The 115,343-nt window shown below is 45.8% G+C and carries 87 protein-coding genes, 1 tRNA gene and 1 other annotated feature (2 of these 89 cut by a window edge); of the genes, 67 read left to right on the top strand and 21 right to left on the bottom strand.

Features of this window, described 5'->3' with window-relative positions; all coding sequences use genetic code 11:
• From FKV70_RS07095 to FKV70_RS07050, 10 genes are all read left to right on the top strand, one after another.
• Nucleotides 1-3,720, top strand: partial view of an SDR family NAD(P)-dependent oxidoreductase gene (locus FKV70_RS07095; RefSeq protein ID WP_142612250.1) — the 3' end only. 9,672 nt of this gene lie to the left of the window's left edge; 3,720 of the gene's 13,392 nt are visible here — the last part of the coding sequence; the start codon falls outside the window, past its left edge; its stop codon occupies nt 3,718-3,720.
• Nucleotides 3,721-3,751: 31 nt separating this feature from the next.
• Nucleotides 3,752-12,646, top strand: coding sequence for a hybrid non-ribosomal peptide synthetase/type I polyketide synthase (locus FKV70_RS07090; RefSeq protein WP_142612248.1), 8,895 nt, complete (start codon nt 3,752-3,754; stop codon nt 12,644-12,646).
• Between the two features lie 57 nt (nt 12,647-12,703).
• A complete protein-coding gene (locus FKV70_RS07085; protein ID WP_063213692.1) occupies nt 12,704-13,570 on the top strand; it encodes an SDR family NAD(P)-dependent oxidoreductase in 867 nt (288 codons plus the stop codon).
• Nucleotides 13,571-13,632: 62 nt separating this feature from the next.
• Nucleotides 13,633-14,586, top strand: a complete 954-nt coding sequence (locus FKV70_RS07080; protein ID WP_142612246.1) for an acyltransferase domain-containing protein — start codon at nt 13,633-13,635, stop codon at nt 14,584-14,586.
• Between the two features lie 31 nt (nt 14,587-14,617).
• Complete coding sequence (gene fabD / locus FKV70_RS07075) at nt 14,618-16,969, top strand: ACP S-malonyltransferase (protein WP_142612279.1); 2,352 nt, start codon at nt 14,618-14,620, stop codon at nt 16,967-16,969.
• A gap of 165 nt (nt 16,970-17,134) precedes the next feature.
• Nucleotides 17,135-18,904: an aspartate--tRNA ligase gene (gene aspS / locus FKV70_RS07070; protein ID WP_142612244.1), complete on the top strand. Its 1,770-nt coding sequence runs from the start codon at nt 17,135-17,137 to the stop codon at nt 18,902-18,904.
• A gap of 205 nt (nt 18,905-19,109) precedes the next feature.
• Nucleotides 19,110-19,772 (top strand): S-layer homology domain-containing protein, encoded by a 663-nt coding sequence (locus tag FKV70_RS07065; RefSeq protein WP_142612242.1) that lies wholly within the window; start codon nt 19,110-19,112, stop codon nt 19,770-19,772.
• A gap of 259 nt (nt 19,773-20,031) precedes the next feature.
• Nucleotides 20,032-20,700, top strand: coding sequence for a uracil-DNA glycosylase (locus FKV70_RS07060; protein WP_063213687.1), 669 nt, complete (start codon nt 20,032-20,034; stop codon nt 20,698-20,700).
• A gap of 16 nt (nt 20,701-20,716) precedes the next feature.
• Entirely contained in the window at nt 20,717-21,139 is a 423-nt protein-coding gene (locus FKV70_RS07055) for a YolD-like family protein (RefSeq protein WP_142612240.1), read from the top strand.
• Nucleotides 21,140-21,260: 121 nt separating this feature from the next.
• Entirely contained in the window at nt 21,261-23,147 is a 1,887-nt protein-coding gene (locus FKV70_RS07050) for an Ig-like domain-containing protein (RefSeq protein WP_142612239.1), read from the top strand.
• Between the two features lie 73 nt (nt 23,148-23,220).
• On the opposite strand, the gene FKV70_RS07045 is transcribed toward FKV70_RS07050, so the two are convergent.
• Together FKV70_RS07045 and FKV70_RS07040 are read right to left on the bottom strand one after the other, a co-directional pair.
• Nucleotides 23,221-23,523, bottom strand: coding sequence for a hypothetical protein (locus FKV70_RS07045; RefSeq protein ID WP_142612236.1), 303 nt, complete (start codon nt 23,521-23,523; stop codon nt 23,221-23,223).
• Between the two features lie 386 nt (nt 23,524-23,909).
• A complete protein-coding gene (locus FKV70_RS07040) occupies nt 23,910-24,104 on the bottom strand; it encodes a hypothetical protein (protein ID WP_063213684.1) in 195 nt (64 codons plus the stop codon).
• 140 nt (nt 24,105-24,244) lie between these two features.
• Between FKV70_RS07040 and FKV70_RS07035 the strand changes: the two genes are divergently transcribed.
• Complete coding sequence (locus tag FKV70_RS07035; RefSeq protein WP_142612235.1) at nt 24,245-24,682, top strand: NucA/NucB deoxyribonuclease domain-containing protein; 438 nt, start codon at nt 24,245-24,247, stop codon at nt 24,680-24,682.
• Nucleotides 24,683-24,684: 2 nt separating this feature from the next.
• Here FKV70_RS07035 and FKV70_RS26070 read toward each other — a convergent pair whose 3' ends face one another.
• Nucleotides 24,685-24,849, bottom strand: coding sequence for a hypothetical protein (locus FKV70_RS26070; protein WP_167669714.1), 165 nt, complete (start codon nt 24,847-24,849; stop codon nt 24,685-24,687).
• A 114-nt stretch (nt 24,850-24,963) separates the two neighbouring features.
• Between FKV70_RS26070 and FKV70_RS07030 the strand changes: the two genes are divergently transcribed.
• From FKV70_RS07030 to FKV70_RS07000, 7 genes are all read left to right on the top strand, one after another.
• Nucleotides 24,964-26,784, top strand: a complete 1,821-nt coding sequence (locus tag FKV70_RS07030) for a sensor histidine kinase (RefSeq protein ID WP_142612233.1) — start codon at nt 24,964-24,966, stop codon at nt 26,782-26,784.
• A complete protein-coding gene (locus FKV70_RS07025; protein WP_142612231.1) occupies nt 26,759-28,384 on the top strand; it encodes a response regulator in 1,626 nt (541 codons plus the stop codon). Before FKV70_RS07030 ends, FKV70_RS07025 begins: the two co-directional genes overlap by 26 nt.
• Nucleotides 28,385-28,504: 120 nt before the next feature.
• Complete coding sequence (locus FKV70_RS07020) at nt 28,505-30,187, top strand: type 2 periplasmic-binding domain-containing protein (RefSeq protein ID WP_142612230.1); 1,683 nt, start codon at nt 28,505-28,507, stop codon at nt 30,185-30,187.
• A gap of 186 nt (nt 30,188-30,373) precedes the next feature.
• Nucleotides 30,374-31,264, top strand: coding sequence for an ABC transporter permease (locus FKV70_RS07015; protein ID WP_016822416.1), 891 nt, complete (start codon nt 30,374-30,376; stop codon nt 31,262-31,264).
• Between the two features lie 27 nt (nt 31,265-31,291).
• On the top strand, nt 31,292-32,170 hold the full coding sequence (locus FKV70_RS07010; protein WP_064796274.1) for a carbohydrate ABC transporter permease: 879 nt from the start codon (nt 31,292-31,294) through the stop codon (nt 32,168-32,170).
• 28 nt (nt 32,171-32,198) lie between these two features.
• On the top strand, nt 32,199-34,289 hold the full coding sequence (locus FKV70_RS07005; RefSeq protein WP_142612229.1) for a beta-galactosidase: 2,091 nt from the start codon (nt 32,199-32,201) through the stop codon (nt 34,287-34,289).
• Nucleotides 34,290-34,385: 96 nt separating this feature from the next.
• Nucleotides 34,386-35,438, top strand: a complete 1,053-nt coding sequence (locus FKV70_RS07000; protein ID WP_063213677.1) for a glycoside hydrolase family 53 protein — start codon at nt 34,386-34,388, stop codon at nt 35,436-35,438.
• A gap of 92 nt (nt 35,439-35,530) precedes the next feature.
• On the opposite strand, the gene FKV70_RS06995 is transcribed toward FKV70_RS07000, so the two are convergent.
• The 4 genes from FKV70_RS06995 to FKV70_RS06980 all read right to left on the bottom strand — a co-directional run bounded on the left by FKV70_RS06995 (nt 35,531) and on the right by FKV70_RS06980 (nt 41,989).
• Nucleotides 35,531-37,294 (bottom strand): methyl-accepting chemotaxis protein, encoded by a 1,764-nt coding sequence (locus FKV70_RS06995; protein ID WP_142612227.1) that lies wholly within the window; start codon nt 37,292-37,294, stop codon nt 35,531-35,533.
• A 365-nt stretch (nt 37,295-37,659) separates the two neighbouring features.
• Nucleotides 37,660-38,619, bottom strand: coding sequence for an AEC family transporter (locus FKV70_RS06990; protein WP_142612226.1), 960 nt, complete (start codon nt 38,617-38,619; stop codon nt 37,660-37,662).
• 100 nt (nt 38,620-38,719) lie between these two features.
• Nucleotides 38,720-40,438 carry an NAD-dependent malic enzyme gene (locus tag FKV70_RS06985; RefSeq protein ID WP_064796277.1) on the bottom strand — a complete coding sequence of 573 codons (1,719 nt, stop codon included), beginning with the start codon at nt 40,436-40,438 and terminating at the stop codon, nt 38,720-38,722.
• A gap of 333 nt (nt 40,439-40,771) precedes the next feature.
• A complete protein-coding gene (locus FKV70_RS06980; protein ID WP_142612224.1) occupies nt 40,772-41,989 on the bottom strand; it encodes a nitrate/nitrite transporter in 1,218 nt (405 codons plus the stop codon).
• A gap of 438 nt (nt 41,990-42,427) precedes the next feature.
• Between FKV70_RS06980 and nirB (FKV70_RS06975) the strand changes: the two genes are divergently transcribed.
• A complete protein-coding gene (nirB, locus tag FKV70_RS06975; protein WP_142612222.1) occupies nt 42,428-44,602 on the top strand; it encodes a nitrite reductase large subunit NirB in 2,175 nt (724 codons plus the stop codon).
• A gap of 106 nt (nt 44,603-44,708) precedes the next feature.
• Complete coding sequence (gene nasC / locus FKV70_RS06970; protein ID WP_142612220.1) at nt 44,709-46,889, top strand: assimilatory nitrate reductase catalytic subunit NasC; 2,181 nt, start codon at nt 44,709-44,711, stop codon at nt 46,887-46,889.
• Nucleotides 46,890-46,912: 23 nt separating this feature from the next.
• On the opposite strand, the gene FKV70_RS06965 is transcribed toward nasC, so the two are convergent.
• Together FKV70_RS06965 and FKV70_RS06960 are read right to left on the bottom strand one after the other, a co-directional pair.
• Nucleotides 46,913-47,986, bottom strand: coding sequence for an anthranilate phosphoribosyltransferase (locus FKV70_RS06965; protein WP_142612218.1), 1,074 nt, complete (start codon nt 47,984-47,986; stop codon nt 46,913-46,915).
• A 20-nt stretch (nt 47,987-48,006) separates the two neighbouring features.
• On the bottom strand, nt 48,007-48,609 hold the full coding sequence (locus FKV70_RS06960) for an ANTAR domain-containing response regulator (RefSeq protein ID WP_142612216.1): 603 nt from the start codon (nt 48,607-48,609) through the stop codon (nt 48,007-48,009).
• 447 nt (nt 48,610-49,056) lie between these two features.
• Here FKV70_RS06960 and nirB (FKV70_RS06955) point away from each other — a divergent pair, with 447 nt between their 5' ends.
• Both nirB (FKV70_RS06955) and nirD read left to right on the top strand, forming a co-directional pair.
• Entirely contained in the window at nt 49,057-51,489 is a 2,433-nt protein-coding gene (gene nirB / locus FKV70_RS06955) for a nitrite reductase large subunit NirB (RefSeq protein WP_142612214.1), read from the top strand.
• Nucleotides 51,490-51,501: 12 nt separating this feature from the next.
• Nucleotides 51,502-51,831, top strand: coding sequence for a nitrite reductase small subunit NirD (nirD, locus tag FKV70_RS06950; protein WP_064796283.1), 330 nt, complete (start codon nt 51,502-51,504; stop codon nt 51,829-51,831).
• 279 nt (nt 51,832-52,110) lie between these two features.
• Here nirD and FKV70_RS06945 read toward each other — a convergent pair.
• Nucleotides 52,111-52,182, bottom strand: a tRNA-Val gene (locus tag FKV70_RS06945).
• A 141-nt stretch (nt 52,183-52,323) separates the two neighbouring features.
• Here FKV70_RS06945 and FKV70_RS06940 point away from each other — a divergent pair.
• Both FKV70_RS06940 and FKV70_RS06935 read left to right on the top strand, forming a co-directional pair.
• Entirely contained in the window at nt 52,324-52,767 is a 444-nt protein-coding gene (locus FKV70_RS06940; RefSeq protein WP_025675812.1) for a GNAT family N-acetyltransferase, read from the top strand.
• 85 nt (nt 52,768-52,852) lie between these two features.
• Nucleotides 52,853-53,089 carry a DUF3892 domain-containing protein gene (locus FKV70_RS06935; protein WP_063213667.1) on the top strand — a complete coding sequence of 79 codons (237 nt, stop codon included), beginning with the start codon at nt 52,853-52,855 and terminating at the stop codon, nt 53,087-53,089.
• A gap of 128 nt (nt 53,090-53,217) precedes the next feature.
• On the opposite strand, the gene FKV70_RS06930 is transcribed toward FKV70_RS06935, so the two are convergent.
• A complete protein-coding gene (locus FKV70_RS06930) occupies nt 53,218-53,976 on the bottom strand; it encodes an MBL fold metallo-hydrolase (RefSeq protein WP_142612213.1) in 759 nt (252 codons plus the stop codon).
• Nucleotides 53,977-54,177: 201 nt separating this feature from the next.
• Between FKV70_RS06930 and FKV70_RS06925 the strand changes: the two genes are divergently transcribed.
• Entirely contained in the window at nt 54,178-54,735 is a 558-nt protein-coding gene (locus FKV70_RS06925; protein WP_013371897.1) for a hypothetical protein, read from the top strand.
• 79 nt (nt 54,736-54,814) lie between these two features.
• Nucleotides 54,815-55,120 (top strand): DUF1292 domain-containing protein, encoded by a 306-nt coding sequence (locus tag FKV70_RS06920; RefSeq protein ID WP_007431055.1) that lies wholly within the window; start codon nt 54,815-54,817, stop codon nt 55,118-55,120.
• A 110-nt stretch (nt 55,121-55,230) separates the two neighbouring features.
• Here the strand turns inward: FKV70_RS06920 and FKV70_RS06915 are convergent, their stop codons facing one another.
• Nucleotides 55,231-56,706: an aminotransferase class I/II-fold pyridoxal phosphate-dependent enzyme gene (locus FKV70_RS06915; RefSeq protein ID WP_063213665.1), complete on the bottom strand. Its 1,476-nt coding sequence runs from the start codon at nt 56,704-56,706 to the stop codon at nt 55,231-55,233.
• Between the two features lie 186 nt (nt 56,707-56,892).
• Between FKV70_RS06915 and FKV70_RS06910 the strand changes: the two genes are divergently transcribed.
• A complete protein-coding gene (locus FKV70_RS06910; protein ID WP_142612211.1) occupies nt 56,893-58,173 on the top strand; it encodes an MFS transporter in 1,281 nt (426 codons plus the stop codon).
• A gap of 42 nt (nt 58,174-58,215) precedes the next feature.
• On the opposite strand, the gene FKV70_RS06905 is transcribed toward FKV70_RS06910, so the two are convergent.
• Complete coding sequence (locus FKV70_RS06905; RefSeq protein WP_063213663.1) at nt 58,216-58,848, bottom strand: YktB family protein; 633 nt, start codon at nt 58,846-58,848, stop codon at nt 58,216-58,218.
• 278 nt (nt 58,849-59,126) lie between these two features.
• Between FKV70_RS06905 and FKV70_RS06895 the strand changes: the two genes are divergently transcribed.
• On the top strand, nt 59,127-59,726 hold the full coding sequence (locus FKV70_RS06895; RefSeq protein ID WP_063213662.1) for a hypothetical protein: 600 nt from the start codon (nt 59,127-59,129) through the stop codon (nt 59,724-59,726).
• Between the two features lie 173 nt (nt 59,727-59,899).
• A complete protein-coding gene (gene gndA, locus FKV70_RS06890; RefSeq protein ID WP_142612210.1) occupies nt 59,900-61,306 on the top strand; it encodes an NADP-dependent phosphogluconate dehydrogenase in 1,407 nt (468 codons plus the stop codon).
• A 236-nt stretch (nt 61,307-61,542) separates the two neighbouring features.
• Here the strand turns inward: gndA and FKV70_RS06885 are convergent, their stop codons facing one another.
• Nucleotides 61,543-61,857, bottom strand: a complete 315-nt coding sequence (locus tag FKV70_RS06885) for a rhodanese-like domain-containing protein (RefSeq protein WP_063213660.1) — start codon at nt 61,855-61,857, stop codon at nt 61,543-61,545.
• A gap of 267 nt (nt 61,858-62,124) precedes the next feature.
• Here FKV70_RS06885 and aroA point away from each other — a divergent pair, with 267 nt between their 5' ends.
• The 4 genes from aroA to ptsP all read left to right on the top strand — a co-directional run bounded on the left by aroA (nt 62,125) and on the right by ptsP (nt 67,811).
• Nucleotides 62,125-63,417 carry a 3-phosphoshikimate 1-carboxyvinyltransferase gene (gene aroA, locus FKV70_RS06880; RefSeq protein WP_142612208.1) on the top strand — a complete coding sequence of 431 codons (1,293 nt, stop codon included), beginning with the start codon at nt 62,125-62,127 and terminating at the stop codon, nt 63,415-63,417.
• Nucleotides 63,418-63,450: 33 nt separating this feature from the next.
• Nucleotides 63,451-63,885, top strand: a complete 435-nt coding sequence (locus FKV70_RS06875) for a CoA-binding protein (RefSeq protein ID WP_142612206.1) — start codon at nt 63,451-63,453, stop codon at nt 63,883-63,885.
• A 300-nt stretch (nt 63,886-64,185) separates the two neighbouring features.
• Nucleotides 64,186-66,069, top strand: a complete 1,884-nt coding sequence (locus FKV70_RS06870; RefSeq protein ID WP_142612204.1) for a glucose PTS transporter subunit IIA — start codon at nt 64,186-64,188, stop codon at nt 66,067-66,069.
• A complete protein-coding gene (gene ptsP, locus FKV70_RS06865; protein WP_142612203.1) occupies nt 66,066-67,811 on the top strand; it encodes a phosphoenolpyruvate--protein phosphotransferase in 1,746 nt (581 codons plus the stop codon). The genes FKV70_RS06870 and ptsP overlap by 4 nt, the downstream gene beginning before the upstream one ends.
• 135 nt (nt 67,812-67,946) lie before the next feature.
• Here the strand turns inward: ptsP and FKV70_RS06860 are convergent, their stop codons facing one another.
• On the bottom strand, nt 67,947-68,483 hold the full coding sequence (locus FKV70_RS06860; protein ID WP_063213656.1) for a type 1 glutamine amidotransferase domain-containing protein: 537 nt from the start codon (nt 68,481-68,483) through the stop codon (nt 67,947-67,949).
• A 338-nt stretch (nt 68,484-68,821) separates the two neighbouring features.
• Between FKV70_RS06860 and FKV70_RS06855 the strand changes: the two genes are divergently transcribed.
• From FKV70_RS06855 to FKV70_RS06840, 4 genes are all read left to right on the top strand, one after another.
• Nucleotides 68,822-69,268 carry a hypothetical protein gene (locus FKV70_RS06855; protein WP_142612201.1) on the top strand — a complete coding sequence of 149 codons (447 nt, stop codon included), beginning with the start codon at nt 68,822-68,824 and terminating at the stop codon, nt 69,266-69,268.
• A 101-nt stretch (nt 69,269-69,369) separates the two neighbouring features.
• Complete coding sequence (gene ytxJ, locus FKV70_RS06850) at nt 69,370-69,720, top strand: bacillithiol system redox-active protein YtxJ (RefSeq protein WP_063213654.1); 351 nt, start codon at nt 69,370-69,372, stop codon at nt 69,718-69,720.
• Nucleotides 69,721-69,818: 98 nt separating this feature from the next.
• Nucleotides 69,819-70,826, top strand: coding sequence for a catabolite control protein A (gene ccpA / locus FKV70_RS06845; protein WP_063213653.1), 1,008 nt, complete (start codon nt 69,819-69,821; stop codon nt 70,824-70,826).
• Between the two features lie 113 nt (nt 70,827-70,939).
• Nucleotides 70,940-71,638 (top strand): 5'-methylthioadenosine/adenosylhomocysteine nucleosidase, encoded by a 699-nt coding sequence (locus FKV70_RS06840; protein WP_142612200.1) that lies wholly within the window; start codon nt 70,940-70,942, stop codon nt 71,636-71,638.
• 13 nt (nt 71,639-71,651) lie between these two features.
• On the opposite strand, the gene FKV70_RS06835 is transcribed toward FKV70_RS06840, so the two are convergent.
• The gene (locus FKV70_RS06835) at nt 71,652-72,284 is read right to left on the bottom strand and encodes a GNAT family N-acetyltransferase (RefSeq protein ID WP_064796292.1); all 633 of its coding nucleotides are present in this window, start codon (nt 72,282-72,284) and stop codon (nt 71,652-71,654) included.
• 247 nt (nt 72,285-72,531) lie between these two features.
• On the opposite strand from FKV70_RS06835, the gene acsA reads away from it, so the two are divergent.
• A complete protein-coding gene (gene acsA / locus FKV70_RS06830; protein ID WP_142612199.1) occupies nt 72,532-74,247 on the top strand; it encodes an acetate--CoA ligase in 1,716 nt (571 codons plus the stop codon).
• Between the two features lie 125 nt (nt 74,248-74,372).
• On the opposite strand, the gene FKV70_RS06825 is transcribed toward acsA, so the two are convergent.
• Nucleotides 74,373-77,396, bottom strand: a complete 3,024-nt coding sequence (locus FKV70_RS06825; protein WP_142612198.1) for a penicillin-binding protein 1A — start codon at nt 77,394-77,396, stop codon at nt 74,373-74,375.
• Nucleotides 77,397-77,531: 135 nt separating this feature from the next.
• Nucleotides 77,532-77,801 (top strand) — a binding site (T-box leader).
• Nucleotides 77,802-77,865: 64 nt separating this feature from the next.
• On the opposite strand from FKV70_RS06825, the gene tyrS reads away from it, so the two are divergent.
• Entirely contained in the window at nt 77,866-79,119 is a 1,254-nt protein-coding gene (gene tyrS / locus FKV70_RS06820; RefSeq protein ID WP_064796294.1) for a tyrosine--tRNA ligase, read from the top strand.
• Nucleotides 79,120-79,315: 196 nt separating this feature from the next.
• Nucleotides 79,316-80,182, top strand: coding sequence for an AraC family transcriptional regulator (locus FKV70_RS06815; RefSeq protein WP_142612196.1), 867 nt, complete (start codon nt 79,316-79,318; stop codon nt 80,180-80,182).
• Between the two features lie 77 nt (nt 80,183-80,259).
• On the opposite strand, the gene rpsD is transcribed toward FKV70_RS06815, so the two are convergent.
• A complete protein-coding gene (gene rpsD, locus FKV70_RS06810) occupies nt 80,260-80,859 on the bottom strand; it encodes a 30S ribosomal protein S4 (RefSeq protein WP_063213646.1) in 600 nt (199 codons plus the stop codon).
• Between the two features lie 436 nt (nt 80,860-81,295).
• Between rpsD and FKV70_RS06805 the strand changes: the two genes are divergently transcribed.
• The 5 genes from FKV70_RS06805 to FKV70_RS06785 all read left to right on the top strand — a co-directional run bounded on the left by FKV70_RS06805 (nt 81,296) and on the right by FKV70_RS06785 (nt 86,237).
• Nucleotides 81,296-83,281: a sensor domain-containing diguanylate cyclase gene (locus tag FKV70_RS06805; protein ID WP_142612194.1), complete on the top strand. Its 1,986-nt coding sequence runs from the start codon at nt 81,296-81,298 to the stop codon at nt 83,279-83,281.
• A 170-nt stretch (nt 83,282-83,451) separates the two neighbouring features.
• Nucleotides 83,452-84,279 (top strand): hypothetical protein, encoded by an 828-nt coding sequence (locus FKV70_RS06800; RefSeq protein WP_142612277.1) that lies wholly within the window; start codon nt 83,452-83,454, stop codon nt 84,277-84,279.
• Nucleotides 84,280-84,356: 77 nt separating this feature from the next.
• On the top strand, nt 84,357-85,472 hold the full coding sequence (locus FKV70_RS06795; protein ID WP_142612193.1) for an aminopeptidase: 1,116 nt from the start codon (nt 84,357-84,359) through the stop codon (nt 85,470-85,472).
• Between the two features lie 91 nt (nt 85,473-85,563).
• Nucleotides 85,564-85,806, top strand: a complete 243-nt coding sequence (locus FKV70_RS06790) for an HPr family phosphocarrier protein (protein WP_063213642.1) — start codon at nt 85,564-85,566, stop codon at nt 85,804-85,806.
• A gap of 140 nt (nt 85,807-85,946) precedes the next feature.
• A complete protein-coding gene (locus FKV70_RS06785; protein WP_007431028.1) occupies nt 85,947-86,237 on the top strand; it encodes an Fpa/YlaN family protein in 291 nt (96 codons plus the stop codon).
• A 196-nt stretch (nt 86,238-86,433) separates the two neighbouring features.
• Here the strand turns inward: FKV70_RS06785 and cax are convergent, their stop codons facing one another.
• Nucleotides 86,434-87,504: a calcium/proton exchanger gene (cax, locus tag FKV70_RS06780; RefSeq protein WP_142612192.1), complete on the bottom strand. Its 1,071-nt coding sequence runs from the start codon at nt 87,502-87,504 to the stop codon at nt 86,434-86,436.
• 192 nt (nt 87,505-87,696) lie between these two features.
• Here cax and FKV70_RS06775 point away from each other — a divergent pair, with 192 nt between their 5' ends.
• Nucleotides 87,697-88,062 carry an Asp23/Gls24 family envelope stress response protein gene (locus FKV70_RS06775; RefSeq protein ID WP_013310912.1) on the top strand — a complete coding sequence of 122 codons (366 nt, stop codon included), beginning with the start codon at nt 87,697-87,699 and terminating at the stop codon, nt 88,060-88,062.
• A gap of 230 nt (nt 88,063-88,292) precedes the next feature.
• On the opposite strand, the gene ftsW is transcribed toward FKV70_RS06775, so the two are convergent.
• Nucleotides 88,293-89,555, bottom strand: coding sequence for a putative lipid II flippase FtsW (gene ftsW, locus FKV70_RS06770; protein ID WP_063213640.1), 1,263 nt, complete (start codon nt 89,553-89,555; stop codon nt 88,293-88,295).
• A 248-nt stretch (nt 89,556-89,803) separates the two neighbouring features.
• Between ftsW and FKV70_RS06765 the strand changes: the two genes are divergently transcribed.
• The 9 genes from FKV70_RS06765 to FKV70_RS06725 all read left to right on the top strand — a co-directional run bounded on the left by FKV70_RS06765 (nt 89,804) and on the right by FKV70_RS06725 (nt 99,039).
• Nucleotides 89,804-91,009: a M20 family metallopeptidase gene (locus FKV70_RS06765; RefSeq protein ID WP_142612191.1), complete on the top strand. Its 1,206-nt coding sequence runs from the start codon at nt 89,804-89,806 to the stop codon at nt 91,007-91,009.
• 83 nt (nt 91,010-91,092) lie between these two features.
• A complete protein-coding gene (locus FKV70_RS06760; RefSeq protein WP_142612190.1) occupies nt 91,093-91,521 on the top strand; it encodes a CBS domain-containing protein in 429 nt (142 codons plus the stop codon).
• A 159-nt stretch (nt 91,522-91,680) separates the two neighbouring features.
• Nucleotides 91,681-93,507 (top strand): DNA repair helicase XPB, encoded by a 1,827-nt coding sequence (locus FKV70_RS06755; RefSeq protein WP_142612189.1) that lies wholly within the window; start codon nt 91,681-91,683, stop codon nt 93,505-93,507.
• A 6-nt stretch (nt 93,508-93,513) separates the two neighbouring features.
• Complete coding sequence (locus FKV70_RS06750; protein ID WP_142612188.1) at nt 93,514-95,502, top strand: helicase-associated domain-containing protein; 1,989 nt, start codon at nt 93,514-93,516, stop codon at nt 95,500-95,502.
• A gap of 104 nt (nt 95,503-95,606) precedes the next feature.
• Nucleotides 95,607-96,047, top strand: coding sequence for a YlbF/YmcA family competence regulator (locus tag FKV70_RS06745; protein ID WP_063213635.1), 441 nt, complete (start codon nt 95,607-95,609; stop codon nt 96,045-96,047).
• A 34-nt stretch (nt 96,048-96,081) separates the two neighbouring features.
• Entirely contained in the window at nt 96,082-96,342 is a 261-nt protein-coding gene (locus FKV70_RS06740; protein ID WP_058710383.1) for a YlbG family protein, read from the top strand.
• A gap of 229 nt (nt 96,343-96,571) precedes the next feature.
• Nucleotides 96,572-97,009 (top strand): hypothetical protein, encoded by a 438-nt coding sequence (locus FKV70_RS06735; protein WP_013371860.1) that lies wholly within the window; start codon nt 96,572-96,574, stop codon nt 97,007-97,009.
• A 202-nt stretch (nt 97,010-97,211) separates the two neighbouring features.
• Nucleotides 97,212-98,168, top strand: a complete 957-nt coding sequence (locus FKV70_RS06730) for a selenium metabolism-associated LysR family transcriptional regulator (RefSeq protein ID WP_142612187.1) — start codon at nt 97,212-97,214, stop codon at nt 98,166-98,168.
• Between the two features lies 1 nt (nt 98,169).
• The gene (locus FKV70_RS06725; RefSeq protein ID WP_142612186.1) at nt 98,170-99,039 is read left to right on the top strand and encodes a PHP domain-containing protein; all 870 of its coding nucleotides are present in this window, start codon (nt 98,170-98,172) and stop codon (nt 99,037-99,039) included.
• A gap of 94 nt (nt 99,040-99,133) precedes the next feature.
• Here FKV70_RS06725 and FKV70_RS06720 read toward each other — a convergent pair whose 3' ends face one another.
• Nucleotides 99,134-100,882, bottom strand: a complete 1,749-nt coding sequence (locus tag FKV70_RS06720) for an Rqc2 family fibronectin-binding protein (protein ID WP_142612185.1) — start codon at nt 100,880-100,882, stop codon at nt 99,134-99,136.
• 229 nt (nt 100,883-101,111) lie between these two features.
• Here FKV70_RS06720 and FKV70_RS06715 point away from each other — a divergent pair, with 229 nt between their 5' ends.
• From FKV70_RS06715 to fmt, 12 genes are all read left to right on the top strand, one after another.
• On the top strand, nt 101,112-103,910 hold the full coding sequence (locus FKV70_RS06715) for a calcium-translocating P-type ATPase, SERCA-type (protein WP_064796307.1): 2,799 nt from the start codon (nt 101,112-101,114) through the stop codon (nt 103,908-103,910).
• Between the two features lie 108 nt (nt 103,911-104,018).
• On the top strand, nt 104,019-104,849 hold the full coding sequence (dapF, locus tag FKV70_RS06710) for a diaminopimelate epimerase (RefSeq protein WP_142612184.1): 831 nt from the start codon (nt 104,019-104,021) through the stop codon (nt 104,847-104,849).
• A gap of 158 nt (nt 104,850-105,007) precedes the next feature.
• The gene (locus FKV70_RS06705; RefSeq protein WP_063213629.1) at nt 105,008-106,033 is read left to right on the top strand and encodes a hypothetical protein; all 1,026 of its coding nucleotides are present in this window, start codon (nt 105,008-105,010) and stop codon (nt 106,031-106,033) included.
• 154 nt (nt 106,034-106,187) lie between these two features.
• Nucleotides 106,188-108,074, top strand: coding sequence for a bifunctional homocysteine S-methyltransferase/methylenetetrahydrofolate reductase (locus tag FKV70_RS06700; RefSeq protein WP_142612183.1), 1,887 nt, complete (start codon nt 106,188-106,190; stop codon nt 108,072-108,074).
• 35 nt (nt 108,075-108,109) lie between these two features.
• The gene (locus FKV70_RS06695) at nt 108,110-108,997 is read left to right on the top strand and encodes a YicC/YloC family endoribonuclease (RefSeq protein WP_142612182.1); all 888 of its coding nucleotides are present in this window, start codon (nt 108,110-108,112) and stop codon (nt 108,995-108,997) included.
• Nucleotides 108,998-109,052: 55 nt separating this feature from the next.
• Nucleotides 109,053-109,313: an extracellular matrix/biofilm regulator RemA gene (remA, locus tag FKV70_RS06690; RefSeq protein ID WP_005548256.1), complete on the top strand. Its 261-nt coding sequence runs from the start codon at nt 109,053-109,055 to the stop codon at nt 109,311-109,313.
• Nucleotides 109,314-109,327: 14 nt separating this feature from the next.
• Complete coding sequence (gmk, locus tag FKV70_RS06685) at nt 109,328-109,900, top strand: guanylate kinase (protein WP_013371851.1); 573 nt, start codon at nt 109,328-109,330, stop codon at nt 109,898-109,900.
• A gap of 121 nt (nt 109,901-110,021) precedes the next feature.
• Entirely contained in the window at nt 110,022-110,225 is a 204-nt protein-coding gene (gene rpoZ, locus FKV70_RS06680; protein ID WP_013371850.1) for a DNA-directed RNA polymerase subunit omega, read from the top strand.
• 90 nt (nt 110,226-110,315) lie between these two features.
• The gene (gene coaBC / locus FKV70_RS06675) at nt 110,316-111,620 is read left to right on the top strand and encodes a bifunctional phosphopantothenoylcysteine decarboxylase/phosphopantothenate--cysteine ligase CoaBC (RefSeq protein ID WP_064796310.1); all 1,305 of its coding nucleotides are present in this window, start codon (nt 110,316-110,318) and stop codon (nt 111,618-111,620) included.
• Nucleotides 111,620-114,196 carry a primosomal protein N' gene (gene priA, locus FKV70_RS06670; RefSeq protein ID WP_142612181.1) on the top strand — a complete coding sequence of 859 codons (2,577 nt, stop codon included), beginning with the start codon at nt 111,620-111,622 and terminating at the stop codon, nt 114,194-114,196. The genes coaBC and priA overlap by 1 nt, the downstream gene beginning before the upstream one ends.
• A 132-nt stretch (nt 114,197-114,328) precedes the next feature.
• Complete coding sequence (gene def, locus FKV70_RS06665) at nt 114,329-114,826, top strand: peptide deformylase (RefSeq protein ID WP_063213624.1); 498 nt, start codon at nt 114,329-114,331, stop codon at nt 114,824-114,826.
• A 6-nt stretch (nt 114,827-114,832) separates the two neighbouring features.
• Nucleotides 114,833-115,343, top strand: partial view of a methionyl-tRNA formyltransferase gene (gene fmt, locus FKV70_RS06660; RefSeq protein WP_063213623.1) — the 5' portion only. Its footprint extends 449 nt past the window's final position; 511 of the gene's 960 nt are visible here — the first part of the coding sequence; it begins with the start codon at nt 114,833-114,835; its stop codon lies beyond the right edge, outside the window.

The following is a 115,343-nucleotide window of genomic DNA, read 5'->3' as shown; positions in this document are numbered from 1 at the left end:
TCACCACTGGATCAAATGGGACTGATGAAAACAACAAAGCATTTGGAGTTGGAAGGGACTAATCCGGCAGAAGTCATTGACCTGTACCCACACAATACGGATTTTAAGGATATACAAGAAAATATTGCTGCAGTAATCAAATCAAAAGCCCGGTTTGCCGAGGAATATGCGGCAGAGGATGCTGGTAGCTTGCAGGAAAGGGAATTGGAACTCCTTCTGGGCAAGCTACTGCAGGAGCAGCTTTTGTCCATGGGGCTGTCAGGGACAGATCGTCAATCTGTCGACGAGTTTAAACAAAAGCATCAACTGCCTGAGTTATATGGCAAATGGCTAGGAGAGAGCGTGAAAATTCTGGCACGGATGAATGATGCCTTTTCAGGTGGAAACGATTCCAGCTCGACTTATAGAGAGGATGTCTGGCAGGAATGGGAAGAGCACAAGCATACATGGCTGAAATATCCGCAGATGCGAGCAAGGGTACATTTGGCTGAGACAACGCTGCAGGCTTTGCCTGAAATTATCACTGGCAAATGTCCTGCGACAGAAATTATGTTCCCTAATTCCTCTATGGAGCTGGTGGAAGGGATTTATAAGAACAGCCTGGTCGCCGACTATTTTAATGAAGTTCTTTCCGATACGGTCGCGGCCTATGTTCAGCAGAGAATGATGACCAACTCCGCTACAGAAATTAGAATTCTCGAAATCGGAGCGGGCACCGGAGGAACCAGTAACACCGTATTCCTCAAATTACGACCATATCGCAAACACATTCAGGAATATTGTTATACCGATATTTCGAAGGCCTTTTTAATGCATGCGGAAAAAGAGTACGGGCCAGAAAATCCGTATCTCAGCTATCGAATATTTAATGTGGAAGAACCTATTGCTGGACAAGGTATTGATGCGGGGAAATATGATATTGTCATTGCTGCCAATGTACTTCATACGGCGAAAGATATTCGCCAGGCATTACGCAATGCGAAAGCGGTTATGAAAAGCAACGGCCTGCTTCTATTAAATGAACTCATGGGCAGTAGCGTGTTTACCCATCTTACCTTCGGATTGCTGGATGGCTGGTGGGCGTATGAGGATTCGGAATTGCGTATTCCCGGCTGCCCTGGACTGTATCCTCACGTGTGGAAAAGCGTTTTGGCCAAAGAAGGCTTTCACACAGCGTTTTTCCCGGCGCAGGAGGCGCATGATTGGGGCCAGCAGATCGTTGCAGCCCATAGTGACGGTTTGGTTCGGCAAAAGCGACAATCAAAACGGAAATCCATATTGATAGAGAATAGGACCATTGAAGTGGAATCAGTGAAACATCTAGCTCAGCCCAAAAAAGAGGCGGTACAGGCAGAATCAGAAAATGTGCTGCGCAACAAAAGCACGGCTTACTTTAAAAATTTACTGGGTGAGACGCTAAAAATGGAACCGGGAAGCATCGACTCGACAGTTGCCCTGGAAGAGTATGGGATCGATTCGATATTAGTTGTGCAAATCACCAATGTTTTGCGTGAGGTCATCGAGGATTTTGCCAGCACCCTGTTTTTTGAGTACAACACCATAGATGATCTGGTTACGTACCTGCTTCAAACGCAAAAAGATTCGTTAAAGAAGCTGGTAGGTATGGAGGAGACCGAGATGAGCGAAGAAACTTCCAGAGTGGAAGAGGTCCCCGTTCCACAGGTAATCGATATTGCCCCAATGAGGTTTGCACGGGAAGGACGCTTCTTTAAGCCGTCTGTCAGCAAAGCTAAAACGCCGACGGAGCATTCTTCTACTATCAGCGAAATTGCGATTGTGGGCTTGTCAGGACGTTATCCAGGAGCTCGTAATGTGGAGGAATATTGGAACAACCTGAAAGAAGGCAAAAACTGCATCACTGAAATTCCGAAAGACCGTTGGGATTGGAAGACCTACTTTGACGAAGAAAAAGGAAAACGAGGTACCATCTATACCAAATCAGGCGGTTTTATCGATGGAATCGATTTATTTGATCCGCTATTTTTCAAAATTTCTCCTGCAGAAGCTGAAACTATGGACCCGCAGGAACGGCTCTTTCTGGAAGCCGCATACGCAAGTATAGAGGATGCCGGATATACCCCTGCCAATCTTTGTGCGAGTCGAAAAGTGGGCGTATTTGCGGGCGTAATGAATGGAAATTACGGTTTGGGGCCTCAATACAATTCCATTTCCAATCGGATATCCTATCATTTGGATTTCCAAGGTCCAAGTATGACCATCGATACGGCTTGTTCTTCCTCATTGACAGCTATCCATCTGGCTTTGGAAAGTCTGTATAGCGGTATCAGTGAGTGCGCTATTGTCGGAGGGGTCAATTTGATCGTAGACCCAATCCACTATATCAAGCTGTCAGCAATGACCATGCTTTCGAAAACTGGCGAATGCAAATCATTCGGAGATCAAGCGGATGGTTTCGTTGATGGGGAGGGCGTCGGCGCCATCGTGTTAAAACCGCTGGAAAAGGCTATTGAAGATGGTGACCATATTTATGGTGTCATCAAAGGGAGCATGCTCAATGCCTCAGGTAAAACCAGCGGTTATACCGTGCCTAGCCCTCAAGCTCAATCCCAGCTGATTGAGGATGCGCTTCGACGTTCTAATGTTGATGCAAGAACCATCAGTTATATTGAAGCCCATGGAACGGGCACGGCTTTGGGAGATCCTATTGAAATTGCCGGATTAACTAGGGCTTTTGAGAAATTCACACAAGACAAGCAATTCTGCGCCATAGGGTCGGTCAAATCCAATATTGGTCACACCGAGAGCGCAGCAGGCATTGCAGGAGTAACTAAAATATTGCTGCAGCTTAAGCATCGCCAGTTAGTGCCGTCCTTACATTCTAGGAAGTTAAATCCTGAAATTCATTTCAACAATACTCCTTTTGTCGTTCAGCAGAGCCTAGAAGAGTGGAAGAGACCGATAATTACAACGGATGGAATCGCTCAGGAGTATCCGAGACGGGCTGGAATATCGTCTTTCGGTGCAGGTGGGGCCAACGCTCATATTGTGATTGAAGAGTACATTCCCGAGGTTCAGGAGCCGTCAGGAATCGAACCTGATTCTCAGGGACCTGCTATGATCGTGCTATCAGCCAAGAGTGAGGAACAGCTTAAGGAAAAAGGGCGCCAACTGCTTGAGGCTCTTCAGGGTCAGCTATCCTCTGCCAGCCTATTGGATATTGCCTATACGCTCCAGGTGGGACGCGAACCGATGGAGGAGCGTATAGCCATGCTGGTGAATTCAATTACAGATCTTGAGGAGAAATTAAAGGAATTCGTGGACGGACGCCACCATATGCTCAACCTGTATAGAGGTCAGGTAAAACGCAACAAAGAAGCGTTATCCATTTTTACGGGGGACGAAGACCTGCAACAACTGATTGAACATTGGGTTTCCAAGAGAAAATATACAAAGCTTCTGGAGCTATGGGCCAAAGGGCTAAATCTGGATTGGGAAAAACTTTATACGGGGAAGGTACCTCGCCGTATCAGCCTGCCAACCTATCCATTTGCTAAAGAGCATTATTGGACATCTGTAAGTAAGGATCAATTAAAAGCCTATGCATTACTGCCGCAAAATGAAAGCAATGTAGATTTTGATGATCAATTGTGCGGCAGACTCTTGGACGAAATGATGAACGACGCCATGTCTGTTGATGAGGCCGCCAATGAAATCTTCAATATATTCATACGTAAATGAGAAGTTTCTACATGCTGGGAGGCAATCGAAGATGAAGGACTTTTTTCAAACTATTCTGGGCGAGGTAAAAAGCGGACGGATGCAGAAAGAGGAGGCTATCTTCAGAATACGCCAACTGCAAGCTCAAATGACTTCAAATGGGACCCTGCAAAGCCAAGCAGGGTCTCCGGCCGAAGTGATGGCGGATACAGGAGTTCTTATGCTTGAGCCTTCATGGAAAGAGCAAGCTGCACTCCAAAAAGCGACCCTTCTTGAATGTAGTCAACATCTGGTGGTGCTTTGCGAACTGGATCATATCTCGGAGCGAAGCATTGAAGAGCTCATAAAAGGAACCCGATGTATCAAGCTCCATGCCGATAAAACCGGCATGGACGAACGCTTTCAGGGCTATGCCCTTCAACTGCTTGCAGAAGTGCAAATGATCCTCAAAAAGAACCTGAAAGGCAGCGTGTTGGTGCAGCTTGCTGCTTCCTCACAAAGCGGGCAGCAGCTCTTCGCTGGGCTTTTGGGATTACTGCAAACAGCCGAAAAAGAAAACCCAAAAATTGTAGGGCAATTCATTGAATTGGAAGCTATAGGTTTGGAAGAGATCATTAAGAAATTAAACGAGAACAGCCTATACCCCAAAGACAAAAGGATACGGTATGAGAACGGTAAACGCTTGGTTCTCCGCTGGAACGAGATGAAAGCCCCTGAAACTCCGGGAAGAGTGCCCTGGAAGGATCGGGGGATTTATTTGATTACGGGCGGTGCAGGAGGATTAGGGTTTGTTTTTGCGAGAGATATCGCCCGGCGAGTCCAAGAAGCTACGCTAGTCCTTGCAGGACGTTCAAGGCTTGACGAAGGCAAACAGGTCATATTGGAGGAATTAAAAACGCTGGGAGCCTTCGTAGAATACAAACAAGTGGACGTATCCCGAAAGGAAGAGGTCTCGCAACTGATTCTGAAGATCCGTGCGGAGCATGGGGGGATTGATGGCATCCTCCATAGTGCCGGAGTGATACAGGATCGCTTTATGATTCATAAGACGCAGGAAGAGTTCAAGGAAGTAATAGCGCCGAAAGTAGCCGGATTGGTCAACCTGGATCAGGCGACGAAGGAGCTAGACCTTGATTTCTTTATTTTCTTCTCTTCCATCGCAGGGATTATGGGTAACCCGGGTCAGGCCGACTATGCCGCAGCGAATGCATTTATGGATGCCTATGCCATATATCGAAACAGCCTCGTCTCTTCCAAGGAGCGCAAAGGACAGACGTTGTCTATCAATTGGCCGCTCTGGAAGGATGGAGGAATGCATGCGGATGCTGAAACGGAGAAGGTCTGGCAAAGTATTGGCATGATGGCCATGCAAACTTCAAACGGTGTCAAGGCTTTATATGATTGCCTGGCCTCTGGCCAGAAGCAGGTGCTGGTGCTAGAGGGGGATATGACCAGATTGCGGAAGCATCTATTGGAGCCTCAGCCACAGGAGAACGTGTACGTTGAAGAAACAGCTTCTTTATCGATTAATCCCGAACTGCTTCTGGAAAAAACCTTGCACCAGCTTAAAGTATTGTTTGGAGAAGTGACCAAGCTGAGCCTTGAAAAGATTGACGTCAGTGAGCCTTTGGAGAGCTACGGCATAGACTCCATCATGATTACAAGGCTCAACCAAAAGCTTCAGGGAGTTTTTGGTGAAATTTCAATGACCCTATTTTTTGAATATCAGACGTTGGAAGCGGTAGCGGAATATTTTATTGCTGATTACTATGAGGAATGCGTACGGTGGACAGGACTTGGAAGACGGCTGAAGCCGGAAGAAAACTTCGTCCCTGTATCCTTGCATACTGATAGCGAATGGTCATTGCCAACTTTGCCAAAAGAAGAAAGCCAATCTGTCAGCAGCGCACCTATAGACACAGGCAGTGCGAAACAGGAGCCAATAGCCATTATTGGTATGAGCGGACGATTTCCACAAGCAAAAAATATGGAAGAATACTGGAGCAATTTACAAGAGGGGAAAGATTGTATTACAGAAATTCCCGCGGATCGCTGGAAGAAGGAAGGATTTTACTCTCCTGACATGAAGGAAGCTATCGAGAAGGGCAAAAGCTATATCCAATCTGGAGGGTTTGTGGAGGATTTTGCAGATTTTGATCCTCTTTTCTTCAATATATCTCCGCGGGAAGCAATGAGTATGGACCCTCAGGAACGAATATTCCTGGAAGAATGCTGGAAGGCTTTTGAGGATGCTGGATATAGCAGAGATCAGCTTGCAGCGCAATATAATGGACGAATTGGCGTCTTTGCAGGCATTACCGCAACAGGCTTCAATTTATACGGACCCAAGCTGTGGGAGCAAGGCAAACCCATCTTTCCTCGTACATCCTTCAGTTCGGTAGCAAACCGAATATCGTATCTCTTGAATCTGAAGGGGCCGAGCTTTTCGGTCGATACCATGTGCTCATCGTCATTAACTGCAATCCATGAAGCCTGCGAGCATATTCATAACGGAGATTGCGAGATTGCCATTGCAGGTGGAGTTAACTTATATCTTCATCCTTCCAACTATGTTTTTCTAAGCACAATGCGAATGCTATCGCCAGAAGGGCGATGCAAGAGCTTTGGCGAAGGAGGGAATGGGTTTGTCCCAGGCGAAGGTGCGGGCGTAGTGCTGCTTAAACCTTTATCTCGGGCCATTGCCGACAAGGACCATATTTATGCAGTTATTCGGGCAACCAGTATCAATCATGGTGGAAAAACGAACGGATATACCGTTCCTAATCCGGTAGCACAAGGAGAATTGATCCGAGAAGCGCTGGATAAAGCAGGTGTTAATGCTCGAACAGTCAGTTATATTGAAGCTCACGGAACAGGGACCGAGCTTGGTGATCCCATTGAAATTACTGGTCTTACCCAGGCTTTCAGGAAAGACACACAGGATACAGGCTTTTGTGCGATTGGCTCTGTAAAATCAAACATAGGCCATTTGGAGGCAGCCGCAGGGATTGCGGGTGTCGCTAAAATTATTCTGCAAATGAAAAACCGGAAAATGGTCCCAAGTCTGCATGCCAAAGTATTGAACCCTAATATAAATTTTGCCAAAACGCCATTTACAGTCCAGCAGGGACTTGCTGAATGGAAGCGTCCGATTCTGGAGGAAAACGGCGAGCAACGGGAATACCCGAGAATTGCAGGAATATCTTCCTTCGGAGCCGGAGGGTCTAATGCCCATATCGTTCTTGAAGAATACATTTCAGCACAAAAGGCTCCCTCTACTCCGCAAAGGCCGGTTGTCATTGTATTGTCGGCTAAAAGTGATGAAGCATTGAAAGAGCAGGCTGTTCAATTGACTGCTGCAATTGAAACAAATAGCTTCTCAGATACCGACCTGGTAAATGCAGCCTACACCTTGCAGATAGGACGTGAGGCGATGGATGAGCGCCTTGCCGTGGTCGTTCAGTCAGTGGAGGAACTTAGGAACAAGCTGGAGGAATTTATTGGAGGAAGCCGGAATATTGCACAGTTTTACCGGGGACAGGTCAAGCGGAACCAGGAGAGCTTGGATGTAGTTAAACAGGAAGAAGCGCTGGATGAATCCTCTGATGTCTGGAATCTAGCAGAGAAATACGGTAGGCTTTCGGAATTGTGGGTTAAGGGTATGCACGTTGACTGGAACAGACTTTACAGTGATGTCCAGCCTTTCCGCATCAGTTTGCCCACCTACCCCTTTGCTAGGGAACGCTACTGGATATCAGTGGATGAAGAAAAGCCCGCTAGCGTCGCTCCGCTATATCTACACCCTTTGCTGCATCACAACACTTCCGTTCTTTCTGAGCAAAGATTCAGCTCAACCTTTAACGGTCAGGAGTTTTATCTGAATAACTCCGTCGTTGACGGAAGACTGGTCCTGTCGGATGGGGCATGTCTTGAAATGGCACGGACAGCGGTCGAACAATCATTAACAGTACAGGAGAAGGGTCAGGCAGGTATCACACTTAAAGATATGGTATGGACACATGCTCCCGTCATAAGTGATCAGCCGGAAATACATATAGGACTCTTTCCGGGAGATCAGGGTGGAATTGACTTCAAAATTTATAGCACACGAACCGAAGCAGGAGATCCTGTTTTACACTGTGAGGGAAGTGCCGAGCTGGAGACTTTAAATAGAGCGGAATCATTAGATATTCAGGCTTTGCAGATGGAGTGCATTGATCACATTTCACCTGGGGGAGACGAAAAAGCACAGCGATTGGTTGAAGCCAACTACGGTTCGGAATTCCAGTCCGCTGAGCAAGTTTATATAGGTCATGGATTGGTGTTGGCCAAGCTATCACTGCCTTCCGGTATTGCGAATACTGGAGGGCTGTTTGTTTTGCATCCTTACATGACAAGTGCTGCTCTGCAAATGCCGTTATACCTGCTTTCGAATGACGAAAATATTATGCGGCTCACTGGCATCGGCTCCTCGAAAAAAAAACTGCCAACTGCGATGGATAGGCTTGAAATATTTCAAGAATGTCCGAGCGAAATGTGGGCGCTGGTTCGGTATGAAAGAAGATACGATACGAATGATAAGGCACTCAAGTATGACATTGATTTGTGCGACGAGGCAGGCAGCATCTGTGCGCGTATGAAAGGGGTGTCTTACAAGGAAGCTGAGGCTTGTGAGAAACCGCTTGGTGCAATGATGCTTCAACCCTTCTGGAAAGAACAGGCGGCTAATGAGGAAACCATAGCAACCATTTACGAACGGCATGTGGTCATACTTTGTGAGACAGATGCCATAGCTGCGCTACATGTCGAGGCCTCCTTGACAGATGTGGAATGTATCACCCTGCAAGCCCGCATGGAGAAGGTCGAAGGACGCTTTGAAACATATGCCGTTCAGGTTTTTGAGAAAATACAAGGCATCCTGATTAACAAGCCAAAGGGAAAAGTGCTGGTACAAATTGTAATGATGTCTGAAAATGAAAAGCTACTTTTCTCCGGGCTGTGCGGCATACTCAAAACGGCCCATAAGGAAAATCCAAAGTTCTACGGGCAACTGATTGAAGTAGGGGAAATGGAAAAAAATGAAAGGCTCATTGAAATATTAAGATCGAGCAGTCGGCGTCCAGAGGATAGCCGCATCCGGTTTGTAGAAGGTAAACGTTGGATTCCCGCCTGGAACAAGCTTGAAATGCCAGCGTCACCACAAATTCCATGGAAAAATCATGGGGTTTATCTGCTTACTGGAGGTGCCAAGGGCTTGGGTCTTATTTTTGCCAAAGAAATTGCACGTCAGACCAGGGAAGTAACCTTGATTTTGACTGGTCGGTCTCTGCTGACCGAGGACAAGCTGGCCCCATTGGAAGAATTGAAGGCTTTAGGTGCCACGGTGGAATACAGACAGGTGGATGTCACGCAGAAGGAAGCGGTCGTTGGTCTGATGGAGGACATCCAAATGGCATACGGCGGAATTAACGGGATTCTGCACAGTGCTGGAATTATCAAAGATAACTATATCATCAAAAAGACGAGCGCAGAATTCAGGGAAGTATTGGCGCCGAAGGTGGCCGGACTAGCAAATTTGGATCAGGCCAGTAAGGACATGCCCCTAGACTTCTTTATCCTTTTTTCATCAGCTGCAGGAGTGGGCGGAAATGCAGGTCAGTCTGACTATGCTACCGCGAATGCCTTCATGGATGCCTATGCTTGGTATCGTAATACCTTGGTATCCTCCTGGGAGCGTATGGGAAAAACGCTGTCAATCAATTGGCCGTTATGGAAAGAGGGTGGAATGCAGCCTGATCAGGAGACGGAGAAGGCCTTGCAAAATGTAGGCATGTATGCGATGAGGACAGAGACTGGTATTCGTGCGCTTTATCAAAGTATAGCCTGTATATCGAATCAAGCGATGGTGGTAGAAGGAGACATTGAGCTGATCAGCAGAATGATGATTATGGAAGAACAGCTTGAAGAAAGCGGAGAAGCAGTCCGGGATCAGAGAATCGGATCAGAAGACAACATCGTTCCTTTCTCAGCAAATAAGGCAGTGTCCGTCCAAGATGAACATCTGTTGCGTGAAAAGACGGCCCATTATTTGAAGACTTTGCTGTCTTCGTCAATTGAACTGCCTGCATATCGAATCGAAGAGGATACGCCGTTGGAAAATTACGGGGTGGATTCTATCAAGTCTATGGAACTGACTGACCAGTTGGAGAAAACGTTCGATCAGGTGTCGAAGACGATATTTTTTGAATATCCGAATATTCGGAGCTTAACCGAGTATTTTCTGAAATCTCACCTAGACGAACTAATCGCTCTGTTTGGTCTGGAGCAGGCAGTAACTGTAGGTGTAAAAGCCGCCACCGCTACGACAGCAATTGATACAGAACTTCGACCAGGAGAAGAACAGTTGCGTGATCAGGTGACAAGTTATCTAAAAAGATTGCTTTCCTCATCCACTGGACTGCCAGAACAGCGCATCGAAGAGGACAAAAACCTGGAAAACTATGGAGTTGACTCCATAAAGTCTATGGAAATAACCGATCAGTTGGAAGAAACGTTTGGATCATTATCCAGAACCTTATTGTTTGAATATCCGAATATCCAGAGTTTAACAGAGTACTTCCTGGAATCCCACCGAGACGAAATCAGCACTTTGTTTAGTCTGGAGCAGGTAGCGACTGTAAGTGCAAAAGCTGATATGGCTTCTATAGCCAATGATACAGAACCCCGATCAGGAGAAGAGTGGCTGCGTGATCAGGTGAGTAATTATCTAAAAGGCCTGCTTTCTTCATCTATCGGACTGCCAGAACAGCGTATCGAAGAGGACAAAAACCTGGAAAACTATGGGGTTGACTCTATAAAGTCTATGGAATTAACCGATCAGTTGGAAGAAACGTTTGGATCACTGTCCAGAACCTTACTGTTTGAATATCCGAATATCCAGAGTTTAACGGAGTACTTCCTGGAATCTCACCGAGACGAATTAAATGCTTTGTTTGGAGCTGAACAGGAGCTAGTCACGGCAACCAGCACAAAATCCATGGGCATCGTAGAACATGCAAAAGCGCCCTCTCCGGTATTTCGGCACTCACCCATTCCGTCAGTGCGAGTAGAGCCTAAAGAGGAGGCAAGAGAAACAGGAGCGATGGACATTGCTGTCATTGGGGTGTCCGGAAAATATCCCGGGGCGGAAAATATTCATGAATTCTGGAGAAATCTCCAAGAGGGCAAAGACTGCATTACCGAAGTTCCTAAAGATCGCTGGGATCACGAACTTTACTTTGATAAAGAAAGAAATAAACCGGGAAAAACCTACTGCAAATGGGGGGGCTTCCTAAACCGAATACATCCGTTGGATTCTTCTTTCTTTCACCTGACTCCTCATGAGGTGAGTTTGATGGACCCAATGGAACAGCTTTTCCTGGAAACGATCTGGAGCTTGCTGGAAAGCGCGGGGTATACGCGAGAAGTACTACAGAAAAAACACCAGTCTAAGGTTGGGGTCTACGTGGGTGCTACGTATCACAAATATTGCACCTGTGATACGGATACAGATACAGATGCCCACCGGGTCACATCCTTTGGTTCTGTTGCTGTCGCCAATCCCATGTCGCATTATTTCAATTTCCAGGGTCCGAGCATATCCATTGATACAATGAGCTCTTCCTCTGCTGTGGCTGTCCATATGGCATGTGAAAGCCTGTTCAGAGGAGAGTGCCAAATCGCAGTCGCTGGGGGGGGGAATCTGTTGACAAGCCCCAAAAAGTATATTGAATCCAGCCAGAACCAATTGATCGGAAGCCATGAAGATAGCCGAAGCTTTGCAGATGGAGACGGGTATCTTCCCGCTGAAGGTGTTGGGGCAGTTCTCTTAAAGCCGCTTCATAAGGCAGAACAGGATGGGGACTGCATTTTAGCAGTGATCAAATCTACGGCAACCAATCATGGAGGACACAGCAATGGGTATACGGTTCCGAATCCCAATGCACAGGCACAGCTTGTTGAAGAGAACTTTTTGAAAGCTGGCATTCACCCCCGGACGGTCAGCTATGTAGAGGCAGCAGCCAATGGATCTACATTAGGAGACCCGATTGAGTTAGTCGCCTTGAAAAAATCATTCCAGAAATTTACGGACGAGCAGCACTTTTGTGCCATGGGATCGGTTAAATCCAATATAGGCCATGCAGAAGCGGCCTCGGGTATATCGCAGTTGACCAAGACCATATTGCAATTGTGGCATCGAAAGCTGGTTCCCACTATTAAAGCGGAGAAGCTGAATCCCAATCTTACTTTCAGCAATACCCCATTTTATCTGCAGCGGGAGCTTCAGGAATGGAAGCGGCCTGTAATAGAGCTCGAAGGAGAAGAGAGGGAATGCCCGCTGCGGGCAACGGTAAGCTCCTTCGGTGCTGGTGGATCTAATGTTCATTTTATTCTGGAAGAATACATCCCTTCGCCAAAAGAAGCTGTCCAGCTACAAGTTGCAGATCAGACCGAAGTTGTGGTTCTCTCAGACATAAACTGGGAGCGTCTGAAGGCTTTCGCGAGTCAATTACTCGAATATGTGGAGCGGCAGAATGAGCTTTCCTTACATGATATTGCTTTCACACTTCAGACAGGCCGTGAAGCGATGAAGTGCCGGACGGCAATCGTAGCGAGCTCACGGGAAGAGCTGCTCACGGGTCTAAGACAGCTTATCGAAACAGTCGGCATGGGCAACGAGCCGGGAGGAGCAGCTATTCCAATCTTTATCGGGGAAGGCGGAGAAGACACAAATACAAGCGCACTTCTTTCAGGAAAAGTAGGCGAGAAAGTTTCTCAAATTCTTCTAGAGGAGAGAAATCTGGAAAATATCGCGATGTACTGGACCCAGGGAGGCAGAATTAGGTGGGAGGTGCTTCACGAGGGACAAGCTGTTCGCAGAATTCTCTTACCCACATCTCCGTTCTGAGCTAAATGGAGAAGCCAAACACGATCTGACGAAAATATGAATATTTCGGAGGTAAACATGAGGGAGTTTAAAGGTAAGGTAGCCGTGATTACGGGAGCTGCCAGCGGAATTGGCCGAGCTATTGCAGACCGATGTGTCAAAGAAGGAATGAAGGTCGTTCTGGCGGATATTGAGGAGGGGGCTCTTCTAAGGACTGAACGAGAATTAAAAGAAATGGGTGCAGCTACCCTGTCCGTCATGACCGATATTTCCAAAGAAGCTGATATCCGTTTATTAGCGCAAAAAACAATTCAGACCTTTGGCGCTGTACATCTTTTATTCAATAATGCAGGTGTGGATGCTGGCACAGGCCGCTTATTATGGGAAAATACTGTGGCAGATTGGCAGTGGGTCATCAACGTAAACATTTGGGGAATTCTGTTTGCTACCGAATTTTTTGTTCCTATTATGCTGAAACAAAAAACTCCATGCCATATTGTAAATACAGCATCGATTGCCGGTCTGCTGTCCGGTCCTGGCAATGGAATATATAGCGCATCAAAGCATGCTGTTTTAAGTCTGTCTGAAACGTTATACCAAGAGCTTAGACTGATCGGTTCTAATGTGGGAGTGTCGGTTGTATGTCCGGGATTCGTCCGTACTCAAATTATGGATGCAGAGCGGAACCGCCCGACAGAGCTACGTGGGAGCGGAAATCTTCCACCAGAAAGACAAGTTATTACCGAATTGGCTCGTAAGGCTGTCCAAAATGGAATACATCCAGAGGATGTGGCCCATCAGATTTTTGAGGGTATCCGAAAAGGTCAGTTATATATCATCACAGAACCGAAATTTAAACCTGCAATCAAGCAGCATATGGAGAATGTCCTTAACGAAAGTAATCCTACGGCATCCCAAATGCAATTAGTGCGCAATTTGTTGTGACTATAAATAATAGAAGAAATGCTTAGGCAAGTCTGATTAAATACGTTGTGGGGGATGTTCGGATGAACAGATCGGTGGTTTTTATGTTTTCAGGCCAGGGTTCACAATACTACGGCATGGGAAGGGAATTATATATGTCCAACCCGGTTTTCCGAACATGGATGACCAGGTTGGATGACATTCATACGGATATTACAGGCAGGTCTGTATTAAAAACGCTGTACGATGACACGCATCGCAGGGCAGAAGAGTTCGACACCCTGCTAGATACTCACCCTGCAATTTTTATGGTTGAATATGCTCTCACACAGGTGCTATTAGAAAAAGGAATTTATCCTGATTATGTGCTAGGTTCTAGTCTTGGGGAGTATGCGTCTGTTGCTGTGGCCGACTGCATGAGTTATGAGGACACTCTTCAATGCATTATCAAGCAAGCACGGCTTGTGGAGGCCTATTGTCCTGAAGGGGGCATGATGGCCATCATTGGCGATCCTGGTCTGTACGACAAAGCATCCATATTGAATACCAACTCAGAACTGGCTTCCATCAACTTTGATTCGCATTTTGTTATTTCAGGCAGCTGCGAGGGTCTGACAGAGATTGAACACTATTTGAAAGCAAATGGACTGATCTATCAAAGGCTGCCAGTTCACTATGCTTTTCACGCTTCTTTAATGGACCCTATTGCATTGGAATATATGGCGTTCTTGAAGCTCAAGACCATAAGAAGCCCGAGAATAAATGTGGTTTCATCTATGTATGGCGAGAAGGCCACTGGGCTTGACAGCCATTTTCTTTGGGATATTACTAGAAAGCCTATCCAATTTCAGAGCGCTCTAAAGTGTTTGGGTGATAGGGACGGGGTTGTTTATATCGATCTTGGCCCCTCAGGCACGCTTGCTAATTTTGTAAAGTATAATTTTGGCCCTCAGAAAAAGGCAAGCGTTTGTTCTGTCCTCTCTCCTTTTCAACAAGATATTAAAAATTTGGATCGTCTGTTCGAAATGTTTGACTAATATACATCCACTACTAACAAGGAGGAAATCTATGATTGCATATCTGTTCCCTGGACAAGGAGCTCAAGTGAAAGGTATGGGCGAAGGACTGTTTGATGAATTTCCAGCATTGGTTGCCAAAGCGGATGCAGTTCTTGGTTATTCTATTCAGAAGCTGTGCCTTGAAGACCCTGCCAAGCAACTCGGACAAACGGATTTTACCCAGCCGGCGTTATTTGTCGTAAATGCTTTAAGTTACCTAAAAAAAATAAGAGAGACCGGAAGGAAACCCGACTATGTTGCAGGACATAGCCTGGGTGAATATAATGCCTTATTTGCCGCAGAAGCGTTTGACTTTGAAACTGGCTTGAAGCTGGTCCAAAAAAGAGGAGAGCTGATGGCTCGGGCTGCTGGCGGCGGAATGGCGGCAGTCTTAGGCTTAAAAGAAGAAGTGTTTCGGGAAGTAATGGAGAAAAATAAATTAATTGAGCTCGATGTTGCCAACTTTAATTCACCCAGCCAGATAGTCATTTCAGGGCCAAAGGACATGATCGAGCAAGTGAAACCAATTTTTGAAGATGCAGGAGCCAGAAATTATGTGGTGTTGAATGTAAGTGGAGCATTTCACTCCAGATATATGGAAAATGCCAGACAGAAATTTGAGGCTTATGCGGCGTCATTTGAATTCTCGAAAATCAAAATACCCGTTATTTCAAATGTCCACGCCAGACCCTACAAGCAGCAGGATTTAAGAAGCACGCTGATCAACCAGATTGTGAGTCCGGTCAAGTGGTCGGAAAGTATACGGTATCTGATGGGTAAAAGGATAACCCAATTTATTCAGATCGGGCCTGGAAATGTCGTGGCAGGATTGGTTAATGCCATACAACGAGAAGCAGAGCCCTTGATCCTGACGGAAGCCGAAGACCGGACCGAGCAGGTAGGGGAGGGAATGTCCAAGGAAACGTTGGGAAGTGATGATTCAACATCTGTAAAGCAACAGGTCCCCTTACCAAAACCTGAGCATGACGTACCGGCATCTGGCAAACGATTTACGGCGGAGTCTCTTGGTCATAGCGAATTCAAACAAGATTACGGCATTAAGTATGCATATCTTATAGGTTCTATGTATAAGGGTATCTCTTCAAAAGAGATGGTCGTAAAAGCAGGAAAGGCAGGTATGATGGGCTTTTTTGGAGCAGGGGGAGTGAAGATGGATGCTCTGGAGGAAGCTATTAAATATATTCAAAAGGAATTGAACCGTGGCGAAGCCTATGGAATGAATCTCATTCATGTGCCAGATCACCCAGACATAGAAAATAACATCGTTGATTTGTACATAAAATACGGTGTTAGAAATATTGAAGCCTCTGCGTTTATGAGTATTACGCCTTCTTTGGTAAGGTACAGGCTGAAGGGACTGAGACGGAATGAAAAGGGAAGCGTAACGCCACAGAACAGAATAATAGCGAAAGTATCCAGGCCCGAGGTGGTTGAAGCCTTCCTGAGTCCTGCGCCTCAGAATATTATAAATAAGCTGCTGGCGGAAAATAGGATTAGCCGGGAAGAAGCGATGATGGGCATGGAAATTCCAATGGTAGATGATCTATGCGTCGAGGCTGACTCAGGCGGGCATACCGACCATGCAGTTGCATATGTATTGGTTCCGCTAATGCTCCAGATGAGAGATGAAGCGATCCGAAAGTATAAATACAACAAAAGCATAAGGGTAGGGGCAGCCGGAGGGATCGGGACTCCACAAGCTGCATCAGCGGCGTTTATATTAGGTGCTGATTTTATTATGACTGGTTCAATTAATCAGTGTACGGTTGAAGCAGGGACTAGTGATGAAGTAAAGGATTTGCTCCAGCAATTAAACATTCAGGATACGGACTACGCTCCAGCAGGGGATATGTTTGAAATGGGCGCAAAAGTTCAGGTTATGAAAAAAGGAGTCTTTTTTCCAGCGAGGGCCAATAAATTGTATGACCTTTACCGGAATTATAATTCCATAGATGAAATTGATAGAGAAACAAAACATTATATTGAAGAAAAATATTTTAAGAAGAGTATCGAACAGGTCTACGAAGATATTAAGGCTTATTACCCGCCAGAAATCATTGAAAAAGCTGAAAGAATCCCAAAACGGAAGATGGCCTTAATATTTAGATGGTACTTTACTTATTCTACCCGGCTTGCCATTAATGGGGACAAAAAGAACAGGGTCGATTATCAAGTACACTGTGGACCTGCCCTCGGCGCTTTTAATCAATGGGTGAAGGGGACAGCCCTTGAGAATTGGAAGAATAGACATGTTGACGATATAGGACAAAAAATAATGGCTGCGACTGCAGAGCACTTGAATGAAAGGTTCAAAGCTTTAACAGCTAGCCTTACAATCTAGTCGGATTCAAGGAAAAGCGAGAAGCTAATAATGAAATGTAGAACGTTCTAAAAATAAACCCATGGCCGGATTTATGAAAGATAAATTTACAATATCTGCAATCAGACCATGGGTTTCATTATTGAAGCCATGCAGATACTAGGGTAAAAGAAAGAGGGCGATTTCGTGCATAGGTATAGAACGCATAACTGTGGAGAGCTGGATCAAACGCATGTCGGGGAAATCGTAAAAATTGCAGGTTGGGTTAAAAATATGCGTAACCTTGGCGGGATTATATTTATTGACCTTAGGGATCATTATGGGGTTACGCAAATCGTTGTCTCTGATCCTAATGAATTAAAGGATTTTGTGTCCAAAATCAGTAGGGAATCAACCATCTCTGTTATAGGAACTGTGTGTCACAGGTCGAAAAGCACGATCAGTCCCCGTATGAAAACCGGGTATATTGAGGTCGTTGCCAGCGAGATAGAAGTGTTAGGGAAGGTCATAATTCCCTTGCCTTTTGAAGTATCTTCAGCACATGAAGCCCGAGAAGATTTAAGATTAAAGTATCGTTTTTTGGATCTGCGCAACGAAAAACTACACGATAATATTATACTTCGTTCTAAAGTCATTCAAAGTATTCGAAAAAAGATGATTGATTTGGATTTTTTAGAGATTCAGACACCGATTCTGACGAGTTCATCTCCAGAGGGCGCCAGAGACTATTTAGTTCCTAGTAGAGTACATCCAGGTCAATTTTATGCCTTGCCTCAGGCACCTCAACAATTCAAACAACTACTAATGGTCTCCGGCTTTGATAAATATTTTCAAATTGCTCCATGCTTTAGAGATGAGGATGCAAGGGCGGACAGATCACCTGGCGAATTTTATCAGTTAGATTTGGAAATGGCTTTTGCTACACAGGAAGATGTTTTTAATGTCGTTGAAAATATGATGTATGAGGTTTTTTCTGAATTTACAGATTATAAAATCTCAAAGCCTTTTAGTAGAATTCCCTATCAAGAAGCCATCCTCAAATACGGGAGCGATAAACCTGATTTAAGAAACCCGTTAATTATCCATGATGTTACAGAGCTTTTTACAGAGACTGATTTTAAAGTGTTCAAAAATAAAACGATAAGAGTTATTGCTGTTCCTGGTTGCGAAGGGCAGCCGAGAAGCTTTTACGACGATATCGTGAACTTTGCTATAGAGGCTGGAGCGAAAGGCCTTTCATGGATTAAGTTCAGTGCTGATATGTCTCTTGGCGGTTCGATTGCAAAATTTATTCCGGAGATGGTAAAAAACGAATTAATCCATGTGACGCAAGCTGGTCCGGGATATGCACTGTTTTTTGCTGCCGATGAGCTTGAAAATGTCGAAAAAATAGCCGGTGCTGTTCGGAATCAATTGGGCAAAAGCCTGGATTTGTTGGAAAAGGATACGTTTAAGTTTTGCTGGATTGTTGATTTCCCTATGTTTGAATTGGACCCTGTTACGCATAAAATAGAGTTTAGCCATAATCCGTTTTCGATGCCGCAAGGTGGTATGGGTGCACTGCTGAATATGAATCCTCTGGATATCCTGGCGTACCAATATGATATTGTATGTAATGGTATTGAGCTATCTTCGGGTGCTGTCCGTAACCACGATACAGAGATTATGGTAAAAGCTTTTGAGATTGCAGGTTATACATATGAAGAGATCAAGAGTAAATTTCCTGCACTCTTTAATGCTTTTCAGTTTGGACCACCTCCTCATGCAGGTATAGCACCGGGAATTGATAGGATTGTGATGATCATTGCAAATGAAACGAATATTCGAGAGGTTATTGCGTTTCCGATGAACAGTAAAGCACAGGATGTATTAATGGGAGCTCCTTCAGAGGTTACTGACAAACAATTGAGAGATGTTCATATAAAATTGGAAAATATTCAGCCACCAACAGAATAAACGGATTCAACAACATATTGAAAGCAAAGCTGAATCCAGCACGCAATTTAATCCGCTTGAGTGAGCTAAAAACTCTCCCTGCTAGAAGCAGAGGAGAGTTTTTTTATTTAGCTTACATAGTCTGCCGCAACCTTTTCAGCTTGAACCACGTCAAGGAAGTTGTAATGCCCAAGCGGCCTAATTCAACTACAAGGTGGAACTGAACATGAGCATGAGAAAAAGTGCAATCACAGCCCTTACGACTGTAGCTCTATTGTCCTTCTCAATTGGAGGTCATTTGTCTGCGGCAGCCAGTTTATTCAAGGATTTGGATCACGTAAGTGGTAAAGAAAAAATCATATCCCTTAAAGATCGGGGGTTACTTAAAGGTGCCTCTGACACGCAGTTTCTCCCCTCATCTAAAGTGACCGCTGCCCAAGGCATTCAGTTGATCTCGGGTGGACTTCAGCTCAGTTTGGCTGCCATTGATTTGAGCAAGGCTCCGCAGGCGAGTGGACTGTTCAGCCAGGTTAAAGATTCCGCATGGTACGCTAAAGCTTTTATCAACGCATATTATAACGGCGTAGACATTCCAAAAGATATCCATCCCAGCAAGGCTTTGACCAAGGAAGAGTTCACCCATATGTTGATTCAGGGTATGGAAAAAGCAGGTGTTCTCCCCATGATTAAAATCGCACCTGCGAATATTGCAGATGAAAGTGAGCTGGAGCCTTCTTACCAAGGTAGCATTCAACGCTCGTTAGTGTACAAGATCAACATCCTGGATGGGAATGGGCAGTTTCATCCGAAAAGTGAGATTACACGCGCCGAGGCTGCTGTTATGTTATATAATGCATTGGAATACCTGAAGGCTCATCCAAAATCGTAACAAATACAGCAATAAGGAGCTAGTTTCCGCGCGGTTATAAACACACATTTGCTTGACATCAATACCGTGAATGCTATAATAAGGAAATCGAATTTAGACCCCGCGGTAGCTGACTATCGTAAGAAAACTTTTCTGGTCCTTCGGCATAGAAACACAAGTAACGAATAAATAAGCTGGCTCCGGATGAGGGGTCAGCTTTATTTGTTTGTACAAAAGTTTACAGCTTTCACAGATTTACATATTGAGAGGAGACTGCGGTATGTTCGGGAATGACTGGGATGATGTACTACGAGAAGAGGTCGAAAAGCCTTACTTTAATGAATTAAGGTATACGTTAGCCCGAGAGTACAAGTTACATAAGGTATACCCTCCAAAAGAAGATTTGTTTTCAGCACTAAAATTAACGCCATATCATCTGACCAAAGCGGTTATATTGGGACAAGATCCATATCATGGAGAGGGACAAGCTCACGGATTGAGCTTTTCTGTTAGACCCGGTGTCCGTACACCGCCGTCTCTACAAAATATATACAAGGAGCTGCGCGACGATGTCGGCACTCCCATTCCGAATCAGGGATATCTCGTTCCTTGGGCTGAGCAAGGTGTGCTGCTGCTGAACAACGTGCTGACCGTGCGTGAAGGTCAACCGCAATCTCATCAGGGGATAGGATGGGAACGTTTCACGGATGCTGTTATTGAAGCGATTAATGAGCGTGAACAGCCGGCCGTGTTCATTTTGTGGGGGAGCCATGCTCAGAAAAAAGCCAGCTTCGTGGATACCAGCAAGCATTTGGTGCTGAAATCCGTTCATCCGAGTCCGTTGGCGGCTCATAGAGGTTTTTTTGGCAGCAAGCCTTTTTCGCGTACCAATGCATTTTTGCAGGAGCATGGAATGGAACCGATTCGGTGGGAGATTCCTAACCGCTAGCACGGGAGGTGTGGACATGCGTCAATGGAAGGGACGTCAGGTCATTTTATATTACGGCAACAACGGTCATACCCAGAAGGTGCGCGGCACACTTGAAAAATGGGATGATATCCGAAAATGCGTTATTTTAGGCCCGAAAATGCTGGCTTTTCCTTTTGAAAATATTACGCATATTACCATGCTTCCTCCGGGGCGTGAGCGTAAAAGCCGCCAGCCAGCGAGGCTGAACGCTTTCGGTTATGTCATGAACGTTCCATTACAGTTTGACAATGCCATTTATTTTCAGTCGGCGGTGACGATTTGGAGAGACGATCAACTGATTGCTTACAATGTAAAGCTGGTTAGTCACTCGGCAGACCGTGTGACGCTTGAGGATGGACGAACCTTATCCAAGGAAGGGCATTTGTTTGTAGTGAGGTCACTGCGTGGAGAGCTTTAACTGTTATAATTCACCTTTTTTTTGATGAAGGGTTCAATTTAGTTAGCTGCTTACCGATAAAGGATAATGGGATTGTTAATAATATCCTGTTTTATAGAATGAACCCAAGGGAGAGAAACGAATGGAGCGTATGAAACGTATGAGCAAACGGAGTACCTTCTTACTTGCTTTGCTGATGTTTGTATTCTCAGCATGGCCAGCAGGTTTGATCCAAGCGGAAGAGAACACGACGTCCACGGTACAGTGGGACAGTCAAAATCCGACTACAGTTAATCTGGGTGGAAGCCCCGCTCAATTAAGAGTGTGGGCTGTGTCGGGAACTGGCAAAACGGATGTAACCGACAAAGCTGAATGGATCTCCGGGGACTCCAGTATCTTAAAGGTAGAAAAAGGACTCATTACCCCAGTATCCAAAGGGCAGATTAAGATTGTCGCTACATATGACCAGAAAACGGTAAGCACGACAATTACGGTAAAATCGCCTTACAGCAAGCTGCAATTAAATCCGGCGGGTCCTCTGAATCTGACCATTGGCGGAGAATCGAAGCAACTGACGGCTCAAGGTGTGCTTAGCGGAGGCGGCACGGAAAATGTGTCCGGTGTGGAATGGACATCCACGAATGAGGCTGTGGCTACCGTAGAGAATGGACTTGTACGTCCTCTTGCCAAAGGCGTGACTTACATTAAAGCCGCCAAAGATGGACTGAATGCACAATTGATCGTGTATGTGCGTTCTTCATCCCAGGCACTGGTATTGAGTGAGTCAGGCTCCAAATCAGTCTATATGGGTAGCTCTCCAATTCAGGTTACTGCAACCGATGTAAACCTGACTGGCGGCAAAACAGATGTGACCAACACGGCAGAATGGACTTCCTCTAATTCGCTGGTTGCCACTGTAGAGCAAGGTAAAATCACACCGATGGATGTAGGCAATTCAACCATTACAGCTTCCTATCACGGTTTGAGCAAGACTCTGAAGATTAATGTACTTCCAACTGTCGAAAAACTGGTCTCAAGCAAAGCCAGTCTGGCTCTTGAAACTGGCAGCAAAACTTCTCTTCCGAATATATCTGCTTATTTGGTCAATGGGGCTAAAAAAGCAGTTCAATCTGATGTGAAATGGAGCTTAAGCAGTGAAAGTGCAGTCAAGATTGCAAATGGTAAGCTGGTGGCAGTCAACCCAGGTAGTGCAACATTGACAGCGACAGTAGGTGCGCTCAAGCTGGACATTCCAGTGACCGTACAATACAAAGTTCTCAAGCTGACGGCTTCTGAGAAAAAATATGTATTGGTTGCAGGCCAAGAAACGAGTATTCCGACCGTAAAGGCACAAATGGCTGGTGGCGGAACAGTGGATGTTACCAACCAGGTAAGCTGGGTAGCTACAACAGCCGCAGTTACAGTAGGAAATGGAAAAATAAAAGCGGTGAGTGGCGGCAACTCAGGAATTAAAGCGGTGTATATGAATAAATACGTGAAGGTGCCTGTCATTGTGGAGGGAGCCATTTCTACACTGACACCGAGCTTTTCGAGTGCTGAAATGAATTTGAAGGGAAGTAAGTCCATCAAAGTCGTCGGTAATTATACGGATGGTAAAAAAGTTACGCTGAGCAGTAAAGTGAAATGGACAACATCGAATGCTTCTGTAGTGGTCGTAAAAGGGTCTTCCATTAAAGCTGTTGGAATTGGAACAGCAACCATTACGGGCACGTACCAGGATAAGTCCTTTAACGTGGAGATTAAGGTTACACCTAAGCTGCTCAAGCTGGTATTGAGCAATAAAAACCTGAAGTTGCCTAAAGGCTCATCACAAGTGCTTAGCGTGAGTGCAGTTTATGATTCAGGCGCGACTGCGAATGTGACCAATTCAGCGGTATGGACATCCTCCAAACCGTCGATTGTACAGGTTACAGCTGGTCAGGTAAAGGCTTTGGATAGCGGAAGCTCCAGTATTAAAGTAGCCTATGGTGGTAAGAACGTAACGACATCTGCCAAAGTGTTAAAATAGTCTACGGATATAGCCATATTCGGTCTATACCAACAAATAACCCCCGGTCCGAAGACCGGGGGTTATTTGCAGTTTATTCTACGCCGTCCTGATAATGATTTTTCCAGTGTTTATCGCCTTTGTGCGCGAAATCTTCAACTGTTTTCTCCAAAGTAGCTACCAGTTGGGCTTTAATCTCAGCGATTGTGTCGCGAAATAATCTTTCTTCCGTACCATTGATTTTTTCACCATATAAAGCTTGAGTAGCTACAAATTGACGATGTTGCTCTACAAAACTGTCAATCGAATGCAATGCATGCTCCACGTATTGTGAAATGCTGTGATGCTCGTTAGGGAGCTGTAATTTTAATTCCTTTACTCTATTTAATAATGCCATGATGATCACCTCGTGCGTTTTATTATGTCAATAATTATACATCATTTTCGGAAAAATTTCATTAAATTTCGGTTAAATTGTGACTTTTATTATGTCATGATTGCATTTTCATTGGTGATCAGGCCTGATTCCGGAATTTTGCAATTTTTTTCTTGGTATAATGATTTCAAAATTTAAAATATATGGTACAAAGACAATGTAAGAGCAAGCTGCTACAGCTATCTTTCTGACATGCTATAATGAGGAAAAAGTCCAGTCGGAAAGGTTGTCAGTATGGTATGAAGCTTTTTAAAGGTTTATTTTGGGGAATTCTGATCAGTCTTCTCCTGTGGTGCGCCTTGTTTGGGCTTGTCCGCTGGATGACTCATTAAGTTACTACCTGTATCCTATACAATAACTCTTGCGACTGTATCCACGTCATTAACGGAAATCGTATATACGTGTTCGTCATCGTAGAGCTTAAATTGCTGAGTTTCCTGATTAGATAGGAGCTTAGGCCAGCCAATTACGGTATTACCATTCAGTAACCGGATTACAACAGCTTGCATTTGGCTTACAGCCAGTTTGATTTCATCGTTCATTCGTCCAACCTCCTCTCTATACTATTTGTCGTCGGAGATTCAACCTTTTTTTATAGTCAGTAAGGGGTTACAAAAAATAAAGTCTGGGGATGGCCTTAGCTGAAGGTCATTTACTGGAATAGTTTGAAAGGAAGAGTAAATTGAAGAAAAAGTTGCTAAGTTTTATCGTGTTAGTGGTTCTAGCTGTGAGCGCGTATTGGTTGGAAGGAGACAATCTTCTTACGAAAATAACAGGAGAGACCCCGCCATCGTCAGCTCAGGTAACGCTGCAATTTCCGTCAGGTCGTTATCCTGAAACGGCACAGCATATTAAGGAAGCCATTCAGGCGGGAAAATCACCAGTATGCACAATTGACCGTGAAGGAGCCGAGCAAAATCGTAAGCATTCACTTGCGGGTGTTCCCACTCGTAAAGGGTTCGATCGTGATGAATGGCCGATGGCTATGTGTTCAGAAGGGGGTAAGGATGCAAATGTCAAATACATAGCTCCTAAAGATAATCGTGGGGCAGGATCATGGGTCAGTCACCAGTTGGATCAGTATGAGGATGGGACTCGTGTAAAATTCGTTGTTAAGTAGTTTTATCTACTACTTTTACTTTTTTTATCCTTAGGTGGTTCCTGCTTGGCTTTAATCAGCGCCAGAAAATCAAAAAAATCACCTAATGTAGTGAAGCCGGCAGCTAGAATGGCCAGATCTTCAGCGGATAGTTGATTTATCCATTCCATTTGCTTGGAGTCAAACATATTATCACCGCCAACCCTTAATAATGTATAGTATGTAATGGCGGCAACAAAGGTTAGGGCTCTGGCATACCTTTTAAGTATGCCTGTTTCTTGTGCAAAGGATGTGTGAAATTTATGTTTAAATTTAATTTTTATACTAAGATCGTGTCCATTGTGATCGTGTTGCTGATACCTGTGCTGATCTTGTATATCTACTCTAATCAGACAACGACTGACGTACTGCGTGAAGAACTGAATCAATCTAATTATAATCAGCTGACCTTTTTTCAAAACCAGGTGAATACGAATATTGAGATGATTTCCTCCTGGCCGCATTTGCTGATTCATGATCCCGATGTAGCCAGTTTTCAAGCGATCTTTTTGAAGGACAAGACTCTCAACCTGGATGGAATTAACCTTGTCAAGCGGATTCAAACCAAGCTTGGACTGCAGGAAAGCTCTTCTAATTGGAGAACAGGCTTGAGTATATATTCCCCTTCGCTTGGACGAGTTGTATCGGAGAACGGAGCCGGTTTTTATGACCAGAAGGCATTAAACCAATCGATTACCAACGGCTGGCAGGTATCTAAAAAAAGAGTGTACGGGAAAGATCAATTTATATTTTCATTGTATACATTATCCCCGTTTTCCTCTCTAGCTAATTCGGAAACCGCTAACACGATTATTAAAGTGGAATTCGACAGCAGCAATATTCAGGATATGCTTGACCGCTTTAAAGGTGATGGACGGAAGGAGCCTTTTTATTATAAAAAAGGCGTAGGCGTGATTTATAACCGCTCTGCAAACGAAGAACTGTCGGGTCAGCTCATTACAAAACTTGAGAAATTGGGACTGCATGAAGTTGATAATCTAACCGTGAAAATGGGAGACGAAAGTTACCTGGTTCACGCCGTTCGTTCGCAAACGACCGGTTGGTATTTGATTGACTACATGCCTTTGTCCGATATGATGTCTCCAATTTACTCCTCTAACCGACTGTTTTATATAACTGTTGTTGGCTCGCTATTGGTAGGCATCATTGGTGCGTATCTCCTTCATTCACAGGTACAAGTTCCGATTCTCCAGCTTGTGCGTGCATTTCGGAGATTAAAAGATGGAGACTATGCTGTTCGTTTGAGCCCCAGGGGCAGTCATGAATTTGCATTTCTGTCACGTCAATTCAACCTGATGGTCGAACAGATTCAGGAGTTGTTTGAGAAAGTTTATGTTGAGAAGCTGCATGTGAAGGAAGCTCGTCTAAAGCAGCTCCAGTCTCAAATCAATCCTCATTTTTTTTATAATTGTTTTTCCTTTATTACGAGCATGGCAAAGTTGCGCAATCATGAGGCAGTTGTAGCCATGGCTCATAATTTGTCCAAATATTACCGCTATACGACAAGACAGGAAAGAGATCTGGTTCCTTTATCGGATGAAGCCGAGTTTGTGCAATACTACTTGAAAATTCAACAGATGCGTATGCCGAGGTTAACGTTCACTATTGATATTCCTCCACAGGCCAATAGTCTGCTGGTACCACCGCTTGTGTTGCAGCCCTTGGTGGAGAATGCGGTGCTGCACGGAATAGAACCTCAGGTGGAGGAGGGAATTATCCGTATTAAGACGGAATGTGTTGGCTCGTCCATGTACTTGATTATAGATGATAACGGACTCGGTTTGAGTGAGGAGGGGATAACGTCCCTAATATTAGCACTGGAGAAGCCTGTAGAAGAAAAAAGCGGCTATGGCTTATGGAATGTGCATCAACGAATGCGATTACATTTTGGTGAAGGCGCTGGGCTGGATTTCTCGTTGTCTCCGTTAGGAGGATTGAGAGTGATTTTAAAATGGCCACTGTCAATGGAAGAGGGTCAGCAAGACGACTTGATCCATTCTTCGTCAAGTCAAGATATAGTTAAATTGGAGGATACCGATGGTTCAGATATTATTAGTGGATGATGAGAGCTATGTTACGGAAAGCCTGACGGCTACCATACCGTGGGAGACATTGGGAATTGAGAGGGTACATCAAGTAGCTTCTGCCTTGGCAGCTATAGATGTGCTGGAAGCGTTCGATATTGATATTCTGGTTACCGATATACGTATGCCAGGCATGACGGGATTAGAGCTGATTGTTGAAGTAAACGAGCGTTGGCCGCATATCCGCAGTTTATTACTGACAGGCTACGCCGATTTTGAATACGCTAAAAAAGCGCTTCAGCTCAAGGCTTTTGATTACATTTTAAAACCGGTGGATGATGAAGAGTTTATCAAATGTGTGTCAGCTGCCATGGATTCGCTAAAGGAAGAATGGGAAGCATTCGACAAGGTTCATCAATTGCAATATAGTCGCAGAAACGATTTCGGTGTACTGAGAACCCATTTGATGCATGATTTGCTACTCGGACGTGATTTGACTGTACAAAAAATAAAGGACAAAATGTCCGAGTACGAAATCAAGCTAACCATGGAACATCCTGTCAGTATGCTGCTTATTCAGCTAGGCAAGCATTTTTCTGATATGGACTATCACTCTGTATCGTTAATTGAGTATGCGATTGGCAATATTGCGGAAGAAGTGTTCGCACCTGATTTTTATGTTTGGCATTGCAAGGCACCCCATGATTGCCTAATCGTATTAATAGAAGGGAATAGCGATTCGTTCCCTGCCCGAAGTGTGGACGAGCAGAATCATATTTTACGTGCGGCGATTGAAAACTTTCGAAAAAATGTAAGCAATTACTTGAAAGGAGAAATCTACGTTACCCTAACCAATTGGTTTAATTTTCCCAATGAGCTGCCTAAGCTATATCAGATAGCGATCAGATCCTTATATTGGAACCAACAGGAGGAGACGAATCCACTGCTTTTCATAGAAGAGCAGACAGAACAGTCACACAGCTCAGTGAAGTCGCTGGAGGGACTTTATATGCACCCTACGCTTACTCATCTGCTAGAGTCCAGACAATGGGAAGAGGCCGAGGAGAAATTGAGAGGTGTATTTGGCAAAATCGAAGAGGCAGGATATACACGCGAGCATTTATATGAACTGTTCATTTCGGTGACGAGCGCCTTTATGTATATAGCGCACAAACAAGGACGTTTCATTACACAGATGGATCAGGTAGGCTTCGATCCGTTACATGCGCAGAAATTAGTCCATTCGTTCCTTCATCTCAAAGAGTGGATATTTTCCATGATGAACAAGCTTAAAGCCGAGTGGTCCGCAAGCGAGCAAAGCGCCAAAAGCTATGTGGTCAAGCAGGTGCAAGAGCTGATTGCCCAGGATAAAGGACAGGAACTATCTGTGAAGACGATTGCCGATCAGGTTTACCTTCATCCAGTCTATTTGTCCAAAATCTATAAAGCTGAAACTGGAGAAGGTCTGGGAGATTATATTATTCGAATGAGAATGGAACGGGCTCTTTATTTGCTTAAATATTCCAACAAAAAAATATATGAAATAACAACTGAACTCGGCTATCAGAATCCCCAATATTTCAGTAAGATGTTCAAAAAGCATTATGGAATGACACCGCATGAATTTCGGGAGCAGTAAAGACAAAGAAGTAAAGATCAGTTGGGAAAGGTGCAGAAATATTTATTTTGTGACATAGGCTGCCATTAAAAGCCCTCTTATAATAAAAGAGTAGAAAATGATTTTTAGAGGGGGAACAAGATGCGAGTTCATTCGAAAAAAAAGCTATTGTCGTTACTTGCCGCAACGATGGTATTGGGAGTTGGCCTTGTGGGCTGCTCAGGCACAGGAAATGATGGAAATGCGGATAGCGCAGCTAAAACTGAAAACGTATACAAAGAAAAATACAGTCCTGAAGTGACCATTTCCACGGTATGGGGGGTAGATCCCACCTTAAAATTTAAAAATGGAGAATCCATCGAAAATAACGTTGCGACAAAATGGGCAAAAGAGAAATTCGGGATTAATGTAAAATCACTGTGGTCTGTTACGGATACAAACGGTGCATTTGCTACCAAACTGCGTTTGGCGATGTCCTCCGGTCAGGAGATGCCTGACGTCGTTGTATTGGGAACAGAGAATGAGCAGCTGGCTCAGGATATGATCGATTCCGGAATGTTCGCTGAGGTTGGTCCATTGTTTGATAAATATGCCTCGGATTCCTGGAAGCAGGCCATGAACCAGGATACGAACGTATGGAATCAGTATAGCCGGGATGGTAAAAAAATGGGTATCCCTGTGCTTGATTTCGCCTATAACCACGATTATGTATTGTGGGTACGGCAAGATTGGTTAGATAAGCTGGGCATGAAGGCTCCTGAGACGATGGATGATCTGGAAAAAGTGATGGATGCCTTTAAAAACAAAAAACCGGACGGACTGGCTCCAGACAAAGTAATTCCGCTCAGTATCGGGTTCAAAACATCCATGAACACTTGGATGGGTGACCCATCCTGGATTTTCGGGGCTTACGGCACACTACCCCAACAGTGGAACAAAGGTGCAAACGGCAGCCTGGAATATGGCTCTGTGCAGCCTGGCATGAAGCCGGGTCTGCAAAAGCTGAGTGAGTGGCTCAAAAAAGGATATATTCCTCAGGAAGCAGCATTGTGGGATGAAAATAAAACGGCAGAACCTACAGTTGCAGGGACAGCCGGTATGATTCCGGGGCCGTATTGGATGAGCGGCTGGCCGCTTCAGGATACAGTTAAAAATGCGCCGAGTGCTGTATGGAAGCCGGTCAAGATTCCAGCGGGACCGGACAACAAAGCCATGCGTCATGGAACACAGTACACTAATGGCGTCGTACTCATCAATAAACAGATGCAGCATCCTGAAGCTTTTTTCACGTATCAAAATTACTTGTTTGACCATTATGCAAATGCCAAACCGGACGGTGATTTGTCAAATGGGTTGTTTAAGGGCTACGATTATGATTTAGATGCCAATGGAAAGCTGGTGTCTATTGATAAAATACCGGGCGGTTATGTGAACTCTATTCGTTATTTGCTGGTTCGGGATGGTGCGCGTATACCTGATGCCCAAATGAAGGCTTTGTTAAGCTTGGCTAATGGCGCAGAACCGAAAACCAGACTGGAAAAGGATGTAATGGTGAATTACGGGAAAGACACTCCTGCTGCAGCCAAAGTGCTTATGGAACAGAAGGATATCTCTATGAAAGATCAGTTTACAGGACCTACCACGCCAACCATGAAGGCTAAAAAGGATTATCTGGATAAGATTGAGAGCCAAACCTTCAATGAAATTATTTATGGCAAACAGCCGATCTCCGCTTTTGATACCTTTGTACAGACGTGGAAAGCCGCTGGTGGCGAACAAATTACAAAGGAAGTAAACGAGTGGTATAAGAGCGTCGAAAAGTAAAACCATTGCTGTTGCAACACCAATTAGGAGGGCTGTCCCAAGGTGGACAGTCTTTTTACTTCAGCTTCACTGGCTTAAATAAAAATGATTGCTTTTGTGCCATGTATGTTGGTTTTTTGAACTGTTGGGACTGCGAAAACGCTTTTATAATTGAGGTATACCATGAGAGTTACAGGAGGAACTGCAATGAGAAGTCTGCAACGTACGTGGCCATTTCATATCATGCTGCTGCCAGCCATCATTTTCTTAATTGTATTTAGCTACATTCCGATGGGCGGCATCGTGATGGCCTTTCAAAATTACAAGCCTTGGCTAGGCATAACGGGTTCCGAATGGGTTGGACTGGATAATTTCCGCTTTTTGTTCCAACGGGAGGACAGTCTTCAGGTTGTCTGGAACACGCTGATTATTGCGGTATTAAAGATGTTTTTCAACCTGCTGGTGCCGTTTGTTTTTGCTATACTGCTGAATGAAATTCGCAAGGTTGGACTTCAGCGCTCCATTCAGACATTGGTATATTTGCCACACTTTCTGTCATGGGTGATCTTGGGCGGAATTCTGATTGATCTGTTGGCTACAGATGGATTTATGAACCGAATTCTTGGAAGCATAGGGATTCAGCCTATATTCTTTTTGGGAGATAATAACTGGTTTCGTTTTACCGTCATTGTATCGGACATATGGAAGGAATTTGGCTACAATACGATCGTATTTCTCGCTGCACTGGCGGGTATCAATCCTTCGTTATATGAGGCTTCTGAAATGGATGGAGCAAGCCGGTGGAGACAGACGCTACACATTACAGTACCTTCATTGATTCCGATGGTGGTCGTTGTTGGAACGCTTGCACTTGGCAATGTGCTGAATGCTGGTTTTGACCAGATTTTCAATCTTTATAATCCGCTGGTATACCAAAAAGGCGATATCATTGACACATTTGTTTACCGGACAGCATTAATCAATGGGGAGATGGGCTTCGCTACCGCCATTGGGTTGTTCAAATCCGTAATCAGTATGATTCTCATTCTGATATCTTATCGGCTTGCTTACAAATGGGCAGGTTACCGCATATTCTGATTCCACAAGGCTGAAAGAGGGAGAGTCATGTATCATAAAACAACGCCATATCGCATCTTTAATGTATTGAATATTTGCCTGCTTGTGATTTTGTCCATCATGTGTATCGTTCCGCTGATTCATGTGTTGGCAGTATCATTTAGTGCGAAATCCGCGGCAGATGCCAATCTAGTTGGACTGTGGCCAGTGCAGTTTTCATTAGAAGCTTATAAGAAGACGATGAACAATCCGATTTTTTTACATTCCATCTGGATTTCTGTCTGTCGGACTGTGCTCGGGACCGGCTTGACGCTGCTGATTACCTTTTTAGCCGCTTATCCGCTTTCAAAGGAAACGACCGTGTTCCGCAGCCGAAACGTGTATTCATGGCTATTCGTATTCAGCATGATTTTTAACGGTGGACTGGTTCCGTTTTATATGGTAATTCAAAAGATCCATCTCATGGATAGTTTCTGGGTACTTGTTTTGCCAGGAGCGGTCAATACATTTTTGGTCATTCTTATGCTGAACTTTTTTAGAGGTATCCCCAAAGAGATGGAAGAGGCTGCATTGATCGACGGGGCAGGACATTTCCGGACATTGTTTAGTATTTTCTTACCGATATCCATGCCTTCTATCGCGACGATCGCGCTGTTTAGTATGGTATTTCATTGGAACTCATGGTTTGACGGGCTGCTCTATTTGAGCAACGCAAAGGATTATCCGCTGGCAACGTTCCTGCAAACTGTAATTATACAGAAAGACATGAGTTCGATGAGCATGAGTCCCAAAGAGATGGAATTACTTTCACAAACGACGGTTAACGCAGCACAAATTTTTATTGGTGCAGCGCCTATTCTTATTGTATATCCATTTTTACAAAAGTATTTTGTTAAAGGTATGACACTAGGTTCCGTCAAAGAGTAACAGAACGAATCAAAGGAGATGATTTGCAATGACGTATTCAAACATAACCAAGTATCCTCCCATTAGTGAGCGAGTTCCGCGTATGCTGCATGGAGCGGACTATAATCCGGAGCAATGGCAGCAATATCCAGAAGTGTTAGCGGAAGATATCCGCTTGATGAAATTAGCCAAATGTAACGTAATGTCTGTCGGCATTTTTTCATGGGTTTCATTGGAGCCTGAGGAAGGCGTATTTACGTTTGAATGGCTGGATCGTATTTTGGACTCGTTTGCTGAAAACGGAATCTATGCGTTTTTAGCTACTCCTAGCGGAGCAAGACCAGCCTGGATGTCGCAAAAATATCCTGAGGTGCTGCGAGTAGGGGCTAATCGTGTCCGTAACTTGCACGGTTTTCGGCATAACCACTGTTATACGTCGCCTGTCTATCGGGAAAAAGTACGTATCATGAATACGAAGCTGGCTGAGCGTTACGCTAATCATCCTGCTGTTATTGGCTGGCACATTTCCAATGAATTTGGTGGAGACTGTCACTGCGATCATTGTCAGGAGGCATTTCGCGCCTGGGTGCAGGACAAATACGGTACGCTGGACAAGCTTAACCATGCATGGTGGACGACCTTTTGGAGTCATACAGTTACGGATTGGAGTCAAGTGGAGTCTCCGGCACCTCACGGTGAAACTCAGGTTCATGCCATGAATTTGGACTGGAGACGGTTTGTAACCGATCAGACCGCTGATTTTATCAAACATGAGATTGTGCCGCTCAAGGCTGCAAATCCGGACATTCCAGTCACAACTAATTTAATGGAGTTTTTTGAAGGATTGAATTACTGGAAGTTTGCTGATCTGCTCGATGTTATATCATGGGATAGTTATCCGACATGGCATGACCGTGAAGGAGATGACAGCCGTCAGGCTGCAAGAGTGGCTATGATGCACGACATTATTCGCTCTATTAAAGGTGGGAAACCTTGGATGCTCATGGAAAGTACGCCGAGCTTGACCAATTGGCAAGATGTTAGCAAGCTGAAGCGGCCGGGTATGCATCTGCTATCGTCTTTACAGGCTGTGGCACACGGCTCCGACACCGTTCAATATTTTCAGTGGCGGAAAAGTCGCGGCTCGAGTGAAAAACTGCATGGTGCGGTCGTCGATCATGTCGGTCATGAGCATACGCGAGTATTTGGGGATGTGAAAGATGTCGGTCATGCGCTGGAGAAACTGGAGGAGGTGATTGGTACATCCGTACCGGCTGAGGCTGCTGTTATCTTCGATTGGGAGAACCGTTGGGGAATCAACGATTCACAGGGACCGCGAAACAAAGGTGTGAAATACGAGGAGACGGCTGAAGCACATTATTTGGCATTATGGGAGCAGGGAGTGTCGGTAGACGTCATTGATATGGATGCAGATTTCTCCAAATATAAGCTCCTGGTCGCTCCAATGTTGTATATGGTCCGCAGTGGCGTAGGAGAGCGCATACAGAAGTTTGTTGAAAAAGGGGGCATATTCGTAGCGACCTATTGGACCGGCATTGTCGATGAACATGATTTGTGCTTCCTCGGAGGTTTTCCAGGTCCGCTTCGTAAAACACTGGGGATCTGGTCGGAAGAGATTGATGGATTGCATGACCATGATCGCAACTACATTATACCGGTTGAAGGCAATGAGCTAAATCTACGGGAGGAGTATGAAGCAGTAGAATTGTGCGATCTCATTCATACGGAAGGTGCAGAGGTACTGGCTGAATACGGGGCAGACTTTTACGCAGGTCGCCCGGCTTTGACGGTGAATCGTTTGGGACAGGGAAAAGCTTATTACATCGCATCGCGCAACACTGGATCGTTCCATAGTCATTTTTACAGAAGTTTAATTGATGATGCAGGTCTCAGTAAAGCACTCAATGTGCAGCTGCCACATGGAGTGAATACGGCAATTCGTACTGATGGAGTTCATGATTATATTTTTATAATGAATTTTACGCATAAGCCACAAGAGATTACATTGGATGGACGAACTTATGCAGATATGCTTGAAAATCATGTGATAACAGACAGCAGCGTTCAATTGGGTGCCTATGCTGTTAAGGTTCTAAAGGCAGAGCGACGCAACAATTAGAGGCGTCATATATATGGATCGCAGCTGTTTCCCGATTGAGGGCTGACGGATGGGCTAGAGGCAATGTGAGTATACAATGAAGATAGGGGATGACTTATGAAAACAGGTAAACGCATGATGGTATTTGCGATGTTGATCTTGTTATCCAGCTTTTTGTACCCATTGGGCTCTGTGGGAGTGGGTGCGGCTTCGGCCGCCCCTGCTTTCGCCAAAGGAGCAGATATAAGCTGGGTTGCAGGGATGGAAGCCCAAGGTATGTCCTGGAAGGATAAAAAAGGGGTTCGCCGCGATGTACTGCAAATTTTACGGGATGATTATCAGATCAATTCGGTTCGTATTCGTGTATGGGTGAACCCTGACATGAAGGATTATGCAAGCGGATACATGAATGCCGAGAAGGCGGCAGAACTTGCACAGCGGGCCAAAAAGTTAGGCATGAGTGTTATGCTGACCCTGCATTATAGTGATTCCTGGGCTGATCCGGGACAGCAGAATAAACCTTATGCATGGCGCAATTTTACATTTACACAGCTTATGGATGCGGTCTGGTCTCACACCGTCTATGTTATGAATACGATGAAAAGTAAGGGTGTGACACCGGACTGGGTGCAAATCGGCAATGAAACAAACAATGGAATGCTCTGGGATGACGGCAAAGCCTCGGTGAATATGAAAAACTATGCGTGGCTTGTCAATACGGGGAACAATGCTGTTAAATCCGTAAGCAGCAGCACGAAGACGATCGTACATTTAGCTAACGGTGATAACGATTCCGTTTTAAACTGGAATATTGGTGGATTGATTGAAAATGGAGCTCAGTTTGACCTTATTGGACTGTCTCTATATCCGTCTCCTTCTGACTGGCAGGGCAAGGTAGATCAGACGATAACCAATGCCAATAGTCTCATTGCAACATACGGGAAAGGCATTGTCATTAGCGAAATTGGAATGGATTATAATGAACCTGCTGCTTCCAAGGCATTTATTTCTGCAATCAAAACGAAGGTTCGGAATATTGGAGGCGGCAAAGGCGTGGGCGTATTTTATTGGGAGCCGGCTGCAACCCCAGGTTATAATAAAGGGTATAACAAAGGTGCTTGGCAGGCTGACGGTAAGCCAACATCAGCGATGGAAGGCTTCTTAAACTAAAGAAGCATGTAAGAGCATATCAAAGAACCTCTAATGCGCATTCTATGCAGATTAGAGGTTCTTTATTGTTATGAGGATTGGATGTTATACTTTTAAACTTCCCGGTTTACTTTGAAAAATGAAATGAGCTCTTCCAGCTCCCCGGACATCGATGTAAGCTTGTCCGAAGCTTGGACAATGGAAGCCATAGACTCCGTTTGTTCTCCAATGGTTTGCTCAATTTGTTTGCTACTGCTGACTGTTTTGCTAACGGTGGAGGACAGCTCGTCAGAGGTAGCTGACATTTCCTGCGTGCTGGCTGAGATTTGCTCAGTTGCGCTGGATACTTCCTGGATTTGTGACGACACTTTATTGGACGCTTCTAAAATCTCAGAGAACATTTGGCCTGTCTGCTTCGTAACTTCCAGTCCAACGTGAACTTCTTTTGTGCCGAGGCTAATGCCTCTTACGGTTTGTTCAATCTCTTTTTGAATTTCTTCAATAAGCTCTGCAATTTGTTTGGCGGATTCTTGAGACTGCTCAGCCAAATTGCGTACTTCTCCCGCTACTACTGCAAACCCCTTGCCTTCTTCACCAACTCTGGCAGCTTCAATTGATGCGTTGAGGGCCAGCAGATTCGTTTGGCTGGCTATGCCGGTAATGATGCTTACAATATTACTGATTTCGTTAGAACGATTCTGCAGTGCATTGACGGAATCAACTGTACTTTCCATTGTAGTGGAGATGGAGTCCATTTGATTGGATAGCTTTTGGGCTACCTGATTGCCTTCAACAGAGCGTTTTTCCATAGAATAAGCTTGGTCTGCTACAGAAGAGGAGCTTTCTGCAATGGTTTGGATCACTGTAGACATTTCATTCATAGCTCTGGAACTTTCAAGTGCTGCGTGATCCTGAGCTTCAAGTCCCTGGGTAATTTCTCGAATATTATTGTTAATGATGTTGGTATTCGTACTGTTTTTCTCGCTGATGCTTAACAATTCCTGAGCTGATCCTGTTACTTCTTGCGTCGTATCTTGTACTTTTACCATTGTATCGTTAAGGCGTTTAATCATCGAATTAAATTTTTGATTGATAATACCAAGATCGTCTAGGCCTGTTTTGATTTTTACATTCAGATTACCCTCGCTGACTTCCTCAATCCCCTTCATCAAGGAACGAATCGGAGAGAGAGTGCGTTTTACCAGCAAGTATTGAATTGTCAAGAAGATAGCCAGAAACAGAATGAGCAATGAAACGCCATATAGAAGCAACTTATGAAGCCCCGCAGGTACAGAGTTCGCATCTACGTCAAAGAAAATTGCACTTGTGACTTTACCGCTTGCATCTGTAATCGGGTACACAATAGTAGTCCATGTGCCATATTCGTCTGTATAAAAGCTGCTCAATGCTGATTCATTGGATTGAAGCATTTCATTTACGGCTTCTGCATTTTCTTTTGGAAGAGTATACATATCTCCAATATTCATCTTCGAGGTTTGGAAAGCTTGAACCAAATTAGTGGGAACGCCAATAATGGAGGTTTGATTTCCTTCTTTTAGTTCTGTCCCAAATATGTAAGCTTGGGCGACATTAGGATAAAATGTGTGAATAGAATCTAGAAATTTGCGTAATTCCTGTTGAACAGAACCGTTATAATCTTTTTCGCTTAATGCTTGTTCTACTTTTGTTTTGTCGACATCTTCTGCCCATTTTTTGGTTAATACTTTAACCTGGTCTTGCAGCTGCGTGGTGAGAATGTTCTTTTGAAGTATATAGCTAGATGTGATAAGAATAGCACCTATTAATACGATGTTAATGAAAGATATTAATAGATTTTTACCAAAAAAGGACATAGTGCTCCACCTCAAGTTTTTCACAAGTTTCTTCTCCTTTAAATTTTATTTAATGCGACAGTACAGCTATCCCTATATATTTCGTCAATTTCCTTTATAAATGTTAGCGATTTATTGCAATTGGGATATGCTTACGGATTGATAATGAAAATTTTAATTAGAAACGACAAAACGTATGTAAACCCACCAAACATAAAAAAGCGGCAACCCACATTCAATAAATGTAGGTCACCGCTGGTTGGTAAAACGGGATATAATGATGCTTTCTATTCACATTAAATTGCTTTATTGTTGTAACAATATTTAAAAAGTAAGATAAATGAGGGCGAACGGATGCCCTTCATTCTTTTATATACCAGTCTTTCGCTGAGTGTTAGAACTTTCTGTCATTATACAAGCAGTGAAATGAGCAGAGGGATCGTAATAAGCGATACTACAGAGCTAATAACAAATGCAGATGCTGCTTCGGTTTCCAGTGATTCATAGCGGGTCGCAATCATAGCGGCCACAGCAGAGCCGGGAAATGCGACAAGTAATACGGCTTTGGTCACATCCTCAGAGGATAGTCCGATCAGAACAGCAATACCGAGCATAACTACAGGCATCACGATGGCTTTCAGTACAGCGATACTAAGTGCTCTTGGACTGAACGTAATCTTTTTAATCCCAATAGTTACCCCGATGGCAAAAAGAGCTGTACCCGAAGTAATATTACCAATTTGATCAAACATGGATTGCAAAAGTTTCGGTGCTTGGAATCCGCATAAAGTTAATACAACACCAATCAAGGGTACGCAAGCCAACGGCTCACTGAGTCCATGTAGAACTGATTTTATAGTGAATTTAAATAAGTTGCCTTTATTTTCGTCGGATTGTGTTGATTTACGCTGGCCGACCGTTCCCAAAATACTTGCAAGTGGATCGAGAATCGCATTAACAACAATACCGGTAATCGCAATAGGAATAGCGACAACTGCACTTCCGAATAAGCTTCCCAAAACTGGAATCCCCATGAATGCAAAAGAGGGCTGGGTTGAATTCAATGCGAACATGGAGGATTCTGTCAGTCCCTTTTTGGCGATTAAGCGATATAAGACGAGCAATACGATATAAAAGCCGATGATTCCAAGCAGCAAAGTTACAAGAAAGGGCCATTTTTGTATTAACGTCTCTCTTGGGGTCGTCGTAATACCAATAAACAAGTGTGCAGGTAAAGCAAATTTGGTTACCAGTGTATTCAATCCCTTAGAGGATGCTGGGTTAAAGGCCTTGAATAAACCTGCGAAATAACCAATTAAAATGACAAAGAAAATAGGAATTAAGATGATAAAGATATGACCTGTAGCCATGATGTCTCCTCCAATGAAGATGTCCGCCAAAAATGGCGGACATCAGTTAAATAATCACTTTGCTTACAGCAAGTTTAGATTTTGATGTTGTTCGCTATTTTTAAACCAGAACGGCTTCCTGTCCATACTGTTTGATGGGTTTATAGTTGCACTCCCACATGGAACCCCGAACCGCTTGTACGATATCGTCTGGGATATGACGCGCAACACCATCTTGAACTGCCGCCTTAGCAACTGCTACAGCAACAGCTTCGGATACTTCTCGCAGTTCGTTGATTTTTGGCAGCAGGGAAGCACCAGGCTGTGACAGATCAACCATTTGAGCGACTGCATGTGCAGCTGCTGCAAACATGCTATCTGTTATTATTTTTGATTTTACTACGATTGCTCCAAGACCAAGGCCCGGGAATACGAACGCATTGTTAGATTGCCCAATTTCAAACGAAATATTATTGTAGATTACTGGCTCAAAAGGACTTCCTGTTGCAATGAGCGCTTTTCCTTCTGTCCAGTGGATCAGATCATGAGGAGTAGCCTCCGCCAGTGGAGTCGGATTGGACATTGGCATAATAATAGGGCGTTCTGTATGCTTGGCCATCTCTTTAACGATTTCCTCGCTAAATGCTCCTGCAACACCGGATGTTCCGATCAAAATCGTCGGTTTCACACGACGAACGACTTCAAGTAGAGAGATTTTTCCATCTTCAGCATGCTCCCAGTCGCGGCATTCGGCCGCATCACGCACATAAGGGACCTGGAATGGCAAAAGACCTTCTGTTTCATTCGTAAGCAGGCCGCGGTAATCATAAGCCCAAAAGTTACGTCTTGCTTCAGCTTCTGACAATCCTTCCAGCATCATGGCTGCACTAATTTGGTCTGCATTGCCGATTCCGGCAGCTCCTGGGCCAAACACGAGAACCCGATGCTTGCTCAGAGGGATTCCGGACAATTGGACACCAGACATCACACCTGCGAGCGTAACCGCGCCAGTACCTTGAATATCATCATTAAACGTTAAAATATTTTTCCCGTACTTATTAATAATATTCCGAGCATTGACGTTACCTAGATCTTCCCAGTGAAGCAGTGCGTTCGGGAAAGCAGAAAGTGCAGCTTGAACATAAGTATCAATAAATTGATCATATTGTTCTCCGCGTACACGTTTATGACGGTTCCCCATGTATAAAGGATCTTCTAACAGCTTTTCGTTATTTGTACCTGCATCAAGCACAACGGCCAGCACCCGGCTAGGATCAATACCAGCAGCGGCTGTATATACAGCAAGCTTACCAATGGAGATGTTAATACCGCCAACTCCCCAGTCCCCGATTCCCAAAATACTTTCAGAATCTGTGGCTACAATCAGGTCGATATCATCAGGACCCAAGTTCAGGTTCTTAAAAGCGTCTTTGATGCCAGCAAGATTATCAATAGATAAATACATACCGCCTGGTTTGTGATATTCATGACTGTATTCCTGAATAGCCTGACCGACTGTTGGGGTATAAACAATCGGGAGCATCTCGCTCAGATGTTCGGAAAGCAAACGATAATAGAGAACGGTATTGCGATTAAAAAGATCATTTAAGGCAACGTTTTTACGTAAATTATCTGGTTGGCTTTGAAATTGCTCGTACACCCGTTGAACCTGTTCCTCAATCGTTAATATGGTGGGAGGAAGAAGGCCGTCAAGTCCGAGCTGTTGACGTTCTTCCAGCGAAAAAGCCACTCCTTTGTTTAGCAGTGGGTTGGCCAGAAGATCTTTTCCGGTTAATTTGGTTTCGATAGTTCCGTCTTCCGTAACATGAAAAGCACGCATTTCCAATTCCTTCTTTCTAAAAAATACATTTGGTTAATCCTTGAACAATTCGTGAACAAGTATACGCCTTATTTTAAACCAAGTGAACAAGTATGTTGTGTGAAAAATGGTTATATAAGTGTTTACATAAGAAAAAATATGAAAATGAAAGCGATTTTCAATGATTTTCAACTGAAAAATTCATTAAATTTTCATAATATTTTCGGTAAATATTCATTAAATGTGACTTTTTTTATAGCTTTATAATTCGATTGAATATGTATGGAGAAATAGCTTAACTTCATTTTTTATAAGCGAAGTTAAGCTATTTTTTATTGTAGGGATAATTAAGAATCAAACACTTTCATTAGCAACTGGACTAGAGCGTCTCATCCAGCTGTTGCGCCATCTCAATTGCATGGTGACGACCAGGACAAGAGCACAGAATGTGATCAGGCTCAGACAGATGAAGCCTGGCATGTAAGAGCCCGTTAATTTGTACAGATGGCCCAGAATCAGGGGAAGAAAGTACCCGCCTATGCCGCCAGCAGCACCGACGATGCCGGTCATGAGCCCGATTTCGTTGCCGAATCGTTGCGGCACAAGCTGGAATACGGAGCCGTTGCCCGCACCAAGGCACATCATTCCTACGAACAGAAGGACTACGACCACGGCAAGTGGTGGTAAAAAAGCAATGCTGGCGAGCATAGTCCCGGCACCGGCATACAAGTACATTAACATGCGTGAACCACCGATCCGGTCGGACAAAAAGCCGCCTACGGGGCGAAAAAAGCTGCCGGCGATGACACAAACGGTCGCAAAGTCAGCGGCATGTACTGCGGAGAGCCCGTATTGAGTATTGAAGAAAATGGTCAAATAATTAGATAGGCCGACGAAGCCGCCGAACGTCACGCAATAAAAGGCACAGAACACCCAGGCATCCCTCTGTTTGAGCACCGAAGCATATTGCGACAGACTTTTTGGTGCCGGGCGATGAGGGCTGTTGCGGGCAAAAATACTGAACAGAACAAAGACGATGAAAATTGGAATGATGGCCAAGCCAAAAACGATCTCCCAACTGCCAAAATGCTGGGCAATGCGGTTGGCAAACAAAGTTGCGAGGACGGTTCCACTGTTGCCAGCACCAGCAATTCCCATGGCCAGCCCTTGATGCTCTTTGGGGTACCATTGTCCAGCCAATGGTAGTGCAGCTGCAAATGAAGCTCCAGCCACACCTAAAAGTAGGGCGACAACATACAACTGCTCTAGCGAATCAACCCACAGCCAGCCGAGCAGGAGTGGGATGATCGTGACAAGCATACCAATCTGCCCCGTGAGCTTCGGCCCCATATAATCCGACATGAATCCAAGCACGAGTCGCAGCAGGGAACCGCTAAGTATCGGTAGAGCGACAAGATTGGCTTTTTGTACAGGGTCCATTGGATAGTCATGAGCAATGACAACGACCAACGGCCCGATCATTCCCCATATCATAAAGCTAATATCAAAATACAGAAAGGAGCCAAACAGGGTGGGTTTGTGTCCGCTGTGCCAGAAACTTTTTTTCTTCATTCTCAATCTCTCCTCTTCTACTGTTGTTTGAACAGCTCAGGTCTCAGACTTGAGCTCTCAGTTGAACATAAAAAGCCGCAAATCGTCCCGTCATTGATATCTGGGAACGTTTTGCGGCTTCATTGCCGTGTTGGATACACCTCATTGTGCATCGTTTGGGTATGTTCACATGGTAGTGATTTTAATTCAAATTATAAAAAGGTATGCTAGTTGTGTCAATATATATAACATTAAATTCGGAATAAATTAAAAAAAGATTGGAAGTATAGGTTTTATGTATTGAATGTTGACATAATACTCACAATCCAGTAATCTAAAATGCATATCGGTACAACGATGTACCGACATTTACGGCAACGGTGCCCTTTTCCACAGATATGGAGAAGGGCTTTTTCTGTCTTGTTTTGTTTCAATTCGGAGAATGGGGCTGGATTCATTATGATAAAAAGATTGGTCGTCATCGGTAATGGTATGGCAGGCATCAAATGTGTGGAGGAAATTCTTCGACTGGAGCCGGACCGATTCCAAATTACCATATTTGGCGCAGAACCACGACCCGGGTACAACCGTGTGCTCCTGTCCAAAATGCTTCAGGAGGAGAGTTCGTTCAATCATATCGTCACACATAACTGGGACTGGTATGAAGAAAATGGAGTAAAGTTGCAAGCTGGTGAACGCGTGTGTCGTATTGATGTGGTCACTGGTATGGTGGAAACAGAATCCGGCATGCAAGAGCCCTATGACATTCTCATACTGGCAACTGGCTCATTGCCTTTCATACCTTCCATCTCTGGAGTCCGAAAAGAAGGAGTCATCGCTTTTCGTGATGTGGATGACTGTGAAACCATGGCAAGGTACGCCAAAACGTACCGAAGGGCCACCGTCATCGGAGGAGGACTATTGGGGCTTGAGGCTGCTCAAGGCTTGCTGAATTTAGGGATGGAAACGGACGTTGTTCATAATGCGCAGTTTTTGATGAATCGTCAGCTTGACCGTACTGCGGCTGTGCTTTTACAACGGCGGTTGGAGCAACAGGGCATGCGGTTTCATTTGGCGAAGGATACGGTCCGTATTATCGGCCGTAACCGAGTACAAGGATTAATGTTTACAGATGGGAATAGATTGGAAACGGATTTGGTCGTGCTGGCGGTTGGTATCCGGCCCCATATCGGATTGGCTCAGGACAGTGGTCTGAAGGTAAACCGTGCCATTGTCGTGGATGATTATATGCGCACGAGTATTGCTGGGATTTACGCAGTTGGTGAATGTGCTGAGCACCGCGGGATTTCATATGGGCTGGTGGCGCCGCTATATGAGCAGGCCAAAGTGCTGGCAAAAGTGATTTGTGATCATGAAACGGCTCCCTATGAAGGGACGGTCCCGTATGCACAGCTCAAGGTGGCGGGGATTCATGTATTTTCTGCCGGAGACATTCGTGAAGAGGGAAACGAGATCGCGATTGTGGAGTATAACGGAATGCAGGAAATTTACAAAAAAGTGATGATGCGCGCCGGCGCTATCACTGGAGCTATTTTGTTCGGTGATACGGCGGAAAGTACCTCGCTGCTCGGCATGGTACAGCGCGGCGCGCCAGTTACAGAGCTTATATCCCAGGATAACAGCAAAAACAAAGCGGAGGATGCGGCGGAAGCACTGCCGGAAGGAGAGACGGTATGCGCGTGCAACGGCGTGAGCAAGGGAGATATTTTGCGGGCAATCGCCACGGATAAGCTGAAAACGGTAGAAGAGGTGAAGATCCGAACCAAAGCATCCAGCTCCTGCGGAGGCTGCCGACCGTTAGTGGCTGCACTGGTCAAAAATGGTTTGTCCCGAGTGACAGTTTCCGAACCTGTGGTAGCTACGACTATTCAAGAAGTTGTTCCTGTGTGTGGTTGTACATTTTACGATCATGATTCGCTAAAGATCGCGATGGTGGATAAAGTCTGTCGAACTCCAGAGGAAGTGATCTCCCGTCTCGGTTGGACCAGACAGCAGGGGTGTGAATTATGTCGTCCGGCTGTCCTTTATTATCTGGAATCTCTAGGATTGCGGGAGAGATCAGCGACAGAACAGCTGAGTGCAGGCGTTGTGATTCGGCCCACTGCACCATACGAAGGGGAAACGGGTCCTGTGAGCCTGAGTTTTGCAAATTTGAATGCTGAACGTCAGGGGAGTGTCGGTACTGCCCCAATGGATCAGACTTTTGGTGGGGTGATCTGGCTAAGAGAGCGGCTGGCGGCAGTATGGGGAAGTCTTTCATTACCGTCACCGGTTGAGGTAGCTGTTAGTCCAGGTTCGGAGTATCCTGGTGGGGTGCTTGTCCATGACATGGGTATCTCCAGATCGCCAGCAGGTTGGGAGGTGTATGCCGGTGGACATGCGGAGCATCCGGTTCGTCAGGGGTTGCTGCTTGGACTAGAGGAGAATCCGGAAGAAGTGGTGCTGATGGTTGTAACCTGTTTGCAAATTTACAGGCATAGTGCGCGGTACGGGGAGAAAATGTGGGAATGGATTGAACGGACTGGCATTCTAGCGCTGCGGGAAAATGTACTCGATGCTGCTTTGCGAAATGAGCTGACGGGTAGCCTGCGGTCCGATATGTTGACGGGTTAACGGATTCCGATATGTCGACAGGTTCACGGATGGAGTGGGGATTGTAGCGATAGATTCGTATGTGAAGAAGATAACATTGCGACGTATGGAGGGGGAGGGTGATTTTATGTGTCAGTCAGGAGAAAACAAGCTGAAAGTCGGTCAATACGTCGCCCCTCTAGTGGAGACGCAGTGTCCATTTTGCAGCGTACAATGTAAGATGACCATCAGTACGGAAACGGAGGCACTCGCAGGTATCGTTCGAACGGTCTATAAAGCGGAAGGAAAACCTAATGCAGCCTCGCAAGGCAGGTTGTGCATCAAAGGTATGAATGCCCATCAGCATGCAACTCATCCAGGAAGGCTGACACAGCCTCTCATGCGCAAAGGAGGCAGGCTTGTTCCGGTCCCGTGGGAAGAAGCACTGGATGCTGTAGCTAGTAGTTTCTCTTCACTGCTGTCTACGCAGGGTCCTGACGGAATTGGCATTTACGGCGGAGGCTCGCTATCGAACGAAACGGCTTATTTACTCGGGAAATTTGCCAGAGTGGCTATAGGAACGCGCTATATTGACTATAATGGGCGCTTTTGCATGTCGGCAGCAGCATCCGCTGGCAGCAAAGTGTTTGGTGTGGATCGCGGACTGACTTGCAGGCTGGCCGATATTCCGTTAGCTCGTTGTATTGTGCTTGCAGGCACGAATATCGCTGAATGTCAGCCGACGTTAATGCCTTATTTTCACCAAGCGAAGGAAAATGGTGCATTTATTATCGTAATTGACCCGCGCGCTACACCTACAGCGGCAATCGCCGATCTGCATCTGCAAATCAGACCAGGTACGGATGCTGTGCTGGCGAATGCCATGCTAAAGGTCATCGTGGATGAGGGATTGGTAAATGAAGAATTTATCCGCAAGCGGACCAATGGGTATGACCAACTATTGACTCATTTGAATGAACTGGATTTGAACGAAGCGGCTGCGCTGTGCGGAATTGAGGCAGACATGATTCAGCAGGCAGCACGTGCCTTTGGCAGTGTGGAGACGGGTATCGTTTTTACGGCCAGGGGTGTAGAACAGCAGATCGATGGACATATGGCGGTGCGTGCATTACTTAATCTCGTGCTGGCCACTGGAAAGATTGGAAGGGAAGGATGCGGTTACGGGGCCATCACAGGTCAGGGAAACGGGCAAGGTGGGCGAGAACACGGTCAAAAGGCTGATCAGCTTCCAGGTTACAGATCGATTGAGAACGAAGAAGACCGCGCCTATGTGGCATCCGTATGGGGAGTAGACCCAAGTAGTTTGCCAGGTAAAGGAGTGTCGGCCTATGAGATGATGGAGCTTGTTCATCAGGGAGGAATCCAGGCTCTGTTCGTTATGGGCTCGAATCCGATTGTATCTAACCCGAATGTCCGACTGGTGGAGGATGCGCTGAAAAAGCTGGATTTGTTGGTTGTGGCCGATATGTTTCTCACTGAAACGGCGCGGCTGGCCGACGTTGTTTTGCCTGTAACGTCTTATTTGGAGAATACGGGGACGATGACTAATCTGGAAGGCCGCGTTTTGCTAAGGGAAGCGGTACGTCTAGCGCCGGGCGAAGCTAGAGATGACTGGAGTATTTTATGCCAGATAGCTGCAAGACTGAACAAGGGTGGCTACTTTGCGTATAAGGATGCAGAGGATATCTTTGAAGAGTTGCGATTCGCTAGCCGGGGTGGTCTTGCTGATTATTACGGGATCACTTATGACAGGTTGCGTCGTGAGGAAGGGGTATATTGGCCATGCCCAGCTACGGATAAAGCTGGTATGGATATGATGTTTCGGGAAAGCTTTGCTCTTTCCGACCGAAGGGCTGTTTTTACAGTGGTTGAAAGCTGGGGAGCAGGAGAGGAGTTATCCGAGGAATATCCGCTTACTTTAACGAATGGCCGTGTGCTGACTCACTATTTGACTGGTGCGCAAACACGCAGAAGCCCCTCGCTGGCCGCGCGTGAGATTGAGAATTATGTAGAAATTCATCCGCGTACAGCGCGGCGCTGGTATATCAGGGATGGGGAGTGGGTGGAAATAACATCCCAGCGCGGCAGCTTTACTGTCCGCAGCCGGATCAGACCGAATATTCGCGAAGATACGATTTTCGTACCTATGCATTGGGGCGGGGCACAAAATGTAAATCAGGCGACCCGCCCCGACCTTGATCCGTTCTGCCGGATGCCTGGGTTCAAAACGGCTGCTGTACACATCCGGCCCCTTCGTCTAGCTGTATCTGCAAACAGGGGACATAACGAGGAGTGGTCCCAATTCTAGAGTACGACTATATAATGCTGGCTTTATAAACGTGAACGGGTTTCGGATGTGCCGACTCCCGTTTTTATTTCTTTACTCAACATAGCTTCACGCCAGTGGCAGTACAATTCCCAGGCGCGTCCATTTTCTAGCAACGGTTTGCAGGTGTACAAGCCTTCCTCAATGGAGTCGACTCGCCCTGCGACGAACAGTCGGACCGCACCGTTGAGCAACACTTGATTCGAGAAGGCTGTAGGGGCTGTGCCTTGCAGCACTTCCTCTGATACACGTAGCTGTTCAGCAGGAGTCCAGTTGTGTTCTGGCACTACCGAATCCAACCCGTACATTTCGGGATCTATAACCTGGAGTGACACCTCACCGTTAGCAAACAGGTAAGTCCGGGTTGGTCGATCAATGAACAGGTCCTCTGATCCTTCGCTTCCCTGTACGATCAGTGCCCTGCGATAATTCAGCTTCTGCATGACTTTCGCCGTCTTGTCGAACACGGTGTTGTGGAAAACGCCAAATACAATATACGGGGAAGAACCGTAATCCATCAGTTTCTCGGTTGTGTTCAGTACTGTGCGAAGCCCCAACTCTTCGCGAATAGGTCGCAGTTCTCGCAGGGGCGCGCACCATTGTTCGGAAACGACGAAAAGCACACCTGTCTGCTTCGCGGCATGAATGGCCGTTTCGTGGGTCATATCCGCAGATGTTACCCCCATCTCTTGTAACAAAAGTGGGAGTGTAACCCCCCATTTGGGAGGGAGAGGTGTACTACCATGCATCGTTACAGGTATTCCGTTCGAGGCAAGTAGAAAGGCGGTTGCGAAGGTGGCCATAAAAGATGACTTCCTACCATCGTACGGACCGGCGAAATCAATACCTCCCTGCATGGGAAAGCGATGGGAGTATTTACGACAGACATTAACGAATGCTTCCAGCTCGTCAACACTCTCCATTTTGATGCGTTCCGCGGTAAAAAAGGCTCCCATTTGAGCAGGGGTTGCTGACCCGGTCATAATCAGTTCAGCAGCTACCTCGGCCTCGGCGTAGTTCAGATCACGGGCGCCTCTTTTGCCGCGCCCAACTTCTTTTAATAGTTCAATCATATTCACGTGCAGGTCCCCTTTCAGATTTATGCTTTTAGCATTTGGTGAGCTTTCACGATGGCGATGGCCACATCAACGATTCGTTTGCGCTCATTCATCGCTTTTTTACGCAGCAGATCATAAGCCGCCGCTTCTGGAATGCCGTTTACTTCGCCAAGGATCCCCTTCGCCATATCAATCCATTTGCGTTCTTCCAGCCGAGCGGTCAGTTGTTTTCGTTCACTTTGCCAGTGCTGGCGTTCAAAAAAGCGTTTGGCGCTAAAATGAAGAGCCCAATTCAGCTCATGGGCTACCATCGTAGGGAGTAGAATGCCATCGACAGTCGCATCTGCTTCGCAAGCCTCCGTCGATGACTGCGCGGATATCGCGCTGCACCACCATAGCAACGGAATTGCTCGGGTTTGCTCTAACCTGTTGCTCCACATACTGATTGTGCCGACGGGTATGTTCAGTACTGCCGCATCTGCATTATGGATGAGCTGTTTGAATTCAGATTCATCGCGGCATGGCAAAGGCAGGTATCCGTTGGACTCTAAAAGGTGCTCAGGTTCTATTTGCCATGAGGGAATGATGTCTGCCTGCTCGGATGCAGGGTCAGCATGTGAGTGAATTACCAACAAGGAACGCAAGCGGGCTCCTCCTCTCTTTAACATGAAGGGTGAGTTAAGCATGAGGATTGAAGATCTTGACAAGAAATGTGACATATGACTTTGTGAGATGATTTAACTTTTCCATCATAATGAAGTAGAAGCGGACTTTTAAACCATTTTGGCGTGTTTTGAACTGAAAATCAATCCTAATTTTGTAGAAGAGTGATATTTTATACGTCATGAATATGTTACTTAGTGATAAAATATTTTTTTTACGAGATTATGCGTGAGGAATATTGACATACGAATTGAATCGTTATATATTGGCTACAACACTTTTAAATTTCATACTCTGATGGATACAACGGTGTATTCTATGAAACGGCAATGGAGCCTGTTTTTACATGTGAGGGATGTTTTGCATCCCTGTATGTAAAGCAGGCTTTTTTATGTTTTAAGGATAAACATGGGAGAGGGAGTGACCTAATGAGCTACATTCAAAAATTAGTACTGGTCGGCAACGGAATGGCGGGGATACGCACTCTCGAACATTTGCTGAAGATCGCACCAGGTGCTTATGAGATTACAGTATTCGGGGCCGAGCCCCATCCAAATTATAATCGGATCATGCTGTCCTCTGTTCTGGCCGGAGGAACTGGCTTGCAGGATATTATCATCAACGATTGGAGTTGGTATGAAGACAATAATATCCGCTTATATACCGATGATCCTGTCACAGCGATCGATACGAAAAAACAGCAGGTGACATCACGCTCCGGTAGATGTGTGCCTTATGATTTATTATTGTTGGCAACAGGCTCTAAAGCCTTCATCTTGCCGTTACCAGGAGCTGATAAGGATGGAGTGATCGGTTTCCGAGATATTCGTGACTGTGAGACGATGATGGAGACGGCGAAGACGCACAAAAAAGCAGCCGTCATCGGCGGTGGCTTGCTTGGACTAGAGGCAGCCCGCGGACTGCTCAATTTGGGGATGGATGTTACCGTGATTCATATTAACGACTATATTATGGATCGGCAGCTGGATGAGGCCGCTTCCCTTATGCTACGACGCGAGCTGGAGGAACAGGGAATGACTTTTCTGGTCAATAAGCGAACGACAGCTATTGCAGGGCGTCGCCGCGTAGAAGGATTGAAGTTTGCTGATGGCAGCGAACTGGAGGCCGATCTGATCGTTATGGCGGTAGGCATCAAACCAGATATTGAACTGGCGCTGTCGGCGGGAATCCCCGTAAACCGTGGCATTATCGTAAATGATCACATGGAAACGAATATCCCTGGCATATATGCCGTTGGAGAATGTGCAGAACACCGGGGAATCACATATGGTCTGGTTGCCCCATTATATGAGCAGGGGGGTGTACTGGCCCAGCGGCTCGCAGGAATAGAGACTCCCGGTTACAGTGGTTCCATTACCTCGACAAGATTGAAAGTATCGGGTGTCGATGTGTTTTCAGCAGGAAATTACAAGGATGAGCCAGAAACACGATCCCTGCGCTATCAGGATGATATTGGTGGCGTCTACAAAAAAATCGTCATCAAGCAAGAAAGACTGATCGGAGCCGTCCTGTTTGGAGATACATCTGACGGTGCCAAGTTGTTTTCTCTAATCAAAAGTGGCGAGTCGGTGGTTGGTCGAGAGAAAGAGTTGTTACTGGGCTTCAGCCCTGATCAAGCAGAAGGTAATAGCGTCATGACGCTGGAGCAGATGCCTGAAGACGAAATTGTATGCGGATGTAACGGTGTTTCCAAGCGTGACATCAGAGAAGCGATTGCGGCTGGGTGTGGGAGTCTCGGGGAGATTAAGACCTGCACGAAGGCATCAGCATCATGCGGCGGCTGCAAGCCAGTAGTGGAGGGGATCTTACAGCTGTACGCAGGCGTAGAAACCGGAGAAGCGATGAAAGAGGGGATATGTGGTTGTACGACTCTTGATCGGGAAGCAATTATTAATGCTATCCGGGACATGGGGTTGAAGAGCGTCAAAGAAGTGATGAACGTGCTGGACTGGAACGAACCTGAAGGATGCACCAAATGCCGTCCAGCCCTCAATTATTATCTGGGTATGCTGTGGCCACTGGATTATGAGGATGAAAAGGAATCCAGATTCACAAATGAAAGGTACCATGCTAATATCCAGAAAGATGGTACCTACTCTGTAGTGCCCCGCATTTATGGAGGAGTTACGTCACCTGCCGACCTGAAGAAGATTGCTGCTGTCGCGGAGAAATACAACGTGCCTCTGGTTAAATTTACGGGTGGCCAACGCCTTGATCTGCTTGGTGTAAAAAAGGAAGATTTACCGGGAATTTGGTCTGAGCTAGATATGCCGTCGGGGTATGCATATGGAAAGACGCTGCGAACAGTCAAGACGTGTGTGGGTAACACTTTTTGCCGCTTCGGTACTCAGGATGCTATGGGCATGGGGATCCGGTTGGAAAAGGCATTTGAACGTCTGAATACGCCATCCAAAGTCAAACTGGCTGTGTCAGGCTGTCCGCGCAACTGCGCAGAAGCGACGATCAAGGATTTGGGTGTTGTCGCTATTGACGGTGGTTGGGGAATCTACATTGGAGGTAACGGCGGTATTAAGGTGCGAGCAGCAGAACTGCTTTGTACCGTTAAAACGGAAGCTGAAGTGATGGAATGGACTGGCGCCTATCTGCAATATTACCGTGAGCAGGCGAATTGGAACGAGCGTACAGCTCATTGGGTGGAACGGGTAGGCGTGGACTCGATCAAACAGGTGCTAGCAGATGCGGAGACAAGGCAGCAACTGGTAACCAGAATTGAGGAGACGTTGAGCACAACGACTGATCCGTGGCACGAAATCATTCATAACGAAGAGCTACGCAAAAATTTTGTACAGCTGCCGGAGCTTAAGGCAGTAACGGAATAGGGGGCGGACCAAATGGAGACCAATACGACAACTAATAGAATCAGGATAGCAGATCTGAACGAAATTGACCGACGTGGAGCAAGGACCGTTCGCATTCATAACACAGAGATAGCCTTGTTCCGTCTTAGTGACGGCAGCGTGCGTGCACTTGAGAACCGTTGTCCGCACAAAGGGGGACGGCTGTCCGAAGGAATGATATGTGGATCAGTGGTCCATTGTCCACTTCATGACTGGAAAGTCGACCTGCCTACCGGCCAGGTGCGAGAGCCGGATACTGGATGTGTGACCACTTACCCGACGGAGATTGACAGTGAAAGTGGAGCTGTTTTTATTGTAATCTAGGGGCATCAGGTTTATTGTGCTAGGATGCTGGCTTAGTTGTCCTTCTACTATATAATAGAAGAGATACGTATTGCCTAACAATTCTTTAGAATTCAATCTTAGTGAAAAAAAAGAAATTGCTGCTTAAGTGTAGCGGTAGAGTATATAAGAAAGTCAACCTTATTTCCGGTTGGCTTTTTTGTCGCTTAAATCTTAAACAGACCAGTTTCTCTTTTCAGCACAATTCGCTTTATCTCTAGATAAACAAAAAAAGCCTTGAATATCAAGGCTTTTGACGAATAGGACGGATGGGGATCGAACCCATGACCCTTACCCTGTCAAGATAATGCTCTCCCGCTGAGCTACCGTCCTGTAGTTACTAGATAATATCATGTATTAACCATATATGTAAAGTGCAAAAATAGAAATCAGCCTGTACTTCATGACTATTTGTATATATAATTCAAATTTAGCGAGTTTACAATTTGCATTTATTGATAGGAGGAACAGACGATGGCCGCAGAAATTATAACTGTAACAACAGAAGAGCAACTACAGAAGGCAATATTGATCCGTACCAAAGTGTTTGTCGAAGAGCAGAAGGTTCCTCTAGATCTTGAAATTGATCATTATGACAAGCTGGGAGATACCGCCCATCATTTGCTAATTTGTGAACATGGCGAAATGGTGGCTACGGGTCGATTAACATATTACGATGAAGATACAGCTAAAATGCAACGTATTGCCGTTCTCAAGGAGCATCGTGCGGCAGGTTATGGACGTGTGCTACTCCTAGCACTGGAAGAGCGTGCACGTGAACTTGGGCTGAGATACTCGTTGTTAGATGCCCAATGTCAAGCCGAGAAGTTTTACGAAAAGCTTGGTTATGAAACGATCTCCGATGAACCTTTTGACGATGCAGGAATACCACACGTGCGTATGCGTAAAAAGTTGTAGTCAAGCACAGGGTGCATACAAAGTTGTACAATGCGCATGCTAGTAGAAGTTCCTCCACTATACTATGGATAAGGAGCGATGCAGCATGGCAAATACAGAACGAGAACACATTACAGCAGTGCGTAAAAATGGGGATGGCGATCTTACGTCGTTTCAGACATCTACTGGACGAATTTTGGATTATAGCCAAGCGTTGAACGAGATTGAGGCAGGCTCAATTGCAGGCGTCAACGTATTCAAGGCCAAAGATGGAAGCAAACGAATCCGAGGGGATGCTGATGGAGATCCTTCTAATAACCTGGATCAACTGCCGATGTTCTGACTTTGACGCTCAATCTTAACGTGCCAAGCTTATCATTTATTCAAAGAAATGCAGCAAGCCGCCAGGCTATCCTTTGTAGGAAAGTCAGGCGGCTTTTTTAATTGTTCAAGTTCTTCTCTTTACCTCGGTTACTCTGCACGTTCCAATTCCGTTAGTGGATATACTCGCTGCTGCTCCAGAAAGGACATCATTCCTGCCTTATCCCTGAATTGTTCCATATCATCACTATAATGCATCAGATGAATTTGCTCTTGAAGAGATTTTGGCAAGCTTAGCAGCTCATCTAACGTGGTATGGACTTCTCCAGTACCTAGTAATTGAACCTCATGTAAAATGCTACGGCATCCTCGTTCATGCACCAAATGATGAAGTAGCTCGGGATCAAAAACCATGTCTGCACTATAAAAAAGACGTTCGTTAATGAACAAGGAGTAACTATGTTTACCGGGAATATGCCGGGTAGGAATTAGCTCTACCTGGATACCAGGTACTAAAGTGGTGGGTACGCCAGGCGTAATGACATTTACCTCGAATACATCCTCAAGCTTGTCAATCATACCCTGCTGGGACATGCCACCCTTGAGCGTATGCTCCCATAAAGGGTGGATTAATGGTTCGGCGATATAGAGCCGAGGTTTGCGACGATGAAGGATATTCATTTGAAAACCGAATTCTTCTAAGCCTCCGACATGATCTGCGTGAATATGTGTGATTAAAATAGCATCAATATCAGGCAAAGGGACACCCATCTGGTGTAATGCTAGAGATGCGGTTGTTCCGCAATCGATCAGCAGCTTGCCTTCACCGCTATCCAGCAGTGCGTTGTTGTTGTAATAATGCTTGGCAAAAGCGCTGCCTGTACCAAGCATTTGTATCGTTAGACCCATTATGGTTTCACCCTCCAGACGATGTGTTATAAGACATCCTACAAATCGTATTTTAACATCTAGTCTACGGGAACTAAAGATTTGGCCCCTTATGTAAAAACTTTGGACAATTTGTGAAGCACAGCGCAACTTGTGCGGCTAAGCTAGGTATAAATGTACGACAGATGGTTTTTAACAGATGATGATGGAGGGATACGTAGTATGAAATGGAGAAAAGTGATGGCCCTAGTGATGGCCTTTTCAATAATGGGAGGGACCGTCATTTCGGCGGAGTCCGCCAAGGACCAAGTGCAGTTGATTATTAACGGAGAAGTGTCGAAAGATGGTGCAGTTGTCATTGATGGGAAAACCTATGTGCCTATCCGTGATTTTAACGGACTTGTAAATTTTGATCCTTCTGGTGGAAAGGTTGTTTTCGACCAGCCGAACGTGCATATGTTCCTGTTCAAGGGGGATACTGTGTTTGGTAACGTGAATAAAGGTAACAAAGTGAAGTTTAATGTGTTCAGTCAAATTGATACCCTGAAAACAGATATTTCCGGAGTGAAAGTAGCAATTACCGATCCTTCGGGCAACGTAAAGGATATTCAGTCCCAAGATATCAAAGGAGCGCAAAAGGATAACTTCTGGTTCCGCACAAACGACTTTACGTATGATTTTAAAACAGCAGGGAATTATCGTGTCGGTTTCTACATTAAAGAAAGTAAAGATGGCAGTTACACACTAGTGTCCGAAAAAGTCATTACAGCGATAAATTAGGCGTACCACAAATTGACCTGCACTCTTGATCATGTTACGATACGAGGGAAAATAAAACAATTTGAAGGTAGGTATTTCCATGAGTGATCACAAACATGAACACGGTGAAGCCTGCAACCACGATCATGACCACGAACATGAAGAAATGGTTCTTACGCTAACTGATGAAAACGGCAAAGATGTAGAAATGGTGCTGGTAGAGACCTTCGACGTAGAAGATCACGTTTATGCTCTTTTGCTTGAGCGAGGCAATCCTGAAGCGGATGGCATCATTCTTCGTATGGAAGAAGAAAACGAGGAAATGGTGCTTTACAATATTGAGGACGAAGATGAGTGGAAGCGTGTAGAAGCTGCGTACAGCGAGCTTGTTGCCCAATACGAATAAGATTGGATACAGCTGTTTTTGCTCTTCAAAACACTAGAAAAGCCCCCAAATGGGGGCTTTTTTTGTTGACTGTCAACATTCTTTTGCAAGCAGGTGCTAACAGATCATAATTAAGAAATAGCGTCAGTTTCAACGATAACCTTTACCTGATGTACCGTCCGATCCTCAGGTCCTTTAACCGGCAGGCCTACTTCCACATGATCTACAATATAATCAATATTGTCCTGCGAAATAACTTCTCCCGGTAATAGGATCGGGATGCCTGGCGGATATACGTAAATGAATTCTGCAATGATGCGACCAGCAGATTCCTTAAAAGGCACAATTTCTGTATCTCCATAAAAAGCGTCTCTCGGAATGAGGGAGAGCTGCGGTATATCCGGTATCTTGACAACGAGTTCATGCTGCTGACCTGTGGAATAGTGTAGTGAAGCCAGCTCTCGCAAAGCTTTTAGTAAAATGTCAATTTCCTCTTTGGTATCACCAGGGGTAACCAAACAGAGAATATTGTACATATCGCTAAGCTCAACCTCGATATTATAATGATCTCTCAGCCAATTTTCCACATCATATCCGGTAAGGCCTAAATGGCGGATATGAACCGTAATTTTGGTCGGATCATAATCATAGGTAGCTTCTGTGCCAAGAATTTCGCTGCCGAAGCAATATAGCCCTTCAATTTTGTTAACCTCTGAGCGGCAATATTCAGCTAGTTCTAGAGCACGTTGGGCAATTTCATGACCGTTAAGGGCCAGATTGCGTCGGGATGTGTCCAACGAAGCCAGCAGGATATACGAAGTCGACGTCGTTGTTAACATACTAAAAATAGTTTGTACACGCTGCGGATTAACAAATCCGTTTTTTGTATTTACATTCAGTATCGAGCTTTGAGTCAAGGAACCACCCAGCTTGTGAACGCTTGTAGCTGACATATCTGCCCCCGCCTCCATGGCGGACATCGGCAAATCAGTGTGAAAATGAATCAGTACTCCGTGAGCCTCATCGACCAGGACCGGCACATTATAGCTGTGAGCGAGATCTACAATTTCCTTCAAATCGGCGCACACACCGTAATATGTCGGGTTGATGACAAGGACGCCCTTGGCGTCAGGGTGGCGTTCCAATGCCCGGCGTACGGACTTGGTTGTAACCCCGTGGTGAATACCGAGATTCTCATCACTGACTGGAGAAATGAATACCGGCTTCGCACCAGCAAAGATAATGGCAGACATTATAGATTTGTGTATATTTCGGGGTACAATAATTTTATCACCCGGCATGCAAATGGACATAATCATGGTGATAATGGCTCCGCTTGTGCCCTGTACACTGTAATAAGTATAATCAGCTCCGAAGGCTTCTGCTGCAAGCTTTTGAGCTTCTTCAATGACGCCTGATGGCTGATGCAGATCGTCCAATGGAGCGATGTTGATCATATCTATGGAAAAAGCATTATCCCCCATAAATTCGCGAAATTCCCGATCTGCCCCCACTCCCTTTTTATGACCTGGGATGTGAAATTGAACCGGGTTGCTCTGAGCATGCTTTTTCAAAGCAGTAAAAAGCGGGGTGGTGCTTTGATTCATTAGTGTTGTCACAACCTTTCATGCAGGATTTCATAATCCTGTGCAATTGATAATAGAACAAAATTGAGTATAGCAGTTTGAAGTAGGAATGCAAGCGATTGAGGACGCATTTATTTGCCAAAGAGCGGAGTGGGCGGAGAACCTGGAATGTATATACAATAAACGTAGGTAGAGGATGTGGGATAGATGAAGCAAATAAGAAGAAAAAAAGCTTCGCAGCGGCTATGGACCCCCTTTTTTTCTAAATTATGGATACTCGTATTTCTGGTCGAATTTATGAAGGGATCTCTTCTGGTATCCATCCTGCCGGTATATATGGGAGAAACGTTGGGGCTGTCAGCCGGGATCATCGGTTTGGCTTTTTCGCTGCAGTATTTTGGAGACAATGCATTCCGGGCACCGGCGGGCTGGATGGCTGAACGCCTCGGTTACCGTGGAACAATGTCAACCGCGTTGTTGTTTACGCTTGTAGCGATCATTATGCTAAGCGCCCTGACAGCGCCTGTGTGGCTTGTCATCGCATGTCTGCTGCTAGGACTGGGGACATCTCCGCTCTGGCCTTGTGTGATGACTGGGACGACTGAAATGTCCGGACCTAATAACAATAACGGTGCGGCGATGGGGACACTGGAAATTGCGTCCATGGGCGGAACGGGCTTGGGTCCACTTATTATGAACTTCGCCATATCCCACTACGGACACTCTTACAGCACGGTATTCATGATTTTGATAGGGTGCAGCATTGTATTGCTGCTGGTTGCTCTTATGCTGCCTGGAACGAACAGGTCTGCTGGCAAAGCTGAACCTGAACAGAGCGCTCTTATATCTTCGGGGGACTCCAAGCAAAAGCAGCAAGTGCTGAGAGGTATCCAGGAGACGATCCGCACGCTCAAAACCAAGCTTAATGTGAATCCGTTAATTTACCCTGCGCTGTTTTTACAGTCCTTTGTCATTGGTTTGATCAGCCCTGTGCTAACGCTGTATGCGCGGACGGATCTCGGAATTTCGCCGAACCTGTATAGCATGCTTCTGATTGCTGGTGGTGGCGTGACTGTGCTGGCATTGATCCCTTGTGGCAAGCTGGTGGATCGCCTTGGAACCAAGTATTTTTTGCACATCGGTTTTTTGCTTGCCGGGACCACGCTATTTTTCTTTTCAACAGTACAGAGCATTCCGCTTGTGTTTGTATCCGTCGCCATCATTGGCTTGGGATACGCGCTCATTTTGCCTGCATGGAACACGTTTCTTGCCCAACTGATTCCGGAAAGCGAGCGTGCAACAGTATGGGGCTTTTTTTTAACACTTCAAGGCTCTGGCATGGTTATCGGCCCACTCGTTTCAGGGGTGCTATGGGACCATGCCGGACACACAGCACCTTTTATCATCAGTGGGATCGTGATGCTGCTCATGTTTAGCTGCCATCTGGTATTGGCGCGCCATCCGCGCAGGAAGAATGCAGAGGCCTGAACAGCATTCGTAAACGTGCTGATGCTACTCCAGCGTGCGGTACTACTCCTTTGGGAAAGCCATTCGATACAGCGGCAGCAAATGCTCAAAGGTGGAACGCACCGTCTGCAGCAACGCAGCTCCGTCACTGACGAGAGGATCGTTACGATCAATACGGAGCCCGCACATAACCTCGGCTTTTTTTACCTGCTGCAGCTTGTTAATAATGGATTGAAACTCCTCAGTGTCCATTTGCTGCTGTTCTGTGCCTTGAGGAGCCATATGATCCATGGACCAGTAAAAATGGCCCGGTAGGTTAGCACGTACATCGCTCAGGTTAGCTTCAAGGGCCTGGGCAAACGTGATTTTATTCGGACTTTCATAAATGACTGCGAATATAACGAAAATATGGGAAGCGAACATACCTACCTCAAAATGCGGCAAGGCCTTATACCCGCGCTTATTTGCCGCCCAGGCTACCCATGTATCGATCGGGGGATTGACCTTGCGTCGTGCATGCTTGGCTACGTGAACGTGCATAGTTTCTCCGCATAAGTCCGTCAAGAAGGGGGCTAGCTCCTCGCCAATCACCTCCAACTTGGGCCGTACCTGCTGTATTAGCACCTCCATGCGAGGCTCCAAGCCTGGTATTTCAAAAACATCAAAGTCCTTTGCAGTAAATCCACTGAATGTCATTCCTATTCCTCCTATATCAAGGCTAAGCCATATCGTTTGGCGTAATATGTCCGATTATAGCATAATGTCACGGGCTTGACCGACTTTAGACCGGGCTCGGTACAAGCATATAAGGCAAAAGTAGGATTGTGCGCTGTTACTCATAAAAATAGGTCAAATAACCAAGTACCCTTACATAAAATGAAGTATAAAATAGAGCAAGGGAAGATCAAGCGGGAAAGCCGCAGGCTTGCTGTAGCCGGACTTCTTGAATCGGACTTGAAAAAGGAGGGAATGCCGTGAACAAGGGCTGTGAGGTAGAATATTGCAATCTAGAGCTCCGGTTTAGCCGTCGGCATATCCATAATCTGATCAAGGATTTGATATCGGAAGGGTATTCGCTGTACTGGAGCGAGGATGAGTCGTATCTGGTTTTGTCGGTGAGAACCGGGCGCAAGCTGGTGAAGCTCCGTTTTCAACAATTGCGCACTGGACATTACAAGCTGGCTGGAGATTATGTAATCCGCGATGCCAAGCTGGCTGAGTGGTTGGAGAAGCTGATTGGAAGCACCCGAGGTCATGCCATTGTCAAAAGAGTCAAGGATCATCATATTTTGGTGGAAAATATTTTGTTCGGCGAGGTCATTCGTCTGGTCGAGGTGACTGGCTTTAAGCAGCGTGTCATTTATCAGAAGGGACCAGTGCTATCCGCCCAGGAAATGGAGGATATGTACGCTTCCAATGAAGGGGAAACCCGGCTGCTGCTGCTTAAGATGGAAGTAGACGATGAATTGGAGAAGCTGTTCACAGCGATGACGGAGAAAGATACAATTAAAATCGAGAATAGCCATAAACGCCTGCAAACGCTATCTCACCAACTGCTGATGATGGAAGCGTAGTACATCGGAACACCTCATGCAAATGGGGTGTTTTGATCTGCGATTAGACAGGGGTTCACTTCTGACACTAAAAACGTTAAAATAGAAGTGCACGTGTTCCGATTCACATAAAGTGTAATGCGGTAAAGCGGCGATATAGAACACAAAATATGTTGCAAAGGATGAGGAACCAGATGGCAAAACAGCAAATTGGTGTGATCGGCCTGGCGGTAATGGGTAAAAACTTGGCCCTTAATATTGAGAGCAGAGGCTTCACCGTTTCGGTTTTTAACCGCTCTCCAGAAAAAACGCACGACCTTCTCAAAGAAGCAGAAGGCAAAAAACTGACGGGTACTTTCTCCATTGAAGAATTTGTGAACTCACTGGAATCCCCCCGTAAAATCCTGATCATGGTTCAAGCTGGTAAAGCTACAGATGCCACGATTGAACAGCTTGTGCCTCATCTGGACAAGGGCGACATTATTATAGACGGAGGCAATGCTTACTTCCCAGATACACAGCGCCGCAGCAAGGAGCTGGAGGCAAAAGGACTTCGCTTTATTGGTACAGGCGTATCCGGTGGAGAAGAAGGTGCCTTGAATGGTCCTGCCATTATGCCGGGTGGACAAGAAAGTGCCTACAAACTGGTAGAGCCGATTCTGACTGCAATCTCTGCTAAAGTGGACGGCGACCCATGCTGTACATATATCGGTCCCGACGGTGCTGGTCACTATGTAAAAATGGTGCACAATGGTATCGAGTACGGCGACATGCAATTGATTGGTGAAGCATATCACTTGCTGAAATCAGTTCTGAATGTGAGTGCGGAAGAGCTTCATGAAATCTTCACAGAATGGAATAAAGGTGAGTTGGACAGCTACCTAATCGAAATTACAGCTGACATCTTCTCCCAATATGATGCTGAAACAGGCAAGCCTATGGTAGATGTGATCCTGGATGCAGCAGGTCAAAAAGGTACTGGTAAATGGACGAGCCAAAGTGCGCTGGATCTGGGTGTGCCATTGTCCATGATTACCGAGTCCGTATTCTCCCGTTTCTTGTCTGCTATGAAAGACGAGCGTATTGCGGCAAGCAAAGTGCTGAGCGGACCTAAAGCTGAATCCTTCAGCGGCGACAAGAAAGAATTTATCGAAAGCGTACGTAAAGCATTGTTCGCAAGTAAAATTGTGTCTTATGCTCAAGGCTTCGCTCAAATGCGTGCAGCTTCCGATGAATATGATTGGGATTTGAAATACGGAAAAATTGCAATGATCTTCCGCGGTGGTTGCATTATCCGTTCGCAATTCCTGCAAAATATCAAGGATGCGTATGACCGCGATCCTGCCTTGAAAAATCTGTTGCTGGACTCTTACTTCAAAAATGTAGTAGAAACGTATCAAGATGCATGGCGTCAAGTGATTTCTGTAGCCGTATCCCAAGGTATTCCAGTGCCTGGCTTCTCCAGCGCGCTTGCTTACTATGACAGCTATCGCACTGAGCGTTTGCCAGCAAACCTGCTGCAAGCGCAACGCGACTACTTTGGTGCACATACATTCAAGCGTGTGGACAAAGAAGGCGTATTCCATCATCAATGGTTCTAATAAACCGATGAATATGTAATGATGCAGTAGGTAACGCAAAAGGAAGCTTTTTTGCCCTCTGGGTAGAAAAGCTTCCTTTTTTGATTTGGTATGATAGTCACGATTTTGAAGACGGTAAAGGATTGTGTAATCTTTTGACGCTATGGTATGATAGAAGTATGATATTTTAATGCTTTACCGCGTCTAAGCTTTGAGTACAAATAAAAAAGACGGAAAGTTCCCGTCTCTTTTATAAACTAGCTGTTTGATTGCTCTTGTGACCATTGCAGCATGCCGCCGGTCATGTTGGTGCAGCCTTCGTAACCTAGCTGCTGCAAATATTCGCAGGCACGTTCACTGCGATAACCGCTCCGGCAAATAAAAATGATTTCACCAGTGCGTTCGATTTCCTCAAGACGGCCCGGAATCTGTCCGAGCGGAATGTGCTTGGCACCTTCAATCATACCTTCCGCTACTTCTTCCGCCTCACGGACGTCGATCAATTGCAATTGTTCTCCTGCTTGCAGGCGTGCGCGAAGCTCAGAAGGTTCAATCAGAGCGATTTGCGTCATGGCTGGACCTCTTTTCTAATGTAGTTGGGTACTACTAGTGTTGTTGTCGTGTGAGAAACGTCACACTCTCTATGTATGATAGCGAACCGATCTCAAGGCTGTCAATTAGCCCGAATCTAATAATAAATAAAGACCAGCCAATCATGTTGCTAAACCTCAACAGACCTAAATGAATATTTCTTATTTTTTAGGTGGAGAAAAGAACGTTACAACTTGTATAATTAACGTAAACTAGGATGGTTTGAATCGAAAAGGAGCATGTATATTATGGATGTTATCGTTAGACCTACCCCTTCCTTACAAGGAGAGATTGGGGCTTTGTCCTCCAAAAACTACACGACTCGTTATCTGCTTACGGCTGCACTTGCCGAAGGACAAAGTACTATTTATTATCCAGCTCATAGTGAAGACAGTGATGCTATGCGCCGTTGTATCACCGATCTGGGAGCAGTGCTGGAAGAGGATGATGAAAAAATAGTGATTACAGGTTTTGGTAGCCATCCTCAAGCTGTGAAAGAATTGAATGTAGGCAATGCAGGAGCAGTGCTCCGTTTTTTGATGGGGATTGCGTCCCTATGTCCGGATGTTACATTTGTGAATACATATCCAGACTCCTTGGGGAAAAGGCCACATGATGATTTAATCGATGCATTAGGGCAGCTGGGGGTTAAGGTAGATCATCGTGAAGGCAAGTTGCCAATACGTATACAGGGTGGTCAAGCGAAGGGCGGTAAAATTCAGGTATCCGGCTCGGTTAGCTCACAGTATTTGAGCGCTTTGCTGTTCCTTACACCTTTACTGGAGGAAGATAGTGAAATCGAAGTGCTGCATGATTTGAAATCCAAAGTGGTCATCGGGCAGACTTTGGAGGTATTGCAAGAGGCCGGTATTATCATTCATGCAAGTGATGACTACATGTCTTTCCGCGTCCCGGGTCAGCAATCCTACCAGCCACGTACGTATACTGTACAGGGGGATTACCCAGGGAGTGCTGCGGTGCTAGCGGCTGCTGCAGTAACGAATTCAGATGTTACGATCCATCGTCTTAAAGAGCAGAGCAAACAGGGAGAACGTGCAATTGTAGATGTACTGCGTATGATGGAAGTGCCGCTGACACATGAGAACGATACCGTTGTCGTAAAAGGGAACGGTCGATTGAAAGCCATCGAGTTTGACGGTGATGCTGCGACAGACGCTGTGCTTGCCATGGTAGCTGCGGCTGTATTTGCCGAAGGTACATCCCGTTTTTATAACGTAGAAAATTTACGGTATAAGGAATGTGACCGTATTACCGATTATTTGAATGAATTGAGCAAGGCTGGCGCTCGCGTAGAAGAACGTCAAGCGGAAATCATTGTACATGGCAGACCAGAGGGGGTCGAAGGTGGTGTGGAAATTAACGCGCATTTTGATCACCGTGTTATTATGGCATTGACGGTAGTAGGTTTGCGCGCGCAGAAGCCGTTAGTGATTAAGGATGCGCATCATGTCGCCAAATCGTATCCACAGTATTTCGACCATCTGACGACGCTTGGTGCTTCTGTAGAATGGGTAAAATAAAGGTAAATTAAGATGCAGACAGGAGGAGATCAAATGGCTTTTGAAAATCCGTCTAGAGAAGAGATTAAGAACATTTTGGAACAAGTAGGCAATATTGCGGTTGTTGGTTTGTCTGATAAATCAGACCGCACCTCATACATGGTTTCTTATGCTATGCAAAAGCGGGGATACCGAATTATTCCGGTTAATCCTGCGGCTGCAGGGCAAACGATTCTTGGAGAGACTTGCTATGCCAGTCTTGCTGAGGTTCCCGAACCCGTAGAATTGGTTAATGTATTCCGCCGCAGTGAATACTGCGCAGAGGTTGCGCGTGAAGCCGCTGCAATTGGAGCTAAGGTATTGTGGCTGCAACAGGGAATTATAAGTCAGGAAGCCGCTGATATTGCGCAGGAGCACGGCATGACGGTTATTATGGATCGCTGCATTAAGGTAGAGGATTCAGTGACCCAAGCTGTTCGTAAAGGATAATTACACCTCATACCCATACTGTATGCACATGAAGAAAAACCTTCTTCCCTTGTTCTATAGGGTTGAAGGTTTTTGGTGTGAAATGAGAACTGTGGTACAGTATATTATACTTTCCGATATCCATATAATGTATGTATGCTTGCAATATGAGAGGGTCTAAATGAATTCATAGGCTTATCGTTGATTAATAAGTTATCTGACCTGTAGAAGCGTAAATAAATATTTTTGGCTGACGTAACCATGGCTTTGACAAAAGTATTTATTCGGCTTACCATCAGGGATAGAAGGGAGAGGAATGCCATGAATTGGCTCGGATCCTTACAACAGCTTGGTCGTGCTGTCATGCTCCCGACGATGGTGCTACCAGCAGCTGCGATATTGCTAAGTCTCGGCAGCCTTCCTTGGACCACGTGGGGATTTCCTATGGTGTCTGATATGGCAAATGCGGCGGGACGCGGAATTTTTTATTTTTTGCCGTATTTGTTTGCGGTGGGTGTTGCACTAGGGATGTCGAATCAAGCAGGTCAGGCGGGACTGGCGGCATTGGCTGGTATGGCTATATATGACCAGGTTACATTGAGATTTGGAAACGGACTCATTCAGCCAGCGACGCTCATTGGTATCATTTTGGGGGTCATTTCAGGGTTAGCCTATAATCGCTTCAAAAGCATTAAGTTGCCCGAAGTGCTACAGTTTTTTGGGGGCACCCGATTTGTTCTGCTGCTTATTGGCCTGTTCTCTGCTGTATTTGCAGGGCTCATGTTGATTATTGCTCCGCTGATTCAGCGAGGGCTGGAATTTATAGTAGGCCTAGAATCGAGCTTGGGCGGCTTTGGACTGCTTATTTACGGCATTCTATATCGGCTGTTGGCCGCTTTTGGTCTTCATCATCTGCTTAACAATATATTTTGGTTTCAACTGGGTACATATAAAACGCCGTCTGGCAACGTTGTGCAGGGGGATTTGCCCCGGTTTTTTGCTGGCGATCCGACAGCGGGCTATTTCATGTCCGGGTTGTTCCCCATTATGATGTTTGCGATCCCTGCTATTGCGCTTGCAATCATTCAGGAAGCTCGTGAAGATTTGAAGCCAAAGGTGCAAAAAACGTTTCTCACAGCTGCATTGGTCTGCTTTTTTACCGGTGTGTCGGAACAGATTGAGTTTGCCTTTTTGTTTGCAGCTCCTTATTTGTTCCTCGTTCATGCGGTTATGTCTGGTCTAGCTATGTGGCTTACCTTTGAGCTGGACATTCATCATGGCTTTTCATATTCGGCGGGTTTTATAGATTATGTCCTTAATTTCCATCTGTCACACAATGCCTGGTTGTTAATTCCAGTCGGAGTGGCATACGGACTTGTGTATTATGTACTGTTTCGATGGGCAATTCGTCGGTTCCGGATTCCCACGCCTGGCCGCGAGGAAGGCTCGGTTCTGGAGGATTGGGCCGGTAATATTCCTTACAGTGCTCCGCTTATTCTGGAAGCACTCGGTGGGAAGGAGAATATTGTGCAGGTAGAGGCCTGCATCACCCGTTTGCGGCTGACCGTCCACAATGACAGGCTGATAGATACCGGAGCGATGAAGGCTTTGGGATCGGCCGGGCTTATTAATCTGGGCGGGGGTAATTTACAAGTCGTATTTGGAACCTATTCAGAACTGATTCGTGAGGAAATTGCGAAGCTGATGGAGCGTGATCTTCCTCAAATTTTGTTCAATGCTCCTGTACATGGAAAAATGTTACCTATTCATGAAGTGCCTGACAAAATTTTTGCGACAAAGCTGGTTGGGGACGGCGTTGCTTTTGTCCCTGAACGCGGTGAACTTGTGTCTCCGGTGTATGGTACGGTAATGCATTTGTATCCGACCATGCACGCTTTGGGCATCTCCACACGAGAAGGACTTGAGGTTCTGCTTCACATCGGGATTGATACTTCACAGCTAAAAGGAAATTTTACTGCTATGGTAGAAGCAGGCGATACGGTTGAACCGGGGCAATTGCTGATCAAATTTGATTTGCAGGCGCTGCGAGAGCAAGCTCCATCGCTGGTGACTCCTATGGTCATCACGAATCCGGATCGCGTCAAGTCGTGGAGCTTTGCTCCGTTTAAAACAGTGAAAAAAGGTCAGGCCTCGGTAATGTCCGTTGTGCTGCATGACAGGAATGTTGGAGGGGTAGAAACATGATAGAAGGCATCGGCGCCGCAGCAGGTGTGGCCATCGGGAAGGCATTTGTCCTGCCGAGCTGGGAGTGGGATTTACCTGATCAAAAAATGGATACGGTAGATCTTGCGAAGGAATTTGAACGATTGTATGAAGGAATACGTACGTCCAAAAGTGAAATTCAGTTTATTAAGGACGAGTTTCGAGAGATGGTGGGAGTGGAGGAATCCAGCATTTTTGATGCTCATCTTGCGATATTGGAAGATCCGGAATTCATGAACGAAATTAGCGGCATTATTCAGCGTCAATACAAGGCAGCCGAGGTGGCTGTGAAGGAAGCTATTGATCATTTTGTGACAATGTTTGATTTGCTGGATGATGAATATATGAAAGAGCGGGCAATCGACATTAAGGATGTGGGGAACCGACTGCTCAAGCATTTGCTGGGCGCACCGGAAGTGACTCTTCCCAACGATACACAGCCCTATATCCTGGTAGCCAAGGAGCTCTCGCCATCTCAATCAGCCCACTTGAATCCCAGCTATGTGCTAGGGATTGTGACTATGAATGGTGGTAAAACATCGCACTCCGCGATTATGGCCCGCGCGCTTGGTATTCCACTCGTTTCTGGATTGGAGAGCAATTTGAATTTGCCCGTTCAAACCGGAGATATGATGGTTGTGGACGGAGAACTGGGTAGGGTGTATGTAAACCCAGAAAAATCCGTAACAGACCACTATATCATTTTACGTGACGAGCAGCGACGCAGAAAGGAGCAGCTTCAGGTGCTCGCTTCTGTAGAAGCTGTGACCAAGGATGGAACTATGCTGAAGCTGGCGGCCAATATTAGTTCTGTCAAAGAGCTGGAGGCCGCTTTGAAGCATGGTGCTCAAGGCGTAGGGCTGTTCCGCACGGAATTTTTATATATGGATCGTAAATCTGCTCCTGATGAAGAGGAGCAGTATCAAGTATATCGGCTAATAACCGAAAAGGCCGGGAATCATTCCGTGGTAATTCGTACATTGGATATCGGCGGTGATAAGCCGTTGGATTATCTTGAACTCCCAGAGGAAGAAAATCCTTTTTTAGGGTATCGTGCGATACGGATTAGTCTGGATTGGAAGGAACTGTTTAAAACTCAGTTGACTGCAATTTTGCGAGCTAGTGCAATGGGGAATATCAAGGTCATGTATCCGATGATCTCATCCGTGGAGGAGGTCCGCCAGGCAGATGCTCTTTTGAAAGAGGCCATGGCGGATTTGGATGCAAGAGGGCTTGCCTATAACCCCAACATACAGCGAGGGATTATGATTGAGGTTCCGGCTGCGGCGATGATTGCAGATCTCTTGGCAGCTGAAACCGACTTTTTTAGTATCGGAACAAACGATCTTGTGCAGTATGTGCTGGCTGTGGACCGTATGAATGAGCAGATTGCACATATGTACCATCCATACCATCCAGCTGTACTTCGAATGCTGCGCATGATTGCACAAGCGGCACATCAAGCCGGAATTGATGTGAGTGTCTGCGGTGAAATGGCTGGAGATGAACGATCCGTTCCACTTTGGCTGGAACTGGGAATACATCAGCTCAGTATGTCTCCCCAATCTTTGTTGCGGGTCAAGCATCGAGTGCTAAATACGACTGCATCTGAAGCAATGACAATCGCTCGTGCTTGCTTTGGCATGTCCACTGGTGCGGCGATCGAAGACAAGCTGACTGCAGCTAATATCAGCTGTACTCCAGCCGGACCCGGGCGGCCCTAATATTTTAATATCCGCAATGCTTAGATAGCTCGGACGAAAAAGCACCTTCAAAACCATTTTATCCATGGTTTTGAAGGTGCTTTTTTGATCTAGCCATACATAAGTTTACTCAAGTCCTGTGTCGGATTACATATCTTATTTCTGAGCGTGATTAGCTAATACATCGCAGAACGCTTTTCCGTAAGGTGGAAGATCGGGCGGTCGACGAGCGGATACAATGTGTCCGTCTGTCACAACAGCTTCATCCTTCCAGATCGCTCCTGCATTTTCCATATCATCACGGATACCCGGTGTGGAGGTGACTGTGACACCATCCAATATTTTAGCTGAAATCAGTACCCAGCCTGCATGACAGATTTGTCCGATGGGTTTATGTGCGGCATGAAACTCCTGTACAAGTTGAATAACCTTGGGGTAGCGGCGCAGTTTATCAGGCGCCCAACCGCCAGGGACAAGAATACCGTCATAATCGCTACTATTCAGTTCTTCAAAGGCATATTCTGCTTCAGCAGGCACGCCGTATTTTCCAATATACTTTTTACCTTTTTCAGCACCGGCTAAATGTACCTCTGCGCCTTCTTCGCGAACACGGTACACTGGGTACCATAATTCCAGATCCTCGAATTCCTCATCTACGAGAGCAATGACCTTTTTTCCGGTAAGTCTTGACATCTAACCATCCTTTCCTGCGCCACATCGGACACCCTTGTTCGTAGTCTGTACTTTTACATCTTAAGAAAAAGTAAGCCCAAAGTCCATTCCTTCGCAGTTTCTCAGGTTAGGAGTCGCTCTTTTACTACAATCACCGTCATTTTTTGACTCTCCAATGCCTTGGTAATTTGTTCATTGCTGCAATCTGTGGAAGGATTTGAGTCCCCAAAGTCGAAATAAAAAAAGGTATGATAGATTTTATAGAGTTAACAAATATTTTATAGACTAGTAGATAGATATATCTGGATATCTGAAGAGATCCTTATATAGTTTGATCCTACGTAATGAGGTGGTTAAAAGTGCATAAGCAATGCCAATGCGGTGAACCGATGGGACTGGAATTGCGTAAGGTCATATATGCGAGTAAGGTTGAAATTTTGCATGTTCCTGTATTTTCATGCCCGTCATGCTTTTCCAGTGAGGTTCTGCAGCATGTGACAAAGGACATTAAGGAACTTTTACAAAGTCTAGGAAGCAAACCTGCGCCCCGGCGAATATCTTTTGCTCGCAACCATGAACTGGCAGAAATTATTCGCAAGCTTATACTGGAGGAAGCGGACAATCCCCATGTGGATTGGCAATCCGCTTTGGAGGAGCGAATGGAGCTTCGGATTAATCTCTTACTGGATCTTTATCGCTATGCGAGAAGCCTAGGAGATGAAGAATGGATGAGTGATGTAGAGAAAAGATTGCTTCAATTATCCGGTTTTACCAGTAAATCGGTATTAACGAATACAAAAAACTAAAAAATATGAAAATTTTCATGGTCACCATTGGATTTTACATGTTCTTTTTGTTACGATGTGAATAGGCCATACGACAAGACACAGAAAGGAATGTATATCCAATGGCGACGATGACGAAAATGACTACTATTCAACAATTAAATACGGCTCTGGAAGCGTCATCAGATAAACCGTTACTCCTCTTTAAGCATAGCACACGCTGTCCGATAAGTGCAGGCGCATATCAGGAAGTGGAGTCTTATTTGGAAGGGGCTTCCGACGAAAATATTGAATACGGTATCATTTATGTAGTAGAAGACCGACCAGTGTCCAATGCGGTCGCGGACAAGCTTCAGGTGAAACATGAATCCCCGCAGGCCATTTTAATCAAGGACGGGGAGGCTGTCTGGCATACATCCCATTCGAATATTACAGCCCGTGCACTCCACGATCATCTCACTTTTGTAGAATGAGTGCTGTCGTTGCATAAAGTAGTATTTTGTCGTATCATGGTTCTAATTAGTTGATCTAGGATTCGGTTGAAAATTTATTGGCAATGGAGAGAAGGAATGTGACGGTAACGATCTATGATGTAGCTCGCGAAGCTGGGGTCTCAATGGCGACAGTATCCCGCGTAGTTAACAATAATCCTAATGTAAAACCTCAAACTCGCAAGAAGGTATACGAAGCAATTGAACAATTGGGATATCGCCCAAATGCGGTAGCTAGAGGTTTGGCCAGCAAGAAGACAACAACTGTTGGCGTAGTTATTCCGGATATATCGAATTCAATTTTTGCAGAAATTGCGCGCGGTATTGAGGATATTGCAAATATGTATCACTATAACATCATTTTATGTAATGCCGACAAGCGGAAAGAAAAAGAAATCCGTGTTATCAATACGTTACTTGAAAAACAAGTCGATGGACTTCTGTTCATGGGCGGCACAGTAACGGACGAGCATATTCAGGCGTTTCATACAGCTGCTGTCCCTATTGTTTTATGTGCAACGAGCGATGAAAAAGGTAGCTATCCTTCGGTTGATATTGACCATGAAGCCGCTGCGTTTGATGCAGTTAACACGTTGATCCGCCATGGACACCGTCAGATCGCAATGATCAGTGGTACGCTTCAAGATCCAGCAAACGGCTATGCACGTTTCCAAGGCTACAAGAGAGCGCTGGAAACAGCTGGAATTGATTATCAGGAAGATCTCGTGCGAATCGGGAACTATCGTTATGAATCCGGTGTTGAAGCTATGAAATACTTCCTCGGTCTGAAGAAGAAACCAACTGCTATTTTTGCCGCTACGGATGAAATGGCCATTGGTGCGATTCATAGCATTCAGGATGAGGGACTGAAAGTACCTGACGATTTTTCGGTCATCAGTGTTGATAATATTCGTATGGCCTCCATGGTTCGTCCTCAGCTGACAACTGTTGCGCAACCGATGTACGATTTGGGTGCGGTAGCGATGCGTTTGCTAACCAAGCTGATGAAAAAGGAAAACGTGGAGAACTCTCGCGTTATCTTGCCGCATGAAACCATTTTGCGGTTATCCGTTAATTATTTAGACTAGGTATAGTGCCAAATAAGATACACCTTCGATGAAAGCTCCTTTAACGGAGCTTTTTTCGTGGATACATAGCTTCTTGTGCTATCATCATCAAACTAAGAAACGAGGGATACGTAATGAGCCGACTTTATGGATTAATGGGTGCAATGGATGAAGAAATTGAGTTGCTGCTCTCAGCGATGACGGAAGCAAGCAAGACGATCAAGGCTGGGATCACCTACACTACCGGAATGATTCACGGGCATAGGGTAGTCGTCTGCAAGTCTGGTGTGGGCAAAGTCAATGCTGCAGTAACAACACAAATCCTGATTGATCATTTTGGTGTAGAACAAATTATATTCACCGGAGTGGCAGGGGCCGTGCACCCTGATTTAAACATTGGGGACATTGTCATCTCATCAACATGTATGCAGCATGACATGGATGTAACGCCTTTGGGTTATGCCAGAGGGGTCATTCCTTATCAAGATACCTCCGAGTTCGCGGCCGATCCTGCTCTAGTCCATCTGGCTGAACAAGCCTGCAAATCGTTTGGTGATCGCTATATAGTCGGAAAAGTACTTTCCGGCGATCAATTTGTCGCAAATCGTGAGATAGTAACAGCATTACATCATGAGATGAACGGTGCTTGTACCGAAATGGAGGGCGCCGCAGTAGCTCAGACAGCTCATATGAACGCTGTGCCTTATGTGGTCCTACGATCTATGTCAGATAAGGCTGATGGATCAGCTCACGTAAATTATACTGAGTTTACGGTAGAAGCTTCGCATCGTTCGCACCGTATTGTGGAGTTCATGCTCAAGCATTTGGACTAATGATATGATTTTTTTAATACATGAATCTTCGGACAAACCGGATACGGTCAAACTGTTCCCTTGATTCGAGGGGCACATCGTCTCCCATTCTTACCATCAGGCAGTTCGCCGGATGTGAGCATATTTCAGGATCATCCGTAGCGTACCATACCATATTTACGGTTTTCATCAGGCGTTCCATCATGCGGCGGTATTCCCATACGGAAAGACCGCTGCCTTTTAAATCCCAATGCCAATAGTATTCGGTCGTAAAAATAATATAAGCTTCGAGCTGTCCGTCCTCAAAGGCAATCCGAATCATTCGGCTGCCCAGGCCCAGCCCGCGATAGTCATCGGCTACCTCGACAGCTCCGAGTTCTAATAAATCCTTCATACCAGCTTCTGACCAGCGTTCCATCTCATCTGGATAGTGAAAAGTCACGTATCCCAGAAGGGTTTCTCCATCATGAGCAATGATGATTCTGCCTTCTGGCAGTTCTGAAATTTCCACTAACGCGTTGAATTGCTCCTTGGGTTTACGAAAGGCGTCCAATTGCGTATGCATTTGAAATGACCGCAGTCGATCAGCGGATACCGGTCCTTCTACATGAATGGTTTGTCCGTTATGATCCAGTGTGTCCGAGTGGTACAGTTTTAAATGCTGCATGTGTACGACCTCCTTGTTTGCCGTCAGTAGCTCTTCATATCCCCTACTTATAACAAAAAAACAAATAAATGAAAAGGATGGTCGTCACATCCTTAACTATGATATACTGATTTAGACACGAAATGTTCACAATTAAGTGCTTTTAAATTACTACACAAATTAAAGGTAATCATTTGCATCATTAATTATGTAAGCGCTATTTTGTTCTGTGTAATTCTCATTATTCCATTGTGAGGAGGCTGAATGCATGAAGATTGATGAGCTCCAGGCTGTAGTTCCCACATCCAACATGGGCCCTTATGAACAAGCTTACAACAACTTTCAGTGGGAAGATGTAGAACGTCATTTTACGTGGTATGAAACAGGCAAAGTGAATATGGCACATGAAGCGATTGACCGACATGTTGAGGAAGGTCGGGGAGAGAAAGCAGCACTTTTGTATTGTGACGCAAACCGTCATGAAACCTATACTTTTTCTCAGCTCCGTGCCAGTTCCAACAGGTTCGGAAATGTGCTGCGCAAATACGGTATTGGTAAAGGGGAGCGGGTGTTTATATTTATGCCGCGTTCACCAGAGCTGGTCATTAGTATGCTAGGTGTTTTAAAGGTAGGAGCTGTTGTCGGTCCATTGTTTGAGGCGTTTATGGAGACGGCGGTTAAGGATCGCTTGCAGGATAGCGGAGCGGTGGCATTAGTGACCACACCTGCGCTTCTTTCACGTGTAAAACGTGAGGAGCTTCCTGAGTTGCGGCATATTTTTGTGGTTGGTAACATGGACGAACGAGAGCAGGGAATTATTGACTTTGAAACGGAAATGCTTATGTCCTCAGAAGAGCTTGAGCCCGAATGGTTGAGTCGTGAAGATGGACTAATTATTCACTATACATCAGGCTCAACGGGCAAGCCCAAAGGCGTGTATCATGTGCAAAATGCAATGATTCAGCATTACTATACAGGGAAAATGGTGCTGGATCTGCGGGAAGATGATGTGTATTGGTGTACTGCTGATCCTGGCTGGGTTACGGGAACGTCATATGGAATTTTTGCTCCTTGGTTAAATGGAGCGACGAATGTCATTCGTGGAGGCCGTTTCAGCCCGGAGGACTGGTATCGTACGATTGAACGTCACGAAGTGACGATTTGGTATAGTGCTCCTACGGCGTTTCGGATGCTGATGAGCGCAGGGGAGCAGGTTGTTGCCAATTATGATCTAAGCAGCTTGCGGCATGTATTATCCGTTGGGGAGCCTCTCAATCCCGAAGTGGTGAGATGGGGGTGGCAAGTCTACGGACAGCGTATTCATGATACTTGGTGGATGACGGAGACAGGAGGACAGTTGATCTGTAATTACCCAGAGCTACCGATTAAGCCGGGTTCGATGGGAAAGCCACTCCCAGGTATTCAGGCAGTTATTTTGGACGACAGAGGCCAGGTGTTGCCTCCTAATAGGATGGGACATTTGGCGATTCGTACACCATGGCCATCCATGATGAACCGTATATGGAACAATCCAGACAAGTTCCAGGAATATTTCCGTTTTCCCGATTGGTATGTATCCGGTGATTCGGCTTACATGGACGAGGACGGATACTTCTGGTTTCAGGGGAGAATTGATGATGTTATCAACTCCTCCGGAGAGCGCATCGGTCCTTTTGAGGTCGAGAGCAAGCTCCTGGAGCATCCTGCTATAGCCGAAGCTGGAGTCATTGGGAAACCAGACACTGTACGAGGAGAGATCATTAAAGCTTTTGTCGCCCTGCGTGACGGCTATACAGCGTCGGAAGCGTTACAACAGGATATTTACCGCTTCGTCAAGGAAGGGCTGTCTGCTCATGCTGCTCCGCGTGAAATTGAGTTTAAAGAAAAGTTACCCAAAACCCGTTCCGGTAAAATTATGAGACGTGTGCTGAAAGCCTGGGAACTTAACCTGCCTACAGGTGACTTGTCTACTATCGAGGATTGAATCGCTGCATGTTTGCAATCAAAAGGGAGTCTCTATAGCCATTATAGCTATGGAGACTCCCTTTTGATTAGGGGAATTTTATTCATCTTCACCCAAAGTATCGTTTCAGCTTTTGTCTTCCATTATTATGGGCGAACCGCTCCAGAAGGGGCCGATTCTCCGATGGCATTTATGGAAGTAACACGGAACCAGCCTTTGGGCTTGCTGCCCGCTTTATACTCAAAGCTGGTAGATGCGGTAGAGCCTATGTTTTTAAAAGGCTCCGCACCGCTTTCACTGTAATATACGTTATAGCCTGTGATACCGTCCGCAGGCTTTCCTGCACTCCATTGGAGCGCTACGGACTTGCCTGCGGCTTTAGCTTGGGGCTGTCCAGGAGCAGTAGGAACTTCCGTAGGCTGCACCCCAGTTCCATCTCCCTCGCCCGGAGCGTCTGGTGACTCAGAATCCGCAGGGGGTACTACAGGTGCTGTGTCTGCTTTGCTGCTTGGTCCAGACTCATGTCCTCCCACATCAACGGCAGTCACATAGTAGCTTGCGCTGCTTCCCCCAGGGCTATCAGAGAAAACCTTGGAGTCGTCAGCCATGACGACCTTGCCAAGCCGTTGGAAGCTGCCCCCATCTGTGGAACGATACAAACGGTAACCTACAACATCGCTGTTTCCGCTGGGGCTAAAGCTGATTATCGCCTTGCCGTTACTATAACTTACGCTGACACTAGAAGGAGCGTTAGGAGCTGCTCCATCGTCCTTGCGTGGGTCAATCTGAGTAGGAGCTTCTTTATCTGCATCTTGAGGCAGGTAGTAAGACAACGAGTTATGTCGTTTCATCACTGTAAAGGCATGCTGAAGCTCTTTAATCAATTCCGAGATTGGTTTTTCCCGTTTTCTAACAGTCCGTTCATACAACATATCATCTGGCGTACCATCACGTGGAATATAATTTACACCTTGATAGGTAATGTATTTCGCACGGGTAACACCATTTTCACTGTTTTTGGGTAGATATTTACTGTTATAAATGTCTGAACCATAAGCGGAGGCTGTACGGCTTACAATGCCGTCAGGTCGATTGAAACTGTCTGTTTGAAACAACTGAGAATCTTTAGCCGTTACTTCATTCATGATTAGAGCCCATAGACGACGAGCCCGCTCTTTTTGTGCTTTCGTTTCAAGCTTATTGACAGGTTGCTTGTAACCAACCCATACTCCCAGCGTGACGTCAGGTGTGAAACCCTCGAACCAAACATCGGTGTAGGATTGCGTAGTGCCTGTTTTGCCGGCAATTGGAATTTTGCCAGATTGGTTAAAGTTACGCTTCACCAGTTTGCCTGTGCCTTCCGATACGGCTGTACGCAACATATCCGTCATCAGGTAGGCGGTTTGTGGTGTGAAGGCCTGCACAGGGTTAGGCTGATGTTTATATACAATATTGCCCCGCGAATCTACGATCTTTTCGATCATATAGGCATCATTAAACACACCGCCATTTGGAATGGCTCCATATGCATTGGTGAGCTCCTCAACGGTTACCCCATGAGCCAAGCCGCCGAGTACACCTGTTTGGGCGTTGTTATCACTTGGTTCCAAGGTGGTAATACCCAGTTTTTTAGCAAAAGCCCAGGCCTTACTGATTCCTACCTTTTCGTTAAACAGCTTGAGTGCTATCGTATTTAGCGATTGATTCAGTGCATAGCGGGCTGTAACCAATCCTTGGTAGCGATTATTGGCATTTTTCGGGATGTGATATCCATTACTGCCATCCTTCAAAATAATAGGAGCATCATCCACAATCGTACCAGGCTGTACGAGTCCGCTGTCCAAAGCAGGCAGATAAGCAGCAATCGGTTTCATGGCTGAACCTGGCTGGCGTACCATCTGGGTAGCATAGTTCATTTGCTCCTTTTGGAAGTCCCGACCTTCCATCATACCGAGAATGGCGCCTGTTTTATGCTGAATCAGAATGGCTGCCGCTTGCTCGTCACCTTTGGTTTTGCTTGTAGCAGAGAAGTTGTCCTTATTTTCTGCGATTTGACGCATGGATGTGTACACGCTCTTGTCAATGGTGGTATATACCATATAGCCGCCTGTGCGAAGCTGCTGTTCCGCTTCTTTGAGCATGTCGTTATCATCCTTGGTTTTGGTATCTGCACTGGCATTAGCTGCTTGATTCGGATTGGTGACAGACATAAGCGCCTGCGCAGCTTGCCGTTCTGTTTCCATCATAAGATATGGATAGGTGTTATAAGCCTTAACAGTACGTGGGGCAAGAGACTTTTGGATATCAAAAGCCATCGCTTCATCATACTGGGCTTTATTGATTTTGTTCTCCTCCAGCATTCGGCTGAGAACTAGATGCTGGCGGTTGATCGCTCTTTTAAAGCCCGATTCATTAAACTCGCCTTTACCGTTAAAAGCAGAATAAGAAGAAGGGAGCTGGGGTAGACCTGCCAGATAGGCAGCTTGGGCAATATTAAGCTTGTTCAAATCATTCTCATTAAAAATACCTTTGGCCGCTGCTTTAATACCAAAGACGTTGTAACCGCTTGATCCGTTACCAAAAGGCACCTTATTGAGATAGGCCGTAATAATTTGCTGCTTGCTTAGAAAGCGCTCAAGGCGTAGAGATAGCAAAATTTCTTTGACCTTGCGGTCATCCGTGCGATCAAGATTCAAAAAGACACGGCGAGCAAGCTGCTGGGTAAGCGTACTCCCTCCGGTTTGTACGGATTCATGGAGTGCCTTTTGCTTCACAGCACGTAGTGTTCCTGACAAATCGACACCTTTATGCTCGTAAAAATGGTTATCTTCAATGGCAATGACTGCGTCAATGACGAGTTGAGGAATCTCCTTAAACGTAACAGGTCTCCGATCTTCCTCGGTTCGGAGCTGCCCGATAGGAGAGCCGTCATTGAAATAAGCGAAGCCTGTAATGGCATTCTTATCTACTTCCTGTAGAATCATAGATCTGGAACGCACGGGCTCGTTTTTTACAATAGAAGCAACATAGCCGGCGGCGGTTCCTCCTGCAAATAGTGCTCCCATAAAGCCGATGATGACGACCCACTTTATGACACGGCCGAGCCTTCGCATGGTTCTCCGTAAGCGGGAAGGCTTTGGCTCTGATACATTGTTTTTTTCTTCAACCATTAAGTCTTCCTCCTTTATAACAGCCATTATTATAGCATAAAATTACAAAATGAACCCATATGCTAAAAAGCCTGTCTTTTGGTGTCGTTGACTACACAAAAACAGTGTGTTATAAATAGGTCAAAGTAAATATCGTGAAAAGCAAAGAAAGACTTCAGTAGAAGGTGGAATCACGTTGTACAGAGAGCCGATGGGTGGTGCAAATCGGTAGCGTCCCGCCTTTGAATTACCGTCTGGAGCTGTCTGGATGAATGGAAAGCTTTTGCAGGTTTGCGAAGCTGCCTATAGTAATCCGGTACCGGGTGTAGACCCGTTATAAGAATGAAGTGAAAGAAGCGTCTGTATTTTTGGCATACGTTTCTTTAATTAGGGTGGTAACGCGAGCAGCTCCTTCTCGTCCCTTGGGATGAAAGGGGCTTTTTGGTTTGTTTAATAGTAATTTTTGGATAAAGTTTAGGAGGAATTCAGGATGAAATGGGAAGAATTGAAGCCTGAGCAACAGGCAGAGGTAGAACGACAGCTAGAGGTGATCCGCCGTGGAGTAGCGGAAATCGTACCTGAGGATGAGCTGAAGCGTAAGGTGATCAAATCGGTTGTTAGCGGCGAGCCGCTTAAAATTAAGCTCGGTCTGGACCCGTCCGCGCCCGACATCCACATCGGACATACAGTTGTTATGCACAAACTACGCCAGTTCCAGGAACTAGGTCATCAAGTGCAACTGATTATCGGGGATTTTACTGGCAGAATTGGTGATCCGACAGGTAAATCGGAGACCCGCAAGCAATTGACTGAGGAAGATGTTCAGCGCAATGCACAAACGTATAAGGAGCAAATTTTTAAGATCCTTGATCCTGAAAAGACAAAGGTATACTACAATTCCGAGTGGTTAGGACCGATGTCTTTTGCGGATGTGGTAACTCTGTCTGCCAAAGTAACGGTTGCCCGCATGTTGGAACGGGATGATTTTACCAAACGGTACCAAAATGGCTTGCCGATCAGCATCCATGAGTTCTTTTATCCGCTGATGCAGGGCATGGACTCTGTGGCTCTCCAAAGCGATATAGAGTTGGGAGGGACAGATCAGAAGTTTAATCTTCTGATGGGTAGAACGCTGCAAAAAGAATACGGAGTAGAGCCACAGGCGACTATTACCTTACCACTGCTTGAGGGTCTTGATGGCGTTCAAAAGATGAGTAAAAGTTTGGGGAACTACATTGGTGTGGATGAGGAGCCGAATGAAATTTACGGTAAATCCATGTCTGTTCCTGACGAGCTCATGCTGAAATATTTTGAGCTTGCAACAGATATTAGCAATGATGAACTGGCAGAGCTGGCGAAAGGGGTTAAGGCGGGTTCAGTACATCCGCGTGATGCCAAAATGAAGCTGGCTGGAACATTGGTGCGCATGTACCACGGTGAAGAGGCGGCGGAAGCAGCCAAGCAGCATTTTGTGACTGTATTCCAGCAACGCGCGCTTCCTGATGATATTGAAGAATTCACTTTAACAGCAGATCAGTTGGATGAAGGCGGCATTCGTGTAATCCAGTTGCTGACTCATCTAGGCTTTGCAGCATCTAATGGTGAGGCTAAGCGCAGTATTCAGCAAGGTTCGGTCAAAATTAACGAAGAGAAGTGGACCGATGTGAACGAAGCATACAAGCCGCAGGAAGGCGACATTGTACAGGTAGGTAAACGGAAATTTGCTAAAATCAAGCTCGGATAATTAAAATACATTTAAAAGCAGCGTTGAGATTGATTTCGTATCTCAGTGCTGCTTTTTTTATTTCTATCAAGTGAAAAGCCATGGTAAACTTAGCACAAATAATCAAACAAGTAGGTAAAGAGTTTTACATAATGAATATGTGGGTTGCCCAATGTAGGTGTAGGCTAGATAAATTACAAGTACGGGGAAGGATTATATGGACTATTTTAAACGGATTCAGTGTGCGATTGAGTTTATCGAATTGAATCTCCGGGAGGATTTGAAAATTACGGAGATTGCTTCACAGGCCTACTTTTCAGCTTTTCATTTTCAACGGGTTTTTCAGGCCATTTCGGGTTTTACAGTTCAACAGTATATAAGAAGGAGAAGGTTGTCCGAAGCGTCTAAACGGCTAAAGCAATCCAATCACAAGGTATTGGACATTGCTATTGAGTATCAGTACAACTCACAAGAAGCTTTTACCCGTGCTTTTGAAAAAAGTTTTGGGATTACCCCGGGGAAATATCGTAACTGTGATATTGAGCTTTCTGGCCAAAGCAAAATCAATTTTCTGGATTATCAAAAAAATATAACGGGGGAATTAGATGTGAACAAGCCTGTGATACTGCAACTCGAAGCGACTAAAATTGTAGGATATGAATATAAAACAAATTTGAATAATGAGCAGCACTATAAAGAAATTCCAGGATTTTATGAACACTTTGGGGCAAATGAATATTTTATGTGTATTCCGAATAAAATCGCACCGGGAATGTCCTATGGGATTGCCTGCCGATTTGAAGACAACGGTGCTTTTTCATTTGTGGTGGGTGAGGCAGTTGAAAAAGAGTCGGAAGAACTGGAAGAGGGCTTCATATATATGGAGATTCCAGCAGGCAAGTATGCTGAGTTTGACGCTTCAGGTTCAAATGGACGTGTTCAAAATATACGAGACTTCATCTACGGCACATGGCTTCCTAATTCTAATTTTGAACGGAGGGAAGGGCCTGACTTTGAAATTACGGACGTCATGAATTCCTATCCTGATCATTTGAGTATGAAGGTATATATCCCCATTGAGTAAACCCTCAGGCTTGATACGAGGGGAATATAAAAAAAGCACCCGATGTATTCGGGTGCTTTTCAGTGCTAATCCAAGGATTAGCGGTTGTAGAATTCGACGATTTGTTTTTCATCGATATCTTGGGACAATTCTGCACGCTCAGGCAAACGGATGTATTTACCTTCCAGAGCTGCGTCATTGTACTCCAGGTAAGCTGCCAAGTGGTTACGGTTTTCCAAAGCTTCTTTGATGGAAGACAGGGAACGACTTCTTTCACGAAGACCGATCACGTCGCCAGGGCTTACTTGGTAAGAAGCGATGTCAACTTTTTTGCCGTTCACAGTAACGTGACCATGAGCTACCAATTGACGTGCGCCTGCACGGGAATTAGCAAAGCCAAGACGGAATACGAGGTTGTCCAGGCGGCTTTCCAGCAAGAACATAAAGTTTTCACCAGCGATACCGTGCATGTGTTGAGCTTTGTTGAACAGGGTACGGAATTGTTTTTCACCCAAACCGTACATGTGGCGCAGCTTTTGTTTTTCTTGAAGCTGCATACCGTAGTTACTGATTTTTCTCCGTTGGTTTGCACCATGTTGTCCCGGAGGGAAAGGGCGTTTCAATTCTTTACCTGTGCCGCTCAGGGAAATACCGAGACGACGGCTCAATTTAAATTTAGGACCAGTGTAACGTGCCATTATAGAGTTAACTCCTTCATAATTAAAATTTGAGTTGGGGCTCTCTTTGCGCTCCAATTTGTTCGGCGCTACCGAGTAAGGTAAGACGCACTACTGACAGAAAAGTTCAGCCGCTGTCCTGTCAGCAACAAATAAGATGAGGGTGACACAAACTGTTACGCCCAAAATTTAAGATCCGCACAGTAGATAGTTCTGCCGTACAGTCTTTTTCAATAATATATATTATAGGTAATAGTGGGTCAATGTCAAGAAGAGAAAAAGAATGAAAACGTCAAAATTTGTCGATAGGGCTTTAGAACTAAAAAAGCAGGACTGATTTCTGAAAAATGGATGCAAATTTCTAAAGTTGAGAGTAGAATAGATCATATTATGAGCTATAGTGGTGTATAGCCGCTGTCTTGGTACAGCTAATTTTGCTGTGAAGGAGCGCCTTAATATGTCGGAATTTTCAACAACGGATCAGCAAACGCTTGACAGTAAAACAGTTCAGGCTAGCGGTGCTCCGCTGTTTGATGATAAAGGATATACGTCTTTTGCCTGGCTCCAGAACATGGATATGACACCCTATGATTACCCCTATATTAATCAGCTTCTCGTCCAAGGATATCGGAATTGGATACAGCAGAGCAATGGTATATCCTGGATCAGCGAAGAATGTACTGCTGTTTTTAATTTTACAGGTGTTCGGGTTGCTGGTAGGGAAGAGGATGATGACGAGGATCTAGAATTGGTCGAGCGTTGTTGTATATCTAGAGAGATGGAAGTGAGCCAGCGTAAACTTCGAGATGGGAGCCTTGCATTTGTATATATGGTCCCCATACTATGCCGCAATTACAAGAAAGATCCCTTTGCTGCTCTTCGTTTTACACGGACTGCTCAACATTCTGTCTCAAATCAGGATGCATTGTTAGTGGCTTCTTTGCATTTTAGATCCTGCTTTTACTCGAAGTTTGAGTATATTTTTATGGAAGATATCCTAGGCATGCAGAATCGGAGCGAACGTGAAGGTAGACGCCGCTCTATTTTATTTCAAATTGTAAAACGGATGCATGACAAGATTGATGTGGAAGGCGTGCTAGATGAAGTATTTGGAAGCATCGCCTATTTGTTTCCCCATGTGGATATTACATTGTATATGAGTCAGGATCGGCACAGTCGAAATCCTCAGGTCAAACCTTTGTTGCTGCATGAACGGGACGAGGATGTATGTGTCCGTGCATTTATGAAAGGGCAAATGGCTGTGAATGAGCCTGCCGGTCCACATGATGAAATAACTGAAATTGGTATCCCGTTACGTGGCAAGCAGGGGGTATACGGTGTTTTCCATATGATTCTTCCGGCAGGTGCGGATAGTATGGAAAAAGTGGATGTAGAGCTGATTGTGATGATGGCAGATACAGCTGGCACCGCATTTGAAAATGCAAAGCTGTTGGAGCAATCGAATGTACTGATCCATGAATTGCGGCTCATTAATGAGCTGGTTCAGCGTTTAAATCAAAGTCTGAAATTAAATGAAATATTTGAGTTTGCCGTGCAGGAGTTATTAAAAATGTTCATGGCCGACTTTTGTTGTATTGTGCAATTGGATCAGGATGAAAGCTGCTTTAAGGTCATGTCAAGTAATGTGGAAAGTTTAAAGCTGGAGAGTTACCCTCGTGAAGGTGGATTTGCTGGATTGATAAGCAAAACAGGAGAACCCGTCATTGTGTCAGACTATAGAAAGGATGGGAAAATATCTTCTCGGTTTATGGATACAACAGGCTCCCAGTCTTTGATGGCAGTGCCTATGAAGAACAGGGGCACCCCTAGAGGAGTTATATTATTGTCGAGTAAGCTTCCACACTTTTTTTCCTACGATAATTACAAGATGCTGCAAATGCTAGCTCCTCATATCGGGCTAGCTGTAACCAATGCTATGCTGCACGCGGAAGTGCGGCGTCTGGCGAATATGGACATGTTAACAGGTTTGTATGTACGTCATTATGTAGACCGCATCATTCAGGAACATCAGGAAAAGGATTTCTGTGGCTCTCTTATTTTGGTGGATATTGATCAATTCAAGCAGGTAAATGATACGTATGGTCATCAGACGGGTGACGAAATTTTAAAAAGCGTCAGCAATATTGTTCGTACAGCGACCCGAGATGAGGATGTATGTGCCAGATGGGGTGGAGAGGAGCTTGCCATTTATTTGCCGCAGCTGGGGGTACAACAGGCACTGGAATATGCAGAAAAAATACGTTGCCGTGTACAGTATGAAACTGATCCTCAGGTGACTGTTTCCTGCGGGATTGCAGAATGGAACTGGCTGGACGAGCAGATCAGTATCGAATCTTTATTTTATAGAGCTGATATGGCCTTGTATGAAGCAAAAAATGAAGGGCGTAATCGCATAGTTATTGATCATACAGACGATATGTAGAGAATATTCCTTAAGGAATGTTCTCTTTTTGTCTTGCATAACCGATTGTAGACAGGTAATCCTAAACATAGCTATTACATGAATGGTCTGAACAGAACATTTTACTCATGATGTGTAGTCATGTTTAGGATAGGACGGATGATGGTATGCATTGGAGAAAGCAATGGGTGATGCGAGGTTACTGTGTGTTTCTAATCGTATGTGTGTTAAGCGGTTGTGCACTGGATCGACAATCTACTCCTGAGCAGATTTTTAGAAGAGCTGTTGCAGGGATGGCTGGCAAGGAGAAGGTAACGTTTACCGGACAAACTGGAATTAGAGCTGACGGTGGTCTGCCTACGACTAAACAATTTAAATATCGCGGGAAGCTACAAAATCACGATGAAATGATCATGCAGTGGGGATCGGCAGAGGCTTTCCGTAAGCAAGGCGACTATGTAGCCCTGAAAAAGGATAAGTCCGAGTCTGGTGTTACACATGAACGGTTTCTTCGTCAAAAGGGAAAATGGATTGTGCTGGCATCTGGGGATGCTCCTATGGTTCAAAATGGGTTGTTGAATCGCTTCAATCCGATTCAGGAGCTTGAGGAATTAAATACACTGAATAAGAGCATTCGTATGGAAAAGGGAGCTGCCCGTGGAACTTGGGTGGTGAGGATTGAACCAGAACCAGCCTCGGCAAAGCGTTGGTTGAAGGAGCGTTTAATGGAAGAAATGAATACATTAAATCCTCAAATCGGGATATTAAAAATGCAACATACAGAAACAAACCGAGAACTGCAACAAAAGCTGAGCCAAGTATGGAAGCAGAGTTGTGAGGATATGAACAACCAGTTGGAGCATTCCAGTGTGCAGGCTGTATACCATTTAACTATAGACCGTCAAACAGGTTTACCCTTAAAGCTGTCATCCGAGTGCCGGATTTCCCGACAGGTTACGAATGAAGAGTTGCATCAAGAGGCTCTGATCACCAGAGTTGTTTTTGAGGACTACAAGTAACGGAGCGGGCGTGATACAATGGAATTCGAATTAACCGTTGTTCAAAAAAGAGTGGAATAAAGAAGGAGAGACACTACATGAAGGATCCTAGAATACTTAAGCTGGCGGAAAATCTGGTAGGTTACTCTGTTGAAGTGCAGCCTGGAGAAAATGTATTGATCGAAATGATTGGTACAGAACGTGACTTGCTTAACGCCATTATTCATGAGGTTGGTAAAAAAAGCGGAAATGTTTTTGTTCAGCTTACGGATCGTAAGGTACAAAGCGCTATGCTTCGCAATGCAACAAAGGAAATGCTGGAGACTTGGGCTGAAATTGACCTCAACCGGATGAAGCAAATGCATTGTTACATCGGAATTCGTGCTGGCGAAAATGTAAATGATCTGTCCGACGTACCGGAAGATAAAATGAAAATGTATAATTCTATTTATCAGCATGCGGTACATAGTGAACAACGTGTGAAGCACACAAAATGGGTAGTGCTGCGTTATCCGAATGATAGTATGGCTCAATTGGCCAATATCAGTACGGAGGCATTCGAAGATTTTTATTTCGATGTATGTAATCTGGATTACGCGAAAATGGACAGAGCTCAAGATGCATTGGCAGATCTGATGAACCGGACAGACAAAGTACGAATCAGTGGCCCAGGTACAGACCTGAGCTTCTCGATCAAGCAAATCGGAGCCGTTAAATGTTCGGGTCAATGCAATATTCCGGATGGCGAGGTTTACACTGCGCCTGTACGCGATTCAGTTAATGGAACCATTAGCTATAATGCGCAAACCTTGTATAATGGAATTACCTTCGAGAATGTTAAATTCCGTTTTGAAAATGGTAAAATCGTGGAAGCGACAAGCAACGATACCAAGCGGTTAAATGATATTCTCGATTCCGATGAGGGAGCACGCTACATTGGCGAGTTTGCTATCGGGTTTAACCCGCACATTTTACATCCCATGAAGGACATCCTGTTTGATGAGAAAATTGCTGGCAGCTTGCATTTTACACCAGGCCAAGCTTATGAAACTGCGGATAACGGTAACCGTTCTTCAATTCATTGGGATTTGGTATTGATTCAGCGTCCGGAATATGGTGGCGGTGAAATTTATTTTGATGATGTTTTGATCCGTAAGGATGGCATTTTTGTGCTGCCAGAACTGGAGCCGTTAAATCCTGAAAACTTGAAATAATGATATCTGTTCTTGCTGAGAAAGCGATTTCAATGTATCATTATGAATGAGCATTGATACATGACAATCCAGTAAAGCGAGGGATCTCACTATGTCCAACAATAATGCGGCGGTTGTTGAAATTGCACAGACGGCGAGCAAATTCACTTCTTCCATCGTCCTTCATTCCGAAAATAAGTATATTGATGTGAAAAGTATACTGGGCTTGTTTACGACCTTGGTCAGCAGTCACAGTTATGAACTGCACGTTCATGGGCCTGACGCCGAGGAAGCCAAAAAAGCGATTGTTGAGGTGTTCCAGAAGCACGGTCTGCACATTTCAGTAGCCACCTAACTTATTGAGGAAGCAAAAGCATCCCTACCTGTAACTGTAGGGATGCTTTTTTTGTCAGGTTCTTGTATTAGCCTGCAATTTGGTCTAATATTAAGGTTAGGACGTCTTGTGCGACATTGAGACATAGGGGGGAAGAATCCATGACTTCATCTGATTTGCAGGAACAATTGAATATCAAGGCGATTAATCTGCTTCAGGAAGATGCAGATAAAATAAAGAAGCTTATTGAAGTACAGATGGAGAATCTGGCAACCCGTTATTGCCCTCTCTATGAGGAAGTGCTGGATACTCAGATGTACGGATTTTCCAAGGAAGTGGATTTTGCGGTTCGTGCCGGACTTCTTCCGGAAATGGTAGGTAAACAGCTGGTCAGTGAGCTGGAACGCAATCTGGCTATTCTATATGAGGCCATGAATAATAAGGCTAATTAGGAAGACGGTTGAATTGATGAGAGCATGCGAAGTTTGAGAGCATGCTTTTTTTGATGCCGTTTTTTAATAAGGGGACGAGAGTCGCTTTTACGTTCACCTTTGCCCTTGAATTTTAAAAACTTAAGGTGCTATATCGTCTAAAAAATTCAAGGCAACAGTGAACAGAAATTAACTGAAATTTTTAACACTTTGGAAGCTACACAAGGAAGAAAGATACACCTAACAATACATACACTACCAGCAGCATGAGCCCTTCATACCAGTTGGTTGAGCCGTCCTGGGTGATGGATTTGGCAATAAATACAGCGACAGCAATCGCTACTAGTTCAATGGTGGTGAAAACGATATTCATCGTGTTTCCCATAAAGTAACTGACAAAAATCAGCACAGGGGCAACGAATAGGGCAATTTGCAAACTGCTGCCAACCGCAATTTCGACCGATGCACCGATTTTGTTCTTCATGGCCAGTAGAATGGCAGCGCTATGTTCAGCCGCATTACCAATAATAGCGACAAGAAATGCACCTACGAACAATTCACTCAGACCAAATTGGACCGTAAATACTTCCAGTGTTCCTACCAGCCATTCGCTGACAAAAGCGACCATAACGGTAGCGAGTACCAAATAGGCAATGGATTTGTTTCTAGACCATATAGGAGCATGCTCATGCGGTAACTCTTGATCTTTTTGTTCGGTTACATCGGCTAAATAGTCCTTATGCGTAATCATAGAAAAAATAAGCCACGCAATATACGCGACAATGAGCGTGCCTGCAACAATAAGGCTGAGTGTATCTGATTCGCTATCCGTGATCACGTGTGTGTTCAGAAAGACAGCTGGAACAAACAGGGCAATAACAGCCACAATCATTAGGGAGCCGCTTAAACCAGCTAGTGATATATTGAAATTTTGTACTTTGTATTTCAAACCGCCAGCAAACAGACTTGCTCCGAGCACCAGCAGTAGATTACCGATGATCGAACCAGTAAGGCTGGCCTTTACCATATCGTAAAGACCTTCTTTGACAAGAAAGATAGCGATGATTAGTTCGGCTGCGTTACCAAAGGTGGCATTTAGGAATCCACCTAAACGTTGGCCAGCATAATGCGCGACACTTTCAGTTGCCCTACCGAGAAAACCGGCTACGAATACAACAGAAATCGCACAAATGAGAAATTGGGCAACAGCGTTCCAATGTGTGTAATGAGCGATTGCACTAAGAGCAAATGTCACTATAAGCAAAGCGGGAGATAACCATTTTTTCAATGAAGAGCACCTCGATATCAATAGTTGTGTACAAGTTTGGCGAATACTGTCACTTGTATGGATTTTCTAAATTAATATACCCAAAACGTTATAGGTTGTAAACGAACGATGTTTTTCATATGTAAGGTTTGCATTTGGTGTGGCTGAGGCTTTACAATACAAATAAAGGATGTATGAAGGGGGACATAGGTCATGGCAGAGCAAATTCAACAACTGGAAGCAGGAAACATCAAGATTTCCAACGATGTCGTAGGAAAAATTGCCGGGATGGCCGCATTAGAGACACCAGGCATTGCTGCAATGTCAGGCGGCTTATCGGAAGGCTGGGCGAAAAGGCTGAGCGGTAAAAATGTGCAAAAGGGCGTATCAGTGGAGGTTGGACAACTGGAAGCTGCCATTGATCTACGTATTATCGTGCTCTACGAAACACCTATTCATGAGGTGTCCCGAATTCTTCAGCAAAATGTGCGAGAAGCCGTCGAAAGCATGACGGGTTTGCGGGTCGTGGAAGTGAACGTAAAAGTGGAGGGTGTCGCCTTCAAGGACGACGCGGTGTAATTGACCACCATACGTGAATTTACATTTTTTAAACATTGGTGCAGGGGGCCCTGCGATAATCTGAATAAGAACACGAAAACTGGTGGTTATAAAACGCCAGTTTTCGTTTTGTGAATCTGCTATATAACATTTTGCAGACGGACACGTAGTTATATACTTATACATATGCATAGACAAAAAAAGAACTTCCAATGCCACCGTAATTAGTGGTCAGATGGAAGTTCTTTTTTTTAGCGATAACGGTTGGTTCTACGAGCTTGAAAGCGATTGGGAACTTCATTACGGACAGTTACCCCTGTAGTGCGTTCCTCCACAGCTTGTTTGGTATTCTCACGAGAAATGCTGAGCATGATGCCCATGGAAAACATCATGACAAGCAGGGAGGAGCCACCAAAGCTAATAAACGGAAGCGTTACACCTGTGATTGGAATGGTTTGGGTTACCCCGCCGATATTAATGAAGGCCTGAATGGCGATCAAACCCATGATACCAGTGCCCACCAACGTTCCGAACGGATCATGACAGCGCAGAGCAATGATCATGCCTCGCCAAATGAAATACAAATATAGCATCAGAAAAATAGCTGTTCCGATAAATCCAAACTCTTCACCAATGACAGAAAAGATAAAATCATTAAACGAATTGGGCAGATAATGAAGCTTGATAATGCCTTTCCCAAATCCTGATCCGCTTATGCCGCCCTCGCCAATAGCTTGCAAGGACTGTACCAGATTGTATCCCGTTCCTTGTCTATACTTTTCAGGATTAAGAAAAGCTTGAAAGCGTCCAATTTTATAATCTTGTTTGGCAGCAGTGGCTTGCCCATTTGCGCTGTCGGAATCTCCTCCAAACAATGATCCAATACCAAACACGATGGAAGCACCTAGCACGAGCAGGATGATGGATGCTGTAATGTGCTTGACGCTGGCTCCCCCGGCATAAATAATCAGACCACTGGTGGCTACCAAAATAAAGCAGGAGCCTAAATCCGGTTGAAGCATGATGAGTCCTGCAACAAAGCCTACAATGACCGTTACAGGTATGTAGCCAGTCCGTAAATCTCTAAATCGATCTCCTTTTTTCACAATCAGCGCGGATAAGTAAAGAATAATGGAGATTTTTGCGAGTTCCGTTGGCTGAAAGCCAACACTACCAAATCTGAGCCAACTTCTTGCGCCGTTAAGTGAGCCTGTAAAAAGAACGATGATGAGCAGTAATATGGTTATGAAAAATAAAGGCACAAAGAGCTTTTTATATTTTTCCATTTTAATATTCATAGCTACCAACATAATAAATAGTCCGAGTACAGCAAATGCAGACTGGCGCTTTACAAAATATAAAGAGTCAAAATTGTATTCTTTATTCAGCAGAGCTACGCTGGAACTGGAGCTAAATACCATGATTACACCGAATCCAACCAGCAACAAAGTGAGGATCAGCAATTGGAAATCCGGTGTCCCTCTTCTTCGAGTCTCCGGCTTCGTATTTCTCATATCAGCTTCCCCCGGTATTCGCCGCAAGGTATATTCCTCGCAGACGTTTATCATTTTTATCGTTTATCCATTTTATCATAGTATGTTTGATAGGCTTCTGCAACCATCTGGGGCAACAGATATCACAACAATTCCATATCTGCTACAATAGATAAAAATAAAGATTTGAGAGAAACGGCGCATGTATTATAAAGCTGCATGATTGATCGGGAATTTATCAACGTGTTAAAAAGGAGAGGTGGAGCATAATGACACAGCAGGGGATGGATCAGACTTGGTTCGATCAATTACAAAATAATATGGTGGAGTGGCGTAGACACTTACATAAGAATCCCGAAATTTCTTTTCAGGAAAGCAAAACCGCCGCTTTTGTAGCGGATAAGCTAGAGAGCTGGGGAGTAGAGGTTCGCCGTCAGGTAGGGGGACACGGTGTTGTAGGTACCATTCGTGGTGCCAAACCTGGACCTGTGGTGATGTTGCGTGCTGATATGGACGCTCTTCCGATTCAGGATGAAAAGGAATGTGAATATCGCTCCAGCGTGGATGGGGCTATGCATGCTTGCGGACATGACGGACATACGTCTGTCTTGCTTGGGACAGCATACTATTACAGTCTGAACCGAGAAAAGCTGGAAGGAGAAATCCGGTTTTTGTTCCAACCTGCGGAAGAGTTGCTGCCTGGGGGTGCAGTCCATGTAATCAAAGATAGCGTACTGGAAGGGGTGGATGTTATTTATGGCATTCATTTATGGACACCATTTCCGGTGGGGACCGCTGCAAGTTGTGCAGGACCGTTGATGGCGGCGGCCGATGATTTTTATATTGAAATTACAGGTAAGGGTGGGCATGGCGGTATGCCCCAGTCCACTAATGATAGTGTGGTGGCAGGTTCAGCTCTCGTGATGCAACTGCAAAGTATCGTAAGCCGTTCAGTCGACCCTTTACGGCCTGCTGTGTTGACGGTGGGAACCATCCAAGGGGGCTTTGCGCAAAATGTAATTGCGGAAACTTGTCGCTTGAGTGGAACAGTTCGTACGTTTGATGAGCAGACCCGGACAGTCATGAAGGAGCGACTGCATGAGGTAACTGAGCTCACAGCAGCAACATACGGTACAACAGCACAGATTCGTTATATTATGGGATACCCACCGGTTGTAAATGATGTCCAGGAAGCTTCTCGCTTTTTTAAAGAAGCAAAGTCTGTGTTCGGCGAGGGGAATGTCCAGGAAGCATCAAAATTGATGCCTGCCGAGGATTTTGCGTATTATTTGGAACGTGTACCAGGTTGTTTTATGTTCGTGGGGGCAGGTAATCCTGCTAAAGGTGCAATTTATCCCCATCACCATCCAAAATTTGATTTTGATGAGGATGCCATGATCAACGCAGTTCGCCTGTTTATTGCCATGTCTACGGGGTATGCTGCTGGGCGAAAAGAAAGGGTAACTAACGGCTAATACGAGCTAAATTGGAAACGGTCCAATTTGGAGTATGAGCTGAATGAAATGGGGTACCCTACTCTTGAAAAGGAGGGATACCCATGAAAAAGGTTCAGGAAGTTATGACTAAAAAATGTGTGACAGTTACCCCGCAGGACAATATTTACGAAGTAGCGGTCAAAATGAAAGACAATGATACCGGCTTTATCCCAGTTGTGGAAAGCGAAGGCAGTGACAAGTTGATCGGTGTGGTAACAGACCGTGACCTTGTAATTCGCGGCTATGCGGCTAAAAACTCTGGTTCTGGTTCGGTGGATACGGTAATGACAACAGGTATTCGTACAGCCAGTGCTGACATGTCAGTGGACCAAGCAGCTGAACTGATGGCAGAGCAGCAAATTCGTCGCTTGCCTGTGACGGAAGGAGATCGCCTGATCGGGATTGTTTCGATCGGGGATTTGGCTGTTCGTAATATTTTTGCAGACAATGCTGGAGAGGCGCTTAGCCAAATTTCTGAGCAGGTTCACTAGAAAAGTAATAAGGTAGGCATCAGTTTGGGATGGTCTTTATTCCGAGCTTTTGAACAGGAGTTCAACCCAAGTATGGGTTGGACTCCTTGCTATTCCGGTTGATCTGCGAATAAACGGATAAGCTATTTAGTATAGAACTTTGAGTGTCAGGAGGTAGTCATGAATCCAGATCTTCCTTGTATTGTACAACGTGATTTTACTGTTTTGCTGGAAATGGGTCTCCCTAATTCCGATTGGGCTCGCTCACAGTTGCAGATTTATGCAGAGCTAGTAAAAAGCCCATCCTCTTTTCATACATATCACATCACTCCGTTGTCGCTTTGGAACGCAGCCGCGCTCGGGTGGAGTGCTGAAGACATTCAAAATAGTTTGCATTCTATCTCCCGTTGGGATATTCCGCGTGATTTGTTGAAGGATATTGAACAGCTTGTTTCTAGGTATGGGACATTGACGCTGTCACGCGCGAGTGAAAAAGAAGAACAAAATTACGGCACACATACGATTTACACGTACCGTGATGAGCATAAGTCAAACCGAAGTACAAAGACGGGAAAAGCCACCGACACTTACACCATAGGTGATCACTTGATCTTGGCAGCAGAGAATCCAACCTTACTGGATGAGCTATTAAACAAGAAAGAGCTAGAACAGCTTGGTTTGCTTCGCATCAATGAGACAAGCGCCTCCGTACCCTCCGAAAATCGCGGCTTGCTCAAGCAGGAATTAACTCGCTTGGGATATCCCGTTGTAGATACGGCGGGTTATCTTGAGGGGAATCTGCTTCGTTTTACCTTGGGTAAGGGACAAACGGAGTTGCAGCTTCGTGATTATCAGGTAAAAGCCGCTGATGCATTTGAAGGCGCAGACGGCTTAGGGGGTAGTGGTGTATTGGTGCTCCCATGCGGAGCCGGAAAAACAGTGATCGGTATGGCTGTAATGAATCGTTTTCAGTGTGAGGTGCTTATTTTAACCTCCAATACTATTTCCGTGCGGCAATGGATCGAAGAATTGAAGCAAAAGACGAATATTCCTGCAGATTCAATCGGGGAATACAGTGGTCAGAAAAAGGAGGTGCGACCGATTACGGTGGCAACCTACCAGATTTTGACACATCGTCGCACCAAAGACGGACAGTTTGAACATATGAAGCTGCTGAGTGAGCGGAAGTGGGGACTCATTATTTATGATGAGGTCCATTTGCTGCCTGCACCAGTATTTCGGGCGACAGCTGACATTCAGGCTACCCGCCGTTTGGGACTAACAGCTACGCTGGTTCGAGAGGACGGGTGTGAGCGGGATGTGTTCTCTTTAATTGGACCTAAACGGTACGATATGCCGTGGAAGGAACTGGAGCGACAGGGGTGGATCGCTCAGGTCGAGTGTGTAGAGATGCGTTTGCCCATGACCACTGAACTTCTAGAGCGAAGTATGCGCGCTGAAGGCAGACAGCAATACCGAATTGCAGCCGAAAATCCGGCTAAGTTGGAGGCTGTACGCAGTCTGCTGCAGCAACACAAGGGAATACCAACGCTAATTATAGGTCAATATTTAGACCAGTTACGTATATTGGCTCAGGAACTGGACGTCCCACTGATCACTGGTTCCATGACTCAAAGCGAACGGGTACGTTGGTTTGATGCGTTTCGCAAGGGTAATATTCAAACCTTATTAGTCTCCAAGGTAGCAAACTTTGCAGTCGATTTGCCGGATGCAGCAGTAGCGATAGAGGTATCGGGCAGCTTTGGCTCCCGTCAGGAAGAGGCGCAGCGACTTGGCCGCATTTTACGACCAAAGGCAGGCGAGAATAAAGCTTATTTTTATGCATTAGTGACGGAGAACAGCAAAGAGACGGATTTTGCAGCACGTCGTCAGCTGTTTCTAATTGAACAGGGCTATGAATATGCGATTCGCAGGTTTGATGGGATGATGGCTGGCAGAAGCCAGAAGGATGAGATAGAAGATGGCGGAAAGAAAAAGGAGGCCTAATCAAGGATGGACATAACGAGTACGCAAGGCAACTGGAATGAGCTTTTAGCGGATGAGCTGCTGGTGCTTAGACGATGCTTTGTCCGGTATGCGGCACAGCCTATAAAGGAAGAGGAGCCTATGCAGCTTACCCGAGGTACCTTGAGTGGAGTCGAAACAAGACTGGCACTGCATGGGCTTCGCACTCGGGGGTGGCTGGAGGCAGTCACCAAATCGTGGGGTGAACGGATTTTATATATTCCTGTTGATCGGCTACCTGCTCTGTACGATATGTTGTTACAGCAAACTCCGATCAACAAGATACATACGGATCATCCATTAACGGTACATGAAGCAATGACAGGATTGGAGTCAGAGTTGCTGCATGTGTTGTCACATATTGCTATACAGGGAGTTCCTTTGACGGCCAAAGGAACCATACATAAGCGGTCATTGCAAAAATTAAGTGAACTGACACCCTTTCGCTCGGAGGATCTAGAGGGACTTGGGTTGCATTATGCGCATGCCGAGCTATATCCCGTACAAACGGTGGTCATGATCGATTTACTGCTCAGTTTGGGACTATTAGTAAAAGAAACGGGATCTCTTCGCATTCAGGAAGCGGAACTGGCGACATGGATTCGGTTGTCTGCTGGACAAATGCGCAAGCATATTTTTGCCACCTTGATGGAAAGGTACGGCAAGGCTGAAGCGTCCATGCAGCATTTCCGCTATATGCTGTGTGCCGTCTCGCAGTATGGAGGAACAGATGGATGGATATCTATTCAATGTTTGCTGCAATGGATGCACCAGGTAGGTTTAATCTCGCTGGATAGTTCAAGTGGAAAAGATTTTATGAACAGTACCCTTATAGACATTGTTCCTGTAATCACAAATCTCGAAGGGCTTGCGGATGAAAGGAGATTTGATGTTAATTTCAGTGAACCTTTTATGAGGGAGATCAAAGGTTGGTTGATGGCTCTGGCTGCTTTTGGAATGGGGGATTGGGGTCAGACCGCATCAGGCGAACTGTGTTATCGTTGGAATGTACCGGTGGCAGATCTGCATCAACTCCATAATGAGGAGGAAACATGCCAAGAGCAAGGTGCCTTTTATGTGCAGCCTGATTTCGAAATATTAGTTCCGCCAGATGTCGCATATGATGTGCGCTGGCGATTGGAGTGCTGCTGTGAACAAGTGACAGGAGATCGGATGGTAGTATATCGAATCACCAGAGAGAGTATTACAAAGGCAATCGAGCTCGGCATGGATGCCAAAACGATTCCTGCTCTTTTGGACAAGTACAGCCGGACAGGTGTGCCCGAACATGTACGGCTGGCGGTAGAGCAGTGGGCAGGCGATGTCGGACGAACGGCCTTTGCCACGGTAACACTTTTGCGATGCGGTACTCGGGACGATGCGGACATGGTTGCACGACATCCTGCACTTGAAGGATTACTGGAGCGACTCGGTGATAAAGACTTTATTATTCCGGTACGCTCTGCTAACAAAATACGAAAAGCGCTCGCTGCAATAGGATTAAGTCCGCGGCTTGAGCCGGAAAGTGTGGATGAGCCAGCTCATCATTATCCACTCTTGACGGAGACGGAGAACCTAGATGCAGGGCACTTCCTTTTTTCGCAAGAGGGAAGAGCTGGTCTGGTTTATACAGGGCGCACGTTGCATTTTTATGAACAAGAGCACACGCTGCCTGATCCGTCTGACTATTTTCCAGAAAAATCTACAGTGCCGTCTTCATGGATAAAAGAATGGAGGAGTTACCATGCTTCCACTTCCAGGCAGTTGATTGAGCAAGCGATCCGTTGGCAGGCGGCGGTGGGACTGCGAATGGATGGAAAAGAGGTTAAATGGATACCGGAATCGGTGCTTTCCGGCGATCCCTGGAGTGTCACAGGCTGGTATGCCTCAGGAATGGCTGAGGAAACACCTTCCCGTGTGATCTTGCGGCCAAGTGATTGGTCTGATATGAGGCTGTTGGTTCCTTTTACATCGTAGTGTCAGGAAGTGCATGAAACTCCTTCTTCTCAATAGAAGGATGTGGTATGATAAATGAGTCTACTTATATTGGGTAGAACTTTATATAAAGCGAGATGACATTCATGAGCGTAGCCGAGTTAAACACGGTCAATATGGCAGAAGTGCTTATTAACGCCTATGAATTGGGCGATATGGTCAACCGGTCCTTCGAGGTATCGGATTATTTATATTGGAAGCAGCGTGTGGAAGCGGACCCGTCTATTCAGGCGTGTGTACGCAAGCTGGAGGCCAAAAAGGAGCTTTTCGCTGAAACGGAGCGTTTTGGACATTTTCATCCAAACTACCATGAAGCGAAGGACGCAGTGCAGGCGGTTGAACTGGAACTGGAACAATTTGAGGCGGTTAGGGAGTTCAAGCGGGCTGAAAAAGCGCTGGATGATATGCTTCATGCCATGTCTGAAACGATTGCATATTCTGTGTCCGAGACCATTAAGGTGCCGAGCAACGATCCGAATGTGAAAAAGGGCGGATGCGGCAGCGGAGGGAAATGCTCCTGCGGATAGGCCATAGGAATGATACGGAGGGGAGATGAAGCGAATGTTTGCCGAGCGGACAGGGTACATCATTTGGGTAAGCGATATCAAGGCTGCCCGCAATCTGGAGAAATACGGAAATGTCCACTATATTTCAAAGCGTATGCAATATGTAGTTATATATATGAATGCGGATCGGGCAGAGGACACCGTTAAAAATATTCGCAGACTTTCCTATGTACGTAAGGTTGAGCGCTCTTTCCGAAACGAAATTAGGACGGAGTACAACGACGATAAGGAAAAGATGAAAGAATATGAAATATAAGCTTTAATTGCCTATACATTGTAATTTTCTCAAAAAGGGTCAGCCTGCGGGCTGGCTTTTTTTGTGAAGCCAGGACTTTCGCATACTGATCTTAATGCTGTTAGACCTAAAAAATCTTTAAAAAACACCCATATACTTCAATTTTGTAACTTGTAGTCCCGGGTCTGTTGAGGTAACATATGAATATATTGGTAGATATAAAGACCTATCTGGTGGGGAGAGTGATCCCGTGCGTGACAAGGCAATGCAGCGATGGAGTACATACGAACCGTTCTACGTGGAGATGGGCGATAAGAAAGTCGCCGATATCGTGATTACCAATCATGCGAAAACACGTTATTTAGATCGGGTAGAGCAGAAACAGTCCGAGACGAATCATATCGCCGCCTGGCTTTGGGAGTGCCTAAAGCAAAACAGGATGGAGTCCTATTATCATAATGAAGAGGATGTATATTTAATTGATGGTGATCTGGTCGTTGTCGCCGAATTTGGTGAATTGCCAGGTGAGATGGACATAGCAGGAAATCCGCTTCATAAGATGATTATCATTACCTTTTTGGGTCGGATGTCGGAGACGATCGAATTAAGGGACTTGAAGTCCTACTATTCGTGGCTACGCCATTCGCGACGCATGACACTGATGAAAAGTACTCGCAAGCAAAAATAAACGGTGATTTAGCGAGCGGTTCCATTAGAAAGCCTGCTCATTGACACCGTCGAACTTGAGTAGAAGTATGCAGTTATCAGCTGCATGCTTTTTTGTTTTGCAAAACATATAACTCCCCAATTCGGTAAGTTTACTCGGAAATTGTTCGCCAGACGTTTTTCTTATGTTAAGATAGGGAGATCAGAGGGGAGAGGGCTGTCGTATGAACTTTCATCAGCTGCACATTTTTTATACCGTAGCGGAGCGCGGAAGCTTCTCGGCGGCGGCGCAAGCGCTGCACATGACGCAACCGGCGGTGACGATGCAAATTCAGTCTTTGGAAGATTATTTTGGCACGAAGCTACTGCACCGATCGACTAAAAAAATTGAGCTTTCGGAGGCAGGAGCGACATTACTGCCTTTTGCGAAAAGAAGTATGGAACTGATCAGGGAAGCTGACGAAGCGATGTCTGCTTTTACTCACATGCTGGAGGGAAGATTGCATATAGGCGCCAGCCTAACGATTGGTGAGTATATCGTGCCAAGGATGCTGGGACCGTTTGGTCAAGAGTACCCTCACATACGCATGGCCATGAATGTAATGAATACGACTCAAATTATGGATGATATACTAAAGCATCAATTGAATTTAGGGCTGATTGAGGCCCCAGTTCAACACCCGGATATTGTGGTGGAAACTGTGATGCAGGACGAACTGAAGCTGATAGTTCCTTCGGGACATGTGCTGGCTAAGGCTAAAAAAGTAGTGCTAGAAGATGTATTCAAGCATCCTTTTGTAGCCAGAGAAAAGGGTTCTGGTACACGACAAGTCATAGAAGACGGGCTGAAAAGTCGTGGTGCAGATGCTTCTCGACTGGATATCGTAATGGAGATGGGCAGCACTGGAGCAGTCAAATCAGCGGTAGAAGCAGGGCTGGGGATTACGATGCTGTCACCTTCTTCCGTCAAACATGAGGTTGCACTTGGATTGCTGAAAATTGTAAACCTATCAGATATTACCTTCAAACGAGAATTTTATGCAATTCATCTGAAATCAGCGTTGTTGCCGATTCCGGTAGTTACTTTTCTGTCTTACTTGCGTCGTCATGACCAGGAAATGGACGTATTTGCGGAATCACAGGACAAGCTTGTGGAGATGAAAGAGGAGGAGAATTTGTGAAATGAAGGAACAGATGAATTCACAACGGTATGATCTGCATACACATACTCAAGCATCTGATGGTATGCAATCACCTGCGGATAATGTACGCTGGGCAAAGGAAAAGGGCCTGGCCGGTGTGGCTATCACAGATCATGATACGGTGGCCGGTCTGGAGGAAGCTTTGGAGGAGGGAAAACGCATAGGCATGACTGTGGTGCCGGGTGTGGAAATCAGCACACGTGCTGGCGGCAAAGATATTCATATATTAGGTTATTTTATGGATTACCGAAATAAAGTATTTTTGGAGCGGTTGGAAAAACTGAGACAGGCGCGGGATACTCGTAATGATTTGATTCTGAGCCGCTTGCGTAGCTTGGGCGTGGAAATCACGCTCGATGAGGTGTTGGCTACGATGGGCAGACCGCTGGCGCCGGATGAAAGCATTGGACGTCCGCATATGGCCGATACGCTGGTTCAAAAGGGTTACGCGAAGGATATGCGGGATGCATTTGACCGTTACTTGGCAGAAGGTACCCCCGGATATGTGTCTGTACCTCGTGTAGAGCCTGCAGAGGCTATAAGCTGGATTCGTGAAGCAGGAGGGGTGCCTGTAGTGGCCCACCCCGGCTTGTATGGAAATGATGAACTGGTGCGTTCCATAATAGAGGCAGCGAAGCCTGTAGGGTTGGAGGTACGACATTCGGATCATGATGCTGAGGTCGAGAGCCGATATACTGCCATGGCAGCGCATTACGGACTTATCGCAACGGGCGGATCGGATTTTCACGGTGCACGTCAAGGTGTGATTTTCCACGGTGATCTGGGTAGCCGCAGTGTGGATGGTCAGGTTGTTGAGGAATTGAGAAAGGCTGCTGTTGCACAAAAGTAATTGAGAAAAGCCCCTTGCCTACCGCATGGAACACAAGAAGTGTACGTGCAACGGGCAAAGGGCTTTTTTTGTGGATTTTATATGTGGGTGGAAGCTAGCCGTTTTTGATACGATTCGGCAGCTTTTTGACCAGTTCCTCATCAGGTGTGATAAAGAGCGTACGCTGATGATCGTAGATGACAAAGCCGGGCTTCGCGCCGCTGGGCTTGCGTACATGTCGAATCAAGGTGGCGTCTACAGGTACGCTGCTGGACTGCTTGGCTTGACTAAAATAGGCAGCCAGTTGAGCTGCTTCCTCCAACGTCGCATCTCCGAATTTCTCGGCACGAATAACGACGTGTGACCCTGGAATATCTTTGGTATGCAGCCACGTGTCGTTAGATCCGGCCAGTCGGTTGGTCACATATTCATTCTGTAAATTGTTTTTGCCGACCAGCAGTTCGATGCCTTCGGATGATGTATATATGTGCAAGGTCGGACGGTCATTTTTCTTCTTTTTCTTTCCTTTTTTTACTCGATCTCTGAGGTAACCTTGCTGAACCAGCTCGTCACGAATCTCTTCAATATCGTTGATAGAGGCATGGGCTAGCTGCTGAAGAAGATTGTCCATATAGCGAATTTCTTCGTGCGTCTTCTCTAATTGTTCGTCAATAACAGCCAGACTGTTTTTATATTTGTTGTACTTTTTAAAATAACGCTGTGCGTTATCTGAAGGGGGGAGTAGCGGGTCCAATGGAATGGTGATCGCACGCTGTTCCTCGTCATAAAAGTTAGTGAGTGTTACTTCCTTGTCCCCCTTTTTTACCTCATGCAGTGAAGCAAACAACAGCTCTCCGTAAATCCGAAATTGATCGGCATCTTCCGCTTCGGCCAAATCCTGATGAAGATGGTCGAGTTTTTTTACGTTTTTACTCCGCTCATTTTGCAGAAACCGCAGCAGATCGCTAACCTTTTGCTTAACTGTGTCCCGTTCTGCCTTTTCACCGAAAAAGTCCTCCATACACTCGCTGATGGTCGTGTATTCCTTACGCTCTCCTTGGATCAACGTCAGTGGAATGGCTGAAAATATTACTTTATCTTGTGCATTTAGTCCAGATACTGGCTGAAAACGATGATTCCGCACGTCATCCATCATGTCACTGAATGTATTCCACAGTCGACGATCCTTGTCACCAGATGTTTCATCATTAGCCGCTCGGATCAGTATCTCTTCAGCAATAAGCGGACTAAGTCCGGTAAACGTGTTCACGAGCCAACGTTTGAGAGCTTCCTCGGTCTCAAGGGCTGCTTGATACGAGGAGATGAAGGCTGCTTCTTCGACTTCTAGCGGATTCAGCTTATTTTGTACGGGAGGCTCCGTGTATTGAAAGCCCGGCATAACGACCCGATAGCTGCTGATAGAGGGGGTAACATGATGAATGCCATCCAGCATCATACCTGTTTCCGGGTCAAGCAAAATAATGTTGCTATGTCTACCCATCACTTCAATAATAATCCGCTTTAATGAAATATCCCCCAGCTCATCACGCTGACGTATATCCATATGAATAATGCGCTCCATGCCCACCTGTGTGATGTTCTCAATAATGCCTCCTTCACAATGTTTACGAAGAAGCATACAAAACATGGGTGCTTCTGTCGGATTGAGAAAGCTCTGCTCTGTAAAATGTACACGCGGGAATGTCGGATTAGCCGACAGCAATAGCTTTACACTCCCGCCTTGTGCCCGCAGGTTCAGCACGATATCGCGCTCGTTTGGCTGATGTATTTTATTAATGCGCCCGCCCCGGATCGCTTGCAGTTCGTGTACGATAGCGCGGGTTACGATTCCGTCCAATGCCATAATGTATGTTCTCCTTTGAAGCAAATGTATTTTCGCCTTCCTTCTATGATACATAACTTTGGGACAAAACTTAAGCGGCTTTGTGATATTTCAAGTCCTGTCCGAATAGATTGAATCAAGAAAGTCTGTCCAGCATATCAGCAATCGCGGCAAAAAATATAATAACGGGCAGCCATCCTACGCACAACCGACGGAAACGGACTATCTGACCGGGAGGGAATTGGGGAGAATGGAACAAGCACACTGGCACCAATTAAGCAATGAACAGCTTTCAACTAGTCTGGAAGTCGACCCGAAGCAGGGTCTTTCGGAGGAACAGATTGCGGAACGAAGAGAAAGGACGGGATGGAATGAGCTGAGCGAGGGCAAGCGTGTTTCGGCATTTTTGCTGCTGCTCAACCAGTTCAAGGATTTTATGATGCTTGTATTGATGGGAGCGACCCTGATATCTGGCCTGCTCGGTGAATATTTGGACGCAATTACCATTATTGCTATCGTTGTATTAAATGGAATTCTCGGCTTTGTGCAGGAATTCAGAGCTGAACGTTCATTGCGGGCGTTAAGACAGCTTTCGGCTCCAACCGCCAAGGTGTTGCGAGGCGGCAAACGAATACAAGTTCAGGCCAGAGAGCTGGTCGTGGGTGATATCGTGCTGCTGGAAAGTGGTGATCGTATCCCCGCTGATGTAAGGTGGCTGAGTACAAACGGCTGTGATGTCGAGGAGTCTGCCCTGACAGGTGAATCGGTTCCGGTGAGTAAACATTCCCGTCCTATTCATGCCGCCGAAGTACCTCTCGGGGACCAAAAGAACATCGGTTTTATGGGCACCATGATGACCAGAGGCACCGCACAAGGCGTGGTTATTCGTACAGGCATGAGTACTGAAATGGGGAAGATCGCAGACCTGATCGAAAATACGGAGTCGCAGGAGACACCGTTGCAGCACAGACTGGAACAATTGGGCAAAATTTTGATTATCGTGGCGCTGGCGCTAACCGTGCTCGTGGTCGTAGCGGGCATTTTGCATGGTCAGCCAGCCATGAACATGTTTTTGGCCGGCGTGAGCTTGGCCGTGGCGGCTATACCGGAAGGATTGCCCGCGATTGTAACCATTGCACTCGCTTTGGGTGTACAGCGTATGATCAAACGCAAGGCCATTGTGCGCAAGCTGCCTTCCGTAGAGACGCTCGGTTGCGCGTCTGTCATTTGCTCTGACAAAACGGGCACACTGACCCAAAATAAAATGACAGTCACTAAGCTATGGCTGGATGGTCGATTCTGGGGAGTTACGGGGGAAGGATATGACCCGCATGGTCATATTATGGACAGAGATCTTCCTGCCGACCTTAAAAACGGACAATCCTTGCGTAGATTGCTGCAAGCCAGTGTACTTTGTAATAATGCGGAAATTGTTCAAGCCGACATGGATGAGCTGCGTTCGAAAAAGAAAACTAAAGAGCCGACACCTGCCGCTGTGTGGGAGCTGAAAGGTGATCCGACAGAAGGAGCGCTGGTCACGTTAGCTGCCAAGGGCGGAGTCACGCGCCAAGGGCTGTATGAACTGTACACACGGGAGCGAGAATTTCCGTTTGACTCGGATCGGAAACGGATGTCAGTACTCGTACGGCACCAGGGGGGACATATCGTATTTGCCAAAGGAGCGCCGGACGTCTTGTTGGGGCAGTGCTCTTACATTTTGTGGGAAGGGAATGTCGTTCCGTTAACGGGTACGCTGCGCCAAAAAGTATTGGCAGCCAACGAAGGTATGGCATCAGAAGCGCTGCGTGTACTTGGTGTTGCTTACCGTGATGTTCGCTCGCATGAGCGTGTCTCTACGGTTGAGGAAGCTGAAACACAACTGATTTTTATTGGCCTGACCGGCATGATTGACCCGCCACGTCGCGAGGTTCGCGAGGCCATTGGCAAGTGCCGGCGTGCTGGCATTCGCACCGTGATGATTACAGGCGACCATGGTACAACTGCGGAGGCCATTGCACAGCAGCTGGGCATTCTCCAACGCGGCTCACATGTGTTGACAGGACAGCAACTGTCTCTCATGGATGATACGGCGTTGGATAATGCTGTTGATTCCGTCTCCGTGTATGCACGGGTGTCGCCGGAACATAAGCTGAGAATCGTCAAGTCGCTGCAAAGACGCGGACATGTCGTAGCTATGACCGGAGATGGCGTCAATGACGCACCCGCGATCAAGGCGTCGGATATCGGGATTGCAATGGGCATTACAGGCACAGACGTGACCAAAGAGGCGGCTGCGCTTGTGCTGAGTGACGATAATTTCTCAACGATTGTAGCGGCCATTGAGGAAGGACGAAATATTTACGAGAATATTCGTAAATTCATTCGTTATCTACTCGCCTCCAATGTTGGCGAAATTTTGACGATGTTCTTTGCCATGATGGCGGGGCTGCCGCTGCCTCTGCTACCCATTCAGATTTTGTGGGTAAATCTGGTGACTGATGGTTTGCCGGCCATGGCTCTGGGTGTGGATCAGCCGGAAAAGGATCTTATGGAGCATAAGCCTCGCGGCGCAAAGGAAAATATTTTTGCTCGTCGACTGGGCTGGAAAATCATTAGCCGCGGTCTGTTGATTGGCTTATGTACGCTTGCAGCCTTCTGGTTGACATTACGGATTGCTCCAGATGATGCAGGGCAATTGCTTAAAGCGCAGTCCGTTGCCTTTGCTACGTTAGTGCTTGCCCAGTTAATTCATGTATTTGATTGCCGCAGCTCCCGTTCTGTTTTCCATCGTAATCCGTTTCAAAATAGTTATCTCGTGCTCGCCGTGCTGTCCTCCATCGTGCTAATGCTGGTTGTAATGTATGTGCCGATGCTGCAGCCTGTTTTCAAAACGGTACCACTTGGTTTGCGTGAATGGTCACTATCTATTGTCGCAGCTGGAATTCCAACATTCCTGATGGGAGCGGGAAGTGTATGGGGCGGTCGACGTAACCGTCGCCGCGGCGGAAATACACACTTTTCAGCGGGACGGACAAAGTTTTCAGCCTAGCATTCGAGTCACGTATCACATTGCTTTCCTGCTTTTGCCCTGTATGATATTATGGGATCAAAGCTTCGAAGTGGAGCATGAGATCAGCAGCAACAGCGGGGGGAAGCTATGGAATTCACTAAAATGAACGGTCTGGGTAATGATTTTATCGTTTGGTACGGGCATCAGGAATTGCCGTCTGACGCCGCGGAATTAGCTGTTCGGCTATGTGATCGACATTTTGGTATTGGCGCCGATGGGTTGGTATATATATTGCCGTCTAACAAGGCAGATTTTCGCATGCGCATCATTAACTCGGACGGCTCGGAGGCTGAGCAATGCGGTAACGCTATTCGTTGTGCTGCCAAATACGTGTATGACAATAAGCACATCAACCGTGAACAGATTACAATCGAGACACTGGGGGCAGGTGTGCAGCAGGTTGAACTGACTGTAGAGAACGGAACTGTACGTATGGTGAAGGTAGATATGGGAGAGCCGATTCTGGAAGGATTGAAAATTCCAACTACACTGGATCTGACTAGCGTCATTAATGAGCCCATTGAAGCTGGAGGAAGTGGCTTTCGCTTTACGGCTGTATCTATGGGAAATCCGCATTGTGTCATTTATGTTGAGGATGCGCCTAGCTTTGAACTGGAGGCCTGGGGACCAAAGCTGGAGTGTCATCCGTTGTTCCCTAAAAAAACTAATGTTGAGTTCGCCACAGTACGAAGCCGGAAGCATATAGATATGAGAGTATGGGAAAGGGGAGCTGGACCTACGCTAGCTTGTGGAACCGGAGCTTGTGCTACGCTTGTTGCTTCTGTACTGAATGGATACAGTGACCGCCGCGCTATCGTAAGCCTGAAGGGCGGCGATCTGGATATCGAATGGAGCGTGGATGATAATCACATTTATATGACAGGTCCGGCTGAGATTGTGTTCGAAGGTCGTATATAGAAGTGAGGGGGAAGAAGACCTTAGCAGGTCTTCTTTTTTTGAGCTTTTATGGTGCTGTTGACTAGGAATATGGTGAACAAAGCGAGATTCTGTCTTTTTTTGATGTCTGAACCATGTATAATATAGAAAATGAGAAAACGAGAAGGAGGCCGTTCATAGTGCGGAAATTTCATTGGATTTCAGCGATTGCAGTCCTCATACTTGTAGCCACCGCGCTTCCGGTTCAAGCGGCGACTTTTCCTGCGTCCACGGAAACGACGGACAAGCAGGTGGGCTCGTTAACTCCGACAGTCGTAAGCCGTTTAGAAAAAGCAGTACAAGAACTTATCGGTTCCAAAACTGCATTTCAATTTGACGATGTGACGGATATGGGAAAAACCTGGATTGTCGAGGGTGAATTGGAGGACGGGACAGCTACGCTGCAGACAGAATATAATAAAGAGAAAAACAGAGTGGATTCTACAACCATACGCTATAAAATAGGTAGTTTGGGGAAGGCGATGAACGCTCCACTTAAGGAAAAAGTGTTAAACAGCGCCAAAGCGTTTGACAGCAAGCGTCCCTTACAATTCGAAGCATTCTGGCGGGTTAAATCCCCCTATCAATCCAATAAGCCATCAAATTACTGGGTATTCTGGGGAACTGGAGAAAAAGCTTCCTCATTGTATGTCGATGTGGATCAGGGTAATAGTATTACCATCAATGCGGACTATGCGCTGAAGCAGGTGGACCCTGTGATACTGAATCGTGCAGTGAACACATTTAAGCGGGTGAGTGGACAGCGAATCACAGTACAGCATGCCTCACGGTATAAGGATGAGAAGAATGGGCGTTCTTATTGGTCGTTTGAGGATGCAAGCGAGGCCAGTGAGGTTAAGATTGGTGCAGTAACAGGTAAAGTGCTAGCCGTATCCACATCTGGGATGGACTGGAGTGATGACGCGGATTTCAAAAAGTCTTTTGCAAACCCCAAATATACCGCCGCAGAAGCATTAAAGCTGGTCAAGCCCAAGGCTCAGTTGTTGTTTAATATCAATTTGTCTAGCTACAAAGTAAAAGTCCAGGGAAATCAATATACGTTTTTCAGACAGCAAAAGGGGACGGATTCTATTGTGGCTAAAGTGAATAAAAAAGGGTCCTTTTATGAGTTCTCTCTCCATTCATCTGATGGGAAAATGCTATGAAAATGTAGTGAAAATAGAAAATGACCAATCAAGTTGCTTCACTCCTGATTTATATTGTCGGGACGTGAGGCAGCTTTTTTTGTTTTTGGCTTATGTTTGTAGTCTCTTTATGTTACATTAGTATGAAAATAAAGAGCGGGGTGGAGCAGAGGACATGAAACCGGATTTGCGTACTGTGCTGAATCGTGAAATTATTATCGGAGACGGCGCTATGGGTACTTTTTTATACCAGCTAGGATTTCCAGTAAATACATCTTACGAAGAACTGAACATTACTTCGCCTGATGTCATATCAGACGTGCATGGTCAGTATTTAAATGCAGGAGCACGATTGCTAGAGACGAATACGTTCTCTGCAAATGATTATAAGTTGGCTCGCTTTGGATTGGAATCCAAGGTAGAAGAGATTAATCGTGCTGGTGTGAGAATTGCCAAGGCTGCGGCCGGACCTGAACATTATGTAGTAGGTGCGGTGGGTTCCATCTGCGGAGGCAAACGTCTTAATATATCCAAGCTGGAGCTGTCAAGAAACTACGAGCAGCAGATTGATGCCCTTCTGTCCGAAGGGGTTGACGGCATTTTATGCGAAACGTTTTACTCACTAGACGAAATGCGCATTGCGCTTCACAGTGTACGTAAATACAGTGATATTCCGGTAATTTGTCAATTTGCGGTCGATCAGGTTGGTCGTACCCAAGATGGTTTCTTAATGGCAGAAGCCTTTTCGACCCTGCGCAATGAAGGGGCTGACATCCTCGGGTTTAACTGTCACTCCGGTCCGCAGGGAATTATGAGTGTAATGGAGCAGTTGGACGGTCCCTTGTCTATGCCGTTGTCCGTATATCCGAATGCGGGATTAGCAGATTATGTGGATGGTCACTATGTATATGGTGCATCACCTGAATATTTCGGAGAATGCGCCACATCCTTTGTAGATCTTGGCACGAGGCTGATAGGTGGCTGCTGCGGAACTACACCGGACCATATTGCTGCTATTTCCAAAGCATTAAATAATGTGCAACCGCCCCCGTTGGCTTCAATAGAAGCTCTGTCGACAGAGTCCATTCATGTGGTGGAGCAGACAGCAAATGAAGGGGGACGGGGAAATGGCAGACATGCCAGCGACCCCAACATTGTGGATCTAGTGAAGGAACGGCATACGGTCATTGTAGAGCTGGATCCTCCGCGAGATCTCGACATTACCCGGTTTATGCAAGGTGCGCATGTTTTGAAGAAAGCTGGGGCTGATGCACTTACACTTGCTGACAATTCGCTGGCAGTTACTCGTATGAGCAACATGGCGCTTGGGCATCTGGTTAGTATTGAAACAGGCTTGCGTCCATTAATTCATATCGCATGTCGTGACCGTAATTTGATTGGTACTCAATCCCACATGATGGGTTTTGACGCACTGGGTATTGATCATGTACTGGCGGTTACTGGAGATCCAGCGCGGTTCGGTGATTTACCAGGTGCCAGTTCGGTGTATGACATGACATCTTTTGAAATCATACGCATGATCAAGCAACTAAATGATGGTGTCGCATTTTCCGGTAAGCCGCTGAAGCAGAAAGCTAATTTTGTGGTGGGTGCTGCTTTTAATCCGAATGTTAAGCACTTGGGTAAAGCTGTACAGCGGCTGGAGAAGAAAATTGCCTCCGGGGCCGATTATATTATGACTCAGCCCGTTTACGATCCCGAGCTGATTACAGCCATCGCACAAGAGACGCGGCATTTGGAGGTACCGATTTTTATCGGTATTATGCCGCTAGCTAGTGGCCGCAATGCAGAATACTTGCACAATGAAGTGCCCGGTATTCAGTTATCCGATGAGGTGCGTGCACGTATGTCGGGGCTGGAGGGCTCGGAAGGACGAGCAATGGGTGTGTCCATTGCCAAGGAGTTGCTAGATACGGCCATGGAACATTTTAATGGGATCTATTTGATGACTCCTTTTATGTTCTATGAAATGACGGCTGAGCTGACTTCATATGTATGGCAAAAATCAGGCCGAGCACTGGCCCCCTTGTTTCGACTATAATAATCAATTACAATAGTATAATGGATGTGATGCCGATGTCATTGAGTATGACCGGATACGGTCAAGCTATTCTACATTATGAGGGGTATAAAGTGCGCTTGGAATTGAAATCGGTCAATCACCGCTACTGTGAAGTGATGATGAGAATTCCACGCGAATGGACTCGTTATGAAGATAGCTTGAGAAGAACGGTTCAACAGCAGATTAAACGCGGTCGTATTGATGTATTCATCCACAGGGAACGTGATGAAGAACAGATACCCGCCGCACGGTTGAATGACACTGTGGTGCAGGCTTACCTGCGTGCAGCGGAGCAGCTGGCGGATCGTTATGGCGTGAAAGGAACACTAGGTATAAGTGATATCCTCACTTTGCCGGATGTTCTGGGTGAGCCTGGAGAGGCTCGCAATGGAGACGAAGAGGACTGGGAAGAGCAGCTACAGCGAGCTTTGAACGAGGCTTTGCAAGGCTTGCTGGAGATGAGAAGGCGAGAAGGCGGGCATTTGGCACAGGATGTGGAATCCCGTATTTTACGTCTGGAATCCCTTCATCAGGAAATGACGGTGTTGGCTCCTCATGTTGTGAGCGACTACCGTAACAGGCTGAAGCATAGGCTTAAAGAGCTTCAGGACGGTTCATTTACGCTTGATGAACATAAGTTCGGAATGGAGATTGCGTTATTCGCAGATCGCAGCAATATTGATGAGGAGCTTACCCGGCTTCAAAGTCATTTTGGACAGTGCAAAAGGTTGCTGCTGTCGGACGAGCCGGCCGGTCGCAAATTAGATTTTTTAATCCAGGAAATGAACAGGGAAGTCAACACGATCGGCTCCAAGGCTAATCATCTCACATTGGTTAATTTGGTTGTCGAGATGAAAGCAGAGCTTGAAAAAATTCGTGAGCAGGCTGCAAATATTGAGTAGCTAACTGGTAGCGGCACGGCTGCAATAGTCAATGTATAGGGGGAAAGACCTGAATATGGCAATCAAACTGATCAATATTGGCTTCGGCAATATCGTGTCGGCCAACCGAATAATCTCCATCGTCAGTCCGGAGTCTGCTCCGATCAAGCGGATTATACAGGAAGCCAGGGACCGTCATATGTTAATTGATGCTACCTATGGCCGCCGGACACGGGCTGTTATTATTACAGATAGTGATCATGTAATCCTGTCTGCGGTGCAGCCGGAGACGGTCGCTCATCGCCTATCCACTAAAGATGATGACAATGACGAATAAAAATGGAGTGTACTATGGCTAAGGGATTATTATTTGTAATATCCGGACCTTCGGGTGTCGGTAAAGGGACGGTAGGCAATGCATTGCGCGAAAAGCTACCTGAGATAACGTATTCCGTATCTGCTACGACTCGGACACCTCGTTCGGGCGAACAGGATGGAGTGACCTACTTTTTCAAAACACGTGAAGAATTTTTAGGCATGATTGAACGGGATGAATTGCTGGAGTATGCAGAGTATGTAGGTAACTACTATGGCACTCCACGTGATTTTGTAGACCAGACGCTTGCCCAGGGCAAAGATATCTTTTTGGAAATAGAGGTTCAGGGTGCGCTTAAGGTTAAAGAAAAGTTCCCTGAAGGTATTTTCATATTCCTGCTTCCGCCTTCACTGGATGAATTAAAGGATAGAATTCGTGGGCGTGGCACAGAAACTCAAGCTACCATTGATCATCGTATGTCGGTAGCTGTGGACGAAATGAATCTGTTGCGTCACTATGATTATGCGGTTGTCAATGATGAGATTGATTTCGCTTGTAAACGAATAGAATCCATTATTATCGCCGAACATTGTAAGGTTCGACCTTAAGCGAGGGCTTTACATATATCAGGCGTATTTAAAGAGAAATAATACTGTATAAGCTGAGCTTGAAGGTGTACACTGGAGTTCAGCTTATACAGCTTAAAACTACATGAAGAGGTGTCTATTCGTGCTGTATCCTTCCATTGATGAAATGATGAAAAAGGTAGATAGTAAATATTCGCTGGTTGTAGCGGCATCACGCCGTGCTAGACAGTTGCGTGAGGGCGAAAAGACGAGCTTGAAAAGTCCTAAATCTCACAAACAGGTTGGGGTAGCTCTGGAAGAGATCTATGCAGATCATCTTTTACTTGAAAGCGGCGAAGAAGAATAAGAATTATAGACAATCATTATAGCCAGGCGCAATGCCAATTCCTTTGACAACCGCAAGGTTGTTATTTTTTTCGGTCAGGGGGAGTTAACGATGTTGAAGGGGAAAGTTATTATTCTTGGTATAACCGGCGGGATTGCTGCCTATAAAGGGGCGGCGCTGTGCAGTAAGTTGACGCAAAAGGGAGCCGATGTTCATGTGATTATGACGGCTTCTGCCAAGGAGTTTATTACCGAACTTACGCTGCAATCACTCTCTCGCAATCCGGTATACAGTGATACATTTGATGAAAGAGAGCCGTCCATCGTATCTCATATTCATCTGGCGGATGCGGCTGATTTGGTGCTGGTTGCTCCTGCAACGGCGAATATCATCGGAAAAATGGCGCATGGTCTTGCTGATGATATGCTATCCACAACATTGCTGGCTACGACAGCGCCTATTATGGTGGCTCCTGCGATGAACGTACATATGTATACTCATCCGGCTGTCATGCAAAATATGGAGACGCTCGTATCACGTGGTGTGAAGATGATTGAACCCGGGGAAGGATTACTGGCTTGCGGTTATGTTGGCAAAGGACGTTTGGAAGAGCCGGAAACTATTGTGGAGACGATCGAGCGCTTTTTTGATCAGCAAGCTCAGGAACCCGAAGCTACAATCAAGTCTGAACCACGGTGGTTTGGAAGCGAATCTACGGAGAACTCAGTATCTGAGCCACTTGTGAATAAGAACAAATTGGCGCTTTCAGGAAAAAAAGTCATTGTTACAGCTGGGGGCACGATTGAGCGAATTGATCCTGTCCGTTATATTACGAATGATTCATCGGGTAAAATGGGCTTTGCCATTGCAAAAGTGGCTCAGGAGATGGGTGCAGAGGTGCAATTGATTGCTGCCAATACCAGCGCGGAGCCACCTTCAGGTATTTCGCTTGAACGAGTGCAGTCAGCTGAAGACATGTACCAGGCCGTGTTAAAGCAATGGGAAACGAGTGATCTGGTCGTTATGGCTGCTGCCGTAGCAGACTATCGACCACGTGAGGTGGCACAGACCAAGATCAAGAAAAAGGATAGTGTGCTTACACTGGAGTTAGTAAAGAACGTCGACATTCTTGAAACACTCGGACGCAGCAAGAAACATCAATTCTTAATTGGTTTTGCAGCAGAAACGGGAAATTTAGAAACGTATGCAATAGATAAATTAGAACGTAAAAACTGTGATTTGCTTGCGGCTAACGATGTAACTGTAGAGGGTGCTGGTTTTGGTGTGGATACGAATGCTGTTCAAATATATGACCGAAGCGGGATGGTAGAGCAGATCCCTGTACAGTCAAAGGAAGAAGTTGCGCGTAAATTGCTTACTCTGGCCGCGGAACGCATGGGTGGGGTGCTGCATTAATGGAAACAGGCAATTTAGTTGCCAAGGTTATTGTCGATGTACCTGCCAAAGATACAGATCGTACCTTCGATTATCTGATACCGGATTCCATGAGGCCTTGGATTGAGCCTGGTAGTCGGGTAGCTGTGCCTTTTGGCAAACGGACGGTGCAGGCTTTTGTCATCTCGGTAGTTCCAGCTGAGGAACCGCCAAAATACAGGATGAGGGCGATTCAGGAGCTGCTGGATTTAGTACCGCCCTTATCTCCAGATTTGGTCGAACTGGGCAAATGGATGAGCGAACGTTATGCTTGCAATCAAATTATGGCACTGCAAGTGATGATTCCTACCGCGCTTAAGGGCAAGGCGGAACGTTATATTTCAATTGCCGAACAGCATAAGTGGACGAACCCACAGCGGACTACATTGTCTAATCAGGAGGATGAGATCGAATGGGCTCTTCTGACCGACGATGGCATGAGTGACCCGGTGGAGCGCCAGATTGTCAGCTTTATTCAGAATAAGGAGCAAGTCCCGCTACAGCAACTCAGTAGACGTTTTCCCGCGGAGGCAGAGGTTATTAAATCGCTGTTACGCCGCGGAGTGCTTCAAGAAAGCCAGATTATTAAAGACAAGCTTAGCAAAAAGACGATGAAAGCTGTTGATCTGGCTATCAGCATAGATGAGGCATCTATAGCGTTGGAGCAATTTTCTGCCAAGGCGCAGCGTCAGCGGGAGGTACTTGCTTTTTTACTGGAACGTAGCGAGTTTCTGCCTCTGCCGCTGAAGGAAGTAATGACCTCGCTAGGTGTTTCAGCTGCCACGGTTAAGGCACTGGAAGATAAGGGCTATGTATTCCAGGAAGACGTTGAAGTCTTCCGCGATCCCTATCGGGGCAGACACTTCAAGCCTACAGATCCTCTCCCGCTTACGACAGAGCAGCAGTCAGTGTATGAACGGATTGTTCGTCAGCTGGATATCCGTGAGCAAGGAGCTTATTTGCTGCATGGAGTCACAGGGAGCGGCAAGACGGAAATCTATCTGCAAACCATTCAGCGTTGTATCGAGCAGAATCGCCAGGCTATTGTGCTTGTACCTGAAATATCGTTAACCCCACAAATGGTTGAACGTTTCAAAGGCCGTTTTGGTGACCAGGTGGCCGTGATGCACAGCAGGTTGTCCGGGGGAGAACGGTACGATGAGTGGCGAAAAATACGCGAAGGTCGTGTGAAAGTCGCGATCGGCGCTCGTTCGGCAGTATTTGCTCCTTTTCGTGAGCTGGGGCTCATTATTATGGATGAGGAGCACGAAACGTCCTATAAACAGGAAGAGACCCCAAAATACCATGCGCGTGATGTAGCTATTCGCAGAGCACACCAGCATGGAGCTGTCGTTATTCTCGGTTCAGCTACACCATCATTGGAAAGCTATTATGCCGCTCGGTCCCAAAGCAATGACGAGTTTGCGCCGTTGCTGCTTGAAATGCCAACCCGTGCATTGGGGAACACGTTACCCGAAGTCCATATCATGGACATGCGTGAGGAACTGCGGGCTGGCAACCGCTCCATGTTCAGCCGCGCATTGCATAATGGAATCGCAGAGCGATTAGAGCGTAAGGAGCAGACGGTATTACTATTGAATCGACGTGGTCACTCCACGTTCGTCATGTGCCGGAGTTGTGGCTATGTAGCGGGGTGTCCGGATTGCGATATTTCGCTTACTTATCATCAGCGGTCGAACAATTTACGCTGCCATTATTGCGGTTATTCCGAGCAGGTTCCTCAGACTTGTCCGGAATGCGGAAGTGAGCATATTCGCTACTTCGGTACAGGCACTCAGCGAGTGGAAGAAGAGTTGGCTAAGCTATTTCCTGGTATACGAGTTGTCCGAATGGATGTCGATACAACGACTGAAAAAAATGCTCATGAAAAGCTGCTCAAGCAGTTTCGTGATAAAAAAGCAGATGTTCTGCTGGGTACTCAAATGGTGGCCAAGGGGCTAGACTTTCCCGATGTCACGCTGGTAGGTGTCATTACTGCGGATTCTGCTCTTAATTTACCGGACTTTCGGGCTGCTGAAAAGACATTCCAGCTTTTAACACAAGTAGCCGGGCGTGCTGGAAGGCATCAATTGCCGGGGGAAGTATTCGTACAATCCTACACTCCAGAGCATTACTCGGTGGTTCACGCCAGCCGTCATGATTATGCTTCTTTTGTGAGGGAAGAGTTGAAACACCGCCGCAATTTGCATTATCCGCCATATTGCCGACTTATTTTGGTGACCTTCTCTCATGAACAGCTTCCTGTACTGGTTCGATTGGCTGAAAATTACTCAGCGACACTACAAGGACGAGCCAGACAACGGGGCTGGTTCGGGAATATGGACCGGCTTACATCGGATGTGCTGGACATTTTGGGGCCTGTAGCTTCGCCCATTTCAAGGATCAAGAATAGATACCGATTCCAATGTATGATAAAATGGCGTGGAAATATCGACGCCATTGGTTTGGCTCAGCAAGTAGCTGATGAAATGGCTGAATCTGCACAGGCACAAAAGTTGCTGATTAGTCTGGATGTTGATCCGCAAATGCTTATGTAGCGTATTAATACTAAAGTTACTAGCACGATTGATGCGGACAAGTCGTCCGTACATAGGATAATGTAGCAGTCGCGTTTGTGATGAATACAGTAAAGCCTAAATGAAGGAAAAAGAGGAAGGTGTTCTGTTGTCATGTCAATTAGAATTATAGTACTGGAACCGGATGATGTATTGCATAAAGTTGCAAAAGAAGTTACTAAAATTACGCCTAATGTGCAAAAGCTGCTGGACGATATGGCAGATACGATGTATGAAGCGGAAGGAGTAGGTCTTGCTGCTCCGCAGGTAGGTATTCTGAAGCGGCTCATCGTCGTAGATGCTGGAGATGAGCATGGCTTGATTAAAATGATCAATCCGGAAATTGTGGCCGAAGAAGGGGAGCAACTGGGACCTGAAGGCTGCCTGAGTATTCCGGGGTTGAACGGGGATGTACGTCGTGCCGAGAAGGTTACAGTCAAGGGACTGGATCGCGAGGGCAAGGCTATTACCGTAACAGCGACTGGGTTGCTTTCTCGTGCTTTTCAGCATGAAATCGACCATTTAAATGGAGTATTGTTCACGGATATTGCAGAAAAAGTATATGAGGTTGCTCTGGAACAACCAGGACCGAACCGCCAGACAGGGGAGTGAGGTTCGATGAGTCAAGATATTCGTATTATCTTTATGGGAACACCCGAATTTGCAGTGCCATCGCTGAACATGTTGCTGGACAACGGATATAACGTGGTCGGTGTAATTACTCAGCCAGATAAACCACAGGGACGAAAAAAAATATTGACGCCTACACCAGTCAAGGAAGCAGCTGAGAAGCGCGGACTGCCTGTGCTGCAACCGACCCGCCTGCGGCAGCCGGAAGCGGTGGCTCAGGTGGCGGAGTTACATCCCGACCTGATCGTAACCGCAGCTTATGGGCAAATTTTGCCTAAGTCTGTATTAGACCTGCCTCGTTTCGGCTGTTTGAATGTGCATGGTTCGCTACTTCCCCGTTATCGGGGAGGGGCACCGATCCAGCGCGCAATTATTAACGGCGAAACGGTGACAGGCGTGACGCTAATGTATATGGCGGAAGGATTGGACACTGGCGACATGATATCGCGGGTTGAAGTTGCTATAGAGCCTGAGGATACGTCGGGCACCATTTTTGAGA

It is taken from the genome of Paenibacillus ottowii (assembly GCF_006874425.1).
GTDB lineage: Bacteria > Bacillota > Bacilli > Paenibacillales > Paenibacillaceae > Paenibacillus > Paenibacillus ottowii.
Note: the sequence above shows the minus strand (reverse complement) of the source record. Positions and strands in the feature narration are given on the sequence as shown.

Bases quoted from the DNA above. Each gene is read 5' to 3' on its own strand.
- FKV70_RS07090 (WP_142612248.1), top strand. From the start codon at position 3,752: ATGAAGGACTTTTTTCAAACTATTCTGGGCGAGGTAAAAAGCGGACGG.
- FKV70_RS07085 (WP_063213692.1), top strand. From the start codon at position 12,704: ATGAGGGAGTTTAAAGGTAAGGTAGCCGTGATTACGGGAGCTGCCAGC.
- FKV70_RS07080 (WP_142612246.1), top strand. From the start codon at position 13,633: ATGAACAGATCGGTGGTTTTTATGTTTTCAGGCCAGGGTTCACAATAC.
- fabD (WP_142612279.1), top strand. From the start codon at position 14,618: ATGATTGCATATCTGTTCCCTGGACAAGGAGCTCAAGTGAAAGGTATG.
- FKV70_RS07065 (WP_142612242.1), top strand. From the start codon at position 19,110: ATGAGCATGAGAAAAAGTGCAATCACAGCCCTTACGACTGTAGCTCTA.
- FKV70_RS07060 (WP_063213687.1), top strand. From the start codon at position 20,032: ATGTTCGGGAATGACTGGGATGATGTACTACGAGAAGAGGTCGAAAAG.
- FKV70_RS07055 (WP_142612240.1), top strand. From the start codon at position 20,717: ATGCGTCAATGGAAGGGACGTCAGGTCATTTTATATTACGGCAACAAC.
- FKV70_RS07050 (WP_142612239.1), top strand. From the start codon at position 21,261: ATGGAGCGTATGAAACGTATGAGCAAACGGAGTACCTTCTTACTTGCT.
- FKV70_RS07045 (WP_142612236.1), bottom strand. From the start codon at position 23,523: ATGGCATTATTAAATAGAGTAAAGGAATTAAAATTACAGCTCCCTAAC.
- FKV70_RS07040 (WP_063213684.1), bottom strand. From the start codon at position 24,104: ATGAACGATGAAATCAAACTGGCTGTAAGCCAAATGCAAGCTGTTGTA.
- FKV70_RS26070 (WP_167669714.1), bottom strand. From the start codon at position 24,849: ATGTTTGACTCCAAGCAAATGGAATGGATAAATCAACTATCCGCTGAA.
- FKV70_RS07030 (WP_142612233.1), top strand. From the start codon at position 24,964: ATGTTTAAATTTAATTTTTATACTAAGATCGTGTCCATTGTGATCGTG.
- FKV70_RS07025 (WP_142612231.1), top strand. From the start codon at position 26,759: ATGGTTCAGATATTATTAGTGGATGATGAGAGCTATGTTACGGAAAGC.
- FKV70_RS07020 (WP_142612230.1), top strand. From the start codon at position 28,505: ATGCGAGTTCATTCGAAAAAAAAGCTATTGTCGTTACTTGCCGCAACG.
- FKV70_RS07015 (WP_016822416.1), top strand. From the start codon at position 30,374: ATGAGAAGTCTGCAACGTACGTGGCCATTTCATATCATGCTGCTGCCA.
- FKV70_RS07010 (WP_064796274.1), top strand. From the start codon at position 31,292: ATGTATCATAAAACAACGCCATATCGCATCTTTAATGTATTGAATATT.
- FKV70_RS07005 (WP_142612229.1), top strand. From the start codon at position 32,199: ATGACGTATTCAAACATAACCAAGTATCCTCCCATTAGTGAGCGAGTT.
- FKV70_RS07000 (WP_063213677.1), top strand. From the start codon at position 34,386: ATGAAAACAGGTAAACGCATGATGGTATTTGCGATGTTGATCTTGTTA.
- FKV70_RS06990 (WP_142612226.1), bottom strand. From the start codon at position 38,619: ATGGCTACAGGTCATATCTTTATCATCTTAATTCCTATTTTCTTTGTC.
- FKV70_RS06985 (WP_064796277.1), bottom strand. From the start codon at position 40,438: ATGCGTGCTTTTCATGTTACGGAAGACGGAACTATCGAAACCAAATTA.
- FKV70_RS06980 (WP_142612224.1), bottom strand. From the start codon at position 41,989: ATGAAGAAAAAAAGTTTCTGGCACAGCGGACACAAACCCACCCTGTTT.
- nirB (WP_142612222.1), top strand. From the start codon at position 42,428: ATGATAAAAAGATTGGTCGTCATCGGTAATGGTATGGCAGGCATCAAA.
- nasC (WP_142612220.1), top strand. From the start codon at position 44,709: ATGTGTCAGTCAGGAGAAAACAAGCTGAAAGTCGGTCAATACGTCGCC.
- nirB (WP_142612214.1), top strand. From the start codon at position 49,057: ATGAGCTACATTCAAAAATTAGTACTGGTCGGCAACGGAATGGCGGGG.
- nirD (WP_064796283.1), top strand. From the start codon at position 51,502: ATGGAGACCAATACGACAACTAATAGAATCAGGATAGCAGATCTGAAC.
- FKV70_RS06940 (WP_025675812.1), top strand. From the start codon at position 52,324: ATGGCCGCAGAAATTATAACTGTAACAACAGAAGAGCAACTACAGAAG.
- FKV70_RS06935 (WP_063213667.1), top strand. From the start codon at position 52,853: ATGGCAAATACAGAACGAGAACACATTACAGCAGTGCGTAAAAATGGG.
- FKV70_RS06930 (WP_142612213.1), bottom strand. From the start codon at position 53,976: ATGGGTCTAACGATACAAATGCTTGGTACAGGCAGCGCTTTTGCCAAG.
- FKV70_RS06925 (WP_013371897.1), top strand. From the start codon at position 54,178: ATGAAATGGAGAAAAGTGATGGCCCTAGTGATGGCCTTTTCAATAATG.
- FKV70_RS06920 (WP_007431055.1), top strand. From the start codon at position 54,815: ATGAGTGATCACAAACATGAACACGGTGAAGCCTGCAACCACGATCAT.
- FKV70_RS06915 (WP_063213665.1), bottom strand. From the start codon at position 56,706: ATGAATCAAAGCACCACCCCGCTTTTTACTGCTTTGAAAAAGCATGCT.
- FKV70_RS06910 (WP_142612211.1), top strand. From the start codon at position 56,893: ATGAAGCAAATAAGAAGAAAAAAAGCTTCGCAGCGGCTATGGACCCCC.
- FKV70_RS06905 (WP_063213663.1), bottom strand. From the start codon at position 58,848: ATGACATTCAGTGGATTTACTGCAAAGGACTTTGATGTTTTTGAAATA.
- gndA (WP_142612210.1), top strand. From the start codon at position 59,900: ATGGCAAAACAGCAAATTGGTGTGATCGGCCTGGCGGTAATGGGTAAA.
- FKV70_RS06885 (WP_063213660.1), bottom strand. From the start codon at position 61,857: ATGACGCAAATCGCTCTGATTGAACCTTCTGAGCTTCGCGCACGCCTG.
- aroA (WP_142612208.1), top strand. From the start codon at position 62,125: ATGGATGTTATCGTTAGACCTACCCCTTCCTTACAAGGAGAGATTGGG.
- FKV70_RS06875 (WP_142612206.1), top strand. From the start codon at position 63,451: ATGGCTTTTGAAAATCCGTCTAGAGAAGAGATTAAGAACATTTTGGAA.
- FKV70_RS06870 (WP_142612204.1), top strand. From the start codon at position 64,186: ATGAATTGGCTCGGATCCTTACAACAGCTTGGTCGTGCTGTCATGCTC.
- ptsP (WP_142612203.1), top strand. From the start codon at position 66,066: ATGATAGAAGGCATCGGCGCCGCAGCAGGTGTGGCCATCGGGAAGGCA.
- FKV70_RS06860 (WP_063213656.1), bottom strand. From the start codon at position 68,483: ATGTCAAGACTTACCGGAAAAAAGGTCATTGCTCTCGTAGATGAGGAA.
- ytxJ (WP_063213654.1), top strand. From the start codon at position 69,370: ATGGCGACGATGACGAAAATGACTACTATTCAACAATTAAATACGGCT.
- FKV70_RS06840 (WP_142612200.1), top strand. From the start codon at position 70,940: ATGAGCCGACTTTATGGATTAATGGGTGCAATGGATGAAGAAATTGAG.
- FKV70_RS06835 (WP_064796292.1), bottom strand. From the start codon at position 72,284: ATGCAGCATTTAAAACTGTACCACTCGGACACACTGGATCATAACGGA.
- acsA (WP_142612199.1), top strand. From the start codon at position 72,532: ATGAAGATTGATGAGCTCCAGGCTGTAGTTCCCACATCCAACATGGGC.
- FKV70_RS06825 (WP_142612198.1), bottom strand. From the start codon at position 77,396: ATGGTTGAAGAAAAAAACAATGTATCAGAGCCAAAGCCTTCCCGCTTA.
- tyrS (WP_064796294.1), top strand. From the start codon at position 77,866: ATGAAATGGGAAGAATTGAAGCCTGAGCAACAGGCAGAGGTAGAACGA.
- FKV70_RS06815 (WP_142612196.1), top strand. From the start codon at position 79,316: ATGGACTATTTTAAACGGATTCAGTGTGCGATTGAGTTTATCGAATTG.
- rpsD (WP_063213646.1), bottom strand. From the start codon at position 80,859: ATGGCACGTTACACTGGTCCTAAATTTAAATTGAGCCGTCGTCTCGGT.
- FKV70_RS06805 (WP_142612194.1), top strand. From the start codon at position 81,296: ATGTCGGAATTTTCAACAACGGATCAGCAAACGCTTGACAGTAAAACA.
- FKV70_RS06800 (WP_142612277.1), top strand. From the start codon at position 83,452: ATGCGAGGTTACTGTGTGTTTCTAATCGTATGTGTGTTAAGCGGTTGT.
- FKV70_RS06795 (WP_142612193.1), top strand. From the start codon at position 84,357: ATGAAGGATCCTAGAATACTTAAGCTGGCGGAAAATCTGGTAGGTTAC.
- FKV70_RS06790 (WP_063213642.1), top strand. From the start codon at position 85,564: ATGTCCAACAATAATGCGGCGGTTGTTGAAATTGCACAGACGGCGAGC.
- FKV70_RS06785 (WP_007431028.1), top strand. From the start codon at position 85,947: ATGACTTCATCTGATTTGCAGGAACAATTGAATATCAAGGCGATTAAT.
- FKV70_RS06775 (WP_013310912.1), top strand. From the start codon at position 87,697: ATGGCAGAGCAAATTCAACAACTGGAAGCAGGAAACATCAAGATTTCC.
- ftsW (WP_063213640.1), bottom strand. From the start codon at position 89,555: ATGAGAAATACGAAGCCGGAGACTCGAAGAAGAGGGACACCGGATTTC.
- FKV70_RS06765 (WP_142612191.1), top strand. From the start codon at position 89,804: ATGACACAGCAGGGGATGGATCAGACTTGGTTCGATCAATTACAAAAT.
- FKV70_RS06760 (WP_142612190.1), top strand. From the start codon at position 91,093: ATGAAAAAGGTTCAGGAAGTTATGACTAAAAAATGTGTGACAGTTACC.
- FKV70_RS06755 (WP_142612189.1), top strand. From the start codon at position 91,681: ATGAATCCAGATCTTCCTTGTATTGTACAACGTGATTTTACTGTTTTG.
- FKV70_RS06750 (WP_142612188.1), top strand. From the start codon at position 93,514: ATGGACATAACGAGTACGCAAGGCAACTGGAATGAGCTTTTAGCGGAT.
- FKV70_RS06745 (WP_063213635.1), top strand. From the start codon at position 95,607: ATGAGCGTAGCCGAGTTAAACACGGTCAATATGGCAGAAGTGCTTATT.
- FKV70_RS06740 (WP_058710383.1), top strand. From the start codon at position 96,082: ATGTTTGCCGAGCGGACAGGGTACATCATTTGGGTAAGCGATATCAAG.
- FKV70_RS06730 (WP_142612187.1), top strand. From the start codon at position 97,212: ATGAACTTTCATCAGCTGCACATTTTTTATACCGTAGCGGAGCGCGGA.
- FKV70_RS06725 (WP_142612186.1), top strand. From the start codon at position 98,170: ATGAAGGAACAGATGAATTCACAACGGTATGATCTGCATACACATACT.
- FKV70_RS06720 (WP_142612185.1), bottom strand. From the start codon at position 100,882: ATGGCATTGGACGGAATCGTAACCCGCGCTATCGTACACGAACTGCAA.
- FKV70_RS06715 (WP_064796307.1), top strand. From the start codon at position 101,112: ATGGAACAAGCACACTGGCACCAATTAAGCAATGAACAGCTTTCAACT.
- dapF (WP_142612184.1), top strand. From the start codon at position 104,019: ATGGAATTCACTAAAATGAACGGTCTGGGTAATGATTTTATCGTTTGG.
- FKV70_RS06700 (WP_142612183.1), top strand. From the start codon at position 106,188: ATGAAACCGGATTTGCGTACTGTGCTGAATCGTGAAATTATTATCGGA.
- FKV70_RS06695 (WP_142612182.1), top strand. From the start codon at position 108,110: ATGTCATTGAGTATGACCGGATACGGTCAAGCTATTCTACATTATGAG.
- remA (WP_005548256.1), top strand. From the start codon at position 109,053: ATGGCAATCAAACTGATCAATATTGGCTTCGGCAATATCGTGTCGGCC.
- gmk (WP_013371851.1), top strand. From the start codon at position 109,328: ATGGCTAAGGGATTATTATTTGTAATATCCGGACCTTCGGGTGTCGGT.
- coaBC (WP_064796310.1), top strand. From the start codon at position 110,316: ATGTTGAAGGGGAAAGTTATTATTCTTGGTATAACCGGCGGGATTGCT.
- priA (WP_142612181.1), top strand. From the start codon at position 111,620: ATGGAAACAGGCAATTTAGTTGCCAAGGTTATTGTCGATGTACCTGCC.
- def (WP_063213624.1), top strand. From the start codon at position 114,329: ATGTCAATTAGAATTATAGTACTGGAACCGGATGATGTATTGCATAAA.